We start from the raw sequence: 115,343 nt of genomic DNA on the forward strand, positions 1-115,343 counted from the left end.
ACAAGCATAAGACGAGCAGGTCGTGGGAAGCGGTTTTTCTTCCCATGGACTGATTGGATTATGACTCGAGGGTCAAGGCGCTGCAGCTGGACAAATCAGAAAAGCGGAGGTATCCGCACTTTAGCTAAGATCGCCACGTCCTGTGGCAGCGCCGTCCTGACCTGCATCCGCAGGCCTCCGAATTGCACAAGACGAGCGGGCTATAAGAAGCGGTTTTTTTCTTCTCATGGACCGAATGGCTTGTGACTCGAGGGGCAGTGATGGATACCTGCAATGGAACCATTCATTTAATAGGGGTTTTTTTAACAGAAGGGGCCTCAATCTTTTAAGACTGATCCTCATATTTCGAAAATCCTATTAAAAATTGATTTTCCTCTTAAAAGTTGGATTTTGCCCCATAAATCCCAAAAAAACCTCTTAAATTCCAAAAAAACCTCTTAAATTCTGAAAGGCCCTCTTATATCTCTAAAAACCGTCTTAAAACACCGAAACCCTATATCAAATGGACCAATGCGCATGATAAAACCGCAGATTTGGTCTAGATTCAATCAAATTACAACGAATAGCACAACGTGTCCGGCACAAAAAGCCAAGTACAAGAGCAGAAGATCAAGTCCAATCCTAATCATTCCGCCAAAGCCATAACGAAACAGCCATTAACCAAAAATAAGCAATCCATTCACACGTTAAACCCCGCCGTATCTTCTGGATCTTTTCTGAAAGTCAGAAATTGCCTCTAGCAGGTGGTCTTCGCTAAAATCGGGCCAATAAACTTCTGTAAACCAAAATTCAGTATAAGCGAGCTGCCAGAGCATAAAATTACTTAAGCGGATTTCGCCGCTGGTTCGGATCAGCAGATCTGGATCTGGGAGTCCTTCAGTCATCAGGTAATTGGAAAATAGCTCCTCGTTCACTTCGTTTTCATCTATTATACCACTTTTAACATCTGTTAAGACCTTTTTCATAGCATGCAGGATTTCTGCACGGCTTCCGTAATTAAGGGCAAAGTTCAAAATCATGCCTGTATTGTGCCTGGTATCGGTGATTGCTTTTTCCACAGCATTTAAAGTGTGTTTCGGCAATGCTTCCTTTTCACCCATCATTTGCACCTTCACGTTTTCTTCTATCAGTTCCGGCAAAAAAGTGCCTAAAAATTCTTCTGGAAGCTTCATTAAAAATTCCACTTCTGTCTGCGGCCTTTTCCAATTCTCCGTTGAGAATGCATATACCGTAAGAGTTTTTACACCAAGCTGGCTTGCGAGCTTCGTGATTCTTTTTACAACCTTCATGCCTTCGTGATGGCCTGCGATCCGGGGCAGAGAGCGTTTCTTAGCCCAGCGTCCATTGCCATCCATAATAATAGCAATATGTTCCGGGACCGGCATTTTTTTTGTTTCATTTATCTTATCCGTTGCATGTATTGAGCTGCTTTTGTTTTTCCAGCGCTTCAAAATTTCCATAACATGTATCCCCCACCTGAATTAACTCTAAATAAGATTCGGACAGAGTAATTTCAATATGTATTGATCAAAAGAATGAATCTATTTAATAATAACAAAAAAAGCAGCAATCTCCTATTATTAATGGATAACTGCATAACAACCGGGGCTCTGAGCAAAATAGGTATCTTTTACTCCTATTACTCCCGCCTGGCAGAAGCCACCGTCTGCACTTATTTTGGAGGGCTGTACATGCAGGATTTATTAGCAGATTACTTTATTTATACACCCAGGCTAGAGGGTTAGAACCTTTTTGAAGAGCATATCATTCTGAATTTCATTTAGATAAAAAAAAAACCCCCTCTACAGGGGCAATTATCTTAATATTTACTTATACTTCTAAGATTTCTTTTTCTTTGTCTTTTGTGATTGTATCCACTTTTGCAATATAAGAATCCGTCGTTTTCTGAATTTCTTCAGAGTATCTGCGCAAGTCATCTTCTGTGATTTCGCCGTTTTTCTCAAGCTTTTTCAAATCATCATTAGCATCTCGGCGGACATTTCTCACTGCAATTTTAGCATCTTCAGATTCTTTTCTTACTTGTTTAACCAGATCTTTACGTCTTTCTTCAGTAAGTGCCGGTATGGCCAGGCGGATAACCGATCCATCGTTTGTTGGATTAAGGCCCAAATCAGATTTCAAGATGGCTTTTTCAATTTCAGAAAGCACTGTTTTATCATATGGCTGAATAACTAACAGACGAGCTTCAGGTACTGAAATTCCCGCTACTTGATTAATGGGTGTAGGTGCACCGTAATAATCCACTGTTATTCTGTCAAGCAGTGAAGCATTCGCACGTCCGGCACGGATGCTTGCCAGCACACGGCTATAAGCGCCAATTGCTTTATCCATTCTTTCTTTTGCGTTAGCAGTTAATTGTTTTGGCATAATTATTTCCCCCTTACAATGGTACCGATGGTTTCACCCATTACGGCACGTTTGATATTTCCTTTTTCCATAATAGAGAACACAATGAGAGGTATATCATTATCCATGCATAAAGAAGATGCAGTAGAATCCATAACAGCCAGTCCTTCTTTCAATACATCCAGATAGGAAAGCTCTTCGTATTTTATTGCGTTAGCATCTTTAAGCGGATCTGCACTATATACGCCATCTACATTATTTTTCCCCATCAAAATAACTTCGGCTTCTATTTCAGCAGCTCTTAATGCAGCAGTTGTGTCTGTTGAGAAATACGGATTGCCAGTTCCAGCAGCAAAAATAACTACTCGTTTTTTTTCTAAGTGTCTGATAGCACGTCTTCTGATATAAGGTTCTGCTACCTGTCTCATTTCTATAGATGTTTGAACCCTTGTCTCAATGCCTTGAGTTTCGAGGCTGTCCTGGAGAGCTAATGAGTTCATAACTGTTGCAAGCATTCCCATGTAATCAGCTGTTGCACGGTCCATGCCCATTTCGCTGCCTACTTTACCGCGCCAGATATTTCCTCCGCCAACGACTACTGCCACCTCAACTCCAAGTTCAGCTACCTCTTTAACCTGCTCTGAGACAGATTTGATGACCTCAGGATCCAGTCCAAACCCCAAACTGCCTGCTAAGGCTTCACCGCTAAGTTTTAATACGACACGATTATATTTTGCGCTGCTCATATAAACCTCCAACTATGTAAAAATCTGATTCCTTGTTCCACCTGCTGCGAAGATTTTAAAAATAGGGAACACAAGGTGTCCCCTATTTTACATTCTCATTAATCAAAAAGAATATTAGTCTTTTTTCACTTGGTTCATAACTTCTTCAGCAAAGTTATCCTGGCGTTTTTCGATTCCTTCTCCAACTTCATAACGTACGAAGCTTTCGATCTTTCCGCCTTTAGATTCAACAAATTTACCTACTTTTACATCAGGATTTTTTACGAAAGTCTGGTCATTTACGCAGATTTCTTCATAGAATTTATTGATGCGGCCTTGAACCATTTTTTCAACGATTTTTTCAGGTTTTCCTTCGTTAAGAGCCTGCTCAGTTAATACTTTGCGCTCGCGCTCGATTTCGTCAGAAGTAACCTGGTCGCGGGATACATAAAGAGGTCTTAATGCTGCGATATGCATAGAAACGTCTTTAGCTGCTTCTTCATCAGTAGTTCCTTCAATTACTGTTAGAACGCCAATGCGTCCGCCCATGTGAAGGTATGCACCGAAAGCATCAGCATCAGTTTTTGTTTTCACTTCGAATCGGCGAAGAGTCAGTTTTTCTCCAATTTTAGCAATTGAAGCGTTTATATGTTCTGAAACTGTAGTGCCGTTTTCTAATTTTTGTTCAAGAGCTTCTTCAACTGAAGCTGGCTTGTTTTTCAAAAGGTGTGCAGCAAGTTCTTTAACAAGTACTTGGAAACCTTCGTTTTTTGCAACAAAGTCAGTTTCTGAGTTAACTTCAAGAATAACTGCTTCATTACCTTCAGTAAGGATATAAGTAGATCCTTCAGCAGCAATACGGTCAGCTTTCTTAGCAGCGCTTGCAATCCCTTTTTCACGAAGGAAGTCGATCGCTGCCTCCATATCACCATTTGTTTCGGTTAATGCTTTTTTGCAGTCCATCATACCTGCGCCTGTTTTTTCACGAAGTTCTTTAACCATTTGAGCAGTTACTGCCATTGTAAAACTCCTCCTTTAAATATATGTAAAATCGTTTGTTCCCTTACATAGTGTCCCGAAACATCCTTTTTTTACAAAAGATTTTGCAAAGACATCGGGATTTCTTAAGGTCTGTTAAACTTGTCTGTTGATTGTAATGAAAGGCACTCGCTTTCCGCGGGCGGTCCGGGAGCCTCCTCGTCGCTATGCGCCTGCGGGGTCTCCCTTGACTCGCTTTTCCCGCAGGAGTCTCGCGCCTTCCATTCCAATCAACAAGTAATAACAACAGTTTTTCTTAAAAAAAGGTGATAAAAGGCCTTATCCTCTTATCACCTTTTGCTAATTAAGCAGTTGTTGTTTCTGTTTGTTCTTCACTTTGTTTAACTTCCAGGATAGCGTCAGCCATTTTACCTGTTAAAAGTTTAACTGCACGGATTGCATCATCGTTTGCAGGGATTACATAGTCAATTTCATCCGGATCACAGTTAGTATCAACGATACCTACAAGAGGGATGTTTAACTTGTGAGCTTCTGCAACAGCGATACGCTCTTTACGAGGGTCAATGATGAAGATCGCGTCAGGAATACCCTTCATATCTTTAATTCCGCCTAAGAATTTTTCAAGGCGTTCCCATTCTTTTTTAAGTTGGATAACTTCTTTTTTAGGAAGCACTTCAAACGTACCATTTTCTTCCATCTTTTCGATTTCTTTTAGACGGGAAATACGCTTTTGAATTGTTTCGAAGTTTGTTAATGTACCGCCCAACCAGCGTTGGTTCACATAGTACATACCTGCGCGAGCAGCTTCTTCTTTAACTGATTCTTGTGCTTGTTTTTTAGTACCTACAAAAAGGATCGTTCCGCCGTTTGCTGCAACTTCTCTTACGAAGTTATAAGCTTCTTCTACCTTTTTAACTGTTTTTTGCAGGTCGATGATGTAAATGCCGTTACGCTCAGTGAAGATATATTTCTTCATTTTTGGGTTCCAGCGGCGAGTCTGGTGACCGAAGTGTACACCAGCTTCAAGTAATTGCTTCATAGAAATTACTGACATGTTTTGTTCCTCCTAATGGTTTTTGTTTTCCTCCGTCCTAATCATCTCCAGGCATAAACTGATAAACAGCACCATATGCCCGAATCCCTGAACGTGTGTAATAACACCGTTGACTAATATAGCATATTGAATCGAGACAATCAAGCATTTTCACACTTTAACTTCTGATTTTTAATAAAAGATCGATTTCGGTTTTCCCTTTTTGTAATTTCTTCGCAATCTGGTCATGGGATAGTCCTAATTTTTTTAATTCAAGTGCCTGCTGGAGAAGAGAATTTATATAGATTTGTTCGTTATCTGACTGTGCATCTATATTCCTATTAAAATGTTCTTTAAAGCTCTTTTCTGTTTCAGCGGCTGGAGTTGGTCGGCCGGTTAATTCTACTACATCGTCTGGAAATTGATCCAGCAGACTTTCTGCTGCGTCTAACTCAGCTTTTTGTCCCGATCCTTTATAAGCGGAAAGAGCCTTTTTATTCTTAACCCGTTTCGGTGTTTGAAGGGAGGATGGATGAGAATTGCTGTTTTCGGCACGGCTGTCTTTTGGAGTAACTGCGGAAGACAGCTTCTTGGGCGTCTTCAGTTTAGATTCAGCGAAGTTCTCATGTTTGAAAGGTGTAAGCTTTGCTAACAGACTTTCATGGTCCTCTTTCATTTCTGCCGCAAATGAGGAAAGGATCGTTTCTAATTCTTTGACTGCTTCTTTTTGATTTTTTTCAAACTGCAGCATACGGTTCTGGCGTGAGTATAAAATAATAATTCCCAGCAGTGCAATGATATTTAAGATAAAACTCAAAACTAATAGAAATGCTGTCATTTGTCCTCGCTAACCGGAAAAGTCGACAAAGTTTCCCTTAAACGGATGGGGAGCTGATGATTCACTCGTTTGCAGGGATTCTTCTTTATCTATTTCTAAATAGGTTCCTTTTTCCCCTTCAATTTCATCCGTAAGATGAAGCTTTTCCTTTTGATTTTTTCTGGTGACTGTACTTGTTTTCCGTTTGTCTTCTTTATGCATCTCTAGGGAAGCAAGGTCATTCTGAAGTTGTCCTCTCTGCTGAAGCTGTTCCTGAATTTTGCCCGCCTCCTGAGTGCGCGGCAGGGCGATCTGCATTTCAATAGCTTTCAAGCTCACAAGAATCAATTCCTTTCTTAGAGAGGATGTTCCGCTTTTCATTCAGCCATTTTCGTCCAAGAATACTAGAATCCCAGCTTCTCGAAACCAGCCAGGATAGTAGTTATTCTAAACCGCGATTCATCCTGATGGGCACATCAGATACCCGGCAGCCAGCCGCATTAGACCTTACAGCTGTCCAGATAAGCTACATAGCCTTCGATAATGTAGTCTTGAGTTTAAATATAGCTTTTGAATGGATCTGCGATATTCTAGAGGTGGAAAGCTCCATAACCTGTCCGATTTCTGTTAATGTAAGTTCTTCTTTGTAAAACAATTGTAAGACGAGCTGCTCTTTATCATTTAACATGGAAATAACATGTGCAAGCTCTGAGTATAATTCTTCTTTTAACAGCTGTTCCTCTGGAAGTACAGCTCTTTCGTCTTTCAACACCATTTTGCTTTCTTTTTCCTCATGTTCCTGCGGCGATTCATCCATAGACAAAATATTAGAAAAAAAGTTTTCATTGATTGCCGAAGAAACTTCATCCTCAGTCAGCTCCAGCTCTAAAGCTATATCAGCGGGCGTCACAGCACGCATATATCTTTGTTCTAGATTTTCAATAGCCGCTTCAATTTTTTTCGCTTTTTCCCTTGAACTCCGCGGAAGCCAATCTTCCTTCCGCAGTCCGTCTATTATGGCTCCTCGTATTCTAAAGGAGGCGTACGTGTCAAATTTCAAATCCCTGCTTGGATCAAATCGCTCCAATGCATCAAATAAACCTACCATTCCCAGACTGCGGATATCATCTCTGCTGACACTTTTAGGAAGTGTAACTGAAATCCGCTGTACATGGTAAGACACTAAAGGCATGTACTTTTTTACAAGAGCGTCGCCTGCTTGGGGATCGCGGCAGCCTGTCCACTTTTTCCATTGCAGCTGCTCATCTCCTGTAGTCGTTTGAGACATGGAACTCCTCCTCACAGTATCGTTTTAAATCATTTCTAACCTGAACATCTGATATTATATCAATACCCTTTTGGTTTAATAAGTCCTTTTTCACCCTAAAAGCTAGTAAAATAGGAATATTTTAACCTATATCATGGAGCTGCATACTAAATTTATCCAAAAAGCTTTAAATGTCGGTAACTCCCTTATTCACAGTCCTGATATTCATAATGCCGAGCTTTGGATTGAACTCTATTGTCCGGCCGCTGTTTCCGCCTGTATCTTCACTCATAATCGGGATTTTAAGGCGCTCTAATTGCTGTTTGACTGCCTGTACATTCCGTGGACCGATCCGAAGCAGTTCATTTCCGCTCGAAAACTGAAACATTTGAGCGCCTCCTGCAATTTTTGCTTTTAAGAAGCCGGGATATGCCCCTGCCTCCAGGAGAAGATTTAATAACCCTGGGACAGCCGTATCCGCATACTTGGCCAGGTTAATCGTTTTCCCCTTTGAGAGGCTTGAGTCAGGCAGCATCACATGCGCGAGGCCCGCGATTTCTTTATTTGGATCATAAATCACTACACCTACACATGAGCCAAGACCAGATGTTCTAATGGAGCCGGGAGATTCCACTATATCCATATCAGCAATTCCGACTTTTACAATGTGGCTTAACTCAACTGCCATTCTCGATAGCTCCTAAGGATTGAAAAATAATCTCAAAGGAATCGGGATCTGGAATTAAGTAAAATTGGCCATTAATATGATTCATATCATTACCGTTCTCTTCCTTTAAAGCTGTATTAATAACAATTGCATAATCCGCAGCATGTGAAATCTCTATCAGCCCCTGACTAATGACAGCCCCAGCCATATCTATTGCCATATAAGGAATCGAGGGATAGATATTTAAATTTGTAAAATCCGACAGAGCTGTTAAATAAGATCCAGCAAGGATATTCCCCAGCTCTTTAAGAGCAGAGCTTGCTAATTCTGAATAAACAGGCTGTTCTTCGCAGCTTGTTTCTTCACCCGTCAATTGAGAAATAAAGCTCGAAGCCTGCTTTAAGGGCAGAAGAAAAAACATGCTTCCTGGAGCCTCTCCTTCAATTCTAAAAAAAACAATCGCCACAACCGTCTCAGAGCCGCCAGCCATTTCCATCATTTCATCAAAAGAGACGGTTCTGACATCGGGAACTTTCATATCCACTTTTTTATTTAACAGCCTGGATAAAGCTGTGGCGGCATTTCCAGCACCGATATTTCCAATCTCTTTTAAAATATCTAACTGTAAATGAGTAATTCCATGAATGAAAGACATCTTTTACCCTTCTCTTCCCGGTAAACCATTTAGTTCTTCGGGATTGAGAACTTTTTCTAGATTTAATAGAATGAGAAGCCGCTTATCGATTTTGACAACACCTTCTATATATTCTTCATCGATTGAGCCTGCTACCTCTGGCTGAGGTTCAATGGAGTCTGCTTGAATATCAAGTACGTCATTAGCCGCATCGACAATTAAGCCGACTTCAATGTCCTGTGCAGCAGCAATAATGATTCTAGTGCTCTCTGAATAGGTCTGTTGTTCAAGTCCAAAACGCAGCCTCAGGTCTATGATCGGTGTAACCACTCCACGAAGATTTAATACTCCTTTTACAAAACCAGGAGTTTTTGGAACGCGCGTAATATGCTGAAGCTTTTCAATCGATCTTACCTCGCTCACAGGCAGAGCATATTCCTTGTCTATAAGCTGAAATATAATCACTTTTAGTTCAGAAGCAGTACTCAAAGCTGCTGAATCGGCCATAACTATCATTCTCCTATCCATAATCTATAGAAATTCATTATTTAATCAGTGCGTTACAGTCTATGATTAAAGCAACCTGACCATCACCTAGAATGGTCGCACCCGAGATGGCAAAGGCAGAATGTAAATAGCTGCCTAAAGCTTTTAATACAATTTCCTGCTGTCCAATGAATCGATCCACAACAAGCCCGGCCATTTTATCGCCTTTTCGGACGATTACCAGAGAATAGAACTCATCATCTTCCAGAACCTCAGGAACGTCAAAAACTTCCTTTAGAAAAACCAGCGGAACGACCCTGCCTCTAAAATCTATTACCTTCTGGCTATGGGCATTTAATACGTCAGATTTTCTGATAATAGCTGTTTCTATAATAGAAGAAAGAGGAATTGCATATTTTTCTTTTTGAATTTCAATTAGCATGACTGAAATGATAGATAATGTAAGGGGAAGCTGGATGGAAAAAATAGATCCCTTTCCTTCGCGTGAATCTATTGATACGGCACCGCCTAACGATTCTATCGTATTTCTTACAACATCCAGCCCTACTCCGCGGCCTGATATGTCTGAAATTTGATCGGCTGTTGAGAATCCAGAAGCAAAGATTAAGTTATACACCTGTTTATCGGTCATGGCTTCAGAAGCCTGCTCAGAAACAATTCCTTTTTCTACAGCTTTTCGCAGAATTTTTTCTCGATTCATGCCTGCACCATCATCTTCAATTTCAATGAACACATAGTTGCCGCTATGGTACGCTTTAAGAGTCACTTTTCCTTCTTCACTCTTTCCTTTGTCCTTGCGCACCAAAGGCATTTCTATCCCATGATCGAGAGCATTTCTGAGCAGATGTACAAGCGGGTCCCCGATTTCATCTATAACTGTGCGATCTAGTTCGGTTTCGGCACCAATTATTTCAAGATGAATATTTTTCTTCAAATCCCTTGCCAGCTGGCGTACCATTTTCGGGAAACGATTAAACACGGTATCTACTGGCACCATTCTCATATTAAGAATGATACTTTGAAGATCCCCAGAAATTCGCGACATTCTTTCAACTGTTTCATTTAATTCCTGGTTGTTCACTTCCCTTGAGATTTGTTCCAGCCTTCCACGGTCGATGACCAATTCCTCAAACAGATTCATTAAACTATCGAGACGTTCAATATTTACCCGGATTGTCTTATTGCTTGAACTTGTTAGTTTTGCACTTTGATTTTCCTTCTTAGCTGTCTGGGGTGCAGCTGCTTTAGTCACAGATGATATTTCTGTCTGAGGTGAAGCAGTTTGAGTCTCAGCGGCCGCTTCTGCCCTGCCTGCTTCAGCCTTGCTTTCTTGTAGATCCGGGTTGATCATCCGGCAGTCAACAGATTCTACTTCAGAAACTTTCATCACTTTTAGTTGGATATCTTCTGGACTTTCCCTGGTAATCAATGTAACCATAAATTCCCGGTCAAATTGCTCTTCTTCCAGCTTTTCAACGGGCGGGCTGGTTTTAATCACTTCACCAGCCTTTTCTAACACCTCAAAGACCATAAACACTCTTACAGCTTTTAAGAGACAGTCCTCTCTTATCTGAACAGTCACTTCATAGCTTTCAAAGCCTTGTTCCCTCGATTGCTGGAGGACCGTCAGCTCAAACTCATCATACGTATTCTTGATTCTGCCGCTTTCTCGTTCAATTGCTGCGTAAGCAGCCGCCTCATCCTTTGCAGGGCTTGCTGTAGGTGATTCTCCTTTTTCGATCTGCATCAGCATGTTTACTACCTCTGAGACGTTTCTTTTGCCGTCTCCTCCATTTGAAATAGAGACTACCATAGCTTCGAGGTCATCAACCGCTTGAAAAACTACATCGAGTATTTCCGTGGTCACATTGATCTTCTCATTACGAATGCCGTCCAGGACATTCTCCATCTTATGTGTGAGATTGGCTAAATCCTCGTAGCCCATGGTTGCTGACATTCCTTTTAAGGTATGGGCGGAACGAAATATTTCGTTTACGATTGCTAAATCCTGAGGGTTCTTTTCCAGTTCTAATAATTGTTCATTACAGGTCTGAAGGTGTTCTTTACTTTCATCGATAAAAACTTCAAGATACTGACTCATATCCATAAACTACACATCCTTCAACTTTTACAAAAATTTTTAATAGTACGTGCTATGTTGTTTACATCTTCTATTGCATCCACACATCTGGTTGCTATGGCGGCTTTTGGCATCCCAAACACCACAGAAGTATCTGGTGATTCAGCGATAGCCTTGGTGATTCCGCTTTTTTTCATGGATTGAAGTCCTTTTGAACCGTCACTTCCCATGCCTGTCATGATGACAGCTATTTTCATGTAATCCTCAAGCTCAGCTGCCGATTCAAACAGCACATCCACAGAAGGTCTGTGGCCGTTTCGGGCAGCATCTTTTCCAAGAGAAACGGCCAGGTTCTGCCCATTGTTTTTTACACGGAGGTGATAGCCTCCAGGGGCAATATACGCTGTGCCTTTCTGGAGGTTCTCCCCTTCTTCCGCCTCTTTCACATGGATTTTTGATAAAGAGTTTAAACGGTTTGCAAGCGAACTTGTGAATCCTTCAGGCATATGCTGGACGATAAGAATGGGAGCGTCGAAATCCGCAGAAATTTCGCTCAGTACATTTTGCAAAGCTCCCGGCCCGCCAGTCGATGTGCCTATACATATGATTTTCTTGCCATCCTCTGATTTTTGCCCCAGTTGTTCTGTCAGTGAAGGCTGGGAATCTCCGGTGCTGCTAGAAGAGTCGATACTATAGGTGTTTCTTTCACTCTGTTCACGCAGGATATTCACATCCGCGCTTCCTGCAGCAAGAACCTTACTAATCAATAATTCTTTTACTTTATGTAAATCCAGCGAAATGGCACCTGAAGGTTTCGGAATAAAATCAAAAGCCCCTAAAGCTATGGCATTTAGTGTGTTTTCCGCCCCCTCAAGCGTGGTGCTAGAGAGCATGATGCAGGGAGTGGGCTTTTCTTTCATAATGTTTTCAAGTGCTTCCAGGCCATTCATAATTGGCATTTCAATATCTAGAGTTACAACATCAGGCAGCAAGGATTTGACCTTTTCAATTGCGTCTTTACCATTCCTTGCTGTGCCCACGACTTTTATGAGGTTATGTTCTGCTAAAAAGCCTGTAATCAGCTTCCTCATAAAAGCGGAGTCATCTACAACAAGAACTTTTATTATTTCCATCCGCTATCCTTCCTCCCAAATACAAACTGCCTCAGCCGGCTTACAAACCCCTTGGATGATGGAGAAGGATCTCCTGGATTTTGCTTTGTCATATACGAGTTGATCAATGATTGCAAAGCTCTCGATACCTTTGAATCGGGACTGTACAGAATAAAAGGAGTCTGCCTGATAACGGACTTCGAAACTATTTTATCTTCCGGCAGAATGCCCAGCACATTCATTTCGAACTGCAGAAATTGTCTTACAGCATGCTGCAGCCGATTTAAGGTAAGCCTTCCTTCTTTTTCATCCCCAGCTTTATTACATATCAGAAAAAAGGGAATGGGCTGCTGCTGAAATATTAAATATTTAATAGCCGCATATGCATCTGTTACTGATGTTGGCTCAGGAGTGGTAATAACAAAGATTTCATCGCCGGCAAGGAGAAATGGCACAGATTCCTCCGAGATACCTGCCCCCATGTCAAAAATAATATAATCGAAGTCTGCCGCTGTCTTTTCAAATTCTGTAAAAAAATGATCAACCATTTCGGCACCTAGCTGGAAAATACTTGATAAACCGGTCCCGCCGGCTATATACGAAATACCCGCAGGTCCTTTGGAAATCACATCCTGAAGCGATAAGCTCCCTTCAAAAAAGTGGACAATATTTTTAGATGATGTACTGCCCATGAGAATATCGATGTTGCCCATGCCAATATCCATATCAAGTAAGAGTACAGACTTCCCTTTCTGTGAGAGGGCAATGGAGAAATTTAATGAGAAATTTGATTTACCTACACCGCCTTTCCCGCTGATCACGGAAATGGCCTTAGTCTGCTTATTAAGCTTGTCTAATCTGTACCTTAATATTTCAGCTTGATCCTTCATGTTATATCCCCAAATAATGTTTTTATAATGGCATCGGGAGTGGCAGGTTCAATATCATCTGGCACGTTCTGGCCTGCAGCCAAAAAGGCTGCCCCGATTTGATGTTTAATCATTAAATTAATCATCGGCCCGTGACATGAGGTTTCATCAGCTTTTGTGAAAATAAATCCATTTATAGGGATAATGGAAAATTGGCTGTAAATGTCTTGCATATCTACTTGCCTTGATGCAAGAGATAAAACCAAGTATGTTTCCATTTCTTCCTGAAAATTTATGACTTCCTTCAAATCCTGCACATATTCCTGATTTCGAAAGTTCCGGCCTGCTGTATCTACAAAAATATGTTCATAGTCTGCAAACCTTTTGGCAGCGCGGCTGAAATCCTCCGCATTATAGGCTACCTCAAGAGGGACCCCTAATATTTGGGCGTATGTTTTCAGCTGTTCAATGGCTCCAATCCGATACGTATCTGTTGTAATGAAGGCGATTTTTTTTTGCTGCTTTAGGACGATCTCAGATGCCAGCTTAGCAAGTGTGGTTGTTTTACCTACTCCTGTAGGGCCTACAACATTGATATATTTTTTCGAAAAGACCGGTTCAGGCAGGCTGATGTGTGCGAGCTTCTGTTTAAGCTCTTCCCTGGCCCACCCCTCGATTTCCCTTGCTTTAGCTTTGCCCTGGCTGAGGTACCATTTTTCCAGCAGCTTGTTGATAAGCTCCTGCCGAATCTTTTGATCCACTTCGTGTGTTCTCAAAGAACTGGATATGTTCTGGATGGGTTCTGGCAGCCTTTCATTCAAATCGGCAGTATCTGCAGATAATCCGGAAAGCATTTGTTTGAGCTCCGAGATTTCATTCATCATTGCAGCAGGCAAAGACGAATTCCCGCTTTGCCCTCTGTGTATATTATCGGCGGGTTTTGTGAGTTCTTCTGCCTCCGCACGCTTTTTTTTGTTTTTCACTAATGCTTTCCTTGGTTTTTCCTTCACTAAAGGTTTTTGCATGGCTGCGGCTGGCTTAGGATCTACGGCCGCCACTACTTCAAAATTCCTTTTTTTGAACAGACCCATAAACCCGCCGGAATGAATGACCTTTGAATTTAAAATAACGGCATCATTGCCAAGTTCACTTCGAATCTCATTCATTGCCTGCGCCATCGTGGGAGCAACATATTTTTTTATTTTCATTCGACGTTCACCACCCCTACACTTTGTACTTCAACATTTGCTTCCAGCTCGTTATAGGAAAGAATGGGAACCTGCGGAAAATACCTTTCCGATAACTGTCGGATATACATTCGGACTGCAGGTGAACACAAAACAATCGGAGTTTGCTCCATTAAAGTGGATTCTTCCAATTTATTGGCTATTGCTTCTAAAATGGACTGAGAAACTTCAGGATCCAGTGATAGATAATTCCCGTGTTCTGTTTGCTGCACACCTTCTGCAACCAGCTTTTCGACTCTTCCTGAAAGAGTGATTACCTTCATACTCTCATTCGGAACTGTATATTGATTTGTAATTTGTCTGGCCAGAGCCTGCCTGACGTATTCGGTCAAAAGATCTGTATCTGTAGACAGCTTGCCGAAATCGGCCAATGTTTCAAAAATGATAGGCAGATTTCTGATCGACACTTTTTCTTTAAGAAGCTTGGACAGCACTTTTTGGACTTCTCCAATTGTAAGCGGGTTTGGTGTAACTTCCTCGACTAATATAGGTGAACTTTCCCTTAGATGGTCGATCAGCTGTTTGGTTTCCTGTCTTCCCAGTAGTTCGTGGGCATTTGCTTTAATAATTTCTGTGATATGAGTCGAAACGACGCTTGGCGGGTCTACGACCGTATATCCCATCATTTCGGCATGTTCTTTGGCTTCTTCAGAAATCCACTTCGCCGGCAATCCAAATGAAGGTTCTATCGTGTCAATCCCTTCTATGCCGTCGTCCTCAATTCCGGGACTCATCGCTAGATAATGGTCCAGCAGAAGCTCGCCCCTGGCCATTTCATTTCCCTTAATTTTCAGACGATATTCGTTTGGATTCAATTGAATATTGTCACGTATTCTCACAACTGGGATGACCAGCCCCATCTCTATCGCAAGCTGTCTTCTGATCATGACAATCCGATCCAGTAAATCTCCTCCCTGGTTCGTATCAGCAAGCGGGATAAGACCATAGCCGAACTCAAACTCAACCGGATCTACACTGAGAAGATTGACTACACTCTCAGGACTTTTCATTTCGTCTGTTTCAATTTCTTCTTCTATCTCCTGAAGGTCGGCTACATCAGTTTTCGGCTTTCTGTTTGCCATGTATCCGCCGATAATTAATAATGCAGCAACAGGCAGGGTTGCCAGATCATTAATGGGTGTAAACAATCCAAGCATTGCGATTGTCCCGCCGGCAACATAAAGCATCGGCGGAAACGCCATCAGCTGGGAAGAAATATCTGAACCTAAATTCCCTTCAGAAGCTGCTCGGGTGACAACAATGCCTGTAGCAGTGGATATCAATAAAGCGGGAACCTGGCTGACGATGCCATCCCCTACAGATAGGAGTGAGAAATGATGCCCAGCCTCTGCAAAGCTCATATCCTGCTGCATGATCCCTATCACAATTCCAAATATTAAATTGATCAAGACGATGATGATCCCAGCAATGGCATCCCCTTTAACGAATTTACTGGCACCGTCCATGGCGCCGTAAAAATCCGCTTCACGGCTTACTTTTTCGCGTCTTTCCCTGGCTTCTTTCTCTGATATCATCCCGGCATTTAAGTCTGCGTCAATACTCATCTGCTTACCCGGCATCGCGTCTAATGTGAATCGGGCAGCAACCTCCGAGACACGCTCGGCCCCTTTTGTAATAACGATAAATTGAATGATAACCAAAATTAAGAAAACAACCAGTCCGACGATAATATTACCGCCGACAACAAAGGTTCCAAATGTTTCTACAACCCCACCGCCCTCACCTGTGCTTAAAATGGATCGGGTTGTAGAAACATTCAGGGCAAGCCTAAATAATGTTAATAACAGCAAGAGAGATGGAAATATAGAAAATTGAAGCGGCTCCTGCATATTCATGGAAGTTAGCAGCACTAATAATGCAAGAGAAATGTTGACAATAATTAACAGGCTTAACAGCCATGTAGGAAAAGGAATAATCAACATTCCGATAATTAGGATGACGCTCATTAGGACTGATAAATCTCTTGCTGGCATAAATCTCTCTCCTATCAAACTTAAATCAAATTTTACCTTTTAACTTATAAACATATGCTAGAATTTCGGCAATCGCCTTAAAGAACTCTTCTGGAATGGCCTGTCCTATTTCACTGCCATCATGCAGTGCTCTTGCAAGCGGCCGGTTTTCTACCATGGCAATATCGTTTTCACTTGCTATAAGCTTAATTTTTTTGGCAATAAAATCCACGCCTTTCGCCACTACGTAAGGAGCTTCATTTTTTTCATCATCATACTTAAGTGCAATTGCATAATGGGTAGGGTTTGTAATAACCACATCCGCTTTAGGGACTTCCTGCATCATCCTCTGCATGGCCATTTCTCTTTGTCTTTGCTTTATTTTAGATTTGATCAGAGGGTCGCCTTCAATGTTTTTATATTCATCTTTAATATCCTGCTTAGACATCCTGATACTTTTTTCAAAATCAAATTTCTGGTAAAGATAGTCCAAAAGCGACAAAAATAATAAGGCACCGGATGCAAACAACCCGACACTAATAGTGATCTTCGCCAGGGATGAGAGTGCATCGCCAGCGGATTTTTGAGATAACAGCATAATTTCCGGAAGCTTATTCCAGATCACCAGGAAAGTGACAAGTCCGACAATCGCAATTTTCAGGATTGATTTTAAAAGTTCTACAATAGCCCTCAGTGAAACAATCCGTTTGAACCCGCTGATCGGATTTAATTTTTCAAGCTTGAATTGTATAGCTTCTGTTGAAAACATAACTCCTACCTGAAAATAATTGGCTGCAGCTCCTGCTAGGAGAGCTACGCCTAATACCGGGGCAAGCAGCAGTGTAAGTTCCTTGATTACTCCGACAAACAGCGGCTGGATATTCTCAGGCTTTAGGTTTATAGAGCTGAAATCCTTAAGATATTCTGTAAATAGAAACATCATTTTCCGCAGCATGGACGGACCCGTAACCATCAAGAGAAAAAATACCGCCAAAAGGACAATAGCTGTATTCAAGTCCTGGCTTTTGGCTGTCTGTCCTTTTTTTCTTGCATCTTCTCGTTTTTTAGGAGTGGCTTTTTCTGTTTTTTCTCCCGAAAAATATTGCAGGTCCAGATGAAGCAGTTTCATTATGTTCCTCCGATCAAGTGCATAAACCCCCGCATTGTTATCAATGCATACTCGAACAAGCTGCGCACAGACATCATCATGGCCCCAAACACGGCAATAAGGATGATAAAGCTGACAATGATTTTTACAGGCACCCCGACCACGAATATATTAAGCTGGGGTACAGTCCTTGCTACAATCCCTAATGCCACGTCGACCAGGAACAAACTTCCTACAAGAGGTATCGACATTTGAAAGGCAACGAGAAATGTCTGGTTAAAGGCTCTAGCCATATAACTTATCAAGTTTTGATCCCCAAACGGGATAAACATTTTGTTAATAGGAACGGTCTCATAGCTGTAGAAAATTCCATCAAGCAGCAGATGATGACCATTTGTTGCTAATAAAAATAAGAGTGTAATAGTGTACATATACTGGCCCATTAACGGACCCTGAGCGCCAGTCTGGGGATCTATCACATTCGCAATGGCAAACCCCATTTGGAAGTCGATAAACCCCCCGGCCATTTGTACAGCGGACATGATCATATAAGCAATAAACCCGAGCGCCAGGCCCACCATCGCCTCTTTTATGATTAACAAAAAGTAGGCAGCGTCAATCTCAATCGGAGGGGCTTTGATCGTGTAATACATGATCCAGGCCAGAAAAAAGCTTAAGCCTATTTTATGCATCGCAGGTATCGTCCTATAGGCAAATATGGGACTTACGACAAAGAATGACGTAATCCTAACCAGCACCAATAAGAATACTGCGAATTTCGGAACCAATTCTTCCATTTTATTACCCTATATACCTTGTTAAATTTGAAAAAATCTCTGTTGTATAAGACAGCATATGGCTTAGCATCCAAGGTCCAAAAAAAACAAGGCCTATCAAAACTGCTACAATTTTCGGAACAAAAGCAAGAGTCTGCTCCTGAATCTGTGTAGCAGCCTGAAAGATGCTGATGATTAATCCTACTACTAGAGCCAGAGCCAGCAGAGGGCCGCTTATTAGTAAAACTGTCATTATTCCTTTTTCTGCTATTGAAATGACAAATTCTGAATTCATCCTATATCACCTGCTTAAAAGCTCTGAAGTAAAGATTTCACGACTAAATACCAGCCGTCAACCAGCACAAAAAGCAATATTTTAAAAGGAAGCGAGATCATGACAGGCGGCAGCATCATCATCCCCATTGACATGAGGACACTTGCGACAATCATATCGATGACTAAAAACGGTATAAAAATCATAAAGCCGATTTGAAAAGCCGTCTTTATTTCACTGATGGCAAAAGCCGGGACGAGGGCTGTAATCGGAATATCCTCAATCTTTTTCGGCCTGTCTATTTTTGCATACGTTAAAAAAAGCTCCAGGTCTTTTTGTCTGGTATGTTCGCTCATAAATTCCTTAAACGGCACTGAAGCACGTTCATAGGCTTCATCCAGCTCGATTTTTTCTTCGAATAAAGGTGTCAGCGCTTTTTCATTCACTTCCTGAAAGGTAGGAGCCATGATGAAAAAAGACATAAACAAGGCTAAACCTATCAACACCTGATTTGGAGGCATTTGCTGAGTTGCCAGGGATGTCCTGACAAAGCTTAAAACAATAATAATTCTCGTGAAACAGGTCATAAGGATTAAAATACTTGGTGCAAGTGAAAGAACGGTCATAAGCAGTAAGAGTTTCACAGAAGAAGAAACATTTTCAGGGTCTGAACCGCTGAAAAAGTCCATAAATTCATTCATCTTCCGGCCCCCTTTTTTGATCCAGATTTTCAATCATTTTTTTCCTGGATTTCGACAGTTCTTCCAGCTGCTTCTTTAACTGGCCGGTAAAGCGGTTTTCTGAGTCTTGATCTTTGCTGCGCTGCATCCATTTTGAAATCAGATCGGATGGCTGCAGCATACCATCCAATTTGCTGTTATGTTCTTGAAGAAGGTCTTTATACTCCTCTTCTTCAGCTATTTCTTTTAACAGCTGAATATTGTCCCCTACACCTACTACAAGCACCCGTTCCCCAACCTTTACAAGCTGGATTGACCGGTTCCCTCCAAGTGAGGTTCCTCCGAGATTCTCAACGAAGTTTGCTTTTTGAAAGCTTCTATTCTTTTTGTTCATGAATCGAAGCATAAAATAAAGAAGAGCAACTACGAAAATAGTTGCAAAAATCATACGAAAGAAGTCTCCGGCGGAAAATTGTGCACCTTCAGCTCCGCCGGAACTGTCCGGTGTATTGCTTTTTTCACCGGTTTCTTTCGATTTGTCAGGGTGTTCATACCAGTCTTTTACACTCTTATCCACCTGCTTGGCATTCACATGAATACCGGTGCCATAGAAAGCAAGCGATAGCAGAAGTAAGATCCCTATGACTTTTTTAAAACCCACGATCAAACACCCTCTTACGTAAAATGCTTAGCTTAATGTTTTACTGATTGCTTCTAAAACCCGGTCCGCCTGGAATGGCTTCACTATGAAATCTTTCGCGCCTGCTTGAATTGCATCAATTACCATAGCTTGCTGCCCCATTGCAGAGCACATAATAATTTTCGCAGCCGGATTAATTTTTTTAATTTCTTTTAAAGCCGCAATTCCATCCATCTCTGGCATTGTGATATCCATAGTAACTAAATCCGGCTGGTGTTCTTGATATTTTTCGACAGCCTGCTGCCCATCAGCTGCTTCTGCTACTACGTCATATCCATTCTTGGATAAAATATCTTTAATCATCATTCGCATGAACGCTGCATCATCTACTATTAAAATTCTGTGTGCCATTTTGTTTCCCCCCGAATATTATCGTAATTTTTTGATTCTATCTGTTTGACTGATAATGTCTGTGACTCTTACTCCAAAATTCTCGTCGATCACGACAACTTCTCCCTTAGCAATCAGCCTGTTGTTAACAAAAACATCAACAGGTTCTCCGGCCAGTTTATCAAGTTCAATAATTGAACCAGAAGAAAGCTCCAGCAGTTCTTTCACTGAACGCTTTGTCCGTCCAAGCTCCACTGTTACCTGAAGAGGTATATCCAGAAGAATATCTAAATTGCTGGATTCTTGCTCCTGGACCGGATGCGGGTTAAAGCTTGAAAAACTTGCCGGCTGTACATTTACTTCCGCTTGAGGCTGCAGGGCCCCCGTTCCAAAATGCTGCGACCCTTTTGGCTGCGTCATCGGCTGCTGTACATGATTTTGCTGTATGTACTGCGGCTCAGGTCGCTGTGGTTCCTGGTATTCAACAGCATTTTGATGAGAAACAAGCTGCTGGCCTCCTCCATGGTTCTGCACGCTGTCAAACGTTGAAGGCGGCGGTTCAGGAGCTGGAGGGTTCAATAGATCATTTACCAGGCTTTTTGCAAAAGTATGCGGCAGCAGCTGCATAATATTTGAATCTATTAGAGTGCCTACTTTTAATCTAAAAGAAATTCGGGCCAGCAATTCTTCTCCGGGTATGGAATCTGCTCCTGACCCATCTTTTATATTCAATAAATCGATGCTCGGCGGCGAAATATCTACTTTCTTATTAAAAATAGTAGACATTGAAGTGGCCGCTGACCCCATCATCTGGTTCATGGCTTCCTGAACAGCACTTAGTTGTATTTCTCCCAGCATTTCCGATGGATTTTTTCCGTCTCCGCCAAGCATTAAATCTGCAATGATCGCTGCATCACTTTGTTTAATAACAAAGAGATTTGTACCGGTGAAACCAACTGTATATTTCACCTGTATGCCGACATAAGGCTGAGGAAATTCCTCTTCAAGCTTTGCAGCAGAAATAACATCTACACTTGGAGTTGTAATATCGACTTTTTGATTTAATAATGTAGAAAGTGCCGTAGCGGAGCTGCCGAAAGAGATATTGCCTATTTCTCCGAGAGCATCTCTTTCCATGGTAGTAAAATATTCATCTAAATCCTGTTCTTTAGCATCACTATCAAAATCGTCCCCTCTTAGCAATGCGTCTATTTCATCCTGCGAGAGCATTTCATCACTTACCATCTTCGTCTCCCCCCTCTATTTTCTCAAGAATTTGAACGGCCAGTTTTTTATTTGCTTTTCCTGGCTGTCCCATAAATTTTGGAACATCGCCCACTTTAACAATTAACCCGGCATCAATAACCTGATTCAGTTCTATTACATCGCCCACATCCAGTGTTAAAAAATCCTGAATGGATATATCAGTGCTGCCCAGCTCTGCAATGACAGGCAGCTCCGCCATTTTGATTCTTTTTTCAAGAACTTCAATTTCTTGTGGAAGACGTTCTTTTTTGGCTGTCTGCATCCAGTAATGGACGGATAGCTTAGGGATGATTGGTTCAAGCACTACATGCGGGATACAAATATTTATCATTCCGCTTGTTTCGCCTATATGCGTATTTAACGAAATTACGACAACTGTTTCATTTGGTGAAACCATTTGCAGAAACTGGGGATTCACTTCAAAATCAGTAAAAATCGGATCAATCTCAGCAATCGATGCCCAGGCTTCCTGCAGATGCTCAAAAGCTCTTTCGAACATATTGGACATGATTTTCGTTTCAATCTCCGTAAGGCTTTCCACCTTATTTACACTGACGCCTCTGCCCCCAAGGACCCTGTCCAGCATCGCATAAGCGATATTCGGATTCACTTCCATAAGAATACGCCCGTCCAAAGGGGGAACTTCAAATACGTTCAATATAGTCATTTTTGGAATCGATCGAATAAATTCTTCATATGGAATCTGGTCTGCAGACGCCACGTTAATTTGTACATATGTTCTTAACTGTGCAGAAAAATAGGTGGTTAAGCCTCGAGCGAAATTTTCATGTATTCTGGTCAAGCTTCTAATCTGATCTTTTGAAAACCGGAGTGCCCTTTTAAAATCATAAACCCGCACTTTACGCTCGGTCTCTTCCTTCTTTAATTCATCTGCATCCATTTCACCCGTGGAAATAGCGGATAAAAGAGCATCTATTTCACTCTGCGACAAAACTTCGCCAGACATGTCTCCCACCTCCTAAACTAGTATGTTATTTAATTTCTACTGAAGAATAGAGGAGGTTATATAAACTTTAACTATCTTACCGTCCTGCATAATGCTGTTCATTTTCGCTTTTAATACTTCTTCAATCTTTGCTTTTCCTGTCTTCCCTTTCAGGTCTTGAGACTTCATGTCGGAAAGTTCAGTAACAATAATATTTTTAACCTGAAAATTGCGTTTTTCCAGTTCTTCTTTTGCTTCCTTGCTGTCTGTTTGAACCGTAAAGGAAATGCGGATAAAATCACCGCTGGCTAAGTTGGTTGTAATTTCTGGAACATCGACAGAAGATTCTATAATTTCATCAATATTAGGTTCAGCATGAGCTTTTTCTTCTCCGGTGAACTTCATAACAACAACGAGTGCTATACCTCCGACAAGAGTAATCGACAATAATAAAATCAGCATGATGGTCACAAGTTTATTCTTCATCTAAGGCACCCCCTTTATCATTATTCAGTCCTAGAATATTGATAGCCCGATAGAATTGGATCATGGATTGAATGATTTCTTCTTCTGTTTCGGCAACAATGAATTTTTTCCCATTCGTTAAAGTTATAATTGTATCAGGATGGGATTCTACCGTTTCAATATAGATAGCATTTATATGAAAGCTTTTACCGTTTAACTTCGTCACATTAATCATTTGTTGTGGAGAGCTGAAAACCTATCATCCCCAGCTCTCTCCCTCCAAATCTATCGTTTTAAATTCACAAGTTCTTGGAGAATTTCGTCTGATGTTGTAATAATTCTGGTGTTCGCTTGGAAGCCGCGCTGGGCTGTTATCATTTCTGTAAATTCCTCGGAAAGGTCGACGTTGGACATTTCTAGAAGTCCTGATTGGATATCGCCAAGCCCGTTTTGTCCTGATACAGATATAACTGGTGTACCTGAATTATTCGTTGGTTTAAATAGATTGTTACCTGATTTAGTTAATCCTCCGGAATTAGGGAATTTAGCTAACTGAATTTGCCCTGCGGTTTGCAATGCTCCGGCATTATCTATATATGTTACCGTTCCGTCCTGGCTGATTGCCATATCTTTAGCATTGGTTGGTATGTTAATTTGCTGTCCAGAAGCTCCGCCCACCAGTCCTGTCACAAATAAACCATCACTATTCACTAAATCTCCATTTTGGTCTAAATAAAAATTTCCTGCCCTCGTGTAACTAATATCTGTCCCGTTGGCCAAAACAAAGTATCCATCGCCAGAAAGAGATAAATCCAGCATTCTCCCTGTATTTTGCAGTGAACCCTGAGTTTGGATGGTGTCTATTGCAGAAACCTGCGACCCAAGCCCAACCTGCTTAGGATTTATTCCGCCTCTGGCTGCGGTTGCCCCACTAGCTCCGGATATGGATTGATTAACCATATCTTTAAACACTACCCTTCCCTTTTTAAAACCAAAGGTATTAACATTCGCGATGTTATTTCCGATAACGTCTAATTTATTTTGAAAGTTTTTCATACCGCTTATTCCTGAGTACATTGATCTAAGCATGTTTTTTTCCCCTTTCATGATGGCTGCTTCTATCAGTCCACAGCCTGGCTTTCCTTAAAAGGTCCAGCCTATTCCATAACAATGGTTCCATTTATATTTGTAAATATCTGTGCACCGGCTTCTGTTCGATCCATGGCTGTTATGACCGTATTATTTTTAGCACTGACAATTAAAGCTGCGTTTTTCATGAGGACTAAAGAGTCCTGTACGCCCATTTTTTTTGCTTCCAGCACTTTTTCCTCAAGTTTATTCCAGCTTGCCTGGTCGATTTGAATATTTCTCTGTTCGAGCCGGGCTTTCGCATGTTTGCTGACCATAAGCTTTGACGGCTCAGGGAGGGCGGCATTTTGCAGCTGCTGGGCAAAGCTTGTTTTTAGTGTCTGCTGCTGGAATGCTCCCTGTTTTTTATAAACTGGCAGCGGAGCGTTGGAAATGGGCCTGATGTTTACCTTTTCCATAAGAGCTACTCCTTTTATCAGCCTGAAATCTTGATCATTTGCTCAATACTTATTTTGGATAGAGATGCATCATTCATTTCTATTGAGGTCTTGCCGTCCTTTAACCCGACTGATTTCACCACGGCTTTATTTTCCTGCTTTTGATCATTGAGCCAAGTAACGGTTTTACCAATCAGTTCACTTGCCTGCATCAAATTATTTCCGCCCGGAGACGAGGAGTGGTTAACTTCTGAAATATTACCCGGCTCCAACTTTGTTCCGTCTTCTAGTGTAAATTGAACCGTATCTTCTTTAAATTGGACTGAACTGATCATTCCTTTTCCCTGTTCTACTTGGGGAGGAGTGTTTACATCAGTGGATTCTGTAATTTTATGCCAGGATACCTCTTTGCCGACGAATTGATTGTAAGCAACTAATTGGCTCTGCTGCTGCATTGAAACAAACTTATCAATGGACTTACCCATGTTTGTTATTTGCTCCAGAGTCGAAAACGTGGCCATTTGAGCTATAAAGTCTTTATCCTCAAGCGGCTTCATTGGATCCTGATTTTGCAGCTGAGTCATTAGGATTTTTAGAAAGTCGTCTTTTCCTAAATTATCGCCATTGGTCTGTTTCTTTTGCTGCTGATAATTGCTTAAAAGCAGCGAAGATTGTATCTTATCCACGTTTATCACCTAAACTTCCATATTTACTAAGGCCTCTTCAAAGGACTTATTAAAATCACCGGATCCTTCGGATATTTCCTCATCTTGTATGTCCTGTTCGAATGGCTGCTGCTGATCATGATGCTGGTGTTCTTTTTGCAAAAACCGTTCTCCTGTAAATTGGCTCATTGCCTGAGAAATTTCCAGCTTTTCAACCCCAATGTTCTGCGCCGAAAAAGCGTGCTTGAGGTTCTGTATATGGCTTTCTAGTGCTTCTTTGGCCTGGCTTGTCGATGCAATAATTCTTGCTGTAACCAAAGAGTCTCTTTGAATAATTTCGATTCTTAGTGAACCAAGATGCTCTGGATTAAGCCGGATAAATAACTTTTGTGTTCCATTCAAGCTTGTAAAATTGGCCTTAGCCAGCATATTTTCGAATTGCTTAATAAACTGTTCCTGATTTACGGGCTGGCCTGATTTTTCAAGATTTAATACGAAAAGCTCGACCTTTGAAACAGGCATATGAAAGGCTGATGCAGGCGGAGGTAATTCACTGCCGGAAATAGATACATTTTTTTGGTTTTCCAGGTTTGCACCCTGATTCATTCGGGTATACACTTCTTGGAGCATGTTAGGTACACTTTTTATTGGGCTGGCTGGCTGGTTCCCCGAAGTTTTTTCTGATAGAAGTACAGCCTCGCTTTCCAGTGTGCTGGCCACAGACTTTAAGAGCTCATTAAGCTTTTTAATTAGACCTTCTTCTTCCCTCGCCATATCTGTAAAATCTGCACTTAACACCATCAATTTGGCATATTTTATAACATCTGACATCGAATCAAAGTTCACTTTACCAAGATCTTTCCATTCCATTTGCGAAACTGGAAGAATAAGAGAAACTATTTCAGCAAGATCTGTTTTATCCTTTTCAGCACTCTCTTCCTCTGACTGTTCAACTCCCAGCTCTTTTAACAGCTTATTTATCGACTCTTTAAGAGAACCGCTCTGGGCAAGCTGTGTGAGGAGAGGATGGCGGGTTACATCCGCTTCCCCCATTACTAGAGCTTTTGCGAATTCAAGTCCGCCTTCCGTTTCTGTCATATGATCCATCTTCAAAAGACTTAATAGCTCCTGTACCAACGCGGTCTGCTTTTCGTCAGGCGGCTGTATGGCCGGCGCTGCTGGTGCCGGCTGATTGATGCTGGCAAAAACGGAACCAAAAACCTGGCTGCTTAATGGAATCGCGCCTGATGAGTCCTTCACCATACTATTACCATTACTCACGGATAATCTTGCAGCTGCGATGGCTGTATACATCTTTTCACCTCCTTTCAAAATTCTGTTTTATTCTGAACTGGTTTCCTGCTTTTTCACATTCACCGTCAGTTTCTGAGTCAATCTGGCAGCTGCAGCTGGCTCCATTTTTTCAAGAATGGCTGCCAGTGCTTCACTGCTTATATTTGATAATATTTTGACTGATTCTTCCTCACTTAGTTCGGAAAGTATGGGAGCTGCCTTTCCGGGCGACATTGTTTGATAGGTCTGGATAATATCCTTGAAAGCCCGTTTGTTTTCTTCTTGAACTTTTGTTAATTCTTCCACTTCCTGCTGAAGCCTTTGTTGGTCAATTTCTTTGTTATTAAGCTCTTTATCTCGGCTGTCGATAATATTTTCCAGCTGCGTAATCTTTGTTTTCTCCTGTTTTAAAGATTCTTCAAGACCGCTGATTTTCTTTTGATACAGTTCGATTGAAGGTTTCTTCTCTTCTTCGAAAACCTTAGATACACCAGGTATTTTCTGACCGATTGCCTTTGCCGCGTTCCCAACATTCACACCGGCAACCTTTAATATGACGATCGAAAAGATGGCTGCTGCCATAAGTGGGATTAAAATAACAAAGAGAAGCCATTGAAGCCTGCTTTGTTTTTTTTCTTCAAGCTCTAAATTTTTATCCATAAATATCACCTGCTGGCCCCTGCTAAGTACTGCTGAATTGAAATTTCATCCATCTGGCTGTTCTCTAGAAACTTGTTATGATCTATAAATTTTTTCAAATCTTTTTCTCTAATCTTTTCATACTTTCTGACTTCAACATTTGTTTCCATAAGCTTTTCCTGAAACAAGTTCATCCTGTGTCTAGCGTCTATTACCGCCTTCTGGTTATGGCTGATGATATTCTCCAGGTTTTCCATGAATTGCTGGTGATGCCGGATATCCTGGACAGACAAGCCGGCTTGCAGTTTCTCCTGCTGGAACACATGCAGATCTTCCTTTTTCTTTAAAAGCTTGTACAATTTTTCTGCTGCCTCTTCAAACTGCTTTAAGGCTTCACTGTACTTAGAAAAGGCATCGTTTTTTTCTTTTTCCTTAATAGAAAGAATCTTTTCAAACTTATATTGATACTGCATGCGCATTACTCACCGCTTTCCATTAATTCCATTAAGCTAAATACGCTTTGTTCCTTAGACACTTTTTCTTTTGTACTCTGCTTAAGAAAGGAGATAATCTCAGGGTATTTTCTAATTGCCTCGTCGATTTCTTTAGAAGACCCTCTTTTATACGCTCCGATATTTATGAGATCTTCAGAATCGATATAAGTTGAAAGCAAATCCCTAAGCCTCTCGGCATTTTTCACATGACTATCGTCTGCAATATGATTCATGATTCTGCTGATACTTTTTAAAATGTTAATTGCCGGATATTGCCCTTTATTAGCTAAATCTCTGTCTAACACAAAATGCCCGTCCAAAATACCTCTTACTGTGTCGGCAATTGGTTCATTCATGTCGTCCCCATCTACCAGCACCGTGTAAAATGCTGTTATAGACCCATGAATATTCGTACCGGTCCTTTCGAGAAGGCGGGGAAGAATCCCAAATACGGAAGGTGTATATCCTTTTGTTGTGGGAGGCTCGCCCACAGCAAGTCCTATTTCACGCTGCGCCATGGCCACCCTTGTAACCGAATCCATCATGAGCATCACATTCAGCCCTTTGTCGCGGAAATACTCTGCGATAGCCGTTGCAGTGAATGCGCCTTTTATGCGCATCAAAGCTGGCTGGTCTGACGTTGCAACTACAACAATAGATCTCGCTAGACCTTCAGGACCTAAGTCTCGTTCAATAAATTCCCGGACTTCTCTTCCACGCTCACCAATTAGCCCAATTACATTTAAGTCTGCTTTCGTATTTCTGGCAATCATTCCAAGCAGTGTACTTTTCCCTACCCCGCTGCCGGCAAAAATCCCGACTCTCTGCCCATTTCCGACTGTAAGCAATGAATCTATCATCCTAACTCCAACATCTATACTTTCAGTAATAGGGGGTCTCTCCATCGGATTTGGAGGATCCTGCTCAGTCGGCACAGCCGACAGACCCTTAGGCAGGGGTGAGCCGTCTAGTGGATGGCCAAGGGAATCGACCACCTTTCCGATCAGTTCAGCGCCCACTCTGATTTCGAGAGGCTGTGCTGTCGTTTCCACCAGGCTTCCAGGAGATATATCGCTTACGGCTGTATAAGGCATTAAGATAACATTTTCATCTTTAAACCCCACCACTTCTGCGCGGATCAGCCTTTTAGTCCCTTTGTGGCCGGCATGGATGTAACATACGTCTCCGACAGAACTTTCAGGTCCCTGCGATTCAATCATAATACCGACTATTCTCTTAACACGTCCATAAAGTTTAAAAGTATTAAGTTCATCTATGAAAGGCAGCAAGTTTTGAGCTTTCACATTTATTCCCCTTCTAGCAGCCCTAGCAGCTTTTCTTTAATTTCATACAGCTGGCTGTCGACACTGGCATCTATTCTTCCATTGGAAGATTCAATAATGCAGCTTGTTTCTTCCAGTTCTTCATCCGGATAGATATATAGTTCTGTATTTTTTGGGAAAAGAGCAGTCAGCTTTTCTTTTTCCGACAGAATAAAGCCATAATGGGAGGGATGGATATGAAGCTGGACTTCTTTGTATTCCCTCGCTTCCTTTATTGCCCGTTTGACTAAGGACAAAAAATATTCCTCTGAATCAGCTAATTTTTTCCCTATTATTTTTTCTGCAACTCGAATGCTTAAGTCTAGAATCGTTTTCTCAGATGATTCGATGCGCTCTTTATAATCGATTCTGGCACTTTCAATCACATTTCTGGCTGATGCGATGCTTGCAGCCATTTCCGAATAGCCCTGCTCTCTTCCAGCTTCGTATCCCTGGCTGAATCCTTCCTGGGAAGCACGTTCGGTCAGTAAAGGCAGTTCTTCGTTTTCCCATTGCTGTTTCTGGTTCATGATCTCATTGAACATTTGATCTGCCCTTGCATGCGCCAAGGAAATAATTTCATCTGCCTGGTTTTTGGCCTCTTCAATATACGACTCCTGCTCATTGGCTGCAGAAGGCTCAGGGTGAACAGTGAAGGAATCTTGTGAAATATCAAAGCTTTTAATACGGATCAGTTTATTTTCTTTTTCCTTAACCGAATTACTGGATTTGATAATTCTAGACAATAATGTCATCTCCTCCGCCCCTGGCAATCACAATCTCCCCGGATTCTTCCAGGCGGCGGATTACAGCGACAATTCTCGACTGTGCTTCTTCCACATCACGAAGGCGGACTGGACCCATATATTCCATCTCTTCTTTAAATGTATCAACCATCCGTTTAGACATGTTTTTGAATACAATATCCTTTACTTCTTCGCTGGACACTTTAAGTGATAGCATGAGATCATCATTTTCAGCATCTCTGATGACTCTTTGAATCGCCCTGCTGTCCAGAGTAACAATATCCTCAAAGACAAACATTCGCTTCTTGATTTCTTCAGCAAGCTCTGGATCTTGAATTTCCAGGGCATCTAGAATCGTTCTTTCCGTTGACCTGTCTACCCCATTTAATACTTCAACCACCGCTTCTACCCCGCCAGTCTGGGTATAATCCTGGGTAACGGTTGCCGATAGCTTTCTTTCCAGAATCTGCTCTACTTCATTAATGATTTCCGGGGATGTGCTGTCCATTAAGGCAATCCTTCTTGCGATATCTGCCTGTACTTCCTGCGGAAGCTCAGAAAGAATCTGTCCCGCCTGCGCCGGATCTAGGTAAGAAAGAATTAAAGCAATGGTTTGCGGATGCTCGTTTTGAATGAAATTAAGGATCTGGCCCGGATCTGCTTTTCTGGCAAAATCAAAAGGTCTTACCTGAAGAGAAGATGTCAGTCTATTAATAATGGCGGAAGCCTGATCTGTACCTAATGCTTTTTCCAGAACCTGCTTTGCATAGCCAATTCCGCCCTGGCTTATATAATCCTGGGCAATTGCAATTTGATGAAACTCTTCTAGTATTTCCTCTTTATTCTTAGAATCTACTTTTCTGACACCTGATATTTCTAAAGTAAGTCTTTCAATTTCTTCTTCAGATAAGTGTTTATAAACCGAAGCAGACACATCAGGACCAAGCGAGATGAGCAAGATAGCTGCCTTTTGTTTTCCCGTTAATTCGCCTTTTCTTTCTTTTAATGACAACATCTTCTCCTCCTATTCTTCTGTAATCCAGCTGCGAAGCAGTTTTGCAAATTCGTCTGGTTTTTCTTTTGCGAGTTTTTCGAGCTGTTTTCTCCGGGCTGTGGCTTCTGTTTCCGTTTCTTCCGTTACATCCGGGATATTAAATTCAATCTGTTCCTCGACCACATACTCTTCTTCCTCATCTTTCCTTCTTGAACGGAGGAACAAGATAATTGCAGCAGCCAATGCAAGCAGTAACACTCCGCCTGTTATATAGGCCCATAATGGAATGGCCGGATTTGTCTCAGAATCAAATTCCATTTTTCCATTAAACGGCTGGACAGAAACAGCAATTTTATTATCAATATCCTCTTCTGTTACTGTTTCAGGTAAATAATCTTTATCGATGGAGGTCCGGACAATGGTGCCCAGTACTTTAGTAATGTCATCGATCCGCTCTTGTGGAAGAGAGTTGCGGTCATTCTTTTTCGGTGGTTCTACCATAACCTGTATACCTAGATCTCTTACTTTGTATGGACTTTCCACAATTTCTTTTTTGATTTTGTTAACTTCATAATTTATGGTATCTTCTATTTTTTCATAGTCGCCGTTCCCATTAGAGCCTTCCAGGTACTGAGTTCCAAGGGAGTCTGATGGATCTTCTCCCTCAGGTGTGCCCCCAGCCGGATTACCAGTGCCTGTGAACGTTTCGGTGATTTTTTGGGCGCTTAGAGCGATCCCTTTCATATTTTCTTTATCAACTGGCTCAACCAGGTTTTCTTCTCTATTTTCTTGGGTAAAGTCTATATCGGCTGTTACAGAAACGACAACCTTGTCTCTGCCCATTAAGGTACCCAGCATGTTCTGGACCTGCCTTTGAATATCGCGTTCAACTTCTTTTTTCATTTCATGCTGAGCAGTGAATATCGTCCCATTCTGGAAATTATTTTCATTTTTTAAATCAAAATACTCAAAATTTTGATTCATGATGACGATATTATCTGTAGGAAGGTTCGGAACACTCTTGGAAACCAGATGATACAGCGATTTAATCTGGCCATCCTGGAACTGATAGCCGGGCTTTGTTTTTAAAACGATAGAGGCCGACGCCTCTTCATTTGTATCACTCACAAAGATCCCTTTTTCGGGAAGGCTCAGCATTACTTTTGCATCTTCAACCCCATCAATGCCTTTAATCAGGTTCGTGAGCTCTGTCTGCATGGAATCCAGTTTAACTACCTGAAACTCATTATCGGTCATTCCGAATCCAGCATTCTTGCTGAAAAAGGAATAATCTATACTGCCGGATTCAGGAATCCCTTCTGCAGCCAGTTCCACTTTTAAGGAGTCGACATTTTCTTCAGGCACCAGTATGGTTTTTCCACCATCCGCTATTTCTGAAGGAATGCCCCTTCCATCCAGGTTTTGTTTAATGGTTCCTGTTTCTGAGGGAGCGAGATTGCTGTATAGAGGGACCATATTTTTTCTAGTAGAAAAAAGGGCTGCCGCAGCAATCAGCACCAGCACAAGAATTACGGAGCTGATCAGAACCGTTTTTTGTTTTTTTGTTCTGCTGCTCCAAAACCCTGTAATTCTATTTTTTAGATTGGCTATAAATTCGTTCATCCTGATCCCCCGGTTAATCTGTTAGTCTCTTCACTATTTATCTCTCTATTTTGAATCCAGTTCTTCGAGCATTTATTCGGAGTCCTTTATACTTGCATTCTCATCATTTCCTGATAGGTTTCTATCACTTTATTTCTTATTTCCATGGCAGTCTGCAAAGTTATGCTTGCTTTCTGAGAAGCAATCATTACCTGGTGAAGATCCACGTTTTCTCCCCTGACAAGCTTTGACGTATATTCATCTGAAATCGATTGTGTTTCATTTACTTTTTCAATAGATTCCTTTAAAACAGACGCAAAATTCTTTTGTGCTTCGTATGGTGTAGGAGCCGTAGCCGCTGTTTCATCCGGCCTTGCTGTATGTTGAAGCGGCGCAAGGCTTATTCCATTAATCATTTATCTGACACCTGCCTATTTCCCGATTTCTAAAGCTTTCATAAGCATCCCTTTTGATGCATTTAACACAGTAACATTGGCTTCATATGAGCGGGTTGCACTCATTAAATCCACCATCTCTCTTAAAGGGTCTACATTTGGCATTTGTACATAGCCATCCTGGTCTGCATCAGGATGCTCTGGATCATATACAAGTTTACTAGGTGTCGTGTCATCTTCTATGATTTTCGTTACCTTAACACCCTGTCCAGCTGAATTCCGACCGGACACAGCCGTTTGCAGAAAGTTCGAAAAGCTGCCTTCATTCGGCTGCAATACGACCGACTTCCTTTTGTAAGGATCCCATTTCCCTGTTTCAGCATTATAAGTTCCTCTTGTCGAATCTACATTAGCCATGTTTGATGAGATAACATCCATTCTTAATCTCTGAGCTGTCAGGGCTGAAGAAGTGGTATTCATGCTATGGAAAATACTCATATCTATCGCCCGCCTTTTATAACAGATTGAAGTGTCTGGAATTTCCCGCTGATTCTTTCAGTGAGAGCATTATAATAAATCTGGTTTGTTGCCAGATCACTCATTTCCTTATCCATGTCAACGCTGTTTCCATTATGGTTATACTGCATGTTGTTCCTCGTATATACTCCATTAGCACTAGGACTTCCGTTAAAATCAAAATGTCTTTGATTCGTCCTGTAGGCTTTTAGTCCAGTGCCGCTTTCATGAGCTAGCATCTCTTTAAACGAAACATCCTTGGATTTATAGTTTGGAGTGTCAACATTTGATATATTCTGTGAAATTACTTTTTGCTTTAATGATGAATAATCAAGGGCTCGTTCTAAATTAGTAAACGAATTAGAAAAGAGTTTCATCTATTACACCTCTTTTGAATGAGTATATTTAGGTAAAAAAGGAGAATTATGTAGAATTAGGCCATATTTTGTAAACGCAAGAACTCATTTCTTATTCTAATGAAATCCTACCCGGCTGTCTATGTCGCAAAATGGAATATTTATGTGTTATTTGTCCTATTTTTAACAACAGATTACATATTTGTGTCAATTCTATTACAAAAGTCCCAGTTTCTTACAACTAGAAGACTGAAAATTATCAAGAGCATCGGGAATGCTTCATACTATATTAGATTTTGGATGGGCAATAATGGATGGGCGGTTACATAGAAAAGTGGTTTTGTCATTACGACGATATTCAGAATAATACTAGGGGATTCTTAACCATTCATAGAAGTTTAGAGGGAAAAACGTATGGAATGATGGGTTTTATATATTCTTACTTTTTTCAAAAGACATAACAGCATTCCACAAGGGAGCCTGCAAAAAAAATCCTGACGCATTTAATGCGTCAGGATTTTTTATTATAAGCTTATTCATTGTTAATCGAAGTCTATTAGCTGCTTTTCAGTTTATCAAGTTCAACAAGAAATTTCGAATTTAAAACCTTTATGTAGGTTCCTTTCATGCCAAGAGAACGAGATTCGATAACTCCGGCACTTTCGAGCTTTCTTAATGCATTTACGATAACTGATCTTGTAATGCCTACACGGTCAGCAATTTTTGATGCTACAAGAAGACCTTCATTGCCCTTTAATTCCTCAAAGATATGCTCAATGGCTTCCAACTCACTATAAGAAAGGGAGCTGATGGCCATTTGAACAACAGCCTTGCTTCTTGCTTCTTCTTCAATTTCTTCTGCTTTTTCACGCAGAATTTCCATTCCTACTACAGTTGCACCGTATTCGGCCAAAATCAGGTCATCATCGTGAAACTTTTCTTCTAAACGGGCTAATATCAGCGTTCCAAGACGCTCTCCGCCTCCGATAATCGGCACAATAGTAGTTAACCCTGATTTGAATAACTCTTTGTTCTCCACAGGGAAAGCTGTATACGCACTTTCAATATCAATGTTCGAAGATGTTTCCTGAATGGTGGATAAACCTCTAATATATTCCTCAGGAAACTGGCGGTCTTCTAGCATTTTTTTCATACGCTCATTTTCTATTTGCTGGTTTATAGAAAAGCCTAACAGCTTTCCTCTTCTGCTTACAACGAATACGTTAGCTTCGATTACTTCACTCAAGCTTTCAGCCATTTCCTTAAAATTCACAGGTTTTCCTGCCGAGCTTTGAAGCATGCTGTTAATCGTTCTTGTTTTTGATAATAAATTCATTCTTATTTCCTCCTACTTACAACCACATTCAATATATGATTGACTTTGTTATTACTTTTTCCACTAAATGAATATTACTGTATCAAGAGGAAAGCTCTGAAACATTCTTTTGAATACTACCCTTCACATACATATTCAAACGTACTGCTTAAACCCTTTTACAAGATAAACTGGCTTAAATCTTTATTACGTGAAATGGTTCCCAGCTTTTCCTCAACATATTGAGGGGTAATCGTTATTTTTTCCATTGTTATATCAGGAGCTTCGAAAGACAAGTCCTCAAGAAGCTTTTCAAGAATAGTATGAAGCCTGCGGGCTCCAATATTATCCGTATTTTGGTTCACATCAAAAGCTACTTCTGCGATTCTACGAATAGCATCGTCAGAAAATTCTATTTGTATACCTTCTGTTTCCAATAATGCTGAATATTGCTTAAGCAGAGCATTATCCGGTTCATGAAGGATGCGAACGAAGTCATCTACTGTGAGCTTCTTAAGTTCGACTCTGATTGGAAAGCGCCCCTGCAGCTCCGGGATTAAATCAGAAGGCTTAGACATATGGAAGGCCCCTGCAGCAATGAACAAGACGTGATCCGTTTTTACAGAACCATATTTAGTCATAACCGTTGAACCTTCTACTATCGGAAGGATATCACGCTGTACCCCTTCTCTTGAAACATCAGCTGATGATCCTCCAGACTGTTTACTGGCTATTTTATCGATTTCATCAATGAAGATAATCCCGTTTTGTTCAGCCCGGTATACGGCTTCTTGTGTTACATCATCCATGTCAATAAGCTTGTTTGCTTCTTCGCTTGTGAGTACTTTCCTTGCTTCACTGACACTAAGTTTTCTTTTCTTTCTTTTTTTCGGCATCAGACTTCCTAGTGCATCTTGCATATTCATGCCCATTTGTTCCATTCCGGATCCCTGAAGCATATCAAACATGGACGGCTGTTGTTCTTCTACGTCAACCGTAACCATCTCCTGCTCTAATTCACCGGCAGCAAGCTTATATTCTACTGCTTTTCTCTTCTCATGTATAGAAAAATCTTCTGTGTCTGACTCATCTTCTTGGTCAGCCTGCATATTTCCGCCAAAAAGCATTTCCAGAGGATTTTTAAAATTAGCCGTTTTCTTTGCGGAAGGTACCAGCAATTCAATAAGCCGGGCATTTGCATTTCGTTCTGCCCTTTCTTTTACTGCCAGCATTCTGTCTTCTTTTACGAGACGGACTGATGTTTCCACCAGGTCACGGACCATCGACTCAACATCGCGGCCTACATAGCCTACTTCCGTAAACTTAGTAGCTTCTACTTTAACAAACGGCGCCCCCACAAGCTTAGCCATTCTGCGTGCAATTTCTGTCTTGCCGACACCCGTAGGACCAATCATTAAAATATTTTTAGGAACGACTTCATCCCTAAGCTTATCTCCAAGCAGCATTCTTCTATATCGATTGCGAAGGGCGATGGATACAGCTCTTTTTGCATCATTCTGCCCGACAATATATTGGTCCAGCTTTTCTACAATTTGTCTTGGGGTCATATTTTCCTTAGTGTTTTTCATATCCCCACTCCTTTTTTGATTAAAGCTCTGTTAAACTTGCGCTGTTGATTGTAACGAAGGGCACTCGCTTTCCGCGGGCGGCCCGGGAGCCGCCTCTCACGTTTACGCCTGCGGGGTCTCCCTTGACCCTTTTCTGCGCAGGAGTCTCGCGCCTTCCGTTCCAATCAACATAGTGCCAAAATCATTAATGATCTTTAACATATCCTTTGATTAAAGCTCTTCAACGATAATATTCGAATTTGTATAAACACATACTTCTGAAGCAATTTCAAGGGAACCTTTTGCGATTTCTCTGGCTGTCAAATGGTCGCCGGAATACCTTTTCAAGGCTCTTCCTGCTGACAGCGCATAATTTCCGCCAGAACCGATCGCAAGGATTCCATCATCCGGCTCGATTACCTCTCCCGTTCCTGAAACAAGAAGCAAATCATTTTGGTCCATAACAATCAGCATGGCTTCCAGCTTACGAAGCACCTTATCGCTTCTCCATTGCTTGGCCAGCTCAACAGCGGCCCTCTGAAGGTTCCCATTATATTCTTCGAGCTTTCCTTCAAACATTTCAAATAATGAAAAGGCATCAGCTACAGAACCTGCAAATCCTGCCAGTACCTTGCCATTAAAGATCTTCCTTACTTTTCTTGCCGTGTGCTTCATTACTACAGCATTGCCGAATGTGACCTGCCCGTCACCTGACATGGCACACTGCCCTTTATGATGAACCGCGAATATTGTAGTAGCATGAAAATTACCCATATTGTTCTCCTTTCAGACTAACCTTCTTCAAAAGGATTACAGCTCCTAATCTAGAAGCTGAATCAGCCAGAAGAAGTTTTATGCTCTCGGGTGTGCGGATTGATACACCTTTTTGAGCTGTTCCTTCGTTACATGCGTATAAATCTGTGTAGAAGAAATTTCCGAGTGTCCTAAGAGCTCCTGGACTGTTCTCAAATCTGCTCCATTGTTGAGTAAATGTGTAGCAAAAGAATGCCTGAGCATATGCGGATGAAGACTTTTATCTTTTGCCGTCTTTTTTATCATTTGATCTAATATGTAACGGACACCCCTTGGAGTCAAAGGACCGCCTTTAGAATTTACAAATATAAAATCATGCACAGCTTTGTTCTTTATCAATTGCTGTCTTGACTTAGACAAGTATTTTTGCAAAGCTTCTTTCGCAAAGTCTCCAAATGGCACATACCGGTCCTTTTTGCCTTTTCCATGCACAAGCATTGTTCCAAGTGTAAAATCAATATCCTTAAGTTTAAGCTCACAGCATTCACTTACCCTGATACCTGTTCCATATAACAGCTCAAGCAATGCTTGATCTCTGATTCCAAGGGTTGTGCTGTCATCAGACACACTGAACAAGGGCTCCATGTCTTCTTCATATAAAAAGCGCGGAAGTTTATGATCTCTCTTTGGGAGTGACACTAAAGCAAAGGGATTGTCCTTTACCATGCTTTCTCTCATCAAAAATTTATATAAACTCCGCAAACTTGAAGTTTTTCTGGCTATTGTTTTTTTTGCAAGTTTTCTTTCGTGCAGGCTGGTTAAAAATAACCGTGCATCAAAATATTCGACTGTGCCAAACTCAGAAATCTTTTGCTCATTCATAAATTCAAGAAACTCTTCTATGTCCTTCCGGTAATTAACAATGGTATATGGCGAACAATTTTTTTCCACTTGTAGGTATTCCATATAAGAATGTACCGCATTGTTCACGCTTTCCATACGTTCACCTCGCAAAGCTACTAAATATTATCATAGTTTTTAAAGACAGGCAATTGATTTTACAAATTTTTCACAAATTTCTGAATTGTTTCTAACGCTCTGTTAGCATGCATTTCATTTCGGTCTTTTTTGGCTTTAATTTTCTGCTCCAAGTCTGGGAATAATCCAAAATTTGCATTCATCGGCTGGAAGTTTTTCGTATTGGCTGCTGTGATATAGCGAGCCATGCTTCCCATAGCCGTTTCAGCCGGAAAAACTGCTGGCTCTTCTCCAGCAATCAGCCTTGCTGCATTTATGCCGGCGATTAAACCAGATGCTGCTGATTCTACATATCCTTCAACACCAGTCATCTGTCCTGCAAAAAACAAGTCAGGACGGGCTCTCAGCTGATATGTCGGTTCAAGCACCTTTGGAGAATTAATAAAGGTATTGCGGTGCATAACGCCATAACGGACAATTTCGGCGTTTTCAAGTCCAGGAATGAGCTGTATAACTTCCTTTTGAGGACCCCATTTTAAATGCGTTTGGAAACCTACTATATTATAAAGAGTTCCTGCAGCATCGTCTTGTCTCAGCTGAACAACAGCGAAGGGACGCTTGCCCGTTTTAGGATCTTCTAGTCCAACAGGCTTCAGCGGGCCGAATAACATGGTTTTCTTTCCTCTCTGACCCATTACCTCTATTGGCATACAGCCTTCAAAGAAAATCTCTTTTTCAAATTCTTTCAGAGGCACTGTTTCGGCAGACACCAGCGCATCATAAAAACGGTTGAATTCCTCTTCAGTCATTGGACAGTTCAGATAAGCTGCTTCTCCTTTGTCATAACGGGATTTCAAGTAGACCTTATCCATGTCGATGCTGTCTTTTTCGATAATCGGAGCGGCCGCATCATAAAAATAAAGATACTCTTCTCCGGTAAGTGCTTTAAGCTTTTCAGCAAGAGCCGGGCTCGTCAGCGGGCCAGTCGCAATAATGGTTGGTCCTTCCGGAATCTCAGTAACCTCTTCCTGATGAACGGTTACGTTCTCATGATTTTTGACCATTTCTGTTACCCTGCCGGCAAATTCGTGCCTGTCTACTGCAAGCGCCCCGCCTGCGGGTACAGAGGAAGCATCCGCTGATGCTATGATAATTGAATCAAGATGACGCATTTCCTCTTTTAATACACCTACTGCGTTGGTAAGGGTATTAGCCCTAAGTGAATTACTGCATACAAGCTCAGCAAATTTATCCGTATGATGCGCGGGAGTCTGCTTTACCGGGCGCATTTCATATAAATGAACCTTTATTCCTCGTTTGGCTAGCTGCCACGCTGCTTCACTCCCTGCGAGACCTGCGCCTATTACATTTACAGCCATATTTTCCATTCTACGAACCTCCACACTTTGTTATGTATCACAAGCATAAATATTTATCTTCAAACTCAGCGTATCCTTTTTATACAAAAGGTAAAACCAACTATCAGCTTATTTCATGCTTTCCCTTGTTTGTTCAAGTCCGAACATAAAATTATAAAACTAAAACGATATTCTTGTCCATATGCATTGTACATTACGTTTTAATTTAAAAAAAGTTTCATGATTTGCCGGAATCATAAGCGGCATTTTTATGCAGGCTCCTTTGGGGTGACATAAAGCAACAGAAAAAAGCAGGTGAGGAGCCTCCTCACCTGGCTAGCTTTGTGCCACTTCTTTATAATCGCACTCTACACATTGGACCTGGTTTCCTTTTTTTAGTTTTTTCTCAACTAAAAAGTTATCGCATTTCGGACATTTTCTTGGAAGCGGCTTATCCCAGGAGATGAACTCGCATTCGGGATATCGGTCACAGCCATAAAATATTCTTTTTTTCTTGCTCTTTCTTTCAATAATATTTCCTTCGTGGCAGTTAGGGCACTTTACCCCAATTTCTTTCACGATCGCTTTTGTATTCCTGCAATCAGGGAAGTTCGAACAAGCCATGAATTTTCCGTATCGGCCCATTTTAAATACCATAGGGCTGCCACAGTTTTCACAATCTTCGCCTGCAGGTTCATCTTTAATTTCTACCTTTTCCATTTCCGCTTCTGCTTTTTCGAGATTCCCCTCAAAATCTTTGTAAAAGTCATCAATTACATGGACCCAGGCAATTTTACCGTCCTCTATATCATCCAAATCTCTTTCCATTTTGGCAGTAAAATCTACATTCAATATTTCCGGGAAAAATTCAAGAATTAATTCCAGAACAATTTCACCAAGCTCTGTAGGGATAAACCGTTTGTTATCCAGTGCTACATAGCCGCGTTTCTGGATGGTGTCCAGGGTCGGGGCAAAGGTCGACGGACGCCCTATCCCCAGTTCCTCCAGAGTCCTTACAAGCCTTGCTTCTGTGTAGCGCGGAGGAGGCTGGGTGAAATGCTGTTTCTTATCAATATCCTTGGATAATGCTTTATCGCCTTCTTCTAATACAGGAAGGAATTTTTCTTTTTCCTCTTCTGTATCATCTGTTCCTTCCACATATACCTTCATGAAGCCGGCAAACTTAATTTTCGAGCCATTTGCCCTGAACAGCACCCCGGAATTTTCAAGATCTACACTCATCGTATCCATAATGGCCGGCGCCATCTGGCTCGCTACAAACCGTTCCCAGATTAATTTATATAATCTCAGCTGATCCCTGGAAAGATATTCTTTCATAAAAGCAGGATCCCGCAAAACACTCGTTGGCCGGATCGCTTCATGGGCATCCTGCGCGTTCGTTTGTTTTTTTTCTTTTCTCTCTTCCTGTACGGTGTAGTCTTTGCCATATTGCCCTGTAATGTATTCGCGAGCTTCTTCTTTGGCAATATCGGAAATACGGGTTGAATCGGTTCTCATATACGTAATTAACCCTGTTGTTCCTTCTTTTCCGATTTCAATTCCTTCGTATAGCTGCTGAGCCAGCATCATGGTTTTTTTCGCCCTGAAATTAAGCTTTCTTGCAGCTTCCTGCTGAAGGGAAGAAGTTGTAAACGGTACAGCAGGATTTCTTTTACGTTCCTTCTTTGTTACGTTTGTGACTTTAAATTCATTCCCATTGATTTTGGCAAGAATTTCATTTACTTGTTCTTCGTTGCTTAATTTTACTTTTTCTCCATCCAGGCTGAAAAAGGAAGCTTCAAAAAGATCTTTTCCCTTTGCAAACTCTGTTTTGATGGTCCAGTATTCTTCTGGAATAAATGCTTTGATTTCTTTTTCTCTATCAATGATCAGCCTGACTGCAACAGATTGAACTCTGCCGGCACTTAGACCTTTCTTCACTTTTTTCCATAGTAAAGGGCTGATGTTATAGCCAACCAGGCGGTCAAGAATTCTACGGGCCTGCTGGGCGTCGACGAGATTCATATTTATCGGCCTTGGATGCTTAAACGATTCCTTAATGGCATCTTTCGTAATTTCATTAAACACCACTCTGCAATCAGAGGCAGTGTCAACATCCAGCGTATGAGCCAAATGCCAGGCAATAGCTTCACCCTCCCTGTCAGGGTCAGCTGCGAGATAAATTTTCTTTGCTTTCTTAGCAGCAGTCTTTAGTTCTTTTAAAACAGGGCCTTTTCCTCTTATCGTTATATATTTGGGATTGAATTCGTTTTCAACATCTACTCCCATTTGGCTCCTGGGCAAATCTCTAACATGTCCCATAGAAGCCTTCACTTTATATTTTTTCCCTAAATATTTCTCAATGGTCTTCGCCTTTGCCGGCGATTCCACAATAACCAGGTATTCAGACATCTTGATCCTCCTCAAGAGGGAATAATAAATCTTCACTATTATTAATCATAAAAAAAAGATTTGTCAATCCGGTTTCTCTTTTATATCTTAATTTTCAGTTCCTTTTTCATAAAGATCAGCGAGTTTTTTATGTCTTTCAGGCCGTATCTCTTCCATGTTTCTTCATTTATATCATTGCTGACTAATAAATATCACTTGTAAAAATTAATTATAGACTTATCTAATGCTTTCTTTTGCAAAATGTATACTACTTTAACGGTTTTTTCAACTGATTCGAATTTTCCAGGCTTTGTTTTAAACACTTTCCCACTTATTCTCCATGAAATAGTATTATCCTTCTCTTAATTATTTTCTATGTCAGCTTAAGGGGTCTTTACCCGCCTTTGTTCTGCTGGGGAAGAAGGATTTCCTCCTCTATATCCAGATGGCTGAGGATGGGCTTAGCTCCTTCCTGGATTAGTTTATTCGTTCCAATCGAAAGCTCGCTTGTAATATTCCCAGGTACAGCAAATACCTCCCTGCCCTGTTCTAAGGCACTATACGCAGTAATTAAAGAACCGCTTTTTTCTTTTGCCTCGGTAATCAGCACTCCTTCTGCCATTCCGCTGATTATTCTGTTTCTATTTGGGAACATCCACGGCTCTGCTTTTTTAAAAGGAGGATATTCGGACATAACGGTTCCTTTCCTCATCATTTCTAAAGCAATAGGAATATTTTCCTTAGGATATATCTGAAAAATACCGCTTCCTAGAACTCCGATTGTTTTCCCCGAATATTTCAGAGCTGTTTGATGTGCAATTGCATCTATTCCAGAAGCCAATCCGCTGATAATGATATATCCCTTTTTTACAAGCGGCATTAAGAGATTCCTTGTTATATCTATTCCGTACGTGGAAGGCCTTCTCGGCCCTACCACAGCGAGGATAGGGACTGCACTTAACAGCTGCGTTTCCCCTCTCACATAAAGCACCCATGGAGGATTATAGATGTTTTTCAGCTTTACAGGATACACAGAATCATAAATGGTGATACATTGAACGTTATTGAGAAGATACTGCTGGAGGAAATTTTCGATGCTAAGGGTATGGAGGTCATGCAGAAAGTCGTTTAATTGTTTTTCGGGGATGTGAAGAAGCTGTCTCCAGGTATTGGAGGAAACATCATACAGCTGGGAAAGTGCCGGATCGAATGTCAGGATCTTATACATAGATTTCCAGCCAATTCCTCTGCAGTGATGAAGATGTATTAATTTTTTCTTAAATTCTTCCATAAATTCCTCTCCTTTTCTTTTTAAATTACTTACCTGACCGATTCCTGTAACCTTTCAAAGCTTAAAGGAATAACCCATAGTAGAAAACCGTCCCTCCATTAGAAGAGGGACGATAAAAATTATGTAAAGGCCCTTATTTATTAATGGGTTTTACATTGGTCGTATAGACCTTTTTCTTTAAGAACGGAAATAAGAGTTTCTCCCATTACGGATGGTGTTTCAGCAACTTGAATTCCGCATTCATTCATCACACGGATCTTTTCGTCTGCTGTACCCTTGCCGCCAGAGATAATAGCGCCGGCATGTCCCATACGTTTCCCAGGAGGTGCAGTTCTTCCGCCGATGAAGCCTACAACTGGCTTTGTCATGTTCGCTTTTACCCACTCTGCCGCTTCTTCTTCTGCAGTTCCGCCGATTTCACCGATCATAATTACTGCATAAGTCTCAGGGTCTTCGTTAAATGCCTTTAAAACATCAATAAAGTCTGTACCATTGACAGGGTCTCCGCCGATTCCTACAGCAGTTGTCTGGCCAATTCCAGCCTGTGTTAGTTGATGAACAGCTTCATACGTTAAAGTTCCGGAACGAGAAACTACACCAACGTGTCCTTTAGTATGAATGTATCCGGGCATAATTCCGATTTTACATTCGCCAGGAGTAATGACTCCAGGGCAGTTAGGTCCAACCAGACGGGTTTTCTTGCCTTCCATATAGCGTTTTACTTTTACCATATCAAGAACCGGGATATGTTCTGTAATACAGATCACGATATCAAGCTCTGCATCTACTGCTTCCAGGATAGCGTCAGCTGCGAATGGAGCTGGAACATAAATGACAGATGCATTTGCACCGGTTTGATTTTTTGCTTCTATTAATGTGTTGAATACTGGAACACCCTCAACTTCTGTTCCGCCTTTACCAGGTGTAACACCAGCAACGATTTGTGTACCGTATTCAAGCATTTGCTTTGTGTGGAATAGAGCCGTTGAACCAGTAATACCCTGTACTATGACTTTAGTATCTTTATTAATAAATACGCTCAATTTTGCTACCTCCTGACTATTAACCTACTAGTGATACTATTTTTTGCGCGCCGTCTGCCATAGACTCAGCAGCTGTAATATTTAAACCTGACTCATTAAGAATTTTCTTTCCAAGGTCCACATTTGTTCCTTCAAGACGAACAACTAAAGGAACTTCAAGGCCTAACTGTTTAGCAGCTTCAACTACACCTTCAGCAATAACATCACATTTCATGATGCCGCCAAAGATGTTAACGAAGATACCTTTTACATTTTTATCAGAAAGGATGATTTTGAAGGCTTCAGTTACCTTTTCAGCAGTAGCTCCGCCACCAACATCAAGGAAGTTAGCTGGATCTCCGCTATAATGTTTAATGATATCCATTGTGGCCATAGCGAGGCCTGCACCATTAACCATACAGCCAATATTTCCGCCTAATGATATGTAGCTTAAGTCATATTTAGACGCTTCTATTTCTTTTGGATCTTCTTCGTCAAGGTCTCTGTACTCGACAATGTCCTTGTGGCGGTACAGTGCGTTAGAATCAAAGTTTAGTTTCGCATCAAGAGCCATAACTTTGCCGTCGCCTGTTACTACCAGCGGGTTGATCTCAGCAATTGAGCAATCTTTTTCCACGAAAGCCGTGTACAGGCTGATCATGAATTTTGCAGCCTGCCCTACTAATTCCTTAGGAATATTAATATTAAATGCTATTCTTCTAGCCTGATAGCCTGTGAGGCCTACTACAGGGTCGATAATTTCTTTAAAGATTTTTTCAGGAGTTTTTTCAGCTACTTCCTCAATTTCTGTACCGCCTTCTTCAGAAGCCATAAGAACAACTCTAGAAGTTGCACGGTCAAGAACAAGACCTATATAATATTCTTTTTTAATGTCGCAGCCTTCTTCAATCAGCAAACGCTTTACTTCTTTGCCTTCTGGGCCTGTTTGGTGCGTTACAAGCGTTTTACCAAGGATTTCACCAGCATATTGACGAACCTCATCAAGGTTTTTTGCTACTTTTACTCCGCCAGCTTTACCGCGGCCGCCTGCATGAATTTGAGCCTTTACTACATTTACTGCTGTACCAAGCTCCTTTGCAGCTTCAACTGCTTCTTCTACTGAAAAAGCAACGCGGCCGTTAGGAACAGCTACCCCATATTTTCTGAGGACTTCTTTCCCCTGATATTCATGGATATTCATTTCCCATCCTCCTATCAAACTATCACAATAAAAATAGACTGCGCTTTCATTGTATAAAAAGAAAAAAAGCTTGTCTACCTTTACGGCGTGAAACATTGGTGTATTTTAAAATATTTTTCTAAAATTATATTTATTTCGATTTTAAAGATAATAAAAAAGGAAGAATCTATTAATTAATCTATTTCTTTTAGAACGAAAGTTTTTCCGGCATAAAGATATTTAATCAGTTCTATATCCTCCTCAACAACGGTACCGGCTAAATTCACCTTTGGATCCATTGGCAGTGTGCGCTTTACGATTTGAAGTTCCCCCTGATAACGGCCATAGTCCTTATTATCAATGGTTATTGACCCAATTTTCCGAGCGTGCGGCTCCCTGGGCGGAATGGATAAGCCTTTATCTGCAGTATATATTCGGGAAGGCTCGGAGCGGATTACATCTCTTGCCGCATCCATCCGGTTTTTATGAAGAAGCCTTACGATTTGCTGTTCAGGGTCCGGCAGCCCCTCCCATAGGTGTATATTCAGCTCCAGTATTCCCTGATTGTATTGAGTGAATTTCCTAAGTGTATTTTCTCTTAGCGATTTATCTCCTATTATTACTTTAGATACATAGCAGTCATGCATAAGGTCAAGATATGCCGTAAAAGGGCTCAATCCTCTATGATCTTCCAATGTTGGAAGGCCTTTAAAAAGCGGACCGCGCAGATGTTCGTCCCCCGGCACAAATGCCATAACGGTAAATCCTAGTGATATAAGCCATTTATTATGCTCTATAAATTCTTCTTTGTTAAGACCGGTTTCCGGGCGGGGATAATAATTATGCCAGGCCTCTACATTTTCTTCTTTTAAGCCGGAAGCTTTCAGCTGTGAATATAGTTCGTCATCTATCGTACTTGCATTAAGGGCAATTTTCATCACTCCAGAGAGCTTTGCAATGGCTTCTGCTTCGATTCCGTAGTCTATACGGAGCCCGCTTACGCCCCAATCCACGATTTGATGCAGATTTTCGAAAGTCAGGCCTAAATGGATTAGTGATTTCGGGGAAACGTCTGCGATCAGCTCCATTCCCAGTTCCCTTGCCTGGCTGCCTAGTGCTGCAAGTAATTCTTTAAATGTGGACGGATTATCCTCAGGAATGTGAAGAGAAGTGAAAATACTGGTAAAACCTGCATCCTTCATTGTTTTTAAGTAGAGATGCTGTTCATGTTCTTCCATGTGTCCTAAATAAACTGATATACCTAGCATTTAATTTCTCCTTTCAATCTTTTTTCTGCAAACTCCAGAATTAAACAATAAAAAGAAATTAATAGGAAAAAGGGTCTGGCACCATAGGTTTCCCCGCGGCCCAGCCCTTCTTCGTATTATCTCATATTATCTGCCATGCTTTCCTTAAACCCAAATGTATAAGTAAAGATAAACCCAAATACATAGGCTATGACCAGCCCAAGAATATAATAAACGAATTTATTATCGGCTATTAAAGGCGTTAAGGTTATTCCAGATACCCCAATACTTGTGGCAGCCGTATTCATCGCCGCCTGGAAGGCACCACCGCAGGCAGCTCCTAAGCAGGCTGTCACGAAAGGTCTTCCGAGCGGGAGCGTTACACCATATAGCAAAGGTTCGCCGATTCCAAGGAAACCGACCGGAAGTCCCCCTTTAATAATATTCTTAAGCATTTTATTTTTTGTTTTCACATATATCGCAATGGATGCCCCAACCTGGCCGGCACCGCCCATGGCTAGAATAGTCAACAATGGAGTTGCATCTAGTTTACTAATAAATTCGAGGTGAATTGGTGTTAGTCCATGGTGTAGTCCAACCATAACAAGCGGCAGGAAGGTTCCGGCTAAAATCGCACCTGAGAATGCTCCTCCTACATCGATTACCGCGTTGATGCCCTGTGTAATCCAATCTGATAAAACGCCGCCCACTGGCTGTATAACAACCAGTGTTAAAATACCTACTACTAAAACTGTAATTAAAGGAGTTACGATAATATCGACCGCATTTGGAACAAATCTTCGTGCCCGTTTTTCAACCATTGCCATCAGCCATGCTGCAAAGATTACGGCGAACAGACCGCCTCGCCCTACTACTAGAGGCTCTCCAAATAGCGTTATTGTGGCAAGAGCAGGGTTAATTATAATAAATCCTGCGATGGCTCCAAGTGCAGGTGTGCCGCCAAACTCCTTGGCGGTATTCCAGCCTACAAGGACAGCTAAAATGCCAAATACACTGCCGCCAATCAGCAAAAGGATCTGCAGCCAGGTTTCTTCTGGCTTTACCCCGGCATTTTTGGCAAAGTTAGCGATACCGTTAATAATACCTGAAGCAACAAGAGCCGGAATAAGCGGGATAAAAATAGAGCCGATTCTTCTTAATAAATTTTTAAAAGGAGTATTATTTCGAGACTTAATTTCGGCTTGTTTTATACCTGCTAAATCCGCATCAGCTGCGGCCACTTCCCCAACCTGCAGGCCTGTCAGCTCACTCATTTCTGTTGCAACCTTACCCACCAGCCCGGGTCCGATTACAATTTGAAGTGTTTCGTCCTCAATGACTCCCATGACTCCGTCAATTTTTTTAATACCTGGAATGTCTGCAAGTTTCCAGTCTTTTAATTGAAGCCGCAGCCTGGTCATACAATGCGACACTCTTTGAATATTTTGGACCCCGCCAACTTGATTGGTTATCTCTCTCGCAAGACGCTGTTCCTTTTTCATCTTACTCCCCCTAAATTGCTTCGTTTATAACGCTTTTCTTACAAATCCTTCGGCAGCTTCTAACTTTTTTCCTGCTTCTTCTTCGGAACAATGGGTAAGCAGCATCACGATTGCTTTTTTGACCTGACCATTTGATTGATCATAATATCTTGATGCAGTTTCGTAATCTGTATCGGCAGCTTCCATGATGATTCTCTTAGACCTTTCAACCAGCTTTAAGTTGGTAGGCTGTACATCTACCATGAGATTTTTATACACTTTGCCAATCCCAATCATAGCAGCTGTGGAGATCATGTTCAGCACGAGTTTCTGTGCAGTTCCGGCCTTTAGCCTTGTAGAACCTGTCAAAATTTCGCTTCCTGTATTAATTTCAATTGGAATATCACTGAACCGGCTAATCTCAGAATCAGCATTGCAGGATATACTCCCTGTCATCACCCCTTTACTTGATGCGTATGTTAAGCCTCCAATTACGTAAGGGGTCCTGCCGCTTGCTGCGATTCCAATCACCAGATCATTTTCTGATAGATTGATAGCCTGCAAGTCAACTGCCGCAAGTTCCTTCGAATCTTCAGCACCTTCAACAGCCACTGTAAATGCTTTTTCACCGCCTGCGATTAATCCAATTACCATCCCGGGAGGCGTTCCAAAAGTTGGAGGGCACTCAGCTGCATCGAGCACTCCAAGCCTGCCGCTGGTTCCCGCACCCATGTAAATAATCCGGCCTCCGTTTTTCAATGCAGTAATCGCAGCTGTTACTAATTTATCAATCTGCGGAATCTGATGCGCGATGGCTTCAGGAACCTGCCGATCTTCCTCATTCATCACTCTTAGAACTTCTAATGCTGTCATCTCGTCCAAAGCCATTGTTTTGGAGTTTCTCTGTTCTGTAGATAAATTCTCTAGCACTTTGACACCCCTTTTTTATTTGTATACGTTTACATTATAGAAAAAAAGAAATGAAAATTCAATGTCGTTTTTTATCGATCTGAAATTAAATTTCATTTTCCAGAAAAATAAAAGCAACCCGCAAATAAAGCTGATTCCTCTTTTCTTTCATAAAGTGTCGAACTTAGTGCAGGGGCTCTTTTCTAAACAGTATGTCCTCATTAATATCTTTATGCCGCCAATGCTTTTTTGTAAGAAGGGAATGCTATAAGCATTCGAAAAGAGCCCTAGATTACATCTTATTTTCTTTGCTGAAGTACCTTATTTCTTGATTTATTGAACGATTCTACAATCTGGCTGCCGATTTGGTGAAATATACTTAAATAAAGACCATCAATAATATTAAGCTGGGCAATTCTTGAAGCTATACTTCCAACCCGGTATTCTTCCTCAACATCCGGAAAACAAAGCTTGAGATCCGCAAGCTTATAAAGAGGGGATTTTTTCAGCGAAGTAATAGCAATGACTGTAACTCCGTGTTCTTTAGCAAAAGATGCGATTTGGATAATCTCCTTCGTTTTGCCAGACGTGCTGATCGCAATAAACACATCATCTTTCTTCATAGCTGCAATAAAAGAGACCATGTAATGAAAATCAGAAGAAGCTGCTGCGTTTAGTCCAAGCCTCATGAATTTATATTGAGCATCAATGGCAGGCGGGTATGATCCCCCGACCCCGAAAACAGCAATTTTCCGAGAGGATTTAATTGCTTCCACACTTGCACTGAAATCTTTTTTGTCAAGTGTATTTAAGGATAACTCAAGAGCTGATTTATTAAAATAGGTCACTTTATTAAACAGGCTCTGGGGAGTATCTTTTTTATTTAATAAAGAAAAGTTATTCACATTTTCTTCTGTCCATGTATTTTCTTTTGCCAGAACAACCTTAAGCATTTTAAAGCTCCCAACACCTATGGTTTTACAAAAACGAACAACACTCGCTTCGCTTGCTTCCGCCTGGGAAGCCAATTCCTTCGTAGTCATAGTGGGAATAAATTCCGGATGCTCCAGGATATAGGAAGCTACTTTTTTCTCGGCGCCGGTAAATTTATTGAGATTGGATTTTATTTTACTTAATATACGAAGCTCCATGGATGGTCCTCCCCTGTCACAAATAGGTTTATTTTACCCGTTTTTCTTGGTCAATTTTATAGATAAACGCAAAAACTTCTGCTACCGCCTGGTATAAATCTTCGGGAATCGTCTGATTCAACTCGAGCTCAGCTAAAATTCCGGCTAAAGATGGATCTTCCTGGATAGGTATATCATTCTCCTTAGCCGTTTCCATGATTCGTTCAGCAGCCAGGCCTTTACCTTTTGCGATGACCCTTGGTGCTCCCTCTTTTTCTGAATCATACCGTAAAGCAATAGCTTGTTTTCTGGGGACATGTTCCTCTTTCATATTCTGAAGTCAACTCCGCTGTAAGAAGATGATTGATGTTTAAAAGCGTTTACTTGTGGTTTAAAAGCTCCCTCATGAGAGCTCATAAAATGGATAGACGAAAGGGTATAGTGAATTTTATTAAAGTTTTCCTTAAGGCCTGGAATCCATTTCTGCGCAATATCCTTAACAGCTTCAATATGCTGATTATATACGGTTAACCTAACGATTCTATTCTGAACCTGCATGTCAACCGCAACTTCATTCAAGCTTCCAAGTTCTAAATAGAATAAGATTCTGCAATAGCTTGAATCAATCGAGCCATCCGGACTTTTTCGGCCATTCCACTGCACAGTCAAATCAGAAATCTGTTCATTAAAAGGAAGAGGAATCTGCATGACCATGTTTTGAAGCGGCCCATTTTCATTGGATAACAGCTGCTGGGCATGCATTCTATGCAGCAGCTGTTCGGCGGTCTGCTTCAACAGTTTCTCATCCGAACTGTTCAAAAACTGGGTTAATGCGAATTTAAGCGCTGACTGTGTGTCTGGTTCGGCCTCTTGTATTGGGGCGGATAGAAACTGTTCGAGTCCAAGATCCTTGATCATTTGTTTTAAATGGAGTTTTATATCGTCTGCCTTTGAAAAATCTGGACCAAAGTCTTTAACGATACTTGAAAAAAACCAGTTCATATCTTCAGAATACTGCCCAGCTCTAAGCTGCATAGGCCCGACATCTAGTCTGGAAGCAATTTCACTTCCAAGCTTGTTTAGACTATAATCGATTTGCTGCTTTCCGGAAAGAGACGATAAAAATGTTTTTATGTCCGCAGTCAACTTAGTCGTTTCTGATACGTTCTTTTCATTTGTCTTTGTTATGACTTCCCCGAGCATGTGCTTTGTAAGTGCAGCCACTTCCTTTGAAGGAAGGAATGCCGATTCTCCTTTAACTGAGTCAGGTGCAGAATTGCCTGATTTCAATCTTCCTGGCTCTTCGTTAAATGCAGTACTTCCTGTAAGCGTACCATTCCAGCCCGCGAGTAATTTTTTTGCAGCTTCTGCATCCTGGCTGCTGCTGGCCGCTGTTATTTTCCCCAGCACATTTAGTACATGTTTCAGGCGTGTATCCCGGAGCTTTTCTAAGTTTGTACGGTTTAAAAGGCTGTTTAACATTTGGTCTTCAGCTGCTTCTGCTGGGATAAAACCTAAGTTTTTAAGTACTTGAAAGGCTTTTTGGCTGCCGCCGGAATCCGCGAGCCATAGGCGCGCTAAATCGAGAAGGGCTTTATCAGCCCACTTCGCTGCATTCGTTTCCATTAAGGAGCCAGCTGTCTCTAACAGCTTAAGAGAGGCAGGCGAGTGCTCAGGAAGTGTCTGAAGCTGCTCTACTAAACGCCCAAGCTGTGAAGAAAAAGATTTTCCCATTTCTAGGCTGTATATGGCCTGAAAATTTTCTTCTATAAAGGGAATATTTTTACTATGCATGGTTTTCATAGCCGCAAAGCCCAGGTCCAACTTATCTGATGCCTGAAGCCAGCCCAGGATATTTTCCAAAATCTCACGGGTAGCCGGAATGCCATTTTTCAGCAGAAATGAAGCCAGCTTCAGCTGTTCCTTACCAATGGGAAGAGACAGATGCTGCAGGAGCTGCGCTGCATCGTTTGCTGCGTAACCTGTAAGCTTGCTATCAAGCACTTTCAGCCTTGTCAAATCCTCGCCCGCTTCGACTCGGAACCAGTATTTTTCAAAAGCCTCAAGCGGAGCGTCTATAACGGCTATTAATTTTGTCTGGCCGATTCTAACTTCTGCCGTTTGATTAGGAAAAAGCTTGGTTATCGTTCCTTGGATTATCTGGCCTGGACGAAAAGAGACGGCAGACACAGGGGCTGTTTGCGGCAGTATATTTCTTAAGATCTGGCCTGGCTGCATTTCATCTCATCCTCTCCCCTTACGTCTATTTTACAGTTATATATTCCTTCACCGGAGCAAAGCTTTTTCTATGCAGCGGTGAAGGGCCGCATTCTTTTAAAGCTGCCAAATGCTCCGGAGTACCATAGCCGGCATTTTTCTCGAATTTATATTGGGGGAATTGGATTCCGAACTCTATCATCATTCGATCACGGGCTACTTTTGCAATGATAGAAGCAGCAGCAATGGAAATACTAGCTGAATCCCCTTTAATGATCGATTCTTGAGGATATGGAGCAGACAGCTTCATAGCATCAATCAGTAAATAATCAGGGTTTACTGAAAGTCTGGCTACGCTTATATTCATTGCTTTTTTTGCAGCTTGATAGATATTGATTTCATCAATTTCAGCCGAGTCAATCACACCTATGCCGATTGCAACCGCTTTGCTTTTGATATATTCAGCAAAGGCCTCAAGCTTATTCTTGGGTATTTGCTTGGAATCATTCAAGCCCTTTAGAAAGAAGCCTTCAGGCAGAATGACCGAGGCTGCAACAACCGGGCCAGCCAGCGGCCCCCGCCCTACTTCATCAATTCCAGCAATCAGACTGAAGCCTTCTTTTCGAAGTCTATTTTCATATATACTCATCTCGTTAAATTTTTCCCTGGCAGCCAGGTCCTTTTCTAATTCACGTCTCTTTTTAACCGCTAGATTTACAATCCCTTTGCGGTCATCTTCCATGCATGTAAGTAAAAAAGGATCCTCTATATTAGAAATGGCCTTTAGTTTTTCAGCCACGTCACTTGTAGTTAATCTCGATATCATTTACTTCATCCTTATTTATTTATCGGCATTCTGCCACAAACTTAAAGGGCCTGACCCAGCAGATAAAATGTTGAGGATTCAGGCCCTTCATGGTATTCGATTTGATATTTCTGCATATACGTGATAGTCAGGCATTCCTGTTTTCAGGCAGAAAGGTACCGAAATTAACACGGTTTCCCGGCTTAATTAAGCTTCCAGTGTTTCTAGTACTTCAGGAACTTCAAGAGTTATAGGACCCATTTTATCAGACCTGAGCTCCCTAATGATAAGTTCTGCTGTTTTGTCATAATCCACAAGGCCTTTTCCAGCTAAAACTCCCCTGAAAATACCGATCGTGTCAAAAAGCTCCACTACATCCTCCGGTATGGATTCCAAATTATACCGCTCTTTTAGTCTATTTGGATATTCAGCTTCTAAAAAGCGCAGGGCATATACCGCCAATTCATGCTGATTTAAGAGAGTATCTTTTATAGCACCCGTTACAGCCAGCTTAAGCCCTACTTCCTGGTCTTCAAATTTCGGCCAAAGAATTCCCGGAGTATCTAATAGCTCCATTTCTTTCCCTACCTTAATCCACTGCTGTGCTTTTGTTACACCAGGCATATTACCCGTTTTGGCAATATTTTTCTTTGCCAGCCGGTTTATGAGAGTGGATTTGCCTACATTTGGAATGCCGATGATCATGGCGCGGATTGCCCTTGGATTAATTCCCCGCGATCTCATCTTGTCGAACTTTTCTTTTAATATTTCCTTTGAAGCGGACAGGATTTTATTCAAGCCGCTTCCTGCCTGGGAATTAATAGCAATGGCATGTTGTCCTTTTGCTTCAAAATACTGAAGCCATTCTCTTGTTTTTTCTTTGTCCGCTAAATCTGCTTTATTCAGCAGAATCAATCTGGGCTTGTGGGAAACAATTTCGTCTATCATTGGATTTCTGGAGGATGCAGGAATTCGGGCATCAACCAGCTCAAAAATAATATCTACAAGCTTTAACTTTTCTGTAACTTCCCTTCTTGCTTTGGCCATATGGCCAGGGAACCACTGTATATTCACAGCATTCACCAACTTTTCTAGTTCTTCTGATATGCTACGCTTCTAAAATCTTCTATCGGCCAGTACACCAGGCTGGTTTTTCCTAGTACCTTTTGCATTGGTACCGTGCCAATCTGCCTTGAATCCCTGCTATTCCGTCTATTGTCCCCCATAACGAATAACTGGTTTTCCGGAACTGTATCACGGTTAATATAATCTTTAAGTGTAAAAGGCTCTGTCAGCGGCCCGTCCATGACCTCTCTCTTATATTGCTCAAGATAAGGTTCTTTATAGGCTTTACCATTCACATAAAGGATATCGTTTTTGTACTCAACTTTATCTCCCGGGAGCCCAATGACACGTTTTATGTAGTCTTTGCCTTCAGGAGCATGGAACACTATAATATCAAACCGCTTTGGCTTGCCTACAGTATAGCCTATTTTATTCACTATCATTCTGTCTTTATCGTGTAGAGTAGGCATCATAGATAACCCATCTACCACAATCGGAGCAAAGAAAAAATAGCGGATAACTGCTGCAAGCAAAACAGCGATAATCAGAGCTTTTGTCCATTCCCAAACTTCATTTTTCTTTTTTGTCATTCAATCTCCACCGCCTATAAAGCTTTCTATAAATCATCATACTGCTTTATTTTACACTATGAAAGAAAAATAAACGCTTAAAAACGCCTAACGGTCAATAAATTTATGTAAAAAAAGCTGCATCCAGCGAGTTTACCATCCATGCTTTCTCGGATTGATTAGGAATAACCTGAAAATGGATACCTGCACCTTTTAGTTCGCAAAGAGCTTATTGCTTTAAAGAACCATTAAAAAAAGAGCCTGCATAGACAAGCTCTTTTTTTGATATAATTTCAGCTTCCGGATACGATCCCGGCTGAAAATATTAGCGGCGAATCTCTTTAATACGAGCTGCTTTACCACGAAGGTTACGAAGATAGTATAGCTTAGCACGGCGTACTTTACCGCGGCGTACTACTTCTAAAGTAGCGATCTTTGGCGTGTGTACAGGGAATGTACGCTCAACACCTACACCGTAAGAAACCTTACGAACTGTGAATGTTTCGCTGATTCCACCACCACGACGCTTAATCACAACACCTTCAAATAGCTGAATACGTTCGCGAGTTCCCTCGATAACCTTAACGTGAACACGTACAGTATCACCAGGACGGAACGCAGGAAGATCAGATTTCAATTGGTCTTTTGTGATTTCTTCAATTAATTGTTGCATCGTTTTCAACTCCTTCCACCAGATGCTCATTCCAATATATATGATTGCAGCGGAACATCTTAATAAAGCCCGGAACGCCCAAGCCACAAAGAATATATTAACATAGCGGGCTTAGATATGCAATGTTATTTTTCTTCTTTTTTTAATTCATCGAGCCACTTTTTTTCCTTGTCGCCAAGCGGGAAATTCTCAAGCAGATCAGGCCTTCTAGTCAGGGTTCTTCTCAGGGATTCTTTTATTCTCCATTCCTCGATCAGAGCATGGTTGCCTGATAACAGGATATCCGGAACCTTGATTCCTCTAAAGTCTGCTGGTCTCGTATAATGCGGATGCTCAAGCAGTCCTGAAGAAAACGAATCTTTTACAGGTGACTCTTCATTTCCAAGGACGCCTGGCAGCAGCCTGACAACACTGTCTATCACAACCATCGCCCCAAGTTCCCCTCCGGTCAGCACATAATCCCCTATGGAAATTTCATCCGTTATGATATGGGTCCTGATCCGCTCGTCGTAGCCTTCATAATGGCCGCAGATAAAGATTAAATGTTCTTCTTTAGATAGTTCCTCAGCTTTATATTGAGTATATTTTTCTCCTTGTGGACACATAAGAATGACCCGTGGTTTGCTCCCGGTGGATTCCTTCATTGCAGTTACAGCATCAAAGATCGGCTGCGGCTTCAAAACCATTCCGGCACCGCCGCCATACGGATAGTCATCCACTGTATGGTGTTTATTGTCAGCATAATCCCGGAAATTTGTAACCTTATAGGAAACTGCCTCTTTTTCAGCTGCTTTTTTTAGAATCGAACTGCCTAGCACTCCCTCAAACATCTCGGGAAATAAGCTTAAAACATCTATCCTCATTAATCTAACAGCCCTTCCATAGGAAGAATTTTAATTTGTTTATTGTCGATATCGATTTCTTTCACAATTTCATCGATATAAGGAATCAATATTTCTTTGCCTCTTTTTCCTTTGACGACCCATACATCATTCGCACCAGGAGCCAGCACCTCACTAATCTTGCCAATCTCTTCTCCCTCTAGCGTTGAAACCATGCAGCCGATGATTTGGTGATAATAAAACTCGCCTTCTTCAAGGTCATGCAGCTGGTTTTCAGGAACCTTCAGCAGGCCGCCTTTTAGGCTTTCCACCTGGTTTACATTATTAAATTCCTCAAAGGTCAACAGGTCAAAGTTTTTATGTTTCCTGTGGGATTTTACTGTTAATTCCATTGGCTCCTTGCTTCTTTCAGCAAAGAAGAACAACTTATTCCCGCTTTTGTATCTTTCCTCAGCAAAATCTGTCTTAGAAATAACCCGTACTTCACCTTTGATGCCATGTGTGTTCACAATTTTCCCCACATTAAACCATTTATCCATAAAGATCCTCACCTTTAACGTATTTCAGTTATGATTCCATCTGTCACTACGATCGTTTTAGACAGGGCCGCCTCATCCCAGCTCTGTCCAACTTCTACATTCACAATGGCCTGTACTTCTCGATCCTTCAGTTCACTGCCCAGCGGCAGAATTTCAAGCTGCTCGAGCTGAAAGTCGAGCATTTTTGCTTTTTCTTGTCTTTTGTTAATTTCCTTCTCATAATGAGCTTTTAAACTTCCAGGCTGAAATTTTTTTGTTCTCTCTAATTTTCTTAGTTCAAAGCGCAGCTGATCACATTCCTTAAGAAGCTGCCTTTTGCTCTGATTATATTTATCCAGGAGCCGATTCTTGCTGGTTTCGGTTAATACATGATTGACAGTAACCGTTTGAAGAATATTCAATTTCCAGCGCCTCCTTGCTATAACATTTTACTTGAAAAAATATGTATACCTTTTTGATTTAAATTATATGGCTGCACAAATGACATTGAATTGCAGTCATTTTGCCCCTCGCGCTAATTAATCAGCCGTGTAAGCTGCAGGAGCGCATGGATAAGCAGTTGTTTTTGATAAGCAAAGAGGTTTGGCTTATTTATTTTTCAAGATATTTTCGGCCGAGCATACTTGTCATCACTCGATTTATCAATGCGCCGCTCATTATTTCGATGATTCGAAATATCGGCTCATATTTTTTCGAGCAGGGCTCATTTATTTTAAAGAACAGCTCATTTATTTTTGATAACAGATCATATTTTTCGCCGCACTTCTTCGAACGGGCATTCATGTAATTTTCCCTCAGATTGCTCGATTTGAAAAAGCAAATCATGATTGCGCCGCTCATGTATGCAGGTGGTCCCAGCTCATTTTTATCAAAGAGAAATGAATTCTCTGTTCAGTTCTTATGTAATTATATCAGGTCTAAGTCTATTTTTTCAGTCGCAGCTATATATTTTAAGCTGCTCTGCACTTATCGGCATGAAACAGTCATATGGTACTAGTTGAACTTAAATTAATATATAGCAAAAAAGGAGGGTATAATACCCTCCTTTTATTCGGATATCTCCAAATAAATTTTCTTGTGCTGTGATGATCCTGCTGCATAGACTACAGTACGAATCGCCTTAGCTACACGCCCTTGCTTGCCGATTACTTTTCCCATATCGCTTTTATTCACAGATAAGGAATAGATCGTTTTTTCATCCGCTTCATGAACAGTTACCTGTACGTCGTCAGGATGATCAACAAGAGGCTTTACAATTGTTTGGATTAATTCCTTCATGGCAAGAATGGATTACTTGCTGTTTTTAGCATTGTGGAATTTTTCCATAATGCCTTGTTGAGAGAACAAGTTACGTACTGTGTCAGATGGCTTTGCACCATTTTGCATCCACTTAAGAGCTAGTTCATCATTGATGTTTACAGTAGCTGGTTGAGTTACTGGGTTGTAAGTTCCGATCGTTTCAATAGAACGACCGTCACGTGGAGCACGAGAATCTGCAACTACAATACGATAGAAAGGAGACTTTTTAGCTCCCATACGTTTTAAACGAATTTTTACTGCCATTTTATATAAGCACCTCCGAATAGTTTCACACAAGATAATATATTACCAAACACATAACAGCTTGTAAAGGTTTTTTTCTTAACAGTTAAAAACTCCTTACATGAAAGGAAGCTTAAAGCCGCCTTTTTTCTTGCCTTTTTGCATATTGGTCATTTGTTTCATCATTTTTTTCATATCATCGAACTGTTTGATCAAGCGGTTTACTTCCTGTATGGTTGTTCCGCTTCCTTTTGCAATTCTCTTTTTTCGACCGGCATTAATCGCTTCAGGCTGTTCTTTTTCAAGCTTAGTCATGGAACGAATGATCGCTTCAACACGTCCAATTTGCTTTTCATCAATGGAGACGTTGTTAAGGCCTTTCATTTTGTTTGCCCCGGGAAGCATTTTTAGAAGGTCGTCAAGAGGGCCCATAGAGCGCACTTGTCCCAGCTGATCCAGAAAATCGTCGAATGTAAAGGACATGGTTCTCATTTTTTGTTCAAGCTCTTTAGCCTTTTCAGTATCCACATTGGCCTGGGCTTTTTCAATTAATGTTAAAACGTCCCCCATCCCTAGTATCCGTGAAGCCATTCTTTCAGGGTGGAATGTTTCTAAAGCATCCATTTTTTCACCCATACCGACAAACTTAATAGGAGTTTGTGTAACTGCACGTATGGAAAGAGCAGCTCCGCCTCTTGTATCTCCATCAAGCTTGGTCAGGACCACACCGGTTAAACCTAGCTGCTCATTAAAGCTCTGGGCAACATTTACCGCATCCTGGCCGGTCATGGCATCAACAACTAGAAATATTTCATCAGGATTTGCCAGCTGCTGGATCTCCTTAAGCTCACCCATCAATGTTTCATCTACGTGCAGTCGGCCTGCCGTATCGATTAAAACATAATCATGATGGTCCTCTTTGGCTTTAGCAATTGCCTGCCTGGCAATTTCAACAGGGCTTACCTGGTCACCGAGAGAGAATACAGGAAAGCTAAGCTGTTTCCCTAGGGTTTCAAGCTGTTTAATTGCGGCTGGACGGTAAATATCTGCAGCAACTAATAAAGGCTTTCTGTTATATTTCTTCCTGAGGAGATTAGCAAGCTTGCCTGTTGTTGTTGTTTTACCGGCCCCTTGCAAACCAACCATCATAATAACGGTAGGAGGACGGTTAGATACTGCAATCTTGCTTTGTTCGCCGCCCATCAGCGCGGTTAGTTCTTCCTGAACTACCTTAATGACCTGCTGGCCCGGCGAAAGGCTTTTTAAAACTTCCTGCCCTACGGCACGCTCGCTGACCTTCTTAACAAAGTCCTTAACCACTTTAAAGTTAACATCCGCTTCCAGTAAGGCAAGGCGGACTTCCCTCATCATTTCCTTTACGTCTGCTTCATTAACTTTGCCTTTGCCCCGAATTTTCTGAAACGTATTCTGCAGTCGGTCGGCTAAACTTTCGAATGCCATAATATGCCGCCTCCTAATCCAGTTCCTCGAGCGAGGATAAAGCGTCCAATATTTGCTCTTTAGAGGAGCTGCCGCTGTCTATAAAGGTTCTTATAGCTGCAGCTATTTTTTTTCGCTCTTGAAATTTTTGAAATAATGATAGTTTTGATTCATATTCTTCAAGCATTGCTTCTGTTCTCTTTATGTTATCATAGACTGCTTGACGGCTGACCTCATACTTTTCAGCTATCTCTCCAAGGGAGTAGTCATCTAGATAGTAGAGTGACATATAGCTCTGTTGTTTCTCTGTTAACAGCGAGTAATAGAAATCATAAAGATAATTCATTCGCGTTGTTTTTTCGAGCAATTGGGCTCCCCTCCCTTGTGTTAAGTGAAAACCCTTTACAAAATAATAGTTTACATAAAAGAAGATCGAATGTCAAGAAAAAGTCTTTACAGCCAATCTTTAATATGCTCCCTTCATCCTCTGCAAAAAAAACACCCTGCTGACGCAGGGTGCTAAAAGCAAACTTATTATTCTTCAGTTCCCTTTTCGATAACATTCGCGAACAAACCGTATACATATTTCTCAGGATCAAACTCTTGCAGATCATCCATTTTTTCGCCGAGACCGACAAGCTTAACCGGTATTTCCAGTTCATTTCTGATGGCCAGGACAATCCCGCCTTTAGCTGTGCCATCGAGTTTTGAAAGGACAATACCCGTAACATCCGTAGCTTCTTTAAAGGTTTTTGCCTGTATTAATGCGTTTTGTCCAGTTGTCGCATCAAGTACTAAAAGCACTTCATGAGGAGCACCGGGAACTTCTCTTTCAATTACTCTCTTAACCTTTTCAAGCTCCTTCATAAGATTAACCTTATTCTGAAGGCGTCCTGCTGTATCGCAAAGAAGAACATCCGCCCCGCGTGCTTTTGCTGCCTGCAGTGAATCGAACATAACAGCAGCCGGATCCGATCCTGCAGCCTGTTTTACAACCTCAACGCCGACACGTTCACCCCATACCTCAAGCTGCTCGATAGCACCAGCTCTGAATGTATCTCCTGCAGCCAGAATGACTTTTTTGCCCTCTTGTTTGAATCGGTGAGCGAGCTTTCCAATCGTCGTCGTTTTACCTACGCCGTTCACACCTACGAACAGAATGACTGTAAGACTGCCTTCCTGCATATTCAAGTCAACAGAAGCTGAGCTTGCTCCCTGGTAAATGTCAACCAATTTTTCTGAAATAACAGACTGCACATCTGCAGGATCCTGAATATTCTTTCGCTTGACCTCCATTTTCAGTTCGTCAATAAGCATTTCAACCGTTTCATAGCCTACGTCTGCCTGAAAAAGAATTTCTTCCAGCTCTTCAAAAAAATCTTCATCCACTTTTCTATAGCGCGCAACAAGATCATTTACTCTTCCAGTAAAAGAATTACGGGTTTTCGTAAGACCTTCTTTAAATTTATCCGTAACAGTATCTGTCTGGTGAGTAAATTTATCCTTTAGCTTTTTAAAAAAACTCATTTGAACACATCCTTTTTAAGATTGAACCAGTTCCTTCGATTCGTGCAGTCTAACAGATACCAGTTTAGAAACGCCTGATTCCTGCATGGTTACACCATATAGGACATCAGCTTCCTCCATTGTTCCTTTTCTATGAGTAATCACAATAAATTGAGTTTCCTTACTGAACTTCTTTAAGTACTGGCTGAAACGATAAACGTTCGCATCATCCAATGCAGCCTCGACTTCATCTAAGATGCAGAATGGCACCGGCCTCACTTTTAATATAGCAAATAACAGGGCAATAGCAGTTAACGCTCGTTCTCCACCTGAAAGCAGACCTAAATTCTGGAGCTTTTTGCCAGGAGGCTGAGCCACTATTTCGACACCCGTGTTAAGAAGGTCCTGGGGCTCTGTCAGCTTGAGCTCCGCCCTGCCGCCGCCAAATAACGCCGGAAAGACGTGGGCAAACTGATCTTTAATCGCATAAAAAGAAGAATGGAATCTCCGTTTCATTTCTTCATCCATTTCCCCAATAACTTGGAATAAAGTATCTTTAGCTTCTTGTAGATCATTCTTCTGCTCCAGAAGAAACTCATACCGCTCTGAGACCCTTGCATATTCATCAATTGCACCAATATTCACAGGTTCAAGCTCTTCGATCGCCATTTTTATAAGCTTAACTTTCTTTCTTGCCTCTTCAGCAGGAATAGCCAGCGGATGGTTTTCTTTCGCCGCCTCGAAAGAAAGGAAATATTCTTTCTGCAAATGAACGAGCTTGTTATCAAGTTCCACATCCAGCCTGTTCAGCTTGACCTCTTCATCCTTTAGTGCTTCTGTTAACCCCTTATACTGGCGCTTCAGCTCTTTTAAGCGGATTTCTTCAGTTTCTAATTCGGCATGAAGATTAAGTCTTTCCTGCCTTCTCTCGGAAATAAGCATTATCGTTTCATTTTTTTCCTTCAGCTTATGCTTTGCTGCTTCCTCCAGCTGGTTCTCACCGCTAAAGTCACTTTCCATTTCATTCTGCAGCAAGGATAAATCCTCGGAATACTCCGCGTATTTGTATTTCAAATTTGTCTTCTCTTCAACAATTCTGCTGAATTTATCCCTTTGATGCTGCAGCTGTTCTTTTTTGGTTGCCAGCTCAATTTTAAGCTCATTCAATTCTTCAGTTAAGGCTTCCCTGGAGGTGGCCTGGTTTTGTTTTTGCTCAGTCAGCATCGTAATTTCTTCATTTAACTTGAGGATTTCTTCTTCACAGGAAGCAATCATTTTTTTCACTTCTTGAAGGCGGTTCACCCTCGCATTATTTTCTTCCTGCGCAGACATTTTTTCCAGATCGTACACAGAAAGCCGATCATTAATATTCTTCTCCTGAACCTCGACTTCGCGGATCTCTCCTTTTAAGGACTGCTCTGACAGCCGGAGTTTTTCCCCGTTGGTCCGGATTTCTTCAAGGTTTAATTCCTGGGCTTGTACATCATTCTTAAGAACCTTAACATGCTGCTGAAGCTTAGAAGTTTTATCCTCCATGTCACCCAGCTTTTTCTTCAGGTCTTCCAATTCACCTTTTCTAGATAATAGGGATGCGTTTTTTTGCTTAACGGCTCCCCCGGTCATAGATCCGCCTGGATTTACTACGTCTCCATCAAGGGTTACAAACCGGTAGCGATGACCTGTGATTTTTGCCAGCTCATTCGCACCTCGCAGGTCCGCTGTGACAATAATTGTTCCTAAAAGATTTCCTATAACATCCTCATATTTAGGATCAAAGGAAATTAAGGAAGAAGCCTGTCCGACAAACGCTGGTGAATTTTCTATTTGTTTAATAACCGAATAAGGAACAGTTTTTGCTTTAATAGCAGTCAGAGGAAGAAAGGTTGCCCGGCCATAAGAATTCTTCTTTAAGAATCCAATTGCCCGTCTAGCATTTTCTTCATTATTTACCACAACATGCTGAGCTGCGCCGCCAAGAGCAATTTCAATGGCAGTCTGGTATTCCCTAGGAACTTGTACAAGCTCTGCCACCGCTCCTTCGATCCCTTGAAGCACCGTATTTTTAGCCTTTAAAATCTCTTTTACACCTTGGAAAAACCCAGCATAATCCTCTTCCATTTCTTCAAGCATTTCTTTTCTTGATTTAGCCTGCTGAAGATATTGAAAAGCCTGGTAAAGCGTTTTTTCTTGTTTCTGGTAATTGTTTTTTAGATTTTCCAATTGATTCTGCTGGCTTCTAAATGAATGAATTTGTTCTTCCATCTTGGCTTGAAGCTGTGCTAACTCATCTGCAAGCCTTGTTTTTATATCATGGATCCGATTTCGCTCTGATACATGCTTAGCATTTTCTTCATCAAGACGGCTGGTTCTTGAAGCAGCTTGGCGAAGCTGCTGTTCAATAAGCTGATACTCATTTTTCGCAGCAGCCTGCTTATTCAGCCAATCTATATAATCGCTTTTTAAGGCCTCTATCGTTTCTTCCACATTTACTTTAAGGAGTGACATTTCCTTTTGTTTTTCATTTAATTGGATTTGCAGTTCTTTAACGGCAGCCTCAAGAGCAGCTAGAGAATGCTTCTCGTTCTGTTCCTCTTCACCCAATATTTGAAGCCTGTCATAAGCAGCTTCCTTCGCTTTTTCAAGCTGCTGCTTATTCTGGGCGGCATTTTTCTTTCTTTCCTTAAGAACCTCTTTGCGGCCTTCAAGCTTCTCTAATTCTTCACTTACATGCAGGAGAACATCCTGCAGTGAATTAATCGATTCATCAAGGGCCGTCATTTGATCCCAGCTCTGCTCTACAAGCGCTTCTTTCTTTTGAAGTTCCGCACTGGATTTCAGCTCAAGGTCTTTGTGCTGCTCATATTCACTTGATAAAACTTCCCACTTTTTATGTAGAGATTCTATTTCATAAACGGTCAAACCCACTTCGAACTGCTTAAGATCTTCTTTCTTTTCCAAATATTCTTTTGCAATAGAAGCTTGAATCTTTAGTGGTTCAACCTGGCTTTCAAGCTCGTGGATGATGTCCTGCACTCTATTAAGATTATCCTGCGTTTCATAAAGCTTATGTTCTGCTTTTTTCTTCCGGTTTTTATATTTCAGAACACCTGCTGCCTCTTCGAATATAGAGCGTCTCTCTTCAGGCTTACTGCTCAGTATTTCTTCCACTTTACCCTGGCTAATGATGGAGAATGCTTCTTTTCCAAGTCCTGAATCCATAAATAGATTAATAATATCTTTCAGACGGCAAGGCTGTTTATTAATAAAGAATTCACTGTCTCCTGACCGGTACACCCTTCTTGTTACACTTACTTCCTGATAGTCAAGGGGAAGGAAGTGCTTTTCATTATCAAGAGTTAAAGTAACCTCAGCAAAATTCAATGCTTTTCGGGAATCACTTCCTGCAAAGATGATGTCCTCCATCTTTCCGCCGCGGAGTGATTTAGCAGATTGTTCCCCGAGCACCCAGCGTATTGAATCTATGATATTGCTCTTTCCGCTTCCGTTTGGTCCTACGACGGCAGTCACACCTGGAACAAATTCCACGCCTATTCGTTCGGCAAAGGATTTAAAACCTACTACGTCCAACCTTTTGAGGAACATACCATTTCCTCCTTTATGTCAAATTTCTGTGATTAAGCTTCCTTGTTGTCTTTCAATTTTCGCATTGCTTCCTGCGCAGCCCGCTGCTCAGCTTCCTTTTTAGACCTGCCTGAACCAGTTCCAAGCTCTTCTCCGCTTAATAATACGGTTGACACGAACTCGCGGTTGTGGGCTGGCCCTTTTTCATGCAGAATTTTATATTCAAGAATACCAGAACCATCCCGCTGGATGAGTTCCTGCAGCTGGCTTTTATAATCCATCACATGAGAAAAAGCACCCTCATTAATTTTAGGAAACACTGTTTTTTCTAAAAACTGTACAACTGCTTCAAGTCCCTGGTCCAAATAAAGGGCTCCAATGAATGCTTCAAAAACGTCAGCAAGAAGTGCGGGTCTTGTGCGTCCGCCTGTCATTTCTTCCCCTTTACCAAGCAGAATCAGCTCTCCAAATGAAAGGTCAAGAGCAAAACCCACAAGGGATGGCTCGCAGACGATAGCAGCACGCAGTTTGGTAAGTTCACCTTCTGACATGGTTGCATATTTTTTAAATAAGTATTGAGATACAGTTAATTCGAGCACAGCGTCACCTAAAAATTCAAGCCTTTCATTATCCTCATACGGCTTGCGTCGATGCTCATTCACATAAGATGAATGGGTAAATGCCTGTTGTAAAAGCGATTCATTTGTGAACTGAAATCCAAGTTTGTCTTGAAAGCTTTTAAAAATGAACTCTTTTTGTGATGTTTTGTATTTCCTGCCATTCCTTCTCATAGAATCCTCCGCCAATTAAAAAATCTTAATCCTTGTAACTAATTTTCCAAAATAACTATTAAAAAACCAAAAACTTGGCTCTAAAAGCCAAGTTACGTAGTGCTTTTATTCACCTTTAATGTTTAAAAGCGAATAAAAGAACTACACTCTCAGATAATTTGAAAGAAAGCTCCGTATTTTACGGAGCTTTCTTGAGGCATTCTAGAAACCGGATTACATAGTGCTTTGTATGTAATTCACAGCATCTCCAACTGTGACGATTTTTTCTGCGTCATCATCTGAAATTTCCATTCCAAATTCATCTTCAAGTTCCATAACCAACTCAACTACATCAAGGGAATCGGCACCAAGATCGTCTTTGAAAGAAGCTTCGAGTTTTACTTCTGACTCATCGACTCCTAAACGGTCAACGACAATCTTTGTTACGCGTTCAAGTACTTCTGCCATATTATTCACCTCCCCTCAAGTCATTATAGAGTATTTCGTTTAAATAATAAATCCTAAATTGGACAAGAAAAGGATTTCTTGCTTTTTTTACATGACCATGCCGCCATCCACATGGAGCGTCTGGCCTGTCATATAAGAACTATCATCTGATGCCAGGAAAACCGCCACTTTTGCAATATCAGCCGGATCTCCAAGTCTTGCCAGCGGAATCTGGGACAGCATTAAGTTCTTTGTTTCTTCCGTTAGTTTATCAGTCATGTCTGTAGAAATAAACCCAGGAGCCAGAGCATTAACCAAAATCCCTCTTGGAGCAAGCTCTTTTGCGGTCGTTTTTGTTAATCCAATTACTCCAGCTTTAGCTGCGACATAGTTTGCCTGCCCTGCATTTCCGCTGACACCGACTATAGAAGCAACATTGATAATCCGCCCGGCTCTTTGTTTCATCATTGGGCGTGAAACAGCTTTTGTACAAAGGAAAACACCTTTCAGGTTAATGTTAATCACATCATCCCATTCCTCTTCCTTCATCCGCATTAGCAGATTATCTTTTGTAATGCCCGCATTATTCACTAGAACATCAATACTGCCAAAGCGCTCAGCCGTTTGTTTCACCATATCATTTACCGCTTCTGCATTAGAAACATCACATTGGACCGTAAAAGCATCTCTGCCCATCGCTCGTATCTCTTCCACAACTTCAAGCGCCTTTGCTTCACTTCCTGCATAATTGACAGCAACATTTGCTCCGGCCCTTGCCATTTCAAGAGCAATTTCCCTGCCAATCCCTCTTGATGCTCCAGTAATCAGAACATTTTTGTCTGCTAACTTCACTCAGTTTTCCCCCTTAGCGCTTCCAAAGTTTTTTCCAGTGTTTCTTGATCACTGATTGCATACACTTTAGCCTGGCGGTCAATTTTTTTGATTAAGCCTGACAAGACTTTCCCAGGGCCTATCTCGATAAATGTATCCACACCTGAATCCAGCATTGTTCGTACAGAATCCTCCCAGAGGACCGGTGAATAAAGCTGCTCGATTAATCGTTCTTTTATTTCATGCGGGGATGTCATCGAATTTGCCGTTACGTTTGAAATAACAGGCACATTTGCCTCTGAAATATGTATACTTTCCAGGGTGTCTTTGAATTTATCGGCAGCCGGCTGCATCAGTACGGAGTGAAACGGACCGCTCACTTCGAGAGGAATGACCCTTTTCGCACCTTGTTCTTTTGCAAGCTCCCCTGCTTTTTGTACCCCTTCAGCTGTCCCGGAAATAACAATCTGTCCAGGACAATTAATATTGGCCAATTGGACGGCTTGGCCTTCCCGTGCCACGCTTTCAGTAACAGATGCCAGCTTCTCGCGATCCATCCCAAGAACCGCCGACATAGAACCTTGTCCATTCGGCACAGCCGCTTCCATGAATTCACCTCTTTTTCGTACAGCAAACACCGCATCACTATAATCAATAGCACCGGACGCCACGAGAGCAGAGTACTCCCCAAGACTGTGTCCTGCTGTGAAATCGGGATGAATTCCTGCTTCTTTTAACACTTCCAAAATGGCTGTGCTGACCGTTAACAAGGCAGGCTGTGCATTTGTTGTTTTTGTCAGTTCTTCCTGCGGCCCGTTAAAAATCAACTGTGTCAGCGGAAAGCTGAGTTTCTTGTCTGCCTCATCAAATATCCTTTTCGCCTGTTCATGACTTTCATACAGCTCTTTTCCCATGCCTGCCGTTTGAGATCCTTGTCCCGGGAAGACAAAAGCTATTTTTCCCATAATAAATTTTCCTCCTGACACCTATGGTTTTTCAATCATTGAGCGAATCGTTCCGCTAACGTCATTCTGTACCATTTCTCTTGCCTGTCTTACCGCATTGTACACCGCATTCGCATCCGAAGAGCCGTGCGCTTTAATGACAGGAGCTTTTAGACCAAATAAACCTGCGCCTCCATACTCGGAGTAATCTAATTTATTTTTCAGTTCTTTAAATTGAGGCTTTAATACGGCAGCAGCCAGCTTGCTTTTCAGATTGCTGGTTAGAGCGGATTTAAGCATGGTAAACATACCAAGAGCAGTGCCTTCTAGTGTTTTCAGCACCATATTTCCTGTAAATCCGTCGGTTATCACAACGTCCGCAACGCCATCAAGCAGATCCCTTGCTTCCACATTTCCTACAAAATTCAAGCTGGTTTCTTTTAATAAGCTAAATGCCTGTTTTGTCAGGTCATTTCCTTTTTTCTCTTCTGTGCCTATATTAAGCAGGCCCACACGAGGCTTTTCAATTCCTCTTACCTTTTCAGCATACGCCGAACCCATAAAAGCATACTGAACTAAATGTTCAGGTTTGGCATCCGCATTCGCACCAACATCCAGAAGAACAAACCCATTCCCTTCTATCGTTGGAAGTGTAGGCGATAATGCCGGCCTCTCAATTCCCTCAATCCGGCCGACTACAAACAAACCTGCAGCCATTAAGGCCCCGGTATTCCCTGCTGAAATGCAGGCATCCGACCTTCCATCACTCACAGCTTGAGCAGCAAGCACCATAGAGGAATTCTTCTTTCTCCGTACCGCCCGTACAGGCTCGTCCGTAGACAAGATTTCTTCAGAAGCATGGATCACTTCAATACGCTCGTTTGTAGAAAGATGTTCTCGTATTAACCCTTCATTCCCATAAAGTTGGATGGTTATGTCCGGGAAGTTTTGCACAGCTTTAACTGCGCCTAAAACTATTTCCTTAGGAGCATGGTCGCCTCCCATGGCATCTATCGAAATTCTCATATTATACATCCTTTTCGTCAAAATTAGAGCGGTACATTTCAAATTGGCCTTTAAACACCAGTTCATGACCTACGAAACTATTTACCTCAACTAGAGTTCTTCCAGATATCCCGCCATCGATAACTTTCGCTTTCGCAACGATTCTCTCATGCTCCTTAACCTGCCGCGTGAAATGAATACTGGCCTTTGCCGTCAAAGCCAGCTCATCATTAATGACAGCAACAGCAAGAGAATTAGCCTGAGCAAACAAATGATGGCCCCTGGCAATGCCATTTCTTTTAAACACATGTTCATGCTTCACATCAAAAATAGAGATGGCACTCTGATCCAATTCTATATCAATAATCTCACCAATAATCTCATCTATTGGCAATGCTTTAATTTCATCGCTTAAGTGGTTTTCAGCAACGCTCTTAATTCGTTCCCGCAGCTCCGGTATGGATAATTCAAGCCGGTCCAGCCGAATAGTCTGCACACTGACCGTAAACTTATCCGCCAGTTCTTCATCCGTAATAAACGGATTCTCCCGAATTGTTTCAACCAGCATCTGCTGGCGCTCCTTTTTACTACGACGCATGTAGACTGTCACCATCCGAACTATTATGACTAGGTACTAATAGTAGTATATATAGCGACAGAGGAGAATGCAATTATAAAAGCGTAAAGCGGTTCCTTCTAAGCTTAGATAGTTGCAAGAGCAAATGAAAACCACGTTCATATGTAGCATTAACTTATTTAGAAGGCAGAGATCCGACAAGCACAAGACGAACAGGCTGTGGAAGGCGCTTTCCCTTCCATAGACTGGTTGGCTTGTGACTCGAGGATCTCAGCTTGGAGCTGGATACCACAAAAGCGGAGGACGGTGCTTTTTTAAACTCGGGTACAACTGAGTTCATCTCATCCTAATCTGGCCGCACAAAACAGTTATTAATCAAAAAAACAGCTCACTCCCACCGCCATTCAAGCTTTACCGCTCGGATGAGGATGAGAAATGAACTGTTTTATTAATCTAATTTCTCTCCAGACAGGACGCCAGCTTGTACTAAGGTTTCCCTTAAATGCAGATACTGGTCATCTTTCCAGAATTCTTCAGAATTTATAAGTGAAGCAGCATCATTCCTGGCTACTTCAAGAGCTCTGTAATCATGGATCATGTCAGCCATTTTAAATTCTGGTACACCGCTTTGTTTTTTGCCAAAGAAATCTCCGGGACCTCTGAGTTCGAGATCTTTTTCAGAAAGAACAAATCCATCATTGGTCTCAGACATGATTTTCATTCTTTCTTTTCCTATTTCATTTTTAGGGTCGGCAATAAGAATACAGTAAGACTGATCGCTGCCTCGGCCAACCCTTCCTCTGAGCTGGTGCAGCTGAGAAAGTCCGAATCGCTCCGCATCATAAATGACCATTACGGTTGCATTCGGTACATTCACACCCACCTCTACAACAGTCGTAGATACCAGGATTTGAATTTTGTTCTCGCTGAATTCTCTCATAACCTGGTCTTTTTCACTGGAGTGAAGTTTTCCATGCATGAGTCCGACTTGAAAGCGTTTTTGAAAATATTGAGTTAGAGTACCATGGACATCAAGGGCATTCTGCAGGTCCAGTTTTTCTGATTCTTCAATCAGAGGGCATATTACATACGCCTGGCGTCCATTCCTTAATTCTTTCTCCATGAAACCCAGCACCCGGTCTAACGTATCATGCTTTGTCCAATACGTTTCGATGGCCTTTCTTCCAGCAGGCATTTCGTCTATAACGGAAACGTCCATTTCACCAAAGGCCGTTATGGCCAGTGTTCGGGGAATAGGGGTGGCCGTCATAAATAATACATCCGGGCTTTCTCCTTTTTCCCGTAGAACTCGTCTCTGTTCAACACCAAATCGATGCTGCTCGTCTGTTATGACTAAACCGAGCTTTTGAAAGTTTACTTCATCCTGGATAAGCGCATGAGTTCCAATTAGGATATGAATTTCACCAGTAATGAGTTTTTCGAGAATTTCTCTTCTTTTTTTCCCTTTTACCGAGCTAGTTAATAAGGCCGTTTTTATGCCATGTGGTTCTAACATTTCAGAAAGAGAAGAAGAATGCTGCTCAGCTAAAATTTCTGTTGGGACCATAAGGGCTCCCTGGTACCCGGCACTATGGGCAGCAAATAAAGCAATTGCCGAAACAACCGTTTTGCCCGAGCCTACGTCGCCCTGCAGAAGTCTGTTCATCCTGTAAGGAGATTTCATATCTGTTAAAATTTCGTTAACCACCCTTTTTTGGGCATTGGTTAACGGAAACGGCAGGCTGTCAATAAACCCTTTAAGTTTCTCAAGATTGTATTTCTGCTTGCTCCCTTTTGACTGTTCTCTTTGCACTTTTCTAATTGCCTGCATTTTAAGCTGGAACAAAAGGAATTCTTCATAAACGAAGCGCCTTCTAGAATGCTTTAGATCTTGATCGCTTAAGGGAAAGTGAAGAGAACGCAATGCATCTCTCCTGCCCAAGAGCTTATATTCCTTTAACATATGATCCGGCAGAATTTCGGTAATTTCATTTCCAAACTCACTAAACGCAGCTGCAAGGTAACGCCTTAAGCCCTTTACCGTCAAATCACCCTTTACTGCGTACACTGGTTCAAATTCATTCGTTCTTTTTTGTGTTCCTGCCTGGTGCTCTGAAATCGTGATGGTCTGGCGATGTTTATCCCATTTGCCGGTAACCGTAATTTCTTGGCTTATGGAAAATTTATTTTTTAAATAGGGCTGGTTAAAAAATACACCTGTAATTAAATATCTGCCCACTAAGATTTTAATCGTCAGCTTGGATTTTTTTCTCCCAAAATAAGCAAGAGAAGGCACGCTGTGCACGACTCCCTCCACAGTTACCCTCTCATCATGCGCTACTTCAGCTAAATCCTTCAGTCGATAATCTTCATACCGATAAGGGAAGTGCTCAAACAAATCCATTACACTTTGAATACCCATGTCCTTTAATGCTAGAGCCGTTTCCTCTCCGATTCCTTTAACTGAGGTTACTGGAATTAGATTTAATTCACTCACTTTTTCTTAACATCCAGCGAAATTCCGAAGATTTTAGCTTCCAGTTCTCTTCCTGTCGGTGTTGCCGCCAGGCCTCCCTGAGCAGTTTCCCTTAATCCAACCGGCATGGACAGGCCGATTTTGTACATGGCGTCAATTACCTCATCACAGGGAATACGGCTTGTTATGCCTGCAAGTGCCATATCGGCAGCGATCATTGCGTTTGCGGCTCCCATGGCGTTCCTTTTCACGCATGGCACTTCTACCAGGCCGGCAACCGGGTCACAAACAAGGCCCAGCATATTTTTAAGAGTGATGGCCATCGCTTCTGCACTTTGCGAAGGAGTTCCCCCAGCTATTTCGACTATTGCAGCTGCAGCCATACCTGCAGCCGATCCTACCTCTGCCTGGCATCCGCCTGCTGCCCCCGAAATGGATGCATTGTTTGCAACAACAAAACCAAATGCTCCTGACACAAATAAGAAATCGATCATTTGCTCTCTAGTCGGATTTATTTTATTTTTTACGGCAAACAACGTCCCAGGTACAACGCCAGCAGAACCTGCGGTCGGTGTAGCGCAGATTGTGCCCATTGCTGCATTCACTTCGTTGGTAGCAACGGCCTTGCTTACGGCATCCAAAATGATTTCGCCGGAGAGAAAATTGCCTTTTTTAATATACTCCTGAAGCAGAACCGCATCTCCGCCGGTTAACCCCGAATGGGAGTGGACGCCATTTAAGCCTCTCTCGATTGCTTTTTCCATAACCTCTAAATTTTTATCCATCATTCCGATAACTTGCTCTCTAGTTCGGCCTGTTACTTGCATTTCCTGCTCTATCATTATTTGAGAAATCTTTTTCCCCTGGCTTTCTGCTAATTCTACTAATTCCGCAACGTTCCGAAACATAGGGATCGTCCTCTCTTAATCAACAATTTTAGTAACCTTAGTTATATTTGGAAGCGCTGTTATTTCATCCAAAACAGCCTGCTCTATATTTTGATCCACTTCAATAGTCATTAAGGCCATTTTTCCTTTTTCTTTACGTGACACATCCATGTGGCCAATATTAATCTGATGCTTCGCTAATATGTTTGCTACGTTGGCAATCGCTCCAAAGCGGTCCTCGTGAACAACAAGAATCGCGGGATGGTGGCCTGAAAGTTTTAATTCAAAACCATTCAGTTCAATGATCTCTATCTTGCCTCCGCCTATAGAAATCCCAACCAATTCAAGCTCTCCGTTATCATCGCCGATTCGGACTCTTGCTGTATTAGGATGATCGGTTAAAGCATCTTCTTCTATGAATGTTATCTTCATTTCTTTTTCATTAGCCAGATCCAATGCATGGATAATCCGCTCGTCAAAGGTATCAAAATCTAGCAGCCCGCCTACGATGGCCACATCCGTACCATGTCCTTTATACGTTTTAGCAAATGAGCCATAAAATGAAATTTCTGCCCATTTCGGCTCTCTATTGAACAAATTTCTTGCCATTCTGCCGATTCGCGCTGCACCTGCTGTATGAGAACTTGAAGGGCCGATCATAATCGGACCGATAATATCGAAAACACTTTTATACTTCATAATATTGTAATCCTCCTTAAAAGCTTTCTATAGGATCCATTTATAAACTCATAATTAAAGAAGCCAAGAAAAGCATAACGGAAAAAAGCGAATTAGGAAAGCTTTTTACACACTTAAAAAGGGCTGACTACATGAGCCAGACCCTTATCTTTTTAGTATACTGTATTAATCTTCATTTAGAAAAGAATATGTTCTTATTCAATTGAAAAAATGAATGAATATAATGGCTGTTTACCATTATGAACTTCAATTTCTACATCTTCAAATGTTTCCTCACAAAAAGCAATCAGTTGATCCACTTCTTCTTTCGACGTTTCTTCCCCGTAAATCACTGTCAGTATTTCAGCTTCTTCATTGATCATGGATGATAGCAAGTCCTTTGAAGCTTGAAGCTTATCCTGGTTCTTTACGATGATCTTCCCTTCCTCAATCCCCATAAAATCTCCGGTTGAGATGTCAAGGCCGTCGATTTGAGTATCACGCACAGCATAAGTGATCTGCCCTGTTTTTACATGTGAGAGTGCCTCTGTCATACTTTCTTCATTTTCTTCCGGTGATAATGCCGGGTTAAATGCTAACAGTGCAGACATTCCCTGCGGAACCGTTTTTGAAGGAATAACAATGACCTTTTCTTCTGCCACTTCAGCCGCCTGCTGTGCAGCCATGATGATGTTTTTGTTATTTGGCAAAATGATAACTGTGCGGGCATTTGCCTCTCTTACAGCCTGTACGATATCCTCTGTACTAGGATTCATCGTCTGGCCGCCTTCAATCACTGATTTTGCACCAATACTCTTAAATAAATCCGAGATACCAGAGCCCATGGCCACAGACACTACACCAAATTCTTCTTTTTCTTTTGGTGCGGCTGGTTCAGTTTCTTTTAACACAGTGTGTGTTTCGCCGACAATCGATTCATGCTGCTGGCGCATATTATCTATTTTTATTTTAATCAGGCTTCCGAAGTTTTGACCATAAGACAGGCATTCACCCGGCTGCTCAGAGTGAATGTGCACTTTCACTATTTCTTCGTCTGAAACCACTAATAATGAATCGCCAAACTGGCTTAAATGATTTCTGAATGATTCTTCAGAGAATGCATTTTTTGCAAGCTTGTCCTTCTCAAATTTAACCATAAACTCTGTGCAGTAGCCAAACTCAATATCTGCCGTATTGATGTGACCCTGAACGGACATATGGTGCTCCGCATTAACCAATTCATCCATAGTAGCATGGCTTACTGGTGTGCCGGGCACTTCTTCGCCTTTTAACTCAGCAAGAAATCCTTCGTACACGAATACCAGACCCTGGCCGCCGCTGTCGACGACTCCTACTTCCTTTAATACCGGAAGAAGATCGGGCGTTCTATTTAAAGATGCTTTAGCTTCTTTAACCGTGTCTTCCATGACTTGAATGATATCTTCATTCTGCTTCGCAGATTGAACGGCTCCTTTAGCAGCATCCTTCGCTACCGTAAGAATAGTCCCTTCCACTGGCTTCATTACAGCCTTATAAGCTGTCTCTACTCCAGCTTCAAAAGCTTTAGCAAATTCTTCACTGTTAATAAACGGCTTATTTTCGATAGCTTTGGCAAATCCTCTGAAAAGCTGGGAAAGAATAACTCCTGAATTCCCGCGGGCCCCCATCAGCAAGCCTTTCGCAAGAGCATTTCCGACTTTCCCAATATGCTCCTGCACATTATTCTTTACCTCTTTGGCCCCGGACGTCATGGACAGGTTCATATTCGTTCCGGTGTCCCCGTCAGGAACAGGAAAAACGTTTAATGCGTCTACATATTCTGCATTTGCCGAAAGGCTGTTTGCACCCTTTAAGACCATCTCGGCAAAACGTTTTCCATCTAAGCTAGTTATTGACACAAATGTTTCCTCCTTACTAAGGGTTCGTTACACGAACTCCCTGTACATAAATGTTTACGGAATCCAGTTCTAGTCCCGCAGTTTTGTCCAGGGTGTATTTTACTTTAGATTGAACATTATGAGCTATTTCAGAGATTTTCGTTCCATAGCTTACAATTATGTACATATCAATATGGACCTGCTCATTTTCCTGACGTACAATAACACCTTTGGTGAAATTTTCTCTGCGCAGAATTTCAGCAATGCCATCCTTAAATTGTTTCTTGGAAGCCATACCCACAATACCGTAACAGTCGATCGCCGCTCCACCTGCAATTGTAGCGATCACTTCATTGGATATATCAATCTGTCCGAATTTCGTATTTAACTCAATGGACATATTATCTTCCCCTTCCTGAGAAATCTCATTAGCTACAGACCATTTTACTATAGTAAGGGCAGATTTAAAAGTCCCAGTATGTTCTGTTATATTATAAAGCAAGGGGTACAACTATATGTCAAGGTATTTTTCTTGAAAGTGGCTGCTAGAACTATTGCATTCTTGTAATATGTATGATAAATTATTAAAGTGTTTCTAAAGACTTAAGAGACTGAAGTTAATAACTTAAGCATGTTCTTAGTAAGGAGGGAATAAAACATGGCACGTAAATGTGTAATTACAGGCAAAGGAACTCGTTCCGGTAATACCCGCTCACACGCAATGAACGCTAGCAAACGTACTTGGGGTGCAAACCTTCAAAAAGTTCGCATTCTAGTTGACGGAAAACCAAAACGTGTATACGTTTCTGCAAGAGCGCTTAAATCAGGTAAAGTAGAACGCGTATAAGACAACGGCATCCATTTATAGGATGCCTTTTTTTATTTTAAAGCGGAAAGCGGTGCCTTTCACTTATGATTCTTTTATGCTAAATGATTAATCTGATACATATAGAACATTCAAATATATAGAAAGGCAGAGACCTGATAAAGCAGACTTGCTGATTGGCGAGCGACAGCGAAGACAGAAGCTTAGTCGCACTTATGCGCCAGCCAAGCACAAGACTAGCAGGCCGATGGGAAGCGGTTTTCTTCCCGTTGGACTGCTTGGCTTGTGTCTCGAAGGTCTCAGCTTGCAGCTGGATAGAAGGAAAAGCGGAGAACGGTGCTTTTCCGTTTATTATTTCTTATAGCTCAATGATGATCAATAATTGAACAATAAAAGTCTCTGCGGAAAAGCAGACACCTGACAGACATAAGACGAGCCCCAGCGAAAGGCCGCTTTTGCCTTTTGATGGGGATTGACTTATGGCCGAAGGTGGCAGTTCGCAGCTAGACATCACCTAAAAGTGTAGAACGGTGCCTTCTTTCTTTATATAAAAATACCTACTAAGCTGAATGACCAGGTTAATGCATCGAAGTACAAGGCACATAATCTGAAAGTGAATCCTCATAAATTCCAATTTACCCCTCGCAAATTTTAATTTTCCCCCATAAATTTTGAATTACCCCTCGTAAATTTCTATTTACCCCCGTAACCCGCCTGCCTCCCCACTGTCAGACATACACACTCGTCCGAAAAATAGCAATTGAAACCATTTTTCATTTAAATTAATTATTACTTATTATTTCTTTACACGTTTTTGGCTTTAATGTACCTAGATGAGTACAAAAGCACAGATATGACCATGCGCCTGCTTCATAAGAGAATTGCCATCTGGATCAGTATCTCAGACTCCTCAAAATTTGCTCCCACCATATTAAAACCAAAAAAACACCCCCTTCCATCGAAAGAGGGTGTTCATCTGATAAAATGATAAATAATTAGTGCTGCTGTCAATCCTTTTTAAATACTCCCAAGCAAGCCCTAACCAAACCGCCCAAGAATCTTGGTAGTTTAATCGTATAAAATTTCATAAAGCCCCTCCTCATAAAATCTCACACAAATTATTCAACTTATTAGCGGATATAGGAAGAGATATCCCTCTTATAAGAGTGATTTAATCACTGCTTCTTACCACCAATAATATGCCTTCCTCGAATGAAAAAGTACCATCTTCATAAAGAAGTTCATTACTAATACATAGTGTAGACCCCATGCTAATATTCCTGTTTTCGAGCGGGTATTTAAATCCTCGTAAGGTGATACCCTTTATTTCAGGTGTTATAGGAATAAATGATATATATTTTTTGTTTTGCAGCTTTTTAACACCGTAGGTACCAGGAGTTTTCAGGAATAGAATATTTGTTGTGTCCTCTATGTATATGTGAGATTGGGGCTGATTGATTAGGCCTGGCTGGGCAAGCAGCTGTATATTTGCAAGGTAATGGTCCGCACGTCCGCCTGTTGCACCAAAAAGGATAATTTTCTCAGGCTTTTTGCTCATCGCCCACTCAAGCGCGATTTCAAGATCTGTTTGGTCTTTTTGAGAAGGATATATATGCAGATGGCCCAATTGTTCCTGCAAAAAGTTCAACTCTTCGCTGGTAACAGAATCAAAATCTCCAAATGCCTCATTCGGCTGGATGCCTATCCGGATGAGGGAATAAACACCACGGTCCACTCCAGCCCAGATCACATCCGGTCGGTCTTTGTATGGATGTAGATCGGGCACCAGCTCCAAGGGTCCTCCTGCTAAAATACAAATAATCATAAGAAGTTCCTCTCCTGCATTCCAGTTTAAAAAAAGGAGGCTGCACTACAGCCTCCCCCCAACAAGATGTCTACTCTTTCTTTAGTGCCTGAATGGCTTTAGCCCGGTCTGGCTGATTATAAACAGCTGATCCCGCTACAAGTACGGTTGCGCCATTTTCAATGCATAACTTTGCAGTTTGTTCATTAACCCCGCCGTCAACCTCTATCTCAATAACTGCCCCTAATTCTGAAGCCATTTCCTTAACCTTTTTAATTTTAGGAAGGACGCCAGAGATAAAGGACTGACCGCCAAAACCAGGGTTTACCGACATCAATAGAACCATATCTACATCTTCGATAACGTGCTGTATGCTTTCAACCGGTGTAGATGGATTTAGAACAACACCAGCTTTTACTCCAAACGACTTGATTAACTGAACCGTTCTATGGAGATGGCGGCTTGCTTCTACATGGACCGTAATAAAATCTGCACCAGCATTCGCAAAAGCCTCAATATATCTATCCGGATCTTCAATCATGAGATGGACATCCAGAGGAAGCTTGGTGATTGGGCGTACTGCCTCAACAATTAATGGTCCGATCGTAATATTTGGAACGAAATGTCCGTCCATTACATCAATATGGATGAGATCGGCCCCTCCTCTTTCCACATCCTTAATCTCTTCTCCCAATCTTGAAAAATCGGCAGATAAAATGGATGGAGCAATTTTCACCATAACTGTTAATACCTCGGCTTTCGGTCTCTAATTTCCTGTAAAAACTCTAGATAATGGTCATAGCGGTAAGGCGGAATTTCTCCGCTTTCATATGCCGCTTTCACTGCACATTTTGGCTCTTTATCATGGACGCAGCCCCTGAATTTACAGTTTTCACTAATTTCCAATAAATCCGGGAAGCAGAAATTGAGATCTTCTACTTCGACATTGGTAAATTCCAGAGAACTAAATCCGGGAGTGTCTGCTACCAGACCATCGCCTATGTGGATCAACTCAACATGCCTTGTAGTATGCTTTCCCCGGCCTAAATGCTGGGATATATCATTTGTCTTGAGCTCTAATTCAGGACGAAGTGCATTCAGCAGCGTTGATTTGCCAACACCTGACTGTCCCGCGAAAACACTTGTCTGCCCCTCAATATAGGGAAGAAGCATTTCAATTCCTTCTTGTGTAACAGATGAAGTGGCAAGGACTGGATACCCTATTTTTGAATAGTCCTCAACATACTTATCAATCGTTTTTTTAGCCGTTTCCTCTAAAAGATCCATTTTTGTAATGCAAATAAGCGGTTTAATATGATTTGCTTCTATTAATACTAAAAACCGATCTAATAAAACCGTGCTAAAATTAGGTTCCACAGCTGAAAACACAAGTATGGCCTGATCGACATTGGCAATGGGAGGGCGGACCAGTTCGTTATATCTATCTTTTATTTCTAATACATATCCCTCTTTGTCATTTTCAGCCTGGTACACCACTTCGTCTCCGACTAATGGGGTAATTTTATCTTTCCTAAACGTTCCTCTGCCCCGGCATTGTATGAGTTGTTCTCCATCGAGTACATAATAAAACCCGCTCAGAGCCTTGACTATTTTGCCTGCTGGCATAGTTTCACTCCTTGTTTACTAAACTTAAAAGCTTTTGTAAAAGATATTGATAAAGCTTATTCCTGTTCTGCATTTTCATACGTGTATGTCTTATCAAGATAAACGGAATTGTCAAGGATTACTTTATATCCTGCCTCTGTAGTTGGGCCTATTGTGAGTTCATATCTTTTTTTCGTCGTTTCAGTTATCTGAAACTTATCAAAAGGTGTAGTCATATTACGGTTCATATCTTGAATAAAGACTTGCACCTCCTGGGGCTGGCCTTCAACTTGAGGCTTGTATTCTATGGTAATTTCCTTAGACACCGTTTTAGGAGGAAGTTCCTTTTTCCCTCTGGATAAAATGACTTTAATGGTACTGCCCTTGTCAACCTGAGTATTTGCAGCAGGCTCCTGGGAAATGACAAGTCCTTTTTCAATGGTATCACTATACTCTTCCCCTTGGGTTTCAATGTTTAACCCATAATTCTTCTCATATTCTTTAAGATTTTGTTCATTGTATTCAGACAAATCGGCTAGAGTAATTTTTGCCGGTCCCGAGCTAACCGTAAATTTAAGCTGGGTTTCAGACGGCACCACTTCGGTATGTGGTTCAGGATCCTGATCGAGAATTGTTCCCGGCTCACTGTCCTCATCCGTCTCCTCTATAATTTCTGGATCTTTAAATCCGAGCCTTTCGACTAAAGGTTTAATGGATTCTATATTTCGATTCATATAATCTGACAGCTCAATCTTTTTTTTACCACTGCTTATGGAAATATCGATAGTACTGCCCTCTTTTACTTTACTTCCAATTTTGGGGTTGGTCTTAATCACATGATTGAGTTCTACTTCGTCATCCTCAACTTCAATCGTGTCTCCTACTTTAAAACCTTTATCATAGAGCAAGGACATAGCAACATCCAGCTTTTCCCCTCTAATGTCTGGCACCTTAACTTCTTTCGGCTCCATCATTTTCGGCAGAACAGTTACAGTCAGCACTCCCAGAAGAGCAAGAAATAAAAATGTAGATACTAAAATAATCGGCCACTTTTTTCTCTTTTTAGCCTGATCTTTTTTCTGTTTCTTCTTTTTATCTTTTTTCACAGGTTTCCCTGCACTTTTAGGTTCCTTGTCTACACCCATGATCAACGTTTCATCGAGGTCGTTTCCACTATGTTCCTTTGTTATCACCGGGATGGCCTTAGTGGCATCCTGATCCTCCGGCACAAAGAACGGAGGCTCATTTTTCCTGTCAGGGTTAAGAGCTGTCCGGAGATCCTCAGCCATATCGTCTGCACTTGAATACCTGTAATAAGAATCCTTTGAGCTTGCTTTCAGAACTACATTAGCTACGCTCTGAGGAAGATCGGGAACCCACCTTTTCGGTGACGGCATTTGGGACTGAAGATGCTTCAAGGCAATAGATATAGCTGATTCCCCTGAGTAAGGCAGCCGCCCTGTTAATAATTCGAACATAACTATACCCAGAGAGTATATATCCGAAGTTTTATTGGCCATGCCTCCGCGTGCCTGTTCCGGAGACAGATAATGAACAGAACCCAGTACAGCATTTGTCTGGGTAATGCTTGTGGAACTGAGCGCCATGGCGATCCCAAAGTCCGTAATTTTAACAGTGCCGTGATCATCTATTAATATATTTTGTGGTTTGATATCTCTATGAATAATTCCATATTGATGGGCATGAGAGATAGCTGATGTAATCTGCTCCATAATATCAAGAGCTTTTTCAACTGGAATCGGATAGTTCCTCTGTATGTATTGTTTAAGAGTAAGACCTTTTACATATTCCATTACAATATAGTAAATATCATCCTCTACCCCAACATCATAGATGCTCACTATATTTGGATGTGCTAAACTAGTAGCCGATTGTGCTTCTCTATTAAACCTTTTAATAAATTCTTCATCATTGGAAAAATCCATGCGTAGAATTTTCAATGCTACCTCTCTCTCAAGAATCATATCTCTTGCAAGGTACACATTTGCCATTCCACCGCCGCCGATCATTTCTAACACTTTATAACGGCCGCTGATTCTTTTTCCAATCAGCATTTAAATCACCCGCTTTCACTTTCATCTGTAAAATGCACAAGTACAAGGGTGATATTATCTTCGCCGCCATTATCATTAGCCAGCTGGATTAAGTCTTCTGATTTTACATCTTGATCAGCCTGTGAAGTGATAATTTGCTGCAGGGCGGTTTCGCTGACCTTATTAGATAGACCGTCGGAGCATAAAAGAAGCATATCTCCATCATGAATGGTTATGGCGGTAACATCAATTTCTACATTCTTTTCCGTACCTAAAGCCCTTAGCAGTACATTTTTCCTCGGATGGTGTTCTGCGTCTTCCTTGCTGATCTGGCCGCAGCGGACAAGCTCATTCACCAGCGAGTGGTCCTCTGTTACTTGTTTCATGATGCTGGTCTGGTACACATAACACCGGCTGTCGCCTACATGTGCAATAGATGCAAACTTATCGGTGCAAATGGCCGCAACGATGGTTGTACCCATTCCTTCGCATTCCTTATTTGCTAGCGAATGCTGATATAAGAGTTCATTAACCTTAACAATGTGAATTCTGAGCCAATCTTCTGCATCTTCAGGATCTAAAAATTCTTCCGTATCCGCCCATAATTCCTTAAGTTTCTCGATGGCCATGTGACTCGCCACATCACCGGCTCTATGTCCACCCATACCATCAGCTACAACAGCCAATAACGCACCGCTTGAATTGGTGAAAACTCCGCCATTGTCTTCATTAAGCTGGCGGAGTTTCCCACGGTCTGTTTTAAAAACCGCTTCCATCTTTTCACCTCGTCTCTTCTTTTCGCTCCTTCGCTCTCAGCTGCCCGCAGGCTGCATCGATATCATGTCCTTGTTCTCTTCGAATCGTAACATTAACGCCTGCATCTTTTAATGTTTTTTCAAATTCGAAAATCTGTTCACGAGGTGTTCTTACATAGTTGCGTTCAGGAACATAATTTACAGGAATTAAATTCACATGGCATTTTATGCCTTTTATCAGTTTTGCAAGCTCTTTTGCATGTTCTACCTGGTCGTTTACTCCGCCAAAGAGACCATATTCAAAGGAAATCCGGCGGCCCGTCTTCTCAATATAGTACTTTACAGCTTCCATTAAATCCGGCAGCTTATAAGCACGGTTAATCGGCATCAGGGAACTTCTAATTTCATTGTTAGGCGCATGAAGGGAAATGGCAAAATTGATCTGCATTTGTTCATCGGCGAATTTGTAGATTTTTGGAACGATTCCGCTGGTTGAAACGGTGATATGGCGGGCTCCAATATTTAAGGCCTTATCATGGTTGATGATTTTCAGGAAAGAAAGCATTTCATCGTAGTTATCAAAAGGTTCCCCTATGCCCATAATGACTACAGAGCTTACCCGTTCATCCGTTTCATCAAGCGCCTTCTGTACTTTTACGACTTGAGCAACGATTTCTCCTGCTTGTAAATTTCTTTTTAATCCTCCAAGTGTGGAAGCACAGAATGTACACCCTATTCTGCAGCCTACCTGGGTGGTTACACAAATTGAATTTCCATATTCATGGCGCATTAGAACCGTTTCAATGGAAAACCCATCATGTAATTCAAAAAGAAATTTGATCGTACCGTCACTTGATGTCTGCTGGATAAGTGTATTTAAGGTTGTGATTGAGTATTGCTCATCCAGCTTTCCTCTTAATTCCTTTGAAAGGTTGGACATATCCTCAAAGCTGGTCACCCTTTGTTTATAAAGCCAATCATAAATCTGCTCAGCCCGGAAAGATTTTTCTCCCACCTGTGTCAGCCATTCTCTTAATTCATGAAGCTCTAGTGAATATATGGATGGTTTTTGATTCTCCTGCTGCTGTTTCTTATTAGTTGCTGTTTCCAATTACTTCACCTTCCTTTTAAAGCATGCAATGAAGAAGCCGTCACTTCCAAAATCCTGAGGGAAAACCTGAAGCATGTTTCCATTCACTAATGGTTTTACCGGTTCTGGCAAACGGTCCTTCAGACTATAATCTTCTTCGAATTCAGTATGTTTCTCTAAAAAGCGTAATGCGACATTTTCGTTCTCTTCCTTATCCACTGTACAAGTGCTATAGACGAGTGTTCCTCCCCTTGTAACGAGAGGCGCAGCCGCGTCCAGGAGTTCTAATTGAATTTCGGATAAAGAATTGATATCTTTTTGCGACTTTGTATATTTAATATCAGGCTTTCTTCTCATAACTCCGAGACCTGAGCAGGGAGCGTCAATCAATATACGGTTAAATTGCCCGAGACCGAAAATTTCCTGAACCTTTTTGCTGTTATAGACCCGCGTTTTTATATTGTCCAGCCCCAGCCGTTCAGCCTGATCCTTGATCAGCTTGACCTTATGTTCATGCAGATCAAGAGATATAACGCGCCCCTTATCTGAAAGCCGTTCTGCTATATGAGTCGACTTCCCGCCGGGAGCCGCACAGGCATCAAGTACCTGTTCATCTCCCCCGGCACCTATAGCATAACCTACTAGCATGGAACTTTCATCCTGAATGGTGAAAAAACCTGCTTTAAATGCCTCAGAATTGGTTAAATTGCCTCTTATCGCTTTTATCCCATCGGGTGCAACAAGACTTGGTTCTACCTCAAAGCCTTCCTCTCTAAGGAGGCTTAGCACTTCATTACGGCTGGTTTTACGTATATTAACCCTGGCAGTCTGTACGGAAGCGAGAAGATTCGTTTTGCACATCTCAAGAGTTTTATCATAACCAAATTGCCGGATCCAGCGCTCAACGATCCATTGCGGATGGCTTGTTTCTATTGAAATCCTTTCAGCCGGGTCCTTTATTTCGTCTAGAGATGGAACCCCTTTTCGCTGAATATTTCTAAGGACTCCATTCACCATGGAAGTATTTCCTTTATGCCCTCTTTTTTTAGCAATCTCTACCGCCTCAAAAATAACAGCATGGTCCGGAACTTTATCGAGATAGATCAGCTGGTAAAGGGACAGCCGCAAAAGATTAATGATCCAGCCTTGAGTTTTTTGAAAATTAACAAACGGGGTCAAGTAGTAATCAAGGGTCATTTTGCGCTGAATGGTTCCATACGATAATTCTGTCAGCAAACCTACATCCGGCCCAGTTAGTTTATGCTTTGTAATCATGTTGTTCAGAAGAAGATTGCTGTAAGATTGATTCTTTTCTACAGAATCCAATACTTCCAGAGCAATCTCTCTGACGGTCTTTTTATTATTTTTCATTATTATCTCCCAATTTCATCCCTGGCTTTATGCCGGATCCTGATCCCCTGAGGAAATCCCTCGCGCTCATTCTTTTTTTGCCGGCTGGCTGCAGCTCCAGTATTTTGATAAACGTTTCATTCCCGGTGCCTACAACCAATCCATCATCAGCAAGCTCAATAATTTCTCCAGGTTCAGCAGTTCTTCCACTCTTTATCTTTTGGGAATTCCACAGTTTCCATACTTCCGGCCCAAAAGTTGTGAAAGCAACCGGCCAGGGATTGAGGCCCCGGATATGATTGAAGATCTCTTCACCCGTTTTTGTCCAATCTACCTTTTCCTGTTCCCTTTTAATATTGGATGCAAAGGTAGCTTTATTATCGTCCTGGACAATTGGAGTAATTTCATTATTCAGCAGCTTTGGTATAGTGTCTGAAAGCAAATCTGCTCCAACCTTACTGAGTTTATCGAAAAGAGAACCAACATTATCCTCTTCTTCAATCCGAAGCTCTGCCTGCGCCAAAATATCACCAGCATCAAGCTTTTCAGCCATATACATGATCGTGATCCCTGTCTTTTCTTTTCCTTGTATCAGGGCGTAATGAATAGGGGCTCCGCCGCGAAGCTCGGGCAGAAGAGACGCATGTACATTAATACAGCCGTATTTCGGCGCATCTAATAGCTTCTTTGGAAGAATCTGTCCAAAGGCAACCGTTATGATCAAGTCCGGAGACAGATCTAATATTTTATTTAATTCTTCCTCTTCACGAATTTTTTCAGGCTGAAAAACCTTGATTCCATGTTTTTCTGCTTCTATTTTAACGGGCGGCGGAGTCAAGATTCTCTTTCTTCCGACTGGCCGGTCCGGCTGGGTTACTACCGCTGCTACTTCATATCCGTCTTCTAGTATTCTTTGCAATACAGGTACGGAAAAGTCAGGAGTTCCCATAAATACGATCTTTGTCATTCTTGTTCATACCTTTCAAGTTCGTCTTCCTTAATATAGTGGCTTACCTTAGAGGTAAACAAGACACCATTAAGGTGATCGATTTCGTGGAGAATGGCTCTTGCCAGAAAATCGTCAGCTTTTAATTCATAATAACGGCCTTTACGGTCCTGGGCACGGATTTTCACTTTAAATGGTCTTGAAACCTCTCCATATAGACCAGGAAAGCTTAAACATCCTTCAGGTCCCGTTTGTTCACCCGCTACTTCTAAAACCTCAGGGTTTATGATTTCAATTTTGCCCGTTTCATCCCCTATATCTACAACAGCAGCCTGCTTCTTCACCCCAATCTGCGGTGCAGCAAGCCCGACTCCATCTGCTTCAACCATCGTCTCATACATATTATTTAAAAGTTTTGCCAACTTTTTATCAAACGTAATCACTGGATCACATTTTTGTTCCAGAATTTCATCTGGATACATAACAATCGGTAATATTGCCAAAATAAGAGCCTCCTGCCCTGCTTACATTAACATGTGCGGATTTAAATCTATAGAAATTTGCAATCCATCTTGGTGTGTTTCTTTTTGGTAGTGTTCCACAATCTTTTTTAGCATCCCTCTTAATTCAGGCTCACGCTTGTATTTTATCAGACATTGATACCGATATCTATCGTTCACACGGCTGATGGGAGATGCTGCAGGACCTAATACGACAGAGTCACTGGATAAACCTGACGAAAGAAATTTAGTTATTTTTTCTGTAACAGAAACAGTTTTCATTAAATCCTCATGAGAGACTGTTACCAGGGCCAGAAAATAAAAAGGCGGATATTTATTAAATTTCCGGAGCTGCATTTCCTGTGCATAGAAAGAATCGAAATCCTGCTGTCCTGATAGTTCGATGCTATAGTGTTCAGGAGTATATGTTTGAATAACTACCTCTCCCGGGAGCTTATGCCTGCCTGCTCTTCCGCTCACCTGGGTTAAGAGCTGAAACGTTTTTTCTGAGGCTCTGAAATCCGGTAAATGAAGCATCGTATCCGCTGTAAGGACTCCAACGAGCGTAATATTCGGGAAATCCAATCCCTTAGCAATCATTTGTGTACCAAGAAGAATGTCTGCCTTTCCTTCCTGAAAAGCAGTAAGGAGCTTTTCATGGGAGCCTTTTTTTCCGGTTGTATCCACATCCATCCTGATCACCCGGGCCTGCGGAAGTATTTTTCCGAGCTCCTCCTCCACTTTCTGAGTTCCTGTTCCAAAGAACCTGATATAGTCACTCTGGCATTCCGGACAATGAGAAGGCATGGGCACTTCAAAAGCACAATAGTGACATTTCAGCTGATGGCTATAACGATGGTAAGTAAGCGAAATGTCACAATGAGGACAATTCATGACATTACCACAGTCTCTGCACATCACAAAGGAAGAATGTCCTCTTCTATTTAAAAAGAGAACAGTTTGTTCCTTTTTTTCAATTCTTTCTGTCAGCTTTTCAAACAGCATCTTTGAAAACATCGATCTATTGCCAGTGCGCAGTTCTTCCCGCATATCTACAATATCAACTTTGGGCAGCATAGATGAATTGAGTCTATTTTTCAGTGTTAATAATGTATACACATTTTTCTGTGCCCTTGCAAAGGTCTCAAGCGATGGAGTCGCACTGCCAAGTACAACTGGACATCCGTGATATTTGCTCCTTTTTATAGCTACATCCCTTGCATGGTAACGGGGATTTTCTTCCTGCTTATAGCTTGTTTCATGCTCTTCATCTATGATAATAATCCCCAGATTTTCAAACGGGGCAAATATTGCCGACCTGGCACCAACCACCACTTTTACTTCTTTTCGCTGGATTTTGCGCCATTCATCATATTTTTCCCCAACTGAAAGACCACTGTGCATGACAGCCACTTTATTGCTAAACCGGCCTTTAAAGCGCTGGACCATTTGCGGGGTCAATGAAATCTCAGGAACAAGCATAATGGCTTCTTTTCCATGTTTGAGTGCATTATCTATAGCTTGAAGATAAATTTCTGTTTTACCGCTTCCTGTTATACCGTATAAAAGAAAAGTGCCGTCACTTTTGGTATTGATGGATTGATTAATAGGACGAAGAGCTTCTTCTTGTTCGTCTGTTAAGACAAAGGGATTTGTTTGGGAGAAGGTTCTGTTTTCAAATGGATCACGATAGATTTCTTTTTCATATTCTTTTAATACATTTTTTTGTACCAGAGTTTTAACGGACTGGGCAGTAGTGCCTGTTTGATCAATTAATTCTCTTAGTGTGATTTCTCCCGGGTGCGATATAAAATAGTCACAGGCTGCTTTTTGCTTGCTTGCATTTTGCGGAAGGCCAGCGGCATATTCTTGAATTCCCTCTTGCGGAATCACCGCTTCAACATACTTTACCCGCTTTTTATTTAATTTGTTTTTTACCTGATAGACTACCTCTAGATTTCCTTTTAATAATTCATTTTGAATTTTTGAGGCTGCTTGGCTGTTTAAAACTTCTTTCCAGTCCATACGATCCCTGCCGTTAAAAAGAGCTTTCATTTCCTCTGATAAGGCATTCAGCCCATTATCACTGGTTAATTTAATATATTTTTCATATTTTGCTTTTAACGCAGCTGGGATCATTACTTGATAGGCTGAAATTTTATAGCATAATGTTTCCACAGTCAGCCAATCGCCAAGCTCTAATAGCTCAGGATTTAATATAGGCTCCAGATCCATCGGCTCTTCTATGGATTTCAACCTGCTATGCTCTGACTGTTCTTTGAGCTGTGAAACAAATCCCTGCACCTTCCTGGGTCCGAAGGGTACAATGACTCTCATCCCCGGCTTAATAACAGACACCCACTTCTCAGGTATTTTATAATCGAATTCCCGGTCCGTTTGCTTAGCCGGTACATCGACAATCACGGACGCTATATTCATAGAGCATCAGTCCTTTTTATTCAGCAATTCTATTACTTTATTCAAAATATCCTTTGCAATCTGCCCTTTAGTTTTCTGCGGGATATATAAGGGCTCATCTTCTTTCGAATAAATGGTTACGATATTCGTATCTGTTCCAAAACCCGCTCCCTCAATGGTCACGTTATTTGCTACGATTAAGTCAGCGTTCTTCCGTTCTAATTTGCCACGGGCATGCTCTTCAACATGTTCCGTTTCTGCGGCAAAACCGACCAGGATCTTGCTGCCTTTCCGGGAACCGAGCTCCATTAAAATATCCTTTGTTCGTTCTAGTTCAATAACTTCACTGCCCGGCATCTTCTTTATTTTCTGTGGATGATAATTCTTCGGGCGGTAATCAGAGACTGCTGCCGTCTTTATGACTACATCCGCATTTTCTGACTGCTCCATTACAGCCTGATACATGTCTTCTGCAGATTCAACAGGGATGGTGCGGATATCGGCTGGCGGGTCTAAATGAACAGGTCCAGAAACAAGGACTACCTCTGCTCCAAGCTCTCTTGCTTCTTTTGCAAGGGCATATCCCATTTTCCCTGTAGAAAGATTCGATATAAAGCGCACCGGATCGATCTTTTCACGGGTTGGTCCTGCCGTGACCACTACCTTCTTCCCCTTAAGCGGCCGCTGCTTTTGACCGTCAAAGTATTCATGCAGTTTTTGGACAATGGTCTCAGGCTCTTCAAGACGGCCTTTTCCTACATATCCGCATGCAAGATACCCTTCTCCAGGCTCAATAAATTCATAGCCAAAGCTTCTTAGGGTATTCATATTTTTTTGTACAGCCGGATGAGCGTACATATGGACATTCATAGCCGGAGCCGCCCAAACAGGCGCCTCTGCAGCCAAAAGAGTAGTTGAGATCATATCATCGGCGATGCCATTTGCAATTTTCCCGATGATATTGGCAGTAGCAGGAGCAATCAAGATAATATCCGCCCAGTCTGCCAGATCTATGTGAGCTATTTTTTCAGAATTCTTCTCATCGAAAGTATCTGTAAACACATCATTTCTTGAAAGAGCCTGAAATGTCAGCGGGGTAACAAACTTCAAAGCCGATTCGCTCATGATCACCTTAACGGACGCACCCTTCTGGGTCAGTTTGCTCGTTAAAGCAGCTGCTTTGTAAACAGCGATGCCGCCTGTCACACATAATAAGATTTTTTTATTGGTCAACATGTACTTTCCTCCAGGGATTAAACTGATTATATTATGAAGGATAACGCGGCAATTTTCATCTTCTAGAACAGGCTATTATTAAAAAAGAAAAAAACCTGCATAAAGGCAGGTCATTAAAGGTTGGAATCTTTGTGGTCGTTTGTATAGGTGAGGATTCCAGCATGAATCTCTTCAAGCGCTTTTCCGACATTCTTGTAAGATACAGGCTTTTGGAGCTTGGTATTATCGTTTCCCTGCATCTGTCGTGCCCGCTTGGCAGCTACGGACACAAGAGAATATTTTGAATCAATTTTATTTAGTAATGAATCGATAGAAGGATATAGCATATTATTCACTCTCCAGCATAGTTTTATAGCGGCGTGAAACTCTTTCCCTGCGGCAATGCTCCGCTATGACAATGGCATTGATCCGCTCGCAGGCATTTTCGACCTGATCATTTTCGACAACATAATCGTATAAGTCCATTAGTTCTATTTCTTCCTTGGCAGCTTTCATTCGCTGGCGGATGAGCTCCTGAGTTTCCGTTCCTCTTGTAGTAATCCGATTTTCTAATTCGGTTAAACTTGGAGGTGCTAGGAATATAAATAAGCCCTCAGGAAACTTTTCCCTGACCTGGCGTGCCCCCTGTACTTCTATTTCTAAAAATACATCCTTGCCAGAATCTAACGTCTCTCTGACATAATCAACAGGCGTGCCATAATAATTGCCGACAAACTCAGCGTATTCCAGAAGTTTACCCTGTTCAATCAATGCCTCAAACTCATCTCTCGATTTGAAGAAGTAATCAACTCCATTGATTTCTCCTTCACGGGGCTTACGTGTTGTCATAGATATAGAATATTCAAAAGATGTATCCGGCCGGCAGAAAATAGCTTTCCTGACGGTACCTTTGCCAACTCCTGAAGGTCCGGACAATACAATTAACAAACCTTTTTCTTTCAATTTATATACCTACCCTTCATCTCCATTGTCTTCTCGGTCATGCAACCTGGCCGCAACTGTTTCAGGCTGTACAGCGGATAAAATAACATGATCTGAATCGGTAATGATTACAGCTCTCGTTCTCCTGCCGTATGTTGCATCTATTAAGGAACCCCTGTCGCGTGAATCCTGGATTATCCTTTTGATCGGAGCAGATTCAGGGCTAACAATTGAAACAATTTTATTTGCGGAAACGATATTTCCAAAACCAATGTTTATCAGCTTGATAGACACCAGCGGTCCCCCATTCATCCCTATTCTATTTTGACCGTTCATTTATCTATATAAACTCGATCCTACTCGATATTTTGAACTTGTTCCTTAATTTTTTCAAGCAGACTTTTCAATTCAACTACTTCCTGGGCAATGGAGGAGTCATTTGCCTTCGAGCCGATCGTATTGGTTTCCCTGTTCATTTCCTGTATGAGAAAGTCTAATTTTCTGCCGGCCGGCTCTCTGAGCGCCAGTGTTTTTTCAAATTGCGATATATGACTTTGAAGCCTTGTGAGCTCCTCGTTTATATCTGCCTTTTCTGCAAAAATGGCGGCTTCAGTCAGCAGTCTGGCTTCATCAAGCAGTCCGTCTGTATAGTCAGATATTTTATCATAAAGACGTCTTCTATAATTTTCAGAAACAGCCGGTGCCAGACCTTTCAGCTTCTGTACGATATAACCGGCAGCATGAAGGTGGCTCAGCATATCCTTTGCAAGCTGAGCTCCTTCATGCTGCCTCATTTGAAGCAGGCTGTAAGCGGCATTCTTCACAGCGGAGATTACAGTCCCTTCCAGTCCAGGATGATCAGTTTGCTGTTCAACGATGGTTATCACGTTATCTAATTGAAGAAGGTCCTGCAGTTCCGGTTTTGAAGTAAGATTATACTTTTTTTGAAACTCGGACATCAATGAAACATATTCGTCCGCAAGTTCCCAATCCACCTCAAGCTTCCGGGTGCTGAGGCCGCTTCCTTCAAGGGTTATAAAAACTTCTACTCTTCCTCTTTTTATGTATTCGCTAATCTGCTTTTTAATTTTATCTTCCATGAAAAACAGCTGGCGAGGCATTCTTATTTGATATTCGGCGAAACGGTGATTAACCGTTTTAATTTCCACGTTGATCTGCAGTTCATGTTCTTCTGCAAATCCTCTACCGTAACCAGTCATGCTTATGACCAATAATCTTCACCCCAATATTATCTTGCAGACTAACAGCTAGGCCATTATCATGCAAAAAATAAAAAGGTAATAGAGGACCCTCTACTACCATTAGAATTATAACATACATTATTTTGATTTTCTCGCTAAAAATGAACCTGCCAATAAAAAAGTTGGAATTGAAGCCATTCCTATAATCAGCAGCCATTCATTCAGCCTTATCGGCACTGTATGGAAAATAGGCTGAAGCGGTTTATAATAGATAACCACCAGCATGAGCAGCAGAGATGAAATAACAGAAACGACAAGATATAAGTTGCCGAACGGATTTCTGGCAAATATAGATTTTTCACTTCTGCAGTCAAATACATGAATCAGCTGCGCCAGCACCAGGGTGGCAAACGCCACGGTCTGTGCATAGACAAGATTTCCAGGATTAGATTTATACACAATCATAAAGGCGGCCAGTGTAACAGAACCGATTAGGAATCCCCTTGAAAGAATCTTCCATCCAAGCCCTCTGGCAAACACTCCTTCATTAGGAAGCCGCGGCTTCCTCTGCATAACATTTTCCTCTGGCTGATCTAGTCCAAGCGCCATAGCCGGCAGTCCATCTGTCACAAGATTGACCCATAGGATCTGGACTGGTATCAGCGGGAGCGGAAGTCCAAGAAGCATGGCAAAGAACATAACAAGAATTTCTCCTACATTAGAAGCAAGCAAATATCTGATAAACTTGCGGATGTTTTCATAGATGTTCCGCCCTTCTTTAATGGCGGCTTTGATTGTAGCAAAATTATCATCCAGCAGTACAAGTGCTGATGCTTCCTTTGCTACATCCGTACCGGTAATTCCCATCGCGATTCCTATATCCGCCGATTTAATGGCAGGCGCATCATTTACTCCGTCGCCCGTCATCGCTACCACATGGCCTTTTTTCTGAAGCGCTTTAACAATTTTCAGCTTGTGCTCAGGGGAAACCCTTGCATAAACCGAGACCTTGTCGACGACATTCTCAAGCTCTTCTACATCCATCGCCGAAAGGGCTGCACCATCAAGCACCATATCGCCCTTCTTTAAAATCCCCAGCTGGGATGCTATGGCCTTTGCTGTTGTCGCATGGTCGCCCGTGATCATAACCGTTTTGATTCCGGCAGCCCGGCATTCTTTTACAGCATCCTTGACTTCGGGACGCGGAGGGTCAATCATCCCTTGAAGACCAATAATCGTTAACTCCTTTTCAGCTTCCGAATCATGCAGAATCACTGAATTTGGCGATATAGCTTTGAAACCAATAGCAATAGTCCGTAAAGCCTGAGCGGCTAATCCATCAATCGCATCCTGTACTCTCCCCTGGAGATCGTCCGTCATAAATTGCTTTTTCTCTCCCCAGAGAATGGAATCACACCGTCCAAGCAGAACATCCGGTGCTCCTTTTGCCACCACAAAAGAGCGGCCTCTTTCATCCTTAACAATCATACTCATCATTTTCCTAGCAGAATCAAACGGAAATTCCTTTTCAATGGTGAACTGTGCGCCCAGATTCTCACGTGTGAATCCTGCTTTCATAGCAGCAACCAACAGAGCTCCTTCCGTTGGATCTCCATCCAATATATAACCTGTCTCTCCCTGCTTTAATTCTGCGTGGTTACAGATCATTCCAAAAGTCAGCAGCTGCTGGATCGTTTTGTCCTCCCCGGCATGAACAGGTTTTCCTTCACATTGAAATTCTCCGCTTGGTTCGTAGCCTGTACCCGTCACAGTCCAGGTCTTACCCCCGCTCCATAAATGTGTGACGGTCATTTTGTTCTGTGTCAGTGTCCCTGTTTTATCAGAACAGATAACAGAAGCGCAACCAAGCGTTTCAACAGCAGGCAATTTTCGTACAATCGCATTTTGCTTGATCATCCTCTGAACGCCAAGTGACAGTGCGACCGTTACAATAGCAGGCAGGCCCTCCGGTATGGCTGCTACAGCAAGAGAAACACCCGCCAAAAACATCGTATAAACATCATGTCCCTGAATGACACCGATAACTACCACTAGCAGTGTAAGCAGCAGAGCTGTCGTAATTAAGATTTTCCCTAACTGTTCAAGACGGCGCTGAAGCGGAGTCTCCATGGTTTCAGCAGACTGAAGCAAATCAGCAATCTTCCCCATGGCTGTATCCATTCCAATGGAAATAACCGTACCTACACCGCTTCCCCTTGTTACCATCGTGCCCATGAAGGCAAAATTCTCCTGATCCCCGATCTGGTCGGATCCGTGCTTCACTGGTTCGGATTTCTTAGCTACCGGTACAGATTCACCTGTAAGAGCCGACTCCTCGATTTCCAAGCTGGTTGTCTGCAAAATCCTCACATCAGCGCCAATACGGTCACCGCTTGAAAACTTCATAATATCCCCAACAACCACATCTCGTGACGGAATCTTGACCCACTCACTGTCACGCTTCACCGATACCTGGGGAGCTGAAAGATTCTTTAAAGCCTGAAGCGACCTCTCCGCTCTTCGCTCCTGGTTAAAACCCAGAATTCCATTCACAATCACGATGGCTATGATGGCAATTGCATCTATGTACTCACCAAGAAGCCCTGAAATTAAAGTAGCTGCCAGAAGCACAAGAACCATAAAATCCTTGAACTGAGCGAAAAACAACAAAATTGCAGACTGCTTCTCACCCTCCTGCAGCTCATTATAACCAGACTTTTTCTGGCGCACCAGCACCTCTTCCTGCGATAAACCATGCTCTATACTAGTGTGAAGAGCCGCCTCAACCTCTTCCTTATCCATTTCCCGGAACTTCATTCAGCATCTCACTTCCCCCTCAAAATTCATAACACTTGTCCCTTCTCCTCCCATGCATATTCAGACTCGTCCAAAAAAATGATATAATTTAACAGAAATGCGGAAAGCGGTCCGGAGCGACAGCGGAGGAGCCACCTGACAAGCATAAGACGAGCAGGCCGTGAGAAGCGTTCTGTCTTCTCATGGACTGATTGGCTTATGTCTCGAAGGTGGCAGCTTGGAGCTGGACACCACAAATGCGGAGAACGGTGCCTTTCTCGGATAATAATTCTTTGCACAATGAAACTCTAATTTTATTAATGAAAAGAGACTATATAGGAAAGGCAGACACCTGACAGGCAAAAGAAAAGCAGTGGTAAAAGGCCGCTTTTGCCTTTTAACAGTGATTGGCTTATGACCGAAGGTGTCAGTTCGCAGCTGGATGAACAGAAATGCGGAAAGCGGTCCGGAGCGACAGAGGAGGAGCCACCTGACAAGCATAAGACGAGCAGGCCGTGAGAAGCGTTCTGTCTTCTCATGGACTGATTGGCTTATGTCTCGAAGGTGGCAGCTTGGAGCTGGACACCACAAATGCGGAGAACGGTGCCTTTCTCGGATAATAATTCTTTGCACAATGAAACTCTAATTTTATTAATGAAAAGAGACTATATAGGAAAGGCAGACACCTGACAGGCATAAGAAAAGCAGTGGTAAAAGGCCGCTTTTGCCTTTTAACAGTGATTGGCTTATGACCGAAGGTGTCAGTTCGCAGCTGTATGAACAGAAATGCGGAAAGCGGTCCGGAGCGACAGCGGAGGAGCCACCTGATAAAGAAGACTTGCTGATTGGCAAGCGGCAGCGAAGACAGAAGCTTAGTCGCACTTATGCGCCAGCAAAGCATAAGACGAGCAGGCCATGAGAAGCGTTCTGTCTTCTCATGGACTGATTGGCTTATGTCTCGAAGGTGGGAGCTTGGAGCTGGACACCTTAAATGCGGAGAACGGTGCCTTCTGAAGATTATTCGGTATTTACCTCAATGAAATTCTAAATTTATTTCAAAAAGAGAACTCAATGGAAGGCAGACACCTGATAAAGTAGACTTGCTGATTGGCTAGCGAGAGCGAAGACAGAAGCTTAGTCGCACTTATGCGTTAGCCAGGCATAAGAAAAGCAGTGGTAAAAGGCCGCTCTTGCCTTTTAACAGTGATTGGCTTATGACCGAAGGTGTCAGTTCGCAGCTTTTCACTAAGCGAAGTATGGTGCCTATGTCAATGAAACTCTAAATATAGTTTAAAAACAGACAAAAAACAGTGTTTTTTTTATAAATCGCCTTTTCTTAGAATTCATATTGCCAAAACGCTTTAATTTTAAGAAATCCAAAGTCCCAAAACGCGCTTTAATGCCGTTTCTGGGGTAAAATACAATTTTATGGGGCAAAGTTTGAAATTTATGTGTGAAGATTCAAATTTTATGTGGCTGAAATAGGCTTTTATGTGGCTAACTTCCAGTTTTATGTGGCTGACGGTTAACGGATCTGCCACAGACTATGCACCCTCCACAAAAACCAAAAAATTATCAGGCAAAATAAAATAGATAGAGGATGTTAATTATGTCTTTTGACGGTTTATTTACGAAAGCAATGAGTGAAGAAATTGCTTCCCAGCTAAAAGGGGGAAGAATTAATAAAATACACCAGCCTTCCAAGGGAGAAATTATCATGATTGTCCGTGCAGGCGGAAAGAATCATAAGCTGTTATTATCTGCGCATCCGACCTATGCGAGAGTTCAGTTAACAAACGAATCGTATGAAAATCCGTCTGAGCCTCCCATGTTCTGCATGCTGCTTAGAAAGCATTTAGAAGGATTTATATTAGAGGATTTATACCAAATTGGTGTGGATAGAATTATAGTGTTAGAAATTAAAGGCCGGAATGAGATTGGTGATATCTCGCATAAAAAACTGATTATCGAGATCATGGGGCGGCACAGTAATATCATTTTAGTAGACAGAGACCGCAATATGATTCTTGACAGTATTAAACACATTTCTCCAGCGATTAACAGCTATAGGACTATACTGCCGGGCAATGAGTATGTAGCTCCTCCCGAGCAGGAAAAAAAGAATCCATTCGAAGCAACCGAAGAAACCTTGCTGAGAACCATCAATTTTAATGAGGGACGCCTGGACAAGCAGCTTGTGAACTCTTTTGCAGGGATATCTCCCCTTTTCTCAAAAGAAACGGTCTACCAAGCCGGCCTGGCAAACCGCAATACGATCCCAAAAGCATTTCTAGATCTTATAAATAAGGTTAAATTAAAGCAGTATGAACCGGCTTTAATTAATACGAATGGAAAAGAAATTTTCTATTTAATCCCGTTGGACCACATAAAAGGATCTAAACAAGAATTTAGCAGTCTTTCTGCCCTGCTGGACCGTTTTTATTTTGGAAAAGCAGAGAGGGACCGCGTTAAACAGCAGTCACATGATTTAGAGCGGTTCATTTCTAATGAAAAAAAGAAAAATGAGAAGAAAATTATTAAATTAGAAGAAACCTTAGTAAATAGTGAAAAAGCCAAAGAGTTTCAGCTTTTTGGTGAATTGATCACAGCCAACTTGTATGTAATGGAAAAGGGCATGAAGGAAATAGAGGTTATCAATTATTATGATGAAGACGGCGGCATGGTAACAATCAGTCTTGATCCTCAAAAAACACCTTCAGAAAATGCTCAAAAATATTTTTCTAAATATCAAAAAGCTAAGAATTCAGTTGATGTGGTAAAAGAACAAATTATGCTTGCCACAGAAGAAACGGCTTATTTTGACAGCCTGCTGCAGCAGCTGGAATTTGCTTCTCCGAAGGATATTAGTGAAATACGAGAGGAACTTCAAGAAGGCGGCTACTTAAAGGCTAAATTTAAAAAAGGTACCAAAAGCAAGCATAATTTAAAGCCTCAGCTAGAAAAATATCTTTCTTCTGACGGTGATGAAATGTATGTAGGGAAAAACAATAAGCAGAATGATTATTTAACGAATAAATTTTCCCGCCGAGATGATATCTGGCTGCATACTAAAGACATACCAGGCTCACATGTTGTTATTCGGAATACCGATCCATCGGAAAAAACTTTGCTGGAAGCTGCTTCTTTGGCCGCGTATTTCAGTAAAGCCAAAGAATCGAGTTCTGTACCGGTGGATTTCACAGCCGTGCGTCATGTTAAAAAGCCCAACGGTTCCAAACCAGGGTTTGTTATCTATGATAATCAGCAGACATTATATGTAACGCCAGATGCTGATAAAGTAATCGAACTGAGAGAAAATACGAAAAAGTTAAATCTTCAATAAATAATAAAGGCCGCACAGGGTACCCTGCCGCGGCTTTTTTATCGAATAATATTGGTCATTCTTTCGCGTAAAAATTGGAATCCTGCATAAATCTCACAAATCCTGCAAATATCTCAAAAATCCTGCATTAATCTTTAAAATCCTGCAATGGCACCAAATAATCCTGCATAAATTCAAATTCTCGCGTGAGAGACCTGCCACACCTTGGCAATTTATTAAACTGCATTCATAGACATCTGCCAACCCGCATTAACATAATGAAGTCTCGCAATAAAATCTGCGATTATCCTATTTTCGCGCAATGAACCTTTAAATTCACGCAATCACCAAAATTCGCGCCGGCCCAGTGGGCGAGACTCTTACTCAAAAAAAACCCTGAATCTCAGGGCAGCGCAATTCTATGCTTTCATCCAGGCAAGTTCTGCTGGATTCTTTCTCCATTCGGTCAGTCTGTTAACATCATTTTCGGCGATATATCCTTTTTCCCTGGCCACTTCGATTAATTCTGAATAGCTGCTGAGAGATACTGTGTGTATGTCTTCGGCTTGAAGCAGTTCGTTTCCTTTTTCTAGTTCATAGGTGAAGATGGCTGCCACACCCAGGACTTCGCATCCTGCTTTACGAAGTGCCTTTACAGCTGTAATGGCACTGCCGCCTGTTGAAATGAGATCTTCAATGACGACTATCTTTTGCCCTGGTTCTGCTTTGCCTTCAATTTGGTTTCCTTTTCCGTGTTCTTTTGCTTTTGAACGAACATAGCACATTGGCAGATTTAATAAATCGCTGACCCATGCTGCATGTGGAATGCCAGCAGTCGCCGTTCCTGCAATAACTTCTGCACCGGGGAAATTATCCTTGATCACTTGTGCTAAACCGCCCGCAATTTCCCGTCTTACTTCTGGATAGGAAAGAGTCAATCGATTGTCACAATAAATGGGTGATTTAATTCCGGAAGACCATGTAAACGGATCATTTGGCTGTAAAAATACAGCTTTTATTTCTAGTAGTTTTTCAACAATTTTGTTTCTCATGCTATAACACCCTCCCACGCAGATTTAATTTCCAGGTAAGCTTGATACGGATCTGCAGACTGTGTAATCGATCGTCCGACCACAATTGCATTCGTTCCAAGCAACCTTGCCTGTTCCGGAGTAGCGATTCTCTTTTGGTCGTGGAGATCACCGCCTGCTGTCCTGATTCCAGGGGTAACTGTTATAAAGGAATTACCCGCCGCTCTATGAATTGCTTCCACTTCATGTGTTGAACAAACTACCCCATCAAGCCCTGCTTCTCTTGCCAGCTTCGCATAATGCAGCACGGATTGTTCCAGTGAAACATGAATAAGCTGCTCGTTCTGCATTTGGTCCTCTGATGTGCTTGTTAACTGAGTTACCGCAATGCATAATGGCCTTTTCTTACCAGCAGCAGTACCAGCTTCCAGTCCTTCCAGCGCGCGGACCATCATGTCTTTTCCGCCGGCAGCGTGTAGATTTACCATATCTGCCTCAAGGGAAGCCAGCCCTTTCATTGCCTGTCCCACCGTATTGGGGATATCATGAAGCTTGATATCCAGAAAGATTTTGTGTCCTCTCTCTTTTATAAAAGAAAGGATTTCAGGTCCGTTCTGATAGTAGAGTTCCATTCCTACTTTTACGAAAAGGGATTCATCAGAAAATCTGTCCAAAAATTCTCCAGCTCTCTTTTTATCCGGAAAATCAAGCGCGATTATGGGCAAAAAGTTCATTCGCTTTCCAGCTCCTTCCTCTGCATTCAGAAATATGGCCGATACCAAGCTGATCCAGTAACAATGGCAGCTCTTCAATAATTTTCGGGCAGACAAACGGGTCTGTAAAATTGGCAGTACCTACAGCGACGGCACTCGCCCCGGCATAGAAATATTCGATTACATCCGAAGCATCTTGGATGCCGCCCATGCCAATAATCGGGATAGAAACAGCCCGGGATACTTCATGTATCATCCGGATAGCTACAGGTTTGATCGCAGGGCCGGACAATCCGCCTGACTTGTTTGCAAGCACAGGCTTACCTGTTTTTAGATCAATCCTCATTCCAAGCAGCGTATTGATCATCGTCAGGCCGTCTGCTCCGCCATCCTCTACTGCCTTGGCCATTTCAACGATATTGGACACATTGGGTGACAGCTTTACATAAACAGGGACCTGTGAAACCTCTTTTACTCTTTTTGTCAGATTCTTTGCTACCTCCGGGATGGTGCCAAACGCGATTCCGCCTTCTTTCACATTTGGGCACGAAATATTAAGCTCGAGTGCGTGGACATTAGGAGCTTGTGAAATTTCCCTTGCAACCTCAATATAATCTTCTTCTTTAGAACCTGCTACATTGGCTATAACCGGAAGGTTAAACTGCTCAAGCCATGGAAGCTCTTCACTCATCACCTTATGAAGACCTGGATTTTGAAGGCCGATTGCATTCAGCATGCCGGCAGAGGTTTCGGCCACACGCGGGGTCGGGTTTCCAAACCTCGGCTCTTTTGTTGTTGCTTTAATCATGATTGAACCCAGCAGATTTAAGTCATAGAGCTGGCTGAATTCACGGCCGAATCCGAAGCAGCCTGATGCGGGCATGATAGGATTCTTTAAACTTAGTCCGGGTAGTTCAATGTTTAATCGGCTCATAATAGTACCTCCCCTGCACGGAAAACAGGACCGTCGCTGCAGACTTTCTTATATGAAACTCCTTGTGGGTCATCAGCCGTATGGCAGACACATGCAAAGCACGCTCCAATGCCGCAGCCCATTCTTTCTTCAAGTGAAAGGAATAGTTTTTTATGGCTGTATTTTTGTTCCAGCGCTTTTAGCATGGGAGTCGGACCGCAGGAGTATATCACGTCGATACTGCCTTCCAGTTTTTCTAATACATCAGTCACAAACCCTTTTGTGCCATTAGTGCCATCAGCTGTGGCCACATATGTTTCTCCCAGTCTCTTAAACTCTTCTTCATAAAAAACGGCATCCTTAGTTTGAAAGCCTAATATATGAACCACATGAACGCCATTCTTTTTCAGTCTTCTGGAAAGTTCATATAGCGGCGGGACGCCTATTCCGCCCCCAACTAATACCGCCGTTTCACCCGGTTTTACTTCATGTTCTGAAAATCCGTTTCCAAGAGGACCGAGTACGTCTACTTCCTGGCCGCTTTCTTTTTTTGCGAGAAGGGCAGTTCCCCGCCCCTCGCTTCTATAAATCATTGTGAATTGTTTCATCTCTCTATTTATTGAACAAATGCTGATTGGTCTTCTTAATAAGGGATCCATTCCATTTGACACTTTAATATGAACGAATTGGCCTGGCTGTTTCATTTCAGAAACTAATTCTCCGCTAAGAGTCAGTTCAAAAATACGGCTTGCAATTTCTTTATGACTAACTACACTTAGCTTTTCGTTTTTAATCATGAATGGACCACCTCGGTCCCTCTTTCGGCTGGCTGCATGGCTTCGGCAGAGAACGACATCGATTCGATTACTCTTAAAATCGCTTTAGCAGTATCAAGCGAAGTCAGGCAGGCTACTCCATTTTCAACTGATTCCCGGCGGATACGGAATCCGTCTCTTTCAGGCTGCTTTCCTTTGGTTAGGGTATTGATTACAAATCCTGCTTCACCATTACGGATCACATCCAGCAGAGTTGGCCCTTCTGTTCCAATTTTGCCGACTACACTCGCCGGGATTCCTGCATTCTTGAAGTAAGCGGCAGTTCCTTCAGTAGCCAGAAGCTTGAATCCCAGGTTATAAAATCTTGATGCTATGGAGAGTGCTTCTTCTTTATCTTTTTCAGCGATTGTGAGGATCACTTTCCCATGAGCCTGTATTTTAATTCCTGAAGCAATCAGGCCTTTATACAATGCTTTTTCAAGAGTGAAGTCTTTACCCATTACTTCTCCTGTTGATTTCATTTCAGGGCCTAAAGTAATGTCTACTCCTCTTAACTTTGCAAATGAGAATACAGGCACCTTAACGAATACGCCTGGCTTTTCAGGAATCAAGCCGCTGCTGTATCCAAGGTTAACAAGTTTCTCTCCAAGAATAACCTTCGTTGCTAAGTTGGCCATCCCTACATTTGTGATCTTGCTTAAGAACGGAATGGTCCGGCTGGAACGTGGGTTTACTTCAAGAACAAATACTTCATTATTAGAAACTACATATTGAATATTTAACAGTCCGATGATATTCAATCCTTTAGCCAGCTTTGTTGTGTAGGTCACTATTTTATCTTTGATATCCTGTGTTAAGCTTTGCGGCGGATACACAGCGATTGAGTCCCCTGAATGCACGCCCGCTCTTTCGATATGTTCCATGATACCTGGAATTAACACATCGGTTCCGTCAGAGATTGCATCCACTTCGATTTCTTTTCCAGTCAGGTAACGGTCAATGAGTACCGGCTGCTCTGGATTTACATTTACGGCATTCTTCATATAATGAAGAAGTTCTTCTTCTTTGTACACAATTTCCATGGCACGGCCGCCAAGCACATAGGAAGGCCGAACAAGCACAGGATACCCGATTTCTTCTGCGATAATCACTGCGTCACTAACAGACGTTGCTGTTTTCCCTTTAGGCTGTGGCACTTCAAGCTGTGTTAAAGCCTGCTCAAATTTATCTCTATTTTCTGCACGGTCCAGATCCTCAAGTGACGTCCCTAATATCTTCACTCCGCGCTCGACAAGCTTGTCAGCCAGGTTAATGGCAGTCTGTCCGCCAAATTGTACGATAACACCCTCTGGTTTTTCTAAATCAATGATATTCATGACATCTTCGATGATTAAAGGTTCAAAATACAGCTTATCGGAAATGCTGAAGTCGGTTGAAACAGTCTCTGGGTTATTGTTGATGATAATCGCTTCATAGCCTGCCTGTTTAATCGCCCATACGGAGTGGACCGTCGCATAATCGAATTCTACTCCCTGTCCGATCCGGATTGGGCCTGACCCTAGTACGATGACGCTTTTCCGGTCTGTCACCACTGACTCATTTTCTTCCTCATATGTTCCATAAAAATAAGGAGTTTCTGATTCAAATTCCGCTGCGCACGTATCAACCATTTTATATACAGGAATCAGCCCGATTTCTTGGCGCCAGCTGTACACTTCTCTTTCCTGTACTCCCCAGAACTTTGAAATCGCCCGGTCAGAGAAGCCCATTTGCTTTGCTTTTTTTGCAATTTCTTTTTCATATATGTTATCAGTCAATACAACTTCGAACTTAATAATATTTTCTAGTTTTTTTAGGAAAAATAGGTCAATCTTGCTCCAATCATGAATGGTTTCAATAGAAGTTCCTCTTCTTAAAGCTTCTGCTACAAAGAAAATCCGTTCATCGCCAGCCTTGCGTATTCTCTTTTCAATTAGCCTGTCATCCATGCTGTGGGCATCTTTTAGCTCTAAATGGTATTGGCCGGTCTCCAGAGATCGCACGGCTTTCAAAATCGATTCTTCGAAAGTCCTGCCGATTGCCATGACTTCGCCGGTTGCTTTCATTTGTGTGCCAAGCTTGCGGTTCGCAGATTCAAATTTATCAAACGGCCAGCGCGGAATTTTTGTAACAATATAGTCCAATGCAGGCTCAAAGCTTGCATAGGTTTTTCCTGTAACAGGATTCATCATTTCGTCTAATGTAAGGCCCACAGCAATTTTTGCTGCAAGCTTTGCAATAGGATAGCCAGTCGCTTTGGATGCCAGCGCAGAGGAGCGGCTCACACGCGGGTTGACTTCTATCACGAAATAGTCGAAGCTGTCAGGATCCAGGGCAAGCTGTACATTACAGCCTCCTTCTATCTTTAATGCTCTAATAATCTTTAAGGATGTGTTTCTCAGCATCTGGTATTCTCTATCACTCAAAGTCTGGCTTGGTGCGGCTACAATGGAGTCACCTGTATGAATGCCGACCGGGTCAAAGTTTTCCATATTGCAGACTACAATGGCATTGTCATTGGAATCACGCATCACTTCATATTCGATTTCTTTAAAGCCGGCAATACTTTTTTCAATTAAACATTGTGTAACAGGACTGTGCTTTAAGCCGCTGGCAACAATTTCATTCAGTTCTTCATCATTTGTACAGATTCCGCCGCCTGTACCGCCAAGCGTAAATGCCGGGCGTACGATAATAGGAAAGCCGACTTCTTCTGTAAATCTATAAGCTTCTTCAAGAGTATGAATGATATCGCTTTTTGGAACAGGTTCACCCAAATCATTCATTAAATTGCGGAAAAGATCGCGGTCTTCTGCCTGTTCAATTGCTGAAAGCTTTGTTCCGAGGATTTCTACATTACACTCTTCAAGCACACCGGAATTATGAAGTTCAACAGCCAGATTTAATCCTGTCTGGCCCCCAAGTGTCGGCAGCAGTGCATCGGGGCGCTCTTTTCTGATAATACCTGATACAAATTCAAGGGTTAGAGGTTCAATATAGACGGCATCAGCAATTTCGGTGTCTGTCATAATAGTAGCTGGATTAGAGTTGATTAAGATGACTCTGTATCCTTCTTCTTTGAGTGCGATACAGGCCTGTGTGCCTGCATAGTCAAATTCTGCCGCCTGTCCGATTATGATGGGACCAGAACCGATTACAAGAATACTTTTTATATCTGTACGCTTTGGCATGTTTTTTCCCCTTCCTCTTTTGCAGCTTCAATCATGGAGATGAATTGGTCGAACAATCCGTTTGCATCCTCAGGCCCTGGAGACGCCTCAGGGTGATATTGAACGGTGAATGCAGAATGCTGCTTATGCTTTAAGCCTTCTACAGTCCCATCATTAATTGCTATATGGGTAACCTCGAGCTGTGTATCTTTAAGTGAACTTTCTTCAACCGTATATCCGTGATTTTGGGATGTAATGGCTATTTTTCCAGTACTAAGATCTTTGACAGGATGGTTGGAGCCTCTGTGCCCGAATTTCATTTTTTCTGTATTTGCGCCATTTGCGAGAGCGAACAGCTGATGCCCAAGGCAGATTCCGAAAAGCGGCACTCTTCCTTGAATTCCTTTGATCATCTCAATTGCCTGAGGTACATCCTTCGGGTCTCCAGGTCCATTTGTCAGCATAATTCCGTCCGGACTTAAACTAAGTATTTCCTGGGCGGTAATATTGTAAGGAACTACCACTACATCACAGTTCCTTTTATTCAGCTCGCGAAGAATTCCATGCTTCATTCCGAAATCTACCACAACAACCCTGCAGCCTCTCCCTGGGCTTGGGTACGAAGATTTCGTTGATACCCGTTTTACCTGGTCTGAGGGCAGTACAACTGCCCTCAGCTGGGCTAATACCTCTGCATCCGACTTGTTTTCAGCACATAAGGCTCCTTTTAACGTACCAGTTTTACGGATAATCCTTGTCAGTTTCCGTGTATCAATTCCGGCAATCCCCGGGATATTCTTCATCTTAAAAAATTCATCCAGTGAAAGCTGGCTTCTCCAATTTGAAGGGAAGTCTGCTGCCTCTTTAACGATAAAGCCATGTATGGCTGGATTAATAGATTCAAAGTCATCCCGGTTAATGCCATAATTCCCAACCAGCGGATATGTCAGCGTTACAATCTGGCCGCAATAAGAAGGGTCGGACAAAATTTCCTGATAGCCAGTCATTCCAGTGTTAAACACAATTTCTCCGGTTTTCTCGGCTTCTGCTCCAAATGCTTCGCCTATAAATACAGTTCCGTCCTCGAGAACAAGCTTTCTTTTCATTCCAAACACGCCCTTCTTATTTTTTGTACCAGACTTTTTTTCCTTCAGCGAATGTCATTACAGGCCAGCCGCTGCATTTCCAGCCTTTAAATGGTGTATTTTTTCCTTTTGATATAAACTCATCAGGGTTAATTTCGTATTCATTCTCTAAATCTATTAAAACGATATCTGCCGCAGATCCTGCTTCTAATTTCCCATAAGGAAGCCCAAAGCTTTCAGCAGGCTTTATAGTTAAAAAGTCAATCAATTGCTTAAGTGACAGCTCCCCATACTTTACAAAGTGCGTATAAAGAAGCGGGAAAGCCGTTTCTAAACCAACTATTCCAAAAGGGGCAAGCAGCATTCCTTCCGCTTTTTCAGCTTCTGTATGCGGAGCATGATCTGTCGCAATAAAGTCAATGGTCCCATCCAGCAGGCCTTCAATCAGAGCCTTTTGATCCTCCTTGCCCCGGAGCGGCGGATTCATTTTATAATTTGAATCAAGGCCTGGAATATCCTCTTCACACAATAGCAGGTGATGCGGAGAAACCTCTGCTGTTACTCTGATACCTGCTCTTTTAGCATCCCGTACCACTCTGACGGATTCTTTTGTACTGATATGGCACACATGATAATGACACTCTGCAGCCTCTGCTAAAAGGACATCTCTTGCGATATGGACAGACTCACACACCGAAGGAATTCCATTCAAATCATGTTCTCTGGAAAAAGCTCCTTCATGTACGGATCCTTTATTGATTAAGGTATTTTCTTCGCAGTGGGCGACGATTGGCAGATCCAAGCTGGCTGCTCGTTTCATTGCCTGCAGCATCATGCCGGCAGATTGAATTCCCACCCCATCATCGGTTAAGGCAAATGCACCGGATTCTTTTAAGGCTTCAAAATCGGTCAGATCCTGTCCAAGCTCTCTCACCGTAATAGACCCATAAGGAAGTACTCTTACATGCGCCGTCTCTTTTATCCGTCCCATCAGCCATTCCAACTGCTCCTTAGAGTCAGGAACAGGCCTGGTATTTGGCATGGCTGCCAGTGTGGTGAAGCCGCCTTTTGCTGCTGCCAGTGTACCAGATTCAATCGTTTCCTTTTTTTCTCCGCCTGGTTCACGAAGGTGTACATGTAAGTCGATTAATCCAGGTGCAACCAGCAATCCTTCAGCATCTATAACCTCATGGTCATCAGGAGCAATGAAATCAGCGATCTGCTCGATTCTTCCTTTTTGTATAAGAATATCTGCTTTTTTCATACTTCCTTCTTCATTTAATACATATCCGTTTTTGATAATAGCTGCCATGAATTAGTCCCTCCTGTTTTTAAGCAATCCTTTGTGAACTTTGCTGTTTTTTTATAAAAAAACACCCTGACTATCAAGGTCAGGGTGTGAAAACGTAAAGGAGTGCCACAAATCATCCCAGGTAAAAAGATATTTTGGGTAAGATGCTTGCGATTCCTTTAGTTTACACCCTTATAAGCCTCACGGGACTTCATTTAAAAGGTGTGTTATTTAGATAAGCTGTCTGCTGAGTCCATTTGCTTGGTGCGGCCGGGAAGAATCAAGTTTAAGATAACCCCGATTATGGCTGATAACGCCATGCCGGACAGTGAAACCTGGTCTGACAGCTTTACAAATGCCCCGCCGATACCCAGAACCAGGATGACAGAAGCAATGATTAAATTTCTCTTATTTTCAAAATCAATTTTATGATCTATCAGCATTCTTAATCCGCTGGAAGCAATGATTCCGAAAAGGAGAATCGAAATCCCTCCCATTACAGCCTGAGGAACGGAGTGAAGAAGCGCAGAGATTTTGCCGATAAAGCCGAAGACTACTGCCAAAACAGCCGCTCCTCCGATTACAAAGACACTGAATGCTCTAGTGATAGCCAGTACACCGATGTTTTCACCATAAGACGTAATCGGCGGTCCTCCAATGAATGATCCAATGATAATTCCAACGCCGTCACCTGTAATGGAACGGTGAAGACCCGGCTTTTTAAGAAAGTCCCTGCCTACTACATTGCTCAATACCATTTGGTGTCCGATATGTTCTGATAATGTAACCAGGGCAACAGGGGCCATAATGAATATAACTTCCCATGAAAACTGTGGAGTGTAGGTAGCAAAAGGAATCATAAAATCAGGTGCTTTAAACCATTTTGCAGCTGCTATACCGCTGAAATCTACAATTCCAGCTACACAGGCTGAGATATATCCAACAATAATTCCGAGAAGGATTGGTATGACCCCAACGAACCCTTTTCCAAACATATTAAAGACAATGGTTGCAATAAGTGTAATCATCGCAACAGTCAGATGCTTAGAGCTGTATACTAATTCTGCTGCCGGTGCTCCAGGATTCTCGTACATCGCCATCCCGACTGCTGTACCTGCAAGGCTTAACCCGATCACCATGATCACAGGTCCGACCACAATAGGCGGAAGGAGATTCATCAGCCATCTCATCCCTGCTTTCTTGATGATTAATGCAACAATTCCATAAATCAACCCTGCTGCAAAACAGCCAAGCATGGCTGATTCCGGACCGCCAAGTGTTTTAGCTGCGGCAATTGGAGAGATAAAGGCAAAAGATGAACCAAGATATGCAGGAATCTGTCCTCTAGTTACCAGCAGGTAAGCAAGAGTGGCCAATCCGCTTGACACGAGAGCAACAGCCGGGCTTAATCCAACCAGGAAAGGCACCAGTACAGTTGCACCAAACATCGCAAACAAATGCTGCAGACTTAAAGTAATCCATTGTCCAGGCTTTGGAACCTCATTTACGTCTAATACAATATTCCTTTTATTCGTTTCCATTTTGATTTCCCCCTATAAGAAAACCTCTTTTTAGGCGGGATCCATAAAATCAAGTGCATTTTATGTGCATAATTAGTATGCAGATCCTTCCTTGCCAGCCTCACTGGACCGCATTTAAAGGTTGGTTCTATTATTCTAGTATAGTTACCTGATCTAAACCATCTACTTCAGCAAGCTTTACAGAGATTTTCTCGGCTTGTGAAGTAGGGACATTCTTACCAACAAAATCAGCTCGAACCGGCAGCTCCCTGTGTCCTCTATCAACCAGCACAGCCAGCTGGATTTGAGAAGGCCTTCCTAAGTCGATCAGTGCATCTAATGCAGCACGCACCGTTCTTCCAGTAAAAAGTACATCATCAATCAAGATCACTTTCTTGCCCGATATTTCCAGCGGGATATTTGATCCTTTCACAAGCGGTTCGCCAGAGTCTGTCTTTGTTGTTAAATCATCCCGGTAGAGAGTAATATCAATATCCCCCACCGCCATTTCCTTTCCTTCGATCTGCTGTATTCTTTCAGCCAGTCTTTTCGCAATATAAATACCTCTAGTGCGAATACCGATTAACACACAATTTTCAATTCCTTTATTTCTTTCAATTATTTCATGAGCTATTCTGGTTAATGCTCTTCTTATGGCCTGCTCATCGAGGACAATAGCCTTTTCCTTCATGTACTCACCTGCTTTCTTAGAATAAACCCAAGCGGAGAATAAAAAAAATCCTCATGCCGGAGGGCAGGAGGATTCCGTTCTTTCAAGAATGAAAGATGCATCCGCATCTTTCGCTTCTTGATTCCGATTCCTTCTCAGCCTCACGGGACTGTGTTAAAGGTTCTTATTTTGTTACATTCATACTAATACTATCCCAGCATATTGTCAATCATTTTGTCGAAGGCCGTCAAGAACCTCTTCAAAAATAGACGGAAGCGGAGAAGTAAATTCAAGATATTCTTTTGTTCTAGGATGAATAAAGCCCAGTATCCCAGCGTGCAGGGCCTGCCCGCCGATATCCATTGTTTTTCTTGGACCGTATTTCGGATCCCCTGCAAGAGGATATCCAATATACTTCATATGGACCCTGATTTGATGGGTTCTTCCGGTTTCAAGCTGACACTCTACAAAGGTAAAATCTTTAAACCTTTCAATAACATTAAAATGTGTGACAGCGTTCTTCGAGTTTTCTTCTGTTACGGTCATGCTCTGACGGTCCTTTTTGTCCCGGCCGATCGGCGCATCAATGGTACCATGATCATGAGGGATGACTCCGTGTACAATTGCTTTATATCGTCTTGTTACCGTTTTATCGACAAGCTGCTGGACAAGGCTTTCATGCGCCAGGTCATTTTTGGCAACCATCAAGAGGCCTGAGGTGTCTTTATCAATACGATGAACGATTCCAGGCCTCATTACCCCATTAATGCCAGACAAGTCCTTACAATGAGCCATGAGTCCATTTACAAGCGTACCCTTTACATGCCCAGGAGCCGGGTGGACCACCATCCCCCGCGGTTTATTGACAACAAGAACATCGCTGTCTTCATAATAGATGTCTAAGTCCATCTGCTCTGCTTCTACATCCAGTTCTTCAGGTTCTGGTATTACGATCTCAACCGAATCGCCTAAACTGCATTTGTAGTTAGTCTTAACGGTTTTCCCATTAACCAGAACATGTCCTTCTTTTATCCATTGCTGAACCTGTGTTCTTGACCATTCTTCATTAGTGGAGGATACAACTTTATCAAGTCTTTCATTCTTCTGTTCCTCTTCAATCGTGATGCTTGTATTATGCATTCTTTTTCTCCTTCTCAGCTTTTTCTTCAAGAATCATATATATGATCAGCAGCCCTACTCCAATGCACAATGCGGAGTCTGCAATATTAAAGACCGGAAAACTATAATTGAAAATATATACATGGATAAAATCCACCACTTCTTTCCGCCATACTCGATCAATAAAGTTTCCGATGGCACCTCCCAGCATTAAACCGAGCGAAACTCCAAGCAATAAATTATTTTTCGCATGTTTTATTATGTAATAAGCAAGGCCGATTACCACAAGAATTGTTATGATGTAAAAAAACCACATTTGTCCAGCCAGTATGCCCCAGGCTGCCCCTGTGTTCCGATGAGAAGTGATATAAAAAAAGTTCGGTATTACTTCTATACTATCTCCCAATTCCAGGTTTTTCACTATCAGCCACTTAGTAAATTGATCTAATGCTATTACGAATAAAGCTATGATAAAGTAACCCAATTTATTTCCCCCGCTCTCAAACCTTGAAGACATTTTGTTTTTCATATATAAAATCTAATTTTGTCTTCTAATGCATTTTAGCACATCCCAAAAAAGATAGGCAATGCAGGAAAGCCAGTAAGAGCTTGAATTACTTGTTTCTCGACAATTCAAGTATACCAAGCAATGGAAAATTGCGTGTTTTTTTATGCCCGTGAATTTTTCCTCGACTCCACTAATTCAGGTTATACCGATGTGAACTCTATCTGCACGCGAGATAAGCATCTTCCACAGTAGGAAAGCATAAAGCTTAAGATAATCATAAAGCAGGAAACATACGCATGCGATGTTGAGAGAAAAGAATAAACCTCGAAAAGCTAAGCATAAATCCATAAAAGCCAAGCTTAAAACTTCAAAAGTTAAGCATGAACTCCAAAATGTTAAGCATAAAGCCCATTCTACTAAAATCCTTTTAGATTGGTAAAAACCTTTTACAAAATTACCTATATGGACTTTTCTGAGTAAAATTCCGTCGCTGAAAACTTACCCGAGCAAAATTTTGACTTGCCTGAGCTGGAAATATGGTAATCTGCGCGAAAATCAGCTGGCTCCGCGCGAAGTTTTGATTTCTTGCGAAATTCTAAGTTCCCCGCGCTATAACAGCGTTGCCTGCGCGAAAATCCGGCTGTTTGGCGCGAAGCCTTTTTCTCAGTATCTTATTTAGTGCCCACGCTGAATGTTCGGGTTAATCTGACTGAATATCACTGCCAGCCTGAGCGGGAAATTTCACTTGTCTGGGCTGGAAATTTGGTATTCCGTGCCATAGTTCGATTACCTGCGCGAAATTCCAGGTTCCCCGCGCGAAACTAGTCTTAGTATCAGAGATCAACCGGCTGATCGGCGCAAAACCTATTTCTCAATTTCTATACTTGTACCCATTCTGATCTCTGAGATGTATCTGACTAATTCAGTTCACCACACCAACTTGTTCTGCGGAGTTTTTACCTAGTTAGGCCTTGAAAATCAAGTACGCTGCTGGAATACTCAAAATAAATAATTTAGACAAATGAAACTGACCAAAATTCCCTGGTGATTGTGAAACTGAAAAAAAGAGAGCCCGCAGCTCTCTTTTTTCATTCCTTGATCATTCAAGGATTTTATATCAATTTAGATATTGCTAATAACCCCAGCACATCGTTTGCAAAGTGTAGGATATTCAGTTACAGAACCCACTTCTTCTTTTACATTCCAGCAGCGCTCGCATGTTTCTCCTTCAGCCGCTGTAATAACAAGGGAAGAATGTTCTAGCTTTAGTGCATTTTCTGGAGCTTCATCCACGTTTCCTGCAATTTCAAGCTTCGATACAATAAACAATTGGTCAAAGCTTTCATCGATACTGTTAAGCAGTTCCCTGCCTGCCCCATTCACATACATAGAAACCTTTGCATTCAGGGATTTACCGATTACTTTTTCATTTCTGGCCACTTCTAAAGCCTTCAGTACATCATTTCTCAGCTTCATAAATGCGTTCCATTTATCTTCGATTGCTTTCGCATTAGGCAGTTCCTTTTCTTCAGGCATATCAGTCAGCTGTACACTTTCTTCAGCTGCTTCAGGAATGAATGCCCATACTTCGTCTGCAGTATGTGAAAGAATTGGAGACACAAGTTTTGTGAGTGATACAAGCGACTCATAAAGAACCGTTTGAATAGCTCTCCGCTCAGCACTTTCTGGTGCTTCACAGTATAGGATGTCTTTTGCATAATCCAGATAAAATGCACTAAGATCAAGCGTACAGAAATTATTAACAGCATGGAAAATTCCTGCGAATTCATAGTTTTCATATGCCTGTTTAACCTGTTTAGTCAGCTTGTTCAGCTTCACAAGCATATATTGGTCTACTTCACGAAGCGTATCATAAGAGACTGAATCTTTAGAAGGAGTGAAATCAGATAGATTACCCAGCAAGAATCTAAAAGTATTGCGGATCTTTCTATAAACTTCTGCTACCTGCTTAAGGATGGCATCTGAAACTCTTACATCCGCCTGATAATCAACTGATACAACCCACAGTCTCAGGATATCTGCACCAAGCTGATTCATGACTTTAGCAGGGACTACGATGTTTCCTAGCGATTTACTCATCTTTTTTCCTTCGCCGTCAAGCACGAATCCATGGCTTAATACTCCTTTATAAGGAGGCTTGCCAGTTACAGCTACTGCTGTAGACAGGGACGAATTGAACCAGCCGCGGTATTGGTCAGAGCCCTCCAGGTATAAATCAGCCGGACGCTGCAGGTCATCACGTTCTTCGAGCACTGATTGATGAGAAGAACCTGAATCAAACCAAACATCCATGATATCTGCTTCTTTAGTGAATTTGCCGTTCGGGCTGTCCGGATGGGTAAATCCTTCAGGAAGAAGTTCCTTCGCCTCTTTTTCAAACCAGATATTAGAACCATGTTCTCGGAATAGATCTGACACATGATCAATCGTTTCATCTGTGATAATAGGCTCGCCATTTTCTGCATAAAATACCGGGATCGGAACTCCCCATGCACGCTGGCGGGAAATACACCAGTCGCCGCGGTCGCGGACCATATTGTAAAGCCTTGTTTCACCCCACGCTGGAACCCATTTCGTTTCTTCAATTCCTTTTAACAGGTCATTTCTAAAATCTTTAATAGATGCAAACCATTGGGCGGTTGCGCGGAAAATCGTTGGTTTCTTCGTTCTCCAGTCATGTGGATAAGAGTGAGTGATAAAGCTTAGCTTTAACAGAGCTCCTGCTTCTTCGAGTGCCTGTGTAATAGGCTTATTAGCTTCGTCATAGAACAATCCTTCGAACCCAGGGGCTTCTTTCGTCATGACGCCTTTCTCATCAACCGGGCAAAGAACGTCCAGATTGTACCTCTGTCCGACAATAAAGTCGTCTTCCCCGTGGCCTGGAGCCGTGTGGACACAGCCTGTTCCTGCTTCAGTCGTTACATGGTCTCCGAGCATAACTAATGAATCACGGTCATATAGAGGGTGTTTAGTAACGATATATTCAAGCTCTTGACCTTTTACTTTCTTTTCAACAACCGGGTTTTCCCAGCCAATCGTTTCAGCAGCCTGCTCACGCAGCGCTTCTGCAACTACGTATTTTTTCCCGCCTGCAGCCACTACACTGTACTCAAGATCAGGATGGACAGAGATTCCAAGGTTTGCAGGAATAGTCCAAGGAGTTGTAGTCCAGATGACGATCTCGGTGCCTTCTTCAAGAACACCCTTTCCTTCTTTTACTGCAAAACCAACATAGATGGACGCAGAGCGCTTGTCATAATATTCAATTTCAGCTTCAGCAAGTGCCGACTCACTGGACGGTGACCAGTAAACTGGTTTAAGGCCTTTATAAATATAGCCTTTCTTAGCCATGTCACCGAAGACCTTGATTTGCTGTGCTTCGTATTCAGGCTTCAGTGTGATATAAGGGTTTTCCCAATCTCCCCTGACTCCTAGACGTTTGAATTGTTCACGCTGGCTGTCAATCTGCTCATATGCGTATTCCTCACATAATCTGCGGAATTCTGCCACTGTCATTTCTTTTCTTTTTACACCTTTTTTTGTAAGAGCCTGTTCGATTGGAAGACCATGCGTGTCCCAGCCGGGAACATATGGGGCATTAAAGCCGGACATGGATTTATACCGGACAATAACATCTTTAAGAATTTTATTAAGCGCGTGTCCCATGTGAATATCGCCATTAGCATAAGGCGGTCCGTCATGAAGAATAAACATCGGTCTGCCCTTAGTACGGTCTTGAACCTTTTTATAAATATCAGTTTCTTTCCATGTGCTTTGAATCTGGGGCTCCCTATTCGGCAGATTTCCTCTCATAGGGAAGTCCGTTTTTGGCATCAGGAGAGTATCTTTATACTCCATTTTTCTTTTCCTCCATTCAAATAATTGGCGTTTTTTACCATTCCAAACAAAATAAAAAAGCCCTCTCATCCCAGCAAGGGACGAGAAGGCTTTTAGTTTCCCGCGGTACCACCCTAATAGACAAATATGTTTTGTCCTCTTAAGCATTCGTAACGTGAATGATGCGCCTCATTTACTGCTTTTCAGGTTCAAATCGGTACTCAAGGGTGATTTTCATTTTCTTCCTTCATACCAGGCTTACACCATCCCCGGCTCGCTTTATGAATTTTGAAGAAACCTACTGTCCCTCTCAGCGTATTAATCATTATAAGTTGTATTGTTAGAAAATTATAAGCGAGTCAGAAGCTTTCGTCAAGGAGCGTCTATTTTTCTCTGCTTAGCTCGAGATCGGTTGCATCTATTTCATACTGCATAAGCTGATCCCAGTCGTCTGTCTTCAGCATATCAAGCTGTGCTTCAATCAGCATCCTAAACCGGGTGCGGATCACTTTGGACTGCTTTTTCAAATCTTCGATATCC

111 protein-coding genes and 1 other annotated feature (1 of these 112 running past the window's edge) are annotated in these 115,343 nt (G+C 41.9%); of the genes, 2 read left to right on the plus strand and 109 right to left on the minus strand.

Annotated features, from left to right (window positions below):
- Positions 1–686 precede the first annotated feature (686 nt).
- The 79 genes from JOC77_RS07925 to JOC77_RS08315 all read right to left on the minus strand — a co-directional run bounded on the left by JOC77_RS07925 (position 687) and on the right by JOC77_RS08315 (position 75,685).
- Positions 687–1,460: an isoprenyl transferase gene (locus tag JOC77_RS07925; RefSeq protein ID WP_204541288.1), complete on the minus strand. Its 774-nt coding sequence runs from the start codon at positions 1,458–1,460 to the stop codon at positions 687–689.
- 370 nt (positions 1,461–1,830) lie between these two features.
- Positions 1,831–2,388: a ribosome recycling factor gene (gene frr, locus JOC77_RS07930; protein ID WP_204541291.1), complete on the minus strand. Its 558-nt coding sequence runs from the start codon at positions 2,386–2,388 to the stop codon at positions 1,831–1,833.
- A gap of 2 nt (positions 2,389–2,390) precedes the next feature.
- On the minus strand, positions 2,391–3,113 hold the full coding sequence (pyrH, locus tag JOC77_RS07935) for a UMP kinase (RefSeq protein ID WP_204541294.1): 723 nt from the start codon (positions 3,111–3,113) through the stop codon (positions 2,391–2,393).
- 114 nt (positions 3,114–3,227) lie between these two features.
- Complete coding sequence (gene tsf / locus JOC77_RS07940; protein ID WP_204541297.1) at positions 3,228–4,112, minus strand: translation elongation factor Ts; 885 nt, start codon at positions 4,110–4,112, stop codon at positions 3,228–3,230.
- A 322-nt stretch (positions 4,113–4,434) separates the two neighbouring features.
- On the minus strand, positions 4,435–5,145 hold the full coding sequence (rpsB, locus tag JOC77_RS07945; RefSeq protein ID WP_204541300.1) for a 30S ribosomal protein S2: 711 nt from the start codon (positions 5,143–5,145) through the stop codon (positions 4,435–4,437).
- 157 nt (positions 5,146–5,302) lie between these two features.
- A complete protein-coding gene (locus tag JOC77_RS07950) occupies positions 5,303–5,962 on the minus strand; it encodes a hypothetical protein (RefSeq protein ID WP_204541303.1) in 660 nt (219 codons plus the stop codon).
- A 9-nt stretch (positions 5,963–5,971) separates the two neighbouring features.
- Complete coding sequence (locus tag JOC77_RS07955; protein ID WP_204541306.1) at positions 5,972–6,280, minus strand: hypothetical protein; 309 nt, start codon at positions 6,278–6,280, stop codon at positions 5,972–5,974.
- Between the two features lie 187 nt (positions 6,281–6,467).
- Entirely contained in the window at positions 6,468–7,229 is a 762-nt protein-coding gene (locus JOC77_RS07960) for a FliA/WhiG family RNA polymerase sigma factor (protein WP_204541308.1), read from the minus strand.
- A gap of 166 nt (positions 7,230–7,395) precedes the next feature.
- The gene (locus tag JOC77_RS07965) at positions 7,396–7,896 is read right to left on the minus strand and encodes a chemotaxis protein CheD (protein ID WP_204541311.1); all 501 of its coding nucleotides are present in this window, start codon (positions 7,894–7,896) and stop codon (positions 7,396–7,398) included.
- Positions 7,886–8,530, minus strand: a complete 645-nt coding sequence (locus JOC77_RS07970) for a chemotaxis protein CheC (RefSeq protein WP_204541314.1) — start codon at positions 8,528–8,530, stop codon at positions 7,886–7,888. The genes JOC77_RS07965 and JOC77_RS07970 overlap by 11 nt, the downstream gene beginning before the upstream one ends.
- A gap of 3 nt (positions 8,531–8,533) precedes the next feature.
- On the minus strand, positions 8,534–9,016 hold the full coding sequence (locus JOC77_RS07975; protein ID WP_204541317.1) for a chemotaxis protein CheW: 483 nt from the start codon (positions 9,014–9,016) through the stop codon (positions 8,534–8,536).
- Between the two features lie 37 nt (positions 9,017–9,053).
- A complete protein-coding gene (locus tag JOC77_RS07980; RefSeq protein ID WP_204541320.1) occupies positions 9,054–11,123 on the minus strand; it encodes a chemotaxis protein CheA in 2,070 nt (689 codons plus the stop codon).
- Positions 11,124–11,137: 14 nt separating this feature from the next.
- Positions 11,138–12,229, minus strand: coding sequence for a protein-glutamate methylesterase/protein-glutamine glutaminase (locus JOC77_RS07985; RefSeq protein ID WP_239558665.1), 1,092 nt, complete (start codon positions 12,227–12,229; stop codon positions 11,138–11,140).
- A complete protein-coding gene (locus JOC77_RS07990) occupies positions 12,220–13,098 on the minus strand; it encodes a MinD/ParA family protein (RefSeq protein WP_204541323.1) in 879 nt (292 codons plus the stop codon). Before JOC77_RS07990 ends, JOC77_RS07985 begins: the two co-directional genes overlap by 10 nt.
- The gene (gene flhF / locus JOC77_RS07995) at positions 13,095–14,285 is read right to left on the minus strand and encodes a flagellar biosynthesis GTPase FlhF (RefSeq protein WP_204541326.1); all 1,191 of its coding nucleotides are present in this window, start codon (positions 14,283–14,285) and stop codon (positions 13,095–13,097) included. The genes JOC77_RS07990 and flhF overlap by 4 nt, the downstream gene beginning before the upstream one ends.
- Positions 14,282–16,318: a flagellar biosynthesis protein FlhA gene (gene flhA / locus JOC77_RS08000; RefSeq protein ID WP_204541329.1), complete on the minus strand. Its 2,037-nt coding sequence runs from the start codon at positions 16,316–16,318 to the stop codon at positions 14,282–14,284. Before flhA ends, flhF begins: the two co-directional genes overlap by 4 nt.
- A gap of 25 nt (positions 16,319–16,343) precedes the next feature.
- Entirely contained in the window at positions 16,344–17,426 is a 1,083-nt protein-coding gene (flhB, locus tag JOC77_RS08005; RefSeq protein ID WP_204541332.1) for a flagellar biosynthesis protein FlhB, read from the minus strand.
- Complete coding sequence (fliR, locus tag JOC77_RS08010; RefSeq protein WP_204541336.1) at positions 17,426–18,202, minus strand: flagellar biosynthetic protein FliR; 777 nt, start codon at positions 18,200–18,202, stop codon at positions 17,426–17,428. Before fliR ends, flhB begins: the two co-directional genes overlap by 1 nt.
- Before the next feature lie 4 nt (positions 18,203–18,206).
- Positions 18,207–18,476 carry a flagellar biosynthesis protein FliQ gene (fliQ, locus tag JOC77_RS08015; protein WP_204541339.1) on the minus strand — a complete coding sequence of 90 codons (270 nt, stop codon included), beginning with the start codon at positions 18,474–18,476 and terminating at the stop codon, positions 18,207–18,209.
- A 14-nt stretch (positions 18,477–18,490) separates the two neighbouring features.
- Complete coding sequence (gene fliP / locus JOC77_RS08020; RefSeq protein WP_204541342.1) at positions 18,491–19,156, minus strand: flagellar type III secretion system pore protein FliP; 666 nt, start codon at positions 19,154–19,156, stop codon at positions 18,491–18,493.
- Positions 19,149–19,796 carry a flagellar biosynthetic protein FliO gene (locus JOC77_RS21720; RefSeq protein ID WP_204541345.1) on the minus strand — a complete coding sequence of 216 codons (648 nt, stop codon included), beginning with the start codon at positions 19,794–19,796 and terminating at the stop codon, positions 19,149–19,151. The genes fliP and JOC77_RS21720 overlap by 8 nt, the downstream gene beginning before the upstream one ends.
- Positions 19,797–19,823: 27 nt before the next feature.
- Positions 19,824–20,186, minus strand: a complete 363-nt coding sequence (locus JOC77_RS08030; RefSeq protein WP_204541348.1) for a response regulator — start codon at positions 20,184–20,186, stop codon at positions 19,824–19,826.
- 18 nt (positions 20,187–20,204) lie between these two features.
- Complete coding sequence (gene fliY / locus JOC77_RS08035; protein WP_204541351.1) at positions 20,205–21,410, minus strand: flagellar motor switch phosphatase FliY; 1,206 nt, start codon at positions 21,408–21,410, stop codon at positions 20,205–20,207.
- Positions 21,400–22,398 carry a flagellar motor switch protein FliM gene (gene fliM / locus JOC77_RS08040; RefSeq protein WP_204541354.1) on the minus strand — a complete coding sequence of 333 codons (999 nt, stop codon included), beginning with the start codon at positions 22,396–22,398 and terminating at the stop codon, positions 21,400–21,402. The genes fliY and fliM overlap by 11 nt, the downstream gene beginning before the upstream one ends.
- Positions 22,399–22,434: 36 nt before the next feature.
- Complete coding sequence (gene fliL / locus JOC77_RS08045) at positions 22,435–22,863, minus strand: flagellar basal body-associated protein FliL (protein ID WP_204541357.1); 429 nt, start codon at positions 22,861–22,863, stop codon at positions 22,435–22,437.
- Positions 22,853–23,077, minus strand: coding sequence for a flagellar FlbD family protein (locus tag JOC77_RS08050; protein ID WP_204541360.1), 225 nt, complete (start codon positions 23,075–23,077; stop codon positions 22,853–22,855). The genes fliL and JOC77_RS08050 overlap by 11 nt, the downstream gene beginning before the upstream one ends.
- Before the next feature lie 50 nt (positions 23,078–23,127).
- Positions 23,128–23,931: a flagellar basal body rod protein FlgG gene (gene flgG, locus JOC77_RS08055; RefSeq protein WP_204541363.1), complete on the minus strand. Its 804-nt coding sequence runs from the start codon at positions 23,929–23,931 to the stop codon at positions 23,128–23,130.
- A gap of 68 nt (positions 23,932–23,999) precedes the next feature.
- Positions 24,000–24,389, minus strand: a complete 390-nt coding sequence (locus JOC77_RS08060) for a TIGR02530 family flagellar biosynthesis protein (RefSeq protein ID WP_204541366.1) — start codon at positions 24,387–24,389, stop codon at positions 24,000–24,002.
- A 17-nt stretch (positions 24,390–24,406) separates the two neighbouring features.
- On the minus strand, positions 24,407–25,054 hold the full coding sequence (gene flgD, locus JOC77_RS08065; protein WP_204541369.1) for a flagellar hook assembly protein FlgD: 648 nt from the start codon (positions 25,052–25,054) through the stop codon (positions 24,407–24,409).
- A gap of 9 nt (positions 25,055–25,063) precedes the next feature.
- Entirely contained in the window at positions 25,064–26,347 is a 1,284-nt protein-coding gene (locus tag JOC77_RS08070) for a flagellar hook-length control protein FliK (RefSeq protein ID WP_204541372.1), read from the minus strand.
- A 27-nt stretch (positions 26,348–26,374) separates the two neighbouring features.
- Positions 26,375–26,986, minus strand: coding sequence for a MotE family protein (locus tag JOC77_RS08075; protein WP_204541375.1), 612 nt, complete (start codon positions 26,984–26,986; stop codon positions 26,375–26,377).
- 5 nt (positions 26,987–26,991) lie between these two features.
- Positions 26,992–27,438: a flagellar export protein FliJ gene (fliJ, locus tag JOC77_RS08080; RefSeq protein WP_204541378.1), complete on the minus strand. Its 447-nt coding sequence runs from the start codon at positions 27,436–27,438 to the stop codon at positions 26,992–26,994.
- Positions 27,439–27,443: 5 nt separating this feature from the next.
- Positions 27,444–28,763, minus strand: coding sequence for a flagellar protein export ATPase FliI (fliI, locus tag JOC77_RS08085; protein WP_204541381.1), 1,320 nt, complete (start codon positions 28,761–28,763; stop codon positions 27,444–27,446).
- Between the two features lie 2 nt (positions 28,764–28,765).
- On the minus strand, positions 28,766–29,536 hold the full coding sequence (fliH, locus tag JOC77_RS08090) for a flagellar assembly protein FliH (protein ID WP_239558666.1): 771 nt from the start codon (positions 29,534–29,536) through the stop codon (positions 28,766–28,768).
- The gene (fliG, locus tag JOC77_RS08095; protein ID WP_204541387.1) at positions 29,520–30,542 is read right to left on the minus strand and encodes a flagellar motor switch protein FliG; all 1,023 of its coding nucleotides are present in this window, start codon (positions 30,540–30,542) and stop codon (positions 29,520–29,522) included. Before fliG ends, fliH begins: the two co-directional genes overlap by 17 nt.
- Positions 30,543–30,551: 9 nt before the next feature.
- Entirely contained in the window at positions 30,552–32,144 is a 1,593-nt protein-coding gene (gene fliF / locus JOC77_RS08100) for a flagellar basal-body MS-ring/collar protein FliF (protein WP_204541390.1), read from the minus strand.
- An 86-nt stretch (positions 32,145–32,230) separates the two neighbouring features.
- Positions 32,231–32,539, minus strand: coding sequence for a flagellar hook-basal body complex protein FliE (fliE, locus tag JOC77_RS08105; RefSeq protein WP_204541393.1), 309 nt, complete (start codon positions 32,537–32,539; stop codon positions 32,231–32,233).
- A 15-nt stretch (positions 32,540–32,554) separates the two neighbouring features.
- Positions 32,555–33,016 carry a flagellar basal body rod protein FlgC gene (gene flgC, locus JOC77_RS08110; RefSeq protein ID WP_204541396.1) on the minus strand — a complete coding sequence of 154 codons (462 nt, stop codon included), beginning with the start codon at positions 33,014–33,016 and terminating at the stop codon, positions 32,555–32,557.
- A gap of 2 nt (positions 33,017–33,018) precedes the next feature.
- A complete protein-coding gene (gene flgB / locus JOC77_RS08115; RefSeq protein WP_204541399.1) occupies positions 33,019–33,411 on the minus strand; it encodes a flagellar basal body rod protein FlgB in 393 nt (130 codons plus the stop codon).
- Positions 33,412–33,946: 535 nt separating this feature from the next.
- On the minus strand, positions 33,947–34,726 hold the full coding sequence (codY, locus tag JOC77_RS08120) for a GTP-sensing pleiotropic transcriptional regulator CodY (RefSeq protein ID WP_204541402.1): 780 nt from the start codon (positions 34,724–34,726) through the stop codon (positions 33,947–33,949).
- Between the two features lie 158 nt (positions 34,727–34,884).
- Positions 34,885–36,294, minus strand: coding sequence for an HslU--HslV peptidase ATPase subunit (gene hslU / locus JOC77_RS08125; protein ID WP_204541405.1), 1,410 nt, complete (start codon positions 36,292–36,294; stop codon positions 34,885–34,887).
- 210 nt (positions 36,295–36,504) lie between these two features.
- Complete coding sequence (gene hslV / locus JOC77_RS08130) at positions 36,505–37,047, minus strand: ATP-dependent protease subunit HslV (protein ID WP_204541408.1); 543 nt, start codon at positions 37,045–37,047, stop codon at positions 36,505–36,507.
- Between the two features lie 78 nt (positions 37,048–37,125).
- Positions 37,126–38,025 (minus strand): tyrosine recombinase XerC, encoded by a 900-nt coding sequence (xerC, locus tag JOC77_RS08135; RefSeq protein ID WP_204541411.1) that lies wholly within the window; start codon positions 38,023–38,025, stop codon positions 37,126–37,128.
- A 59-nt stretch (positions 38,026–38,084) separates the two neighbouring features.
- Entirely contained in the window at positions 38,085–39,392 is a 1,308-nt protein-coding gene (gene trmFO, locus JOC77_RS08140; protein ID WP_204541413.1) for an FADH(2)-oxidizing methylenetetrahydrofolate--tRNA-(uracil(54)-C(5))-methyltransferase TrmFO, read from the minus strand.
- A gap of 306 nt (positions 39,393–39,698) precedes the next feature.
- Entirely contained in the window at positions 39,699–41,774 is a 2,076-nt protein-coding gene (gene topA, locus JOC77_RS08145) for a type I DNA topoisomerase (RefSeq protein ID WP_204541416.1), read from the minus strand.
- 373 nt (positions 41,775–42,147) lie between these two features.
- A complete protein-coding gene (gene dprA, locus JOC77_RS08150; protein WP_204541419.1) occupies positions 42,148–43,044 on the minus strand; it encodes a DNA-processing protein DprA in 897 nt (298 codons plus the stop codon).
- A 140-nt stretch (positions 43,045–43,184) separates the two neighbouring features.
- On the minus strand, positions 43,185–44,087 hold the full coding sequence (gene sucD, locus JOC77_RS08155) for a succinate--CoA ligase subunit alpha (protein ID WP_204541422.1): 903 nt from the start codon (positions 44,085–44,087) through the stop codon (positions 43,185–43,187).
- 19 nt (positions 44,088–44,106) lie between these two features.
- On the minus strand, positions 44,107–45,267 hold the full coding sequence (gene sucC, locus JOC77_RS08160; protein WP_204541425.1) for an ADP-forming succinate--CoA ligase subunit beta: 1,161 nt from the start codon (positions 45,265–45,267) through the stop codon (positions 44,107–44,109).
- A 173-nt stretch (positions 45,268–45,440) separates the two neighbouring features.
- Complete coding sequence (locus JOC77_RS08165; protein WP_204541427.1) at positions 45,441–46,514, minus strand: DUF871 domain-containing protein; 1,074 nt, start codon at positions 46,512–46,514, stop codon at positions 45,441–45,443.
- Between the two features lie 116 nt (positions 46,515–46,630).
- Positions 46,631–47,995, minus strand: a complete 1,365-nt coding sequence (locus JOC77_RS08170) for a PTS transporter subunit EIIC (protein ID WP_204541430.1) — start codon at positions 47,993–47,995, stop codon at positions 46,631–46,633.
- A gap of 24 nt (positions 47,996–48,019) precedes the next feature.
- Positions 48,020–48,904, minus strand: a complete 885-nt coding sequence (gene murQ / locus JOC77_RS08175; RefSeq protein WP_204541433.1) for an N-acetylmuramic acid 6-phosphate etherase — start codon at positions 48,902–48,904, stop codon at positions 48,020–48,022.
- Positions 48,905–49,182: 278 nt separating this feature from the next.
- On the minus strand, positions 49,183–50,034 hold the full coding sequence (locus JOC77_RS08180; protein WP_204541436.1) for a MurR/RpiR family transcriptional regulator: 852 nt from the start codon (positions 50,032–50,034) through the stop codon (positions 49,183–49,185).
- Between the two features lie 28 nt (positions 50,035–50,062).
- Positions 50,063–50,344, minus strand: coding sequence for an EscU/YscU/HrcU family type III secretion system export apparatus switch protein (locus JOC77_RS08185; RefSeq protein ID WP_204541439.1), 282 nt, complete (start codon positions 50,342–50,344; stop codon positions 50,063–50,065).
- Positions 50,341–52,251, minus strand: coding sequence for a hypothetical protein (locus JOC77_RS08190; protein WP_204541442.1), 1,911 nt, complete (start codon positions 52,249–52,251; stop codon positions 50,341–50,343). The genes JOC77_RS08185 and JOC77_RS08190 overlap by 4 nt, the downstream gene beginning before the upstream one ends.
- Positions 52,252–52,276: 25 nt before the next feature.
- Positions 52,277–53,053: a ribonuclease HII gene (locus JOC77_RS08195; RefSeq protein WP_204542041.1), complete on the minus strand. Its 777-nt coding sequence runs from the start codon at positions 53,051–53,053 to the stop codon at positions 52,277–52,279.
- A 189-nt stretch (positions 53,054–53,242) separates the two neighbouring features.
- On the minus strand, positions 53,243–54,109 hold the full coding sequence (ylqF, locus tag JOC77_RS08200) for a ribosome biogenesis GTPase YlqF (RefSeq protein WP_204541445.1): 867 nt from the start codon (positions 54,107–54,109) through the stop codon (positions 53,243–53,245).
- 17 nt (positions 54,110–54,126) lie between these two features.
- Positions 54,127–54,690 (minus strand): signal peptidase I, encoded by a 564-nt coding sequence (lepB, locus tag JOC77_RS08205; RefSeq protein ID WP_204541448.1) that lies wholly within the window; start codon positions 54,688–54,690, stop codon positions 54,127–54,129.
- A 304-nt stretch (positions 54,691–54,994) separates the two neighbouring features.
- Positions 54,995–55,342 carry a 50S ribosomal protein L19 gene (gene rplS / locus JOC77_RS08210; protein ID WP_101641460.1) on the minus strand — a complete coding sequence of 116 codons (348 nt, stop codon included), beginning with the start codon at positions 55,340–55,342 and terminating at the stop codon, positions 54,995–54,997.
- Positions 55,343–55,467: 125 nt separating this feature from the next.
- Positions 55,468–56,205, minus strand: coding sequence for a tRNA (guanosine(37)-N1)-methyltransferase TrmD (trmD, locus tag JOC77_RS08215; RefSeq protein WP_204541450.1), 738 nt, complete (start codon positions 56,203–56,205; stop codon positions 55,468–55,470).
- Positions 56,205–56,723, minus strand: a complete 519-nt coding sequence (rimM, locus tag JOC77_RS08220) for a ribosome maturation factor RimM (RefSeq protein WP_204541453.1) — start codon at positions 56,721–56,723, stop codon at positions 56,205–56,207. Before rimM ends, trmD begins: the two co-directional genes overlap by 1 nt.
- A 14-nt stretch (positions 56,724–56,737) precedes the next feature.
- Positions 56,738–57,124, minus strand: coding sequence for a YlqD family protein (locus JOC77_RS08225; RefSeq protein ID WP_204541456.1), 387 nt, complete (start codon positions 57,122–57,124; stop codon positions 56,738–56,740).
- Positions 57,125–57,314: 190 nt separating this feature from the next.
- Entirely contained in the window at positions 57,315–57,506 is a 192-nt protein-coding gene (locus JOC77_RS08230) for a hypothetical protein (RefSeq protein WP_204541459.1), read from the minus strand.
- 264 nt (positions 57,507–57,770) lie between these two features.
- Positions 57,771–58,001 (minus strand): KH domain-containing protein, encoded by a 231-nt coding sequence (locus tag JOC77_RS08235; protein ID WP_204541461.1) that lies wholly within the window; start codon positions 57,999–58,001, stop codon positions 57,771–57,773.
- Between the two features lie 12 nt (positions 58,002–58,013).
- The gene (gene rpsP, locus JOC77_RS08240; protein WP_101641467.1) at positions 58,014–58,286 is read right to left on the minus strand and encodes a 30S ribosomal protein S16; all 273 of its coding nucleotides are present in this window, start codon (positions 58,284–58,286) and stop codon (positions 58,014–58,016) included.
- Positions 58,287–58,382: 96 nt separating this feature from the next.
- Complete coding sequence (ffh, locus tag JOC77_RS08245; protein ID WP_204541464.1) at positions 58,383–59,726, minus strand: signal recognition particle protein; 1,344 nt, start codon at positions 59,724–59,726, stop codon at positions 58,383–58,385.
- Positions 59,727–59,739: 13 nt separating this feature from the next.
- Positions 59,740–60,072, minus strand: a complete 333-nt coding sequence (locus JOC77_RS08250; protein WP_204541498.1) for a putative DNA-binding protein — start codon at positions 60,070–60,072, stop codon at positions 59,740–59,742.
- A 167-nt stretch (positions 60,073–60,239) separates the two neighbouring features.
- Positions 60,240–61,232 (minus strand): signal recognition particle-docking protein FtsY, encoded by a 993-nt coding sequence (gene ftsY / locus JOC77_RS08255; RefSeq protein ID WP_204541501.1) that lies wholly within the window; start codon positions 61,230–61,232, stop codon positions 60,240–60,242.
- Between the two features lie 15 nt (positions 61,233–61,247).
- A complete protein-coding gene (gene smc / locus JOC77_RS08260) occupies positions 61,248–64,814 on the minus strand; it encodes a chromosome segregation protein SMC (RefSeq protein WP_204541516.1) in 3,567 nt (1,188 codons plus the stop codon).
- A gap of 32 nt (positions 64,815–64,846) precedes the next feature.
- Positions 64,847–65,584 (minus strand): ribonuclease III, encoded by a 738-nt coding sequence (rnc, locus tag JOC77_RS08265; protein ID WP_204541519.1) that lies wholly within the window; start codon positions 65,582–65,584, stop codon positions 64,847–64,849.
- A 213-nt stretch (positions 65,585–65,797) separates the two neighbouring features.
- Positions 65,798–66,031, minus strand: a complete 234-nt coding sequence (locus JOC77_RS08270) for an acyl carrier protein (protein ID WP_026692526.1) — start codon at positions 66,029–66,031, stop codon at positions 65,798–65,800.
- Between the two features lie 87 nt (positions 66,032–66,118).
- Positions 66,119–66,862 carry a 3-oxoacyl-[acyl-carrier-protein] reductase gene (fabG, locus tag JOC77_RS08275; RefSeq protein ID WP_204541522.1) on the minus strand — a complete coding sequence of 248 codons (744 nt, stop codon included), beginning with the start codon at positions 66,860–66,862 and terminating at the stop codon, positions 66,119–66,121.
- The gene (fabD, locus tag JOC77_RS08280) at positions 66,859–67,806 is read right to left on the minus strand and encodes an ACP S-malonyltransferase (protein WP_204541524.1); all 948 of its coding nucleotides are present in this window, start codon (positions 67,804–67,806) and stop codon (positions 66,859–66,861) included. The genes fabG and fabD overlap by 4 nt, the downstream gene beginning before the upstream one ends.
- Positions 67,807–67,827: 21 nt before the next feature.
- Positions 67,828–68,811 (minus strand): phosphate acyltransferase PlsX, encoded by a 984-nt coding sequence (gene plsX / locus JOC77_RS08285; protein ID WP_204541527.1) that lies wholly within the window; start codon positions 68,809–68,811, stop codon positions 67,828–67,830.
- A 1-nt stretch (position 68,812) separates the two neighbouring features.
- Positions 68,813–69,388 carry a transcription factor FapR gene (gene fapR / locus JOC77_RS08290; protein WP_204541530.1) on the minus strand — a complete coding sequence of 192 codons (576 nt, stop codon included), beginning with the start codon at positions 69,386–69,388 and terminating at the stop codon, positions 68,813–68,815.
- 427 nt (positions 69,389–69,815) lie between these two features.
- On the minus strand, positions 69,816–71,864 hold the full coding sequence (gene recG, locus JOC77_RS08295) for an ATP-dependent DNA helicase RecG (protein ID WP_204541532.1): 2,049 nt from the start codon (positions 71,862–71,864) through the stop codon (positions 69,816–69,818).
- On the minus strand, positions 71,861–72,751 hold the full coding sequence (gene sdaAA / locus JOC77_RS08300; RefSeq protein WP_204541535.1) for an L-serine ammonia-lyase, iron-sulfur-dependent, subunit alpha: 891 nt from the start codon (positions 72,749–72,751) through the stop codon (positions 71,861–71,863). The genes recG and sdaAA overlap by 4 nt, the downstream gene beginning before the upstream one ends.
- 15 nt (positions 72,752–72,766) lie before the next feature.
- Positions 72,767–73,429, minus strand: a complete 663-nt coding sequence (gene sdaAB, locus JOC77_RS08305; RefSeq protein ID WP_204541538.1) for an L-serine ammonia-lyase, iron-sulfur-dependent subunit beta — start codon at positions 73,427–73,429, stop codon at positions 72,767–72,769.
- Positions 73,430–73,623: 194 nt separating this feature from the next.
- On the minus strand, positions 73,624–75,306 hold the full coding sequence (locus JOC77_RS08310; protein ID WP_204541541.1) for a DAK2 domain-containing protein: 1,683 nt from the start codon (positions 75,304–75,306) through the stop codon (positions 73,624–73,626).
- A gap of 16 nt (positions 75,307–75,322) precedes the next feature.
- Positions 75,323–75,685: an Asp23/Gls24 family envelope stress response protein gene (locus JOC77_RS08315; RefSeq protein ID WP_204541544.1), complete on the minus strand. Its 363-nt coding sequence runs from the start codon at positions 75,683–75,685 to the stop codon at positions 75,323–75,325.
- A gap of 258 nt (positions 75,686–75,943) precedes the next feature.
- On the opposite strand from JOC77_RS08315, the gene rpmB reads away from it, so the two are divergent.
- Positions 75,944–76,132, plus strand: a complete 189-nt coding sequence (gene rpmB, locus JOC77_RS08320) for a 50S ribosomal protein L28 (RefSeq protein ID WP_204541547.1) — start codon at positions 75,944–75,946, stop codon at positions 76,130–76,132.
- A 986-nt stretch (positions 76,133–77,118) separates the two neighbouring features.
- Here rpmB and spoVM read toward each other — a convergent pair.
- From spoVM to JOC77_RS08405, 17 genes are all read right to left on the minus strand, one after another.
- Positions 77,119–77,199, minus strand: a complete 81-nt coding sequence (spoVM, locus tag JOC77_RS08325; RefSeq protein ID WP_101641492.1) for a stage V sporulation protein SpoVM — start codon at positions 77,197–77,199, stop codon at positions 77,119–77,121.
- 83 nt (positions 77,200–77,282) lie between these two features.
- Positions 77,283–77,936, minus strand: coding sequence for a thiamine diphosphokinase (locus JOC77_RS08330; RefSeq protein ID WP_204541550.1), 654 nt, complete (start codon positions 77,934–77,936; stop codon positions 77,283–77,285).
- A 70-nt stretch (positions 77,937–78,006) separates the two neighbouring features.
- Positions 78,007–78,654, minus strand: a complete 648-nt coding sequence (gene rpe, locus JOC77_RS08335) for a ribulose-phosphate 3-epimerase (RefSeq protein ID WP_204541553.1) — start codon at positions 78,652–78,654, stop codon at positions 78,007–78,009.
- Between the two features lie 5 nt (positions 78,655–78,659).
- Positions 78,660–79,541, minus strand: a complete 882-nt coding sequence (gene rsgA / locus JOC77_RS08340) for a ribosome small subunit-dependent GTPase A (protein WP_204541556.1) — start codon at positions 79,539–79,541, stop codon at positions 78,660–78,662.
- A 56-nt stretch (positions 79,542–79,597) separates the two neighbouring features.
- Positions 79,598–81,595 (minus strand): Stk1 family PASTA domain-containing Ser/Thr kinase, encoded by a 1,998-nt coding sequence (gene pknB / locus JOC77_RS08345; protein WP_204541559.1) that lies wholly within the window; start codon positions 81,593–81,595, stop codon positions 79,598–79,600.
- Between the two features lie 5 nt (positions 81,596–81,600).
- Positions 81,601–82,350, minus strand: coding sequence for a Stp1/IreP family PP2C-type Ser/Thr phosphatase (locus JOC77_RS08350; RefSeq protein ID WP_204541563.1), 750 nt, complete (start codon positions 82,348–82,350; stop codon positions 81,601–81,603).
- A gap of 4 nt (positions 82,351–82,354) precedes the next feature.
- Positions 82,355–83,440 carry a dual-specificity RNA methyltransferase RlmN gene (gene rlmN / locus JOC77_RS08355; RefSeq protein ID WP_204541565.1) on the minus strand — a complete coding sequence of 362 codons (1,086 nt, stop codon included), beginning with the start codon at positions 83,438–83,440 and terminating at the stop codon, positions 82,355–82,357.
- The gene (rsmB, locus tag JOC77_RS08360) at positions 83,441–84,790 is read right to left on the minus strand and encodes a 16S rRNA (cytosine(967)-C(5))-methyltransferase RsmB (protein ID WP_204541568.1); all 1,350 of its coding nucleotides are present in this window, start codon (positions 84,788–84,790) and stop codon (positions 83,441–83,443) included.
- On the minus strand, positions 84,780–85,736 hold the full coding sequence (gene fmt, locus JOC77_RS08365; RefSeq protein ID WP_204541571.1) for a methionyl-tRNA formyltransferase: 957 nt from the start codon (positions 85,734–85,736) through the stop codon (positions 84,780–84,782). The genes rsmB and fmt overlap by 11 nt, the downstream gene beginning before the upstream one ends.
- Positions 85,733–86,218: a peptide deformylase gene (gene def, locus JOC77_RS08370; protein ID WP_204541573.1), complete on the minus strand. Its 486-nt coding sequence runs from the start codon at positions 86,216–86,218 to the stop codon at positions 85,733–85,735. The genes fmt and def overlap by 4 nt, the downstream gene beginning before the upstream one ends.
- Positions 86,219–86,239: 21 nt before the next feature.
- Positions 86,240–88,654, minus strand: a complete 2,415-nt coding sequence (gene priA, locus JOC77_RS08375) for a primosomal protein N' (protein ID WP_204541576.1) — start codon at positions 88,652–88,654, stop codon at positions 86,240–86,242.
- A 6-nt stretch (positions 88,655–88,660) separates the two neighbouring features.
- Positions 88,661–89,869 (minus strand): bifunctional phosphopantothenoylcysteine decarboxylase/phosphopantothenate--cysteine ligase CoaBC, encoded by a 1,209-nt coding sequence (gene coaBC, locus JOC77_RS08380; protein WP_204541579.1) that lies wholly within the window; start codon positions 89,867–89,869, stop codon positions 88,661–88,663.
- A gap of 113 nt (positions 89,870–89,982) precedes the next feature.
- On the minus strand, positions 89,983–90,195 hold the full coding sequence (rpoZ, locus tag JOC77_RS08385) for a DNA-directed RNA polymerase subunit omega (protein ID WP_204541582.1): 213 nt from the start codon (positions 90,193–90,195) through the stop codon (positions 89,983–89,985).
- A gap of 1 nt (position 90,196) precedes the next feature.
- Positions 90,197–90,811: a guanylate kinase gene (gene gmk / locus JOC77_RS08390; protein WP_204541585.1), complete on the minus strand. Its 615-nt coding sequence runs from the start codon at positions 90,809–90,811 to the stop codon at positions 90,197–90,199.
- Between the two features lie 9 nt (positions 90,812–90,820).
- Positions 90,821–91,084 (minus strand): extracellular matrix/biofilm regulator RemA, encoded by a 264-nt coding sequence (gene remA / locus JOC77_RS08395; RefSeq protein ID WP_101641515.1) that lies wholly within the window; start codon positions 91,082–91,084, stop codon positions 90,821–90,823.
- Positions 91,085–91,146: 62 nt separating this feature from the next.
- Positions 91,147–92,022, minus strand: coding sequence for a YicC/YloC family endoribonuclease (locus JOC77_RS08400; protein WP_204541588.1), 876 nt, complete (start codon positions 92,020–92,022; stop codon positions 91,147–91,149).
- A 108-nt stretch (positions 92,023–92,130) separates the two neighbouring features.
- Positions 92,131–94,809, minus strand: coding sequence for a calcium-translocating P-type ATPase, SERCA-type (locus tag JOC77_RS08405; RefSeq protein ID WP_204541591.1), 2,679 nt, complete (start codon positions 94,807–94,809; stop codon positions 92,131–92,133).
- Between the two features lie 1,588 nt (positions 94,810–96,397).
- Between JOC77_RS08405 and JOC77_RS08410 the strand changes: the two genes are divergently transcribed.
- Positions 96,398–98,131, plus strand: a complete 1,734-nt coding sequence (locus tag JOC77_RS08410) for an Rqc2 family fibronectin-binding protein (protein ID WP_204541594.1) — start codon at positions 96,398–96,400, stop codon at positions 98,129–98,131.
- A gap of 398 nt (positions 98,132–98,529) precedes the next feature.
- Here JOC77_RS08410 and pyrE read toward each other — a convergent pair whose 3' ends face one another.
- The 13 genes from pyrE to JOC77_RS08475 all read right to left on the minus strand — a co-directional run.
- Complete coding sequence (gene pyrE, locus JOC77_RS08415) at positions 98,530–99,162, minus strand: orotate phosphoribosyltransferase (protein ID WP_204541597.1); 633 nt, start codon at positions 99,160–99,162, stop codon at positions 98,530–98,532.
- Positions 99,159–99,875 carry an orotidine-5'-phosphate decarboxylase gene (gene pyrF / locus JOC77_RS08420; protein WP_204541600.1) on the minus strand — a complete coding sequence of 239 codons (717 nt, stop codon included), beginning with the start codon at positions 99,873–99,875 and terminating at the stop codon, positions 99,159–99,161. The genes pyrE and pyrF overlap by 4 nt, the downstream gene beginning before the upstream one ends.
- Positions 99,847–100,788 carry a dihydroorotate dehydrogenase gene (locus tag JOC77_RS08425; RefSeq protein ID WP_204541603.1) on the minus strand — a complete coding sequence of 314 codons (942 nt, stop codon included), beginning with the start codon at positions 100,786–100,788 and terminating at the stop codon, positions 99,847–99,849. The genes pyrF and JOC77_RS08425 overlap by 29 nt, the downstream gene beginning before the upstream one ends.
- Entirely contained in the window at positions 100,785–101,564 is a 780-nt protein-coding gene (locus JOC77_RS08430) for a dihydroorotate dehydrogenase electron transfer subunit (RefSeq protein ID WP_204541606.1), read from the minus strand. The genes JOC77_RS08425 and JOC77_RS08430 overlap by 4 nt, the downstream gene beginning before the upstream one ends.
- On the minus strand, positions 101,561–104,773 hold the full coding sequence (gene carB / locus JOC77_RS08435; RefSeq protein WP_204541622.1) for a carbamoyl-phosphate synthase large subunit: 3,213 nt from the start codon (positions 104,771–104,773) through the stop codon (positions 101,561–101,563). The genes JOC77_RS08430 and carB overlap by 4 nt, the downstream gene beginning before the upstream one ends.
- Entirely contained in the window at positions 104,752–105,858 is a 1,107-nt protein-coding gene (locus tag JOC77_RS08440; protein ID WP_204541637.1) for a carbamoyl phosphate synthase small subunit, read from the minus strand. Before JOC77_RS08440 ends, carB begins: the two co-directional genes overlap by 22 nt.
- A 16-nt stretch (positions 105,859–105,874) precedes the next feature.
- The gene (locus JOC77_RS08445) at positions 105,875–107,149 is read right to left on the minus strand and encodes a dihydroorotase (RefSeq protein ID WP_204541640.1); all 1,275 of its coding nucleotides are present in this window, start codon (positions 107,147–107,149) and stop codon (positions 105,875–105,877) included.
- 206 nt (positions 107,150–107,355) lie between these two features.
- Positions 107,356–108,669, minus strand: a complete 1,314-nt coding sequence (locus tag JOC77_RS08450; protein ID WP_204541643.1) for a solute carrier family 23 protein — start codon at positions 108,667–108,669, stop codon at positions 107,356–107,358.
- A 130-nt stretch (positions 108,670–108,799) separates the two neighbouring features.
- On the minus strand, positions 108,800–109,339 hold the full coding sequence (pyrR, locus tag JOC77_RS08455) for a bifunctional pyr operon transcriptional regulator/uracil phosphoribosyltransferase PyrR (RefSeq protein WP_204541646.1): 540 nt from the start codon (positions 109,337–109,339) through the stop codon (positions 108,800–108,802).
- Positions 109,340–109,543: 204 nt separating this feature from the next.
- The gene (locus JOC77_RS08460; RefSeq protein ID WP_204541649.1) at positions 109,544–110,458 is read right to left on the minus strand and encodes an RluA family pseudouridine synthase; all 915 of its coding nucleotides are present in this window, start codon (positions 110,456–110,458) and stop codon (positions 109,544–109,546) included.
- Positions 110,451–110,954 carry a signal peptidase II gene (lspA, locus tag JOC77_RS08465; RefSeq protein ID WP_275585063.1) on the minus strand — a complete coding sequence of 168 codons (504 nt, stop codon included), beginning with the start codon at positions 110,952–110,954 and terminating at the stop codon, positions 110,451–110,453. Before lspA ends, JOC77_RS08460 begins: the two co-directional genes overlap by 8 nt.
- 1,113 nt (positions 110,955–112,067) lie before the next feature.
- Positions 112,068–114,824 carry an isoleucine--tRNA ligase gene (ileS, locus tag JOC77_RS08470; protein WP_204541655.1) on the minus strand — a complete coding sequence of 919 codons (2,757 nt, stop codon included), beginning with the start codon at positions 114,822–114,824 and terminating at the stop codon, positions 112,068–112,070.
- A gap of 73 nt (positions 114,825–114,897) precedes the next feature.
- Positions 114,898–115,126: a binding site (T-box leader), on the minus strand.
- Between the two features lie 60 nt (positions 115,127–115,186).
- On the minus strand, positions 115,187–115,343 hold the 3' portion of the coding sequence (locus JOC77_RS08475; RefSeq protein WP_204541658.1) for a DivIVA domain-containing protein. Its footprint extends 347 nt past the window's final position; 157 of the gene's 504 nt are visible here — the last part of the coding sequence; its start codon lies off the right edge, out of view; it ends in the stop codon at positions 115,187–115,189.

The organism is Peribacillus deserti, assembly GCF_016909175.1.
Taxonomy (GTDB): Bacteria; Bacillota; Bacilli; order Bacillales; family DSM-1321; genus Paraperibacillus; species Paraperibacillus deserti.

Excerpts from the sequence above, each read along its gene's own strand:
- pyrF (WP_204541600.1), bottom strand. The coding sequence starts at position 99,875 with ATGAACTTTTTGCCCATAATCGCGCTTGATTTTCCGGATAAAAAGAGA.
- flhF (WP_204541326.1), bottom strand. The coding sequence starts at position 14,285 with ATGAAAATAAAAAAATATGTTGCTCCCACGATGGCGCAGGCAATGAAT.
- JOC77_RS08050 (WP_204541360.1), bottom strand. The coding sequence starts at position 23,077 with ATGATTAATGTGACGAAGTTAAACGGTAAAAGCTTTCATATAAATGCT.
- fliF (WP_204541390.1), bottom strand. The coding sequence starts at position 32,144 with ATGAACGAATTTATAGCCAATCTAAAAAATAGAATTACAGGGTTTTGG.
- JOC77_RS07980 (WP_204541320.1), bottom strand. The coding sequence starts at position 11,123 with ATGGATATGAGTCAGTATCTTGAAGTTTTTATCGATGAAAGTAAAGAA.
- fliE (WP_204541393.1), bottom strand. The coding sequence starts at position 32,539 with ATGATTAATGGAATAAGCCTTGCGCCGCTTCAACATACAGCAAGGCCG.
- JOC77_RS08450 (WP_204541643.1), bottom strand. The coding sequence starts at position 108,669 with ATGGAAACGAATAAAAGGAATATTGTATTAGACGTAAATGAGGTTCCA.
- JOC77_RS08425 (WP_204541603.1), bottom strand. The coding sequence starts at position 100,788 with ATGAGCCGATTAAACATTGAACTACCCGGACTAAGTTTAAAGAATCCT.
- fliH (WP_239558666.1), bottom strand. The coding sequence starts at position 29,536 with ATGACATTATTGTCTAGAATTATCAAATCCAGTAATTCGGTTAAGGAA.
- xerC (WP_204541411.1), bottom strand. The coding sequence starts at position 38,025 with ATGGAAAGCGTGAACAATGCGGTACATTCTTATATGGAATACCTACAA.
- fliJ (WP_204541378.1), bottom strand. The coding sequence starts at position 27,438 with ATGCAGTATCAATATAAGTTTGAAAAGATTCTTTCTATTAAGGAAAAA.
- JOC77_RS08180 (WP_204541436.1), bottom strand. The coding sequence starts at position 50,034 with ATGGAGCTTCGTATATTAAGTAAAATAAAATCCAATCTCAATAAATTT.
- JOC77_RS08170 (WP_204541430.1), bottom strand. The coding sequence starts at position 47,995 with ATGAAAAAGGAACAGCGTCTTGCGAGAGAGATAACCAATCAAGTTGGC.
- JOC77_RS08350 (WP_204541563.1), bottom strand. The coding sequence starts at position 82,350 with ATGGAAGCGGTTTTTAAAACAGACCGTGGGAAACTCCGCCAGCTTAAT.
- JOC77_RS07990 (WP_204541323.1), bottom strand. The coding sequence starts at position 13,098 with ATGAAGGATCAAGCTGAAATATTAAGGTACAGATTAGACAAGCTTAAT.
- fmt (WP_204541571.1), bottom strand. The coding sequence starts at position 85,736 with ATGACAAAGATCGTATTTATGGGAACTCCTGACTTTTCCGTACCTGTA.
- JOC77_RS07975 (WP_204541317.1), bottom strand. The coding sequence starts at position 9,016 with ATGGCCGATTCAGCAGCTTTGAGTACTGCTTCTGAACTAAAAGTGATT.
- JOC77_RS08330 (WP_204541550.1), bottom strand. The coding sequence starts at position 77,936 with ATGATTATTTGTATTTTAGCAGGAGGACCCTTGGAGCTGGTGCCCGAT.
- ftsY (WP_204541501.1), bottom strand. The coding sequence starts at position 61,232 with ATGAGTTTTTTTAAAAAGCTAAAGGATAAATTTACTCACCAGACAGAT.
- pyrE (WP_204541597.1), bottom strand. The coding sequence starts at position 99,162 with ATGAGAAACAAAATTGTTGAAAAACTACTAGAAATAAAAGCTGTATTT.
- spoVM (WP_101641492.1), bottom strand. The coding sequence starts at position 77,199 with ATGAAATTTTATACGATTAAACTACCAAGATTCTTGGGCGGTTTGGTT.
- rimM (WP_204541453.1), bottom strand. The coding sequence starts at position 56,723 with ATGGATAAATGGTTTAATGTGGGGAAAATTGTGAACACACATGGCATC.
- frr (WP_204541291.1), bottom strand. The coding sequence starts at position 2,388 with ATGCCAAAACAATTAACTGCTAACGCAAAAGAAAGAATGGATAAAGCA.
- JOC77_RS07950 (WP_204541303.1), bottom strand. The coding sequence starts at position 5,962 with ATGACAGCATTTCTATTAGTTTTGAGTTTTATCTTAAATATCATTGCA.
- fliQ (WP_204541339.1), bottom strand. The coding sequence starts at position 18,476 with ATGAATTCAGAATTTGTCATTTCAATAGCAGAAAAAGGAATAATGACA.
- fliG (WP_204541387.1), bottom strand. The coding sequence starts at position 30,542 with ATGTTGTCATTAAAAGAAAGAAAAGGCGAATTAACGGGAAAACAAAAG.
- fliY (WP_204541351.1), bottom strand. The coding sequence starts at position 21,410 with ATGGTAAGTGATGAAATGCTCTCGCAGGATGAAATAGACGCATTGCTA.
- rnc (WP_204541519.1), bottom strand. The coding sequence starts at position 65,584 with ATGAGAAGGAATGGCAGGAAATACAAAACATCACAAAAAGAGTTCATT.
- fliP (WP_204541342.1), bottom strand. The coding sequence starts at position 19,156 with ATGAATGAATTTATGGACTTTTTCAGCGGTTCAGACCCTGAAAATGTT.
- JOC77_RS08165 (WP_204541427.1), bottom strand. The coding sequence starts at position 46,514 with ATGCTAGGTATATCAGTTTATTTAGGACACATGGAAGAACATGAACAG.
- JOC77_RS08440 (WP_204541637.1), bottom strand. The coding sequence starts at position 105,858 with ATGAAAAGAAAGCTTGTTCTCGAGGACGGAACTGTATTTATAGGCGAA.
- rpsP (WP_101641467.1), bottom strand. The coding sequence starts at position 58,286 with ATGGCAGTAAAAATTCGTTTAAAACGTATGGGAGCTAAAAAGTCTCCT.
- coaBC (WP_204541579.1), bottom strand. The coding sequence starts at position 89,869 with ATGTTGACCAATAAAAAAATCTTATTATGTGTGACAGGCGGCATCGCT.
- JOC77_RS08185 (WP_204541439.1), bottom strand. The coding sequence starts at position 50,344 with ATGAAAGAGGAACATGTCCCCAGAAAACAAGCTATTGCTTTACGGTAT.
- carB (WP_204541622.1), bottom strand. The coding sequence starts at position 104,773 with ATGCCAAAGCGTACAGATATAAAAAGTATTCTTGTAATCGGTTCTGGT.
- flgB (WP_204541399.1), bottom strand. The coding sequence starts at position 33,411 with ATGAAACTCTTTTCTAATTCGTTTACTAATTTAGAACGAGCCCTTGAT.
- JOC77_RS08445 (WP_204541640.1), bottom strand. The coding sequence starts at position 107,149 with ATGGCAGCTATTATCAAAAACGGATATGTATTAAATGAAGAAGGAAGT.
- smc (WP_204541516.1), bottom strand. The coding sequence starts at position 64,814 with ATGTTCCTCAAAAGGTTGGACGTAGTAGGTTTTAAATCCTTTGCCGAA.
- JOC77_RS07925 (WP_204541288.1), bottom strand. The coding sequence starts at position 1,460 with ATGGAAATTTTGAAGCGCTGGAAAAACAAAAGCAGCTCAATACATGCA.
- trmD (WP_204541450.1), bottom strand. The coding sequence starts at position 56,205 with ATGAGGATAGATGTTTTAAGCTTATTTCCCGAGATGTTTGAGGGAGTG.
- JOC77_RS08070 (WP_204541372.1), bottom strand. The coding sequence starts at position 26,347 with ATGTATACAGCCATCGCAGCTGCAAGATTATCCGTGAGTAATGGTAAT.
- rsgA (WP_204541556.1), bottom strand. The coding sequence starts at position 79,541 with ATGCCAGCAGGCAAAATAGTCAAGGCTCTGAGCGGGTTTTATTATGTA.
- JOC77_RS08075 (WP_204541375.1), bottom strand. The coding sequence starts at position 26,986 with ATGGATAAAAATTTAGAGCTTGAAGAAAAAAAACAAAGCAGGCTTCAA.
- JOC77_RS08315 (WP_204541544.1), bottom strand. The coding sequence starts at position 75,685 with ATGTCCATTGAGTTAAATACGAAATTCGGACAGATTGATATATCCAAT.
- codY (WP_204541402.1), bottom strand. The coding sequence starts at position 34,726 with ATGAATTTATTATCAAAAACAAGAACGATTAACAGCATGCTTCAAAGC.
- flgG (WP_204541363.1), bottom strand. The coding sequence starts at position 23,931 with ATGCTTAGATCAATGTACTCAGGAATAAGCGGTATGAAAAACTTTCAA.
- topA (WP_204541416.1), bottom strand. The coding sequence starts at position 41,774 with ATGTCTGAATACCTGGTTATTGTGGAATCGCCGGCAAAGGCGAAGACC.
- JOC77_RS07970 (WP_204541314.1), bottom strand. The coding sequence starts at position 8,530 with ATGTCTTTCATTCATGGAATTACTCATTTACAGTTAGATATTTTAAAA.
- trmFO (WP_204541413.1), bottom strand. The coding sequence starts at position 39,392 with ATGGAAAATATGGCTGTAAATGTAATAGGCGCAGGTCTCGCAGGGAGT.
- JOC77_RS08190 (WP_204541442.1), bottom strand. The coding sequence starts at position 52,251 with ATGCAGCCAGGCCAGATCTTAAGAAATATACTGCCGCAAACAGCCCCT.
- rsmB (WP_204541568.1), bottom strand. The coding sequence starts at position 84,790 with ATGAAAAATAATAAAAAGACCGTCAGAGAGATTGCTCTGGAAGTATTG.
- pknB (WP_204541559.1), bottom strand. The coding sequence starts at position 81,595 with ATGCTGATTGGAAAAAGAATCAGCGGCCGTTATAAAGTGTTAGAAATG.
- fliM (WP_204541354.1), bottom strand. The coding sequence starts at position 22,398 with ATGTCTGGCGAAGTTTTGTCGCAGAGTGAAATAGATGCTCTTTTATCC.
- ffh (WP_204541464.1), bottom strand. The coding sequence starts at position 59,726 with ATGGCATTCGAAAGTTTAGCCGACCGACTGCAGAATACGTTTCAGAAA.
- flgC (WP_204541396.1), bottom strand. The coding sequence starts at position 33,016 with ATGAGTATTTTCCATAGCATGAATACCACTTCTTCAGCCCTGACAGCT.
- pyrH (WP_204541294.1), bottom strand. The coding sequence starts at position 3,113 with ATGAGCAGCGCAAAATATAATCGTGTCGTATTAAAACTTAGCGGTGAA.
- JOC77_RS07960 (WP_204541308.1), bottom strand. The coding sequence starts at position 7,229 with ATGTCTCAAACGACTACAGGAGATGAGCAGCTGCAATGGAAAAAGTGG.
- rpmB (WP_204541547.1), top strand. The coding sequence starts at position 75,944 with ATGGCACGTAAATGTGTAATTACAGGCAAAGGAACTCGTTCCGGTAAT.
- fabD (WP_204541524.1), bottom strand. The coding sequence starts at position 67,806 with ATGGGAAAAATAGCTTTTGTCTTCCCGGGACAAGGATCTCAAACGGCA.
- fliL (WP_204541357.1), bottom strand. The coding sequence starts at position 22,863 with ATGAAGAATAAACTTGTGACCATCATGCTGATTTTATTATTGTCGATT.
- JOC77_RS08430 (WP_204541606.1), bottom strand. The coding sequence starts at position 101,564 with ATGATTAAAAACGAAAAGCTAAGTGTAGTTAGTCATAAAGAAATTGCA.
- priA (WP_204541576.1), bottom strand. The coding sequence starts at position 88,654 with ATGAATATAGCGTCCGTGATTGTCGATGTACCGGCTAAGCAAACGGAC.
- flhA (WP_204541329.1), bottom strand. The coding sequence starts at position 16,318 with ATGCCAGCAAGAGATTTATCAGTCCTAATGAGCGTCATCCTAATTATC.
- rpe (WP_204541553.1), bottom strand. The coding sequence starts at position 78,654 with ATGGTGAAAATTGCTCCATCCATTTTATCTGCCGATTTTTCAAGATTG.
- sdaAA (WP_204541535.1), bottom strand. The coding sequence starts at position 72,751 with ATGTTTCGGAACGTTGCGGAATTAGTAGAATTAGCAGAAAGCCAGGGG.
- hslU (WP_204541405.1), bottom strand. The coding sequence starts at position 36,294 with ATGAAAAACACTAAGGAAAATATGACCCCAAGACAAATTGTAGAAAAG.
- rplS (WP_101641460.1), bottom strand. The coding sequence starts at position 55,342 with ATGCAACAATTAATTGAAGAAATCACAAAAGACCAATTGAAATCTGAT.
- JOC77_RS08230 (WP_204541459.1), bottom strand. The coding sequence starts at position 57,506 with ATGAATGCCCGTTCGAAGAAGTGCGGCGAAAAATATGATCTGTTATCA.
- tsf (WP_204541297.1), bottom strand. The coding sequence starts at position 4,112 with ATGGCAGTAACTGCTCAAATGGTTAAAGAACTTCGTGAAAAAACAGGC.
- fliR (WP_204541336.1), bottom strand. The coding sequence starts at position 18,202 with ATGGAAGAATTGGTTCCGAAATTCGCAGTATTCTTATTGGTGCTGGTT.
- JOC77_RS08060 (WP_204541366.1), bottom strand. The coding sequence starts at position 24,389 with ATGGAAAAGGTAAACATCAGGCCCATTTCCAACGCTCCGCTGCCAGTT.
- dprA (WP_204541419.1), bottom strand. The coding sequence starts at position 43,044 with ATGGAAGAATTTAAGAAAAAATTAATACATCTTCATCACTGCAGAGGA.
- plsX (WP_204541527.1), bottom strand. The coding sequence starts at position 68,811 with ATGAGAATTTCGATAGATGCCATGGGAGGCGACCATGCTCCTAAGGAA.
- fapR (WP_204541530.1), bottom strand. The coding sequence starts at position 69,388 with ATGCGTCGTAGTAAAAAGGAGCGCCAGCAGATGCTGGTTGAAACAATT.
- JOC77_RS08235 (WP_204541461.1), bottom strand. The coding sequence starts at position 58,001 with ATGAAGGAATTAATCCAAACAATTGTAAAGCCTCTTGTTGATCATCCT.
- JOC77_RS08460 (WP_204541649.1), bottom strand. The coding sequence starts at position 110,458 with ATGCATAATACAAGCATCACGATTGAAGAGGAACAGAAGAATGAAAGA.
- sucC (WP_204541425.1), bottom strand. The coding sequence starts at position 45,267 with ATGAATATCCATGAATATCAGGGGAAAGAAGTCCTCAGAAAATATGGG.
- JOC77_RS08410 (WP_204541594.1), top strand. The coding sequence starts at position 96,398 with ATGTCTTTTGACGGTTTATTTACGAAAGCAATGAGTGAAGAAATTGCT.
- ileS (WP_204541655.1), bottom strand. The coding sequence starts at position 114,824 with ATGGAGTATAAAGATACTCTCCTGATGCCAAAAACGGACTTCCCTATG.
- JOC77_RS08405 (WP_204541591.1), bottom strand. The coding sequence starts at position 94,809 with ATGAAGTTCCGGGAAATGGATAAGGAAGAGGTTGAGGCGGCTCTTCAC.
- rpoZ (WP_204541582.1), bottom strand. The coding sequence starts at position 90,195 with ATGCTATATCCTTCTATCGATTCATTACTAAATAAAATTGATTCAAAA.
- JOC77_RS07985 (WP_239558665.1), bottom strand. The coding sequence starts at position 12,229 with ATGGAAATAATAAAAGTTCTTGTTGTAGATGACTCCGCTTTTATGAGG.
- hslV (WP_204541408.1), bottom strand. The coding sequence starts at position 37,047 with ATGGGTAATTTTCATGCTACTACAATATTCGCGGTTCATCATAAAGGG.
- rpsB (WP_204541300.1), bottom strand. The coding sequence starts at position 5,145 with ATGTCAGTAATTTCTATGAAGCAATTACTTGAAGCTGGTGTACACTTC.
- JOC77_RS08030 (WP_204541348.1), bottom strand. The coding sequence starts at position 20,186 with ATGGCACACAGAATTTTAATAGTAGATGATGCAGCGTTCATGCGAATG.
- pyrR (WP_204541646.1), bottom strand. The coding sequence starts at position 109,339 with ATGAAGGAAAAGGCTATTGTCCTCGATGAGCAGGCCATAAGAAGAGCA.
- flhB (WP_204541332.1), bottom strand. The coding sequence starts at position 17,426 with ATGAAACTGCTTCATCTGGACCTGCAATATTTTTCGGGAGAAAAAACA.
- lepB (WP_204541448.1), bottom strand. The coding sequence starts at position 54,690 with ATGACAAAAAAGAAAAATGAAGTTTGGGAATGGACAAAAGCTCTGATT.
- sdaAB (WP_204541538.1), bottom strand. The coding sequence starts at position 73,429 with ATGAAGTATAAAAGTGTTTTCGATATTATCGGTCCGATTATGATCGGC.
- JOC77_RS07965 (WP_204541311.1), bottom strand. The coding sequence starts at position 7,896 with ATGGCAGTTGAGTTAAGCCACATTGTAAAAGTCGGAATTGCTGATATG.
- lspA (WP_275585063.1), bottom strand. The coding sequence starts at position 110,954 with ATGTCTTCAAGGTTTGAGAGCGGGGGAAATAAATTGGGTTACTTTATC.
- JOC77_RS08270 (WP_026692526.1), bottom strand. The coding sequence starts at position 66,031 with ATGGCAGAAGTACTTGAACGCGTAACAAAGATTGTCGTTGACCGTTTA.